The 115,343-nt window shown below is 33.0% G+C and carries 93 protein-coding genes and 2 tRNA genes (2 of these 95 running past the window's edge); 36 read left to right on the top strand and 59 right to left on the bottom strand.

Annotated features, from left to right (window positions below; genetic code table 11):
* The 19 genes from GQR95_RS03630 to GQR95_RS03720 form a co-directional block, all read right to left on the bottom strand.
* Positions 1 to 270, bottom strand: partial view of an efflux RND transporter periplasmic adaptor subunit gene (locus GQR95_RS03630; RefSeq protein WP_159021869.1) — the 5' portion only. The gene continues 888 nt to the left of window position 1, outside the view; only the first 270 of its 1,158 coding nucleotides appear in the window; its start codon is at positions 268 to 270; the stop codon falls past the left edge of the window.
* A 21-nt stretch (positions 271 to 291) separates the two neighbouring features.
* Positions 292 to 1,551, bottom strand: a complete 1,260-nt coding sequence (locus GQR95_RS03635; RefSeq protein WP_159021870.1) for an ABC transporter permease — start codon at positions 1,549 to 1,551, stop codon at positions 292 to 294.
* Position 1,552: 1 nt separating this feature from the next.
* The gene (locus tag GQR95_RS03640) at positions 1,553 to 2,797 is read right to left on the bottom strand and encodes an ABC transporter permease (RefSeq protein WP_159021871.1); all 1,245 of its coding nucleotides are present in this window, start codon (positions 2,795 to 2,797) and stop codon (positions 1,553 to 1,555) included.
* Positions 2,790 to 3,491, bottom strand: a complete 702-nt coding sequence (locus tag GQR95_RS03645; protein WP_159021872.1) for an ABC transporter ATP-binding protein — start codon at positions 3,489 to 3,491, stop codon at positions 2,790 to 2,792. The genes GQR95_RS03640 and GQR95_RS03645 overlap by 8 nt, the downstream gene beginning before the upstream one ends.
* A gap of 127 nt (positions 3,492 to 3,618) precedes the next feature.
* Positions 3,619 to 3,840, bottom strand: coding sequence for a hypothetical protein (locus GQR95_RS03650; protein WP_159021873.1), 222 nt, complete (start codon positions 3,838 to 3,840; stop codon positions 3,619 to 3,621).
* Positions 3,840 to 4,388, bottom strand: coding sequence for a DUF420 domain-containing protein (locus GQR95_RS03655; RefSeq protein ID WP_159021874.1), 549 nt, complete (start codon positions 4,386 to 4,388; stop codon positions 3,840 to 3,842). The genes GQR95_RS03650 and GQR95_RS03655 overlap by 1 nt, the downstream gene beginning before the upstream one ends.
* Positions 4,381 to 5,127, bottom strand: a complete 747-nt coding sequence (locus tag GQR95_RS03660; protein ID WP_159021875.1) for an SCO family protein — start codon at positions 5,125 to 5,127, stop codon at positions 4,381 to 4,383. The genes GQR95_RS03655 and GQR95_RS03660 overlap by 8 nt, the downstream gene beginning before the upstream one ends.
* Complete coding sequence (locus GQR95_RS03665) at positions 5,120 to 5,836, bottom strand: hypothetical protein (RefSeq protein WP_159021876.1); 717 nt, start codon at positions 5,834 to 5,836, stop codon at positions 5,120 to 5,122. The genes GQR95_RS03660 and GQR95_RS03665 overlap by 8 nt, the downstream gene beginning before the upstream one ends.
* Positions 5,837 to 5,945: 109 nt before the next feature.
* On the bottom strand, positions 5,946 to 6,326 hold the full coding sequence (locus GQR95_RS03670; protein ID WP_159021877.1) for a cytochrome C oxidase subunit IV family protein: 381 nt from the start codon (positions 6,324 to 6,326) through the stop codon (positions 5,946 to 5,948).
* A gap of 23 nt (positions 6,327 to 6,349) precedes the next feature.
* Positions 6,350 to 7,330, bottom strand: a complete 981-nt coding sequence (locus GQR95_RS03675; RefSeq protein ID WP_159021878.1) for a cytochrome c oxidase subunit 3 — start codon at positions 7,328 to 7,330, stop codon at positions 6,350 to 6,352.
* Positions 7,331 to 7,374: 44 nt separating this feature from the next.
* Complete coding sequence (locus GQR95_RS03680) at positions 7,375 to 7,956, bottom strand: cytochrome c oxidase subunit 3 (RefSeq protein ID WP_159021879.1); 582 nt, start codon at positions 7,954 to 7,956, stop codon at positions 7,375 to 7,377.
* A 1-nt stretch (position 7,957) separates the two neighbouring features.
* Positions 7,958 to 8,851, bottom strand: a complete 894-nt coding sequence (gene cyoE, locus GQR95_RS03685; RefSeq protein ID WP_159021880.1) for a heme o synthase — start codon at positions 8,849 to 8,851, stop codon at positions 7,958 to 7,960.
* Positions 8,852 to 8,914: 63 nt separating this feature from the next.
* Entirely contained in the window at positions 8,915 to 11,026 is a 2,112-nt protein-coding gene (locus GQR95_RS03690; RefSeq protein WP_159021881.1) for a gliding motility protein RemB, read from the bottom strand.
* 142 nt (positions 11,027 to 11,168) lie between these two features.
* Positions 11,169 to 11,888 (bottom strand): energy transducer TonB, encoded by a 720-nt coding sequence (locus GQR95_RS03695; RefSeq protein ID WP_159021882.1) that lies wholly within the window; start codon positions 11,886 to 11,888, stop codon positions 11,169 to 11,171.
* Between the two features lie 63 nt (positions 11,889 to 11,951).
* Positions 11,952 to 12,326 carry a VanZ family protein gene (locus tag GQR95_RS03700; RefSeq protein ID WP_159021883.1) on the bottom strand — a complete coding sequence of 125 codons (375 nt, stop codon included), beginning with the start codon at positions 12,324 to 12,326 and terminating at the stop codon, positions 11,952 to 11,954.
* The gene (gene gcvH, locus GQR95_RS03705; protein ID WP_159021884.1) at positions 12,319 to 12,699 is read right to left on the bottom strand and encodes a glycine cleavage system protein GcvH; all 381 of its coding nucleotides are present in this window, start codon (positions 12,697 to 12,699) and stop codon (positions 12,319 to 12,321) included. Before gcvH ends, GQR95_RS03700 begins: the two co-directional genes overlap by 8 nt.
* Before the next feature lie 63 nt (positions 12,700 to 12,762).
* Positions 12,763 to 19,887, bottom strand: coding sequence for a cell surface protein SprA (gene sprA, locus GQR95_RS03710; RefSeq protein WP_159021885.1), 7,125 nt, complete (start codon positions 19,885 to 19,887; stop codon positions 12,763 to 12,765).
* Between the two features lie 93 nt (positions 19,888 to 19,980).
* Positions 19,981 to 20,562, bottom strand: a complete 582-nt coding sequence (gene ruvA / locus GQR95_RS03715) for a Holliday junction branch migration protein RuvA (RefSeq protein WP_159021886.1) — start codon at positions 20,560 to 20,562, stop codon at positions 19,981 to 19,983.
* A 75-nt stretch (positions 20,563 to 20,637) separates the two neighbouring features.
* Positions 20,638 to 22,911: an NADP-dependent malic enzyme gene (locus GQR95_RS03720; protein ID WP_159021887.1), complete on the bottom strand. Its 2,274-nt coding sequence runs from the start codon at positions 22,909 to 22,911 to the stop codon at positions 20,638 to 20,640.
* Between the two features lie 408 nt (positions 22,912 to 23,319).
* On the opposite strand from GQR95_RS03720, the gene GQR95_RS03725 reads away from it, so the two are divergent.
* The 3 genes from GQR95_RS03725 to GQR95_RS03730 all read left to right on the top strand — a co-directional run bounded on the left by GQR95_RS03725 (position 23,320) and on the right by GQR95_RS03730 (position 26,578).
* Positions 23,320 to 25,164, top strand: a complete 1,845-nt coding sequence (locus tag GQR95_RS03725) for a hypothetical protein (protein ID WP_159021888.1) — start codon at positions 23,320 to 23,322, stop codon at positions 25,162 to 25,164.
* A gap of 113 nt (positions 25,165 to 25,277) precedes the next feature.
* On the top strand, positions 25,278 to 25,712 hold the full coding sequence (locus GQR95_RS17055) for a hypothetical protein (protein ID WP_199269618.1): 435 nt from the start codon (positions 25,278 to 25,280) through the stop codon (positions 25,710 to 25,712).
* Between the two features lie 50 nt (positions 25,713 to 25,762).
* Entirely contained in the window at positions 25,763 to 26,578 is an 816-nt protein-coding gene (locus tag GQR95_RS03730) for an IS3 family transposase (RefSeq protein ID WP_233266025.1), read from the top strand.
* A gap of 61 nt (positions 26,579 to 26,639) precedes the next feature.
* Here GQR95_RS03730 and GQR95_RS03735 read toward each other — a convergent pair whose 3' ends face one another.
* The 4 genes from GQR95_RS03735 to ruvB form a co-directional block, all read right to left on the bottom strand.
* Positions 26,640 to 27,548 (bottom strand): hypothetical protein, encoded by a 909-nt coding sequence (locus tag GQR95_RS03735; protein ID WP_159021889.1) that lies wholly within the window; start codon positions 27,546 to 27,548, stop codon positions 26,640 to 26,642.
* Positions 27,549 to 27,620: 72 nt separating this feature from the next.
* Entirely contained in the window at positions 27,621 to 28,541 is a 921-nt protein-coding gene (gene queG / locus GQR95_RS03740) for a tRNA epoxyqueuosine(34) reductase QueG (RefSeq protein WP_159021890.1), read from the bottom strand.
* Entirely contained in the window at positions 28,534 to 29,202 is a 669-nt protein-coding gene (locus GQR95_RS03745) for a hypothetical protein (protein ID WP_159021891.1), read from the bottom strand. The genes queG and GQR95_RS03745 overlap by 8 nt, the downstream gene beginning before the upstream one ends.
* An 8-nt stretch (positions 29,203 to 29,210) precedes the next feature.
* Positions 29,211 to 30,233 (bottom strand): Holliday junction branch migration DNA helicase RuvB, encoded by a 1,023-nt coding sequence (gene ruvB, locus GQR95_RS03750; protein ID WP_159021892.1) that lies wholly within the window; start codon positions 30,231 to 30,233, stop codon positions 29,211 to 29,213.
* Between the two features lie 288 nt (positions 30,234 to 30,521).
* Between ruvB and GQR95_RS03755 the strand changes: the two genes are divergently transcribed.
* Complete coding sequence (locus GQR95_RS03755; RefSeq protein ID WP_159021893.1) at positions 30,522 to 33,170, top strand: TonB-dependent receptor; 2,649 nt, start codon at positions 30,522 to 30,524, stop codon at positions 33,168 to 33,170.
* Positions 33,171 to 33,300: 130 nt separating this feature from the next.
* On the opposite strand, the gene GQR95_RS03760 is transcribed toward GQR95_RS03755, so the two are convergent.
* The 9 genes from GQR95_RS03760 to GQR95_RS03800 all read right to left on the bottom strand — a co-directional run bounded on the left by GQR95_RS03760 (position 33,301) and on the right by GQR95_RS03800 (position 45,763).
* Positions 33,301 to 34,116, bottom strand: coding sequence for a DNA/RNA non-specific endonuclease (locus tag GQR95_RS03760; RefSeq protein ID WP_159021894.1), 816 nt, complete (start codon positions 34,114 to 34,116; stop codon positions 33,301 to 33,303).
* Positions 34,117 to 34,199: 83 nt separating this feature from the next.
* Positions 34,200 to 35,993 carry a cbb3-type cytochrome c oxidase subunit I gene (locus GQR95_RS03765; RefSeq protein ID WP_159021895.1) on the bottom strand — a complete coding sequence of 598 codons (1,794 nt, stop codon included), beginning with the start codon at positions 35,991 to 35,993 and terminating at the stop codon, positions 34,200 to 34,202.
* A gap of 38 nt (positions 35,994 to 36,031) precedes the next feature.
* Positions 36,032 to 37,105, bottom strand: coding sequence for a cytochrome c oxidase subunit II (locus tag GQR95_RS03770; protein ID WP_159021896.1), 1,074 nt, complete (start codon positions 37,103 to 37,105; stop codon positions 36,032 to 36,034).
* Positions 37,106 to 37,150: 45 nt separating this feature from the next.
* On the bottom strand, positions 37,151 to 38,539 hold the full coding sequence (locus GQR95_RS03775) for a quinol:cytochrome C oxidoreductase (RefSeq protein ID WP_159021897.1): 1,389 nt from the start codon (positions 38,537 to 38,539) through the stop codon (positions 37,151 to 37,153).
* A gap of 28 nt (positions 38,540 to 38,567) precedes the next feature.
* On the bottom strand, positions 38,568 to 39,125 hold the full coding sequence (locus tag GQR95_RS03780) for a cytochrome c (protein WP_233265992.1): 558 nt from the start codon (positions 39,123 to 39,125) through the stop codon (positions 38,568 to 38,570).
* Positions 39,126 to 39,132: 7 nt separating this feature from the next.
* The gene (locus GQR95_RS03785; protein WP_159021898.1) at positions 39,133 to 39,666 is read right to left on the bottom strand and encodes a DUF3341 domain-containing protein; all 534 of its coding nucleotides are present in this window, start codon (positions 39,664 to 39,666) and stop codon (positions 39,133 to 39,135) included.
* A 9-nt stretch (positions 39,667 to 39,675) separates the two neighbouring features.
* Entirely contained in the window at positions 39,676 to 41,127 is a 1,452-nt protein-coding gene (gene nrfD / locus GQR95_RS03790) for an NrfD/PsrC family molybdoenzyme membrane anchor subunit (RefSeq protein ID WP_159021899.1), read from the bottom strand.
* 31 nt (positions 41,128 to 41,158) lie between these two features.
* Positions 41,159 to 44,443 (bottom strand): TAT-variant-translocated molybdopterin oxidoreductase, encoded by a 3,285-nt coding sequence (locus tag GQR95_RS03795; protein WP_159021900.1) that lies wholly within the window; start codon positions 44,441 to 44,443, stop codon positions 41,159 to 41,161.
* A gap of 30 nt (positions 44,444 to 44,473) precedes the next feature.
* Entirely contained in the window at positions 44,474 to 45,763 is a 1,290-nt protein-coding gene (locus GQR95_RS03800) for a c-type cytochrome (protein ID WP_159021901.1), read from the bottom strand.
* 527 nt (positions 45,764 to 46,290) lie between these two features.
* Here GQR95_RS03800 and GQR95_RS03805 point away from each other — a divergent pair.
* Positions 46,291 to 46,692: an SPOR domain-containing protein gene (locus GQR95_RS03805; RefSeq protein WP_159021902.1), complete on the top strand. Its 402-nt coding sequence runs from the start codon at positions 46,291 to 46,293 to the stop codon at positions 46,690 to 46,692.
* A 63-nt stretch (positions 46,693 to 46,755) separates the two neighbouring features.
* Here GQR95_RS03805 and infB read toward each other — a convergent pair whose 3' ends face one another.
* The 3 genes from infB to rimP are packed head-to-tail and all read right to left on the bottom strand — an operon-like array spanning position 46,756 to position 51,414.
* On the bottom strand, positions 46,756 to 49,677 hold the full coding sequence (gene infB, locus GQR95_RS03810) for a translation initiation factor IF-2 (RefSeq protein ID WP_159021903.1): 2,922 nt from the start codon (positions 49,675 to 49,677) through the stop codon (positions 46,756 to 46,758).
* A 30-nt stretch (positions 49,678 to 49,707) separates the two neighbouring features.
* Positions 49,708 to 50,940, bottom strand: coding sequence for a transcription termination factor NusA (gene nusA / locus GQR95_RS03815; RefSeq protein WP_159021904.1), 1,233 nt, complete (start codon positions 50,938 to 50,940; stop codon positions 49,708 to 49,710).
* Between the two features lie 12 nt (positions 50,941 to 50,952).
* Positions 50,953 to 51,414, bottom strand: a complete 462-nt coding sequence (gene rimP / locus GQR95_RS03820) for a ribosome assembly cofactor RimP (protein ID WP_159021905.1) — start codon at positions 51,412 to 51,414, stop codon at positions 50,953 to 50,955.
* A gap of 155 nt (positions 51,415 to 51,569) precedes the next feature.
* Between rimP and GQR95_RS03825 the strand changes: the two genes are divergently transcribed.
* Positions 51,570 to 52,397, top strand: a complete 828-nt coding sequence (locus GQR95_RS03825) for a universal stress protein (RefSeq protein WP_159021906.1) — start codon at positions 51,570 to 51,572, stop codon at positions 52,395 to 52,397.
* Positions 52,398 to 52,930: 533 nt separating this feature from the next.
* Positions 52,931 to 53,371 (top strand): hypothetical protein, encoded by a 441-nt coding sequence (locus GQR95_RS03830; protein ID WP_159021907.1) that lies wholly within the window; start codon positions 52,931 to 52,933, stop codon positions 53,369 to 53,371.
* 399 nt (positions 53,372 to 53,770) lie between these two features.
* Here GQR95_RS03830 and GQR95_RS03835 read toward each other — a convergent pair.
* A tRNA-Gln gene (locus tag GQR95_RS03835) sits at positions 53,771 to 53,843 on the bottom strand.
* A gap of 152 nt (positions 53,844 to 53,995) precedes the next feature.
* Between GQR95_RS03835 and GQR95_RS03840 the strand changes: the two genes are divergently transcribed.
* Together GQR95_RS03840 and GQR95_RS03845 are read left to right on the top strand one after the other, a co-directional pair.
* Positions 53,996 to 57,313, top strand: a complete 3,318-nt coding sequence (locus GQR95_RS03840; RefSeq protein ID WP_159021908.1) for a DUF2723 domain-containing protein — start codon at positions 53,996 to 53,998, stop codon at positions 57,311 to 57,313.
* A 13-nt stretch (positions 57,314 to 57,326) separates the two neighbouring features.
* Complete coding sequence (locus GQR95_RS03845) at positions 57,327 to 57,953, top strand: polysaccharide deacetylase family protein (RefSeq protein ID WP_159021909.1); 627 nt, start codon at positions 57,327 to 57,329, stop codon at positions 57,951 to 57,953.
* On the opposite strand, the gene GQR95_RS03850 is transcribed toward GQR95_RS03845, so the two are convergent.
* The 4 genes from GQR95_RS03850 to GQR95_RS03865 all read right to left on the bottom strand — a co-directional run bounded on the left by GQR95_RS03850 (position 57,950) and on the right by GQR95_RS03865 (position 61,745).
* A complete protein-coding gene (locus tag GQR95_RS03850; protein ID WP_159021910.1) occupies positions 57,950 to 58,246 on the bottom strand; it encodes a co-chaperone YbbN in 297 nt (98 codons plus the stop codon). The genes GQR95_RS03845 and GQR95_RS03850 overlap by 4 nt on opposite strands.
* Before the next feature lie 139 nt (positions 58,247 to 58,385).
* On the bottom strand, positions 58,386 to 59,621 hold the full coding sequence (locus GQR95_RS03855; protein WP_159021911.1) for a metallophosphoesterase: 1,236 nt from the start codon (positions 59,619 to 59,621) through the stop codon (positions 58,386 to 58,388).
* Between the two features lie 108 nt (positions 59,622 to 59,729).
* The gene (locus GQR95_RS03860; protein ID WP_159021912.1) at positions 59,730 to 61,127 is read right to left on the bottom strand and encodes an aldehyde dehydrogenase family protein; all 1,398 of its coding nucleotides are present in this window, start codon (positions 61,125 to 61,127) and stop codon (positions 59,730 to 59,732) included.
* A 9-nt stretch (positions 61,128 to 61,136) separates the two neighbouring features.
* On the bottom strand, positions 61,137 to 61,745 hold the full coding sequence (locus tag GQR95_RS03865; RefSeq protein ID WP_159021913.1) for a TetR/AcrR family transcriptional regulator: 609 nt from the start codon (positions 61,743 to 61,745) through the stop codon (positions 61,137 to 61,139).
* 199 nt (positions 61,746 to 61,944) lie between these two features.
* Between GQR95_RS03865 and polA the strand changes: the two genes are divergently transcribed.
* Genes polA through GQR95_RS03880 form a run of 3 tightly spaced genes read left to right on the top strand, consistent with a single transcriptional unit; the run spans position 61,945 to position 68,324 of the window.
* Complete coding sequence (polA, locus tag GQR95_RS03870; protein ID WP_159021914.1) at positions 61,945 to 64,782, top strand: DNA polymerase I; 2,838 nt, start codon at positions 61,945 to 61,947, stop codon at positions 64,780 to 64,782.
* 3 nt (positions 64,783 to 64,785) lie between these two features.
* The gene (locus tag GQR95_RS03875) at positions 64,786 to 65,172 is read left to right on the top strand and encodes a (deoxy)nucleoside triphosphate pyrophosphohydrolase (protein WP_159021915.1); all 387 of its coding nucleotides are present in this window, start codon (positions 64,786 to 64,788) and stop codon (positions 65,170 to 65,172) included.
* Positions 65,169 to 68,324 carry a DUF3427 domain-containing protein gene (locus tag GQR95_RS03880; RefSeq protein WP_159021916.1) on the top strand — a complete coding sequence of 1,052 codons (3,156 nt, stop codon included), beginning with the start codon at positions 65,169 to 65,171 and terminating at the stop codon, positions 68,322 to 68,324. Before GQR95_RS03875 ends, GQR95_RS03880 begins: the two co-directional genes overlap by 4 nt.
* A gap of 287 nt (positions 68,325 to 68,611) precedes the next feature.
* On the opposite strand, the gene GQR95_RS03885 is transcribed toward GQR95_RS03880, so the two are convergent.
* From GQR95_RS03885 to GQR95_RS03900, 4 genes are all read right to left on the bottom strand, one after another.
* Positions 68,612 to 69,406, bottom strand: coding sequence for an aspartate dehydrogenase domain-containing protein (locus tag GQR95_RS03885; RefSeq protein WP_159021917.1), 795 nt, complete (start codon positions 69,404 to 69,406; stop codon positions 68,612 to 68,614).
* Positions 69,407 to 69,671: 265 nt separating this feature from the next.
* Positions 69,672 to 70,472: a tryptophan-rich sensory protein gene (locus GQR95_RS03890; protein ID WP_159021918.1), complete on the bottom strand. Its 801-nt coding sequence runs from the start codon at positions 70,470 to 70,472 to the stop codon at positions 69,672 to 69,674.
* 141 nt (positions 70,473 to 70,613) lie between these two features.
* Positions 70,614 to 71,174, bottom strand: a complete 561-nt coding sequence (locus GQR95_RS03895) for a type 1 glutamine amidotransferase domain-containing protein (protein ID WP_159021919.1) — start codon at positions 71,172 to 71,174, stop codon at positions 70,614 to 70,616.
* Between the two features lie 225 nt (positions 71,175 to 71,399).
* The gene (locus tag GQR95_RS03900; protein ID WP_159021920.1) at positions 71,400 to 72,467 is read right to left on the bottom strand and encodes a methyltransferase; all 1,068 of its coding nucleotides are present in this window, start codon (positions 72,465 to 72,467) and stop codon (positions 71,400 to 71,402) included.
* Between the two features lie 543 nt (positions 72,468 to 73,010).
* Between GQR95_RS03900 and GQR95_RS03905 the strand changes: the two genes are divergently transcribed.
* Both GQR95_RS03905 and GQR95_RS03910 read left to right on the top strand, forming a co-directional pair.
* Complete coding sequence (locus GQR95_RS03905) at positions 73,011 to 74,261, top strand: hypothetical protein (protein ID WP_159021921.1); 1,251 nt, start codon at positions 73,011 to 73,013, stop codon at positions 74,259 to 74,261.
* Between the two features lie 91 nt (positions 74,262 to 74,352).
* Positions 74,353 to 75,264 (top strand): NAD(P)-dependent oxidoreductase, encoded by a 912-nt coding sequence (locus GQR95_RS03910; RefSeq protein ID WP_159021922.1) that lies wholly within the window; start codon positions 74,353 to 74,355, stop codon positions 75,262 to 75,264.
* Between the two features lie 107 nt (positions 75,265 to 75,371).
* On the opposite strand, the gene GQR95_RS03915 is transcribed toward GQR95_RS03910, so the two are convergent.
* A complete protein-coding gene (locus GQR95_RS03915; protein ID WP_159021923.1) occupies positions 75,372 to 75,704 on the bottom strand; it encodes a DUF2853 family protein in 333 nt (110 codons plus the stop codon).
* 360 nt (positions 75,705 to 76,064) lie between these two features.
* Here GQR95_RS03915 and rplM point away from each other — a divergent pair, with 360 nt between their 5' ends.
* From rplM to GQR95_RS03970, 11 genes are all read left to right on the top strand, one after another.
* On the top strand, positions 76,065 to 76,520 hold the full coding sequence (gene rplM / locus GQR95_RS03920) for a 50S ribosomal protein L13 (RefSeq protein ID WP_159021924.1): 456 nt from the start codon (positions 76,065 to 76,067) through the stop codon (positions 76,518 to 76,520).
* Positions 76,520 to 76,906, top strand: a complete 387-nt coding sequence (rpsI, locus tag GQR95_RS03925) for a 30S ribosomal protein S9 (protein WP_159021925.1) — start codon at positions 76,520 to 76,522, stop codon at positions 76,904 to 76,906. Before rplM ends, rpsI begins: the two co-directional genes overlap by 1 nt.
* A gap of 201 nt (positions 76,907 to 77,107) precedes the next feature.
* Positions 77,108 to 77,872, top strand: a complete 765-nt coding sequence (rpsB, locus tag GQR95_RS03930; protein ID WP_159021926.1) for a 30S ribosomal protein S2 — start codon at positions 77,108 to 77,110, stop codon at positions 77,870 to 77,872.
* Between the two features lie 104 nt (positions 77,873 to 77,976).
* Positions 77,977 to 78,939 (top strand): translation elongation factor Ts, encoded by a 963-nt coding sequence (gene tsf / locus GQR95_RS03935; RefSeq protein WP_159021927.1) that lies wholly within the window; start codon positions 77,977 to 77,979, stop codon positions 78,937 to 78,939.
* 176 nt (positions 78,940 to 79,115) lie between these two features.
* Positions 79,116 to 79,823, top strand: a complete 708-nt coding sequence (pyrH, locus tag GQR95_RS03940) for a UMP kinase (protein ID WP_159021928.1) — start codon at positions 79,116 to 79,118, stop codon at positions 79,821 to 79,823.
* A gap of 41 nt (positions 79,824 to 79,864) precedes the next feature.
* Entirely contained in the window at positions 79,865 to 80,422 is a 558-nt protein-coding gene (gene frr, locus GQR95_RS03945; protein WP_159021929.1) for a ribosome recycling factor, read from the top strand.
* 109 nt (positions 80,423 to 80,531) lie between these two features.
* Complete coding sequence (locus GQR95_RS03950; RefSeq protein ID WP_199269639.1) at positions 80,532 to 81,809, top strand: hypothetical protein; 1,278 nt, start codon at positions 80,532 to 80,534, stop codon at positions 81,807 to 81,809.
* A gap of 59 nt (positions 81,810 to 81,868) precedes the next feature.
* The gene (locus GQR95_RS03955; RefSeq protein WP_159021930.1) at positions 81,869 to 84,274 is read left to right on the top strand and encodes an RND family transporter; all 2,406 of its coding nucleotides are present in this window, start codon (positions 81,869 to 81,871) and stop codon (positions 84,272 to 84,274) included.
* 59 nt (positions 84,275 to 84,333) lie between these two features.
* Positions 84,334 to 85,767 carry an asparagine--tRNA ligase gene (gene asnS / locus GQR95_RS03960; protein WP_159021931.1) on the top strand — a complete coding sequence of 478 codons (1,434 nt, stop codon included), beginning with the start codon at positions 84,334 to 84,336 and terminating at the stop codon, positions 85,765 to 85,767.
* An 87-nt stretch (positions 85,768 to 85,854) separates the two neighbouring features.
* Positions 85,855 to 87,318, top strand: coding sequence for an RNA polymerase factor sigma-54 (gene rpoN / locus GQR95_RS03965; protein ID WP_159021932.1), 1,464 nt, complete (start codon positions 85,855 to 85,857; stop codon positions 87,316 to 87,318).
* A 70-nt stretch (positions 87,319 to 87,388) separates the two neighbouring features.
* Positions 87,389 to 88,006, top strand: coding sequence for a hypothetical protein (locus GQR95_RS03970; RefSeq protein WP_199269640.1), 618 nt, complete (start codon positions 87,389 to 87,391; stop codon positions 88,004 to 88,006).
* Here GQR95_RS03970 and GQR95_RS03975 read toward each other — a convergent pair.
* From GQR95_RS03975 to GQR95_RS04010, 8 genes are all read right to left on the bottom strand, one after another.
* Positions 88,001 to 88,726 (bottom strand): porin family protein, encoded by a 726-nt coding sequence (locus GQR95_RS03975; RefSeq protein ID WP_159021933.1) that lies wholly within the window; start codon positions 88,724 to 88,726, stop codon positions 88,001 to 88,003. The genes GQR95_RS03970 and GQR95_RS03975 overlap by 6 nt on opposite strands.
* Positions 88,727 to 88,841: 115 nt before the next feature.
* Positions 88,842 to 89,327 carry a biopolymer transporter ExbD gene (locus tag GQR95_RS03980; RefSeq protein WP_159021934.1) on the bottom strand — a complete coding sequence of 162 codons (486 nt, stop codon included), beginning with the start codon at positions 89,325 to 89,327 and terminating at the stop codon, positions 88,842 to 88,844.
* Between the two features lie 16 nt (positions 89,328 to 89,343).
* A complete protein-coding gene (locus GQR95_RS03985) occupies positions 89,344 to 89,982 on the bottom strand; it encodes a biopolymer transporter ExbD (protein ID WP_159021935.1) in 639 nt (212 codons plus the stop codon).
* A 6-nt stretch (positions 89,983 to 89,988) separates the two neighbouring features.
* The gene (locus GQR95_RS03990) at positions 89,989 to 90,336 is read right to left on the bottom strand and encodes a hypothetical protein (RefSeq protein WP_233265993.1); all 348 of its coding nucleotides are present in this window, start codon (positions 90,334 to 90,336) and stop codon (positions 89,989 to 89,991) included.
* Positions 90,337 to 90,427: 91 nt separating this feature from the next.
* The gene (locus GQR95_RS03995; RefSeq protein ID WP_159021937.1) at positions 90,428 to 91,201 is read right to left on the bottom strand and encodes a MotA/TolQ/ExbB proton channel family protein; all 774 of its coding nucleotides are present in this window, start codon (positions 91,199 to 91,201) and stop codon (positions 90,428 to 90,430) included.
* Between the two features lie 88 nt (positions 91,202 to 91,289).
* Positions 91,290 to 91,377 (bottom strand) — tRNA-Ser (locus tag GQR95_RS04000).
* Positions 91,378 to 91,449: 72 nt separating this feature from the next.
* The gene (locus tag GQR95_RS04005) at positions 91,450 to 92,481 is read right to left on the bottom strand and encodes an asparaginase (protein ID WP_159021938.1); all 1,032 of its coding nucleotides are present in this window, start codon (positions 92,479 to 92,481) and stop codon (positions 91,450 to 91,452) included.
* A gap of 2 nt (positions 92,482 to 92,483) precedes the next feature.
* Positions 92,484 to 93,251, bottom strand: a complete 768-nt coding sequence (locus GQR95_RS04010; protein ID WP_159021939.1) for a TatD family hydrolase — start codon at positions 93,249 to 93,251, stop codon at positions 92,484 to 92,486.
* 55 nt (positions 93,252 to 93,306) lie between these two features.
* Here GQR95_RS04010 and GQR95_RS04015 point away from each other — a divergent pair, with 55 nt between their 5' ends.
* A complete protein-coding gene (locus GQR95_RS04015) occupies positions 93,307 to 93,759 on the top strand; it encodes a TIGR02281 family clan AA aspartic protease (RefSeq protein WP_159021940.1) in 453 nt (150 codons plus the stop codon).
* A gap of 37 nt (positions 93,760 to 93,796) precedes the next feature.
* Positions 93,797 to 94,429 (top strand): response regulator transcription factor, encoded by a 633-nt coding sequence (locus GQR95_RS04020; protein WP_159021941.1) that lies wholly within the window; start codon positions 93,797 to 93,799, stop codon positions 94,427 to 94,429.
* A gap of 395 nt (positions 94,430 to 94,824) precedes the next feature.
* Here GQR95_RS04020 and odhB read toward each other — a convergent pair whose 3' ends face one another.
* Positions 94,825 to 96,042 carry a 2-oxoglutarate dehydrogenase complex dihydrolipoyllysine-residue succinyltransferase gene (odhB, locus tag GQR95_RS04025; RefSeq protein WP_159021942.1) on the bottom strand — a complete coding sequence of 406 codons (1,218 nt, stop codon included), beginning with the start codon at positions 96,040 to 96,042 and terminating at the stop codon, positions 94,825 to 94,827.
* Between the two features lie 33 nt (positions 96,043 to 96,075).
* Positions 96,076 to 98,835: a 2-oxoglutarate dehydrogenase E1 component gene (locus tag GQR95_RS04030; protein WP_159021943.1), complete on the bottom strand. Its 2,760-nt coding sequence runs from the start codon at positions 98,833 to 98,835 to the stop codon at positions 96,076 to 96,078.
* A 118-nt stretch (positions 98,836 to 98,953) separates the two neighbouring features.
* Here GQR95_RS04030 and GQR95_RS04035 point away from each other — a divergent pair, with 118 nt between their 5' ends.
* The gene (locus tag GQR95_RS04035; RefSeq protein WP_159021944.1) at positions 98,954 to 99,481 is read left to right on the top strand and encodes an alpha-ketoglutarate decarboxylase; all 528 of its coding nucleotides are present in this window, start codon (positions 98,954 to 98,956) and stop codon (positions 99,479 to 99,481) included.
* Between the two features lie 191 nt (positions 99,482 to 99,672).
* Here GQR95_RS04035 and GQR95_RS04040 read toward each other — a convergent pair whose 3' ends face one another.
* Both GQR95_RS04040 and GQR95_RS04045 read right to left on the bottom strand, forming a co-directional pair.
* Complete coding sequence (locus tag GQR95_RS04040; RefSeq protein ID WP_159024225.1) at positions 99,673 to 100,020, bottom strand: hypothetical protein; 348 nt, start codon at positions 100,018 to 100,020, stop codon at positions 99,673 to 99,675.
* A gap of 15 nt (positions 100,021 to 100,035) precedes the next feature.
* On the bottom strand, positions 100,036 to 101,010 hold the full coding sequence (locus tag GQR95_RS04045) for a polyprenyl synthetase family protein (RefSeq protein ID WP_159021945.1): 975 nt from the start codon (positions 101,008 to 101,010) through the stop codon (positions 100,036 to 100,038).
* A 130-nt stretch (positions 101,011 to 101,140) separates the two neighbouring features.
* Here GQR95_RS04045 and GQR95_RS04050 point away from each other — a divergent pair, with 130 nt between their 5' ends.
* Genes GQR95_RS04050 through GQR95_RS04065 form a run of 4 tightly spaced genes read left to right on the top strand, consistent with a single transcriptional unit; the run spans position 101,141 to position 107,759 of the window.
* Positions 101,141 to 101,749 (top strand): TetR/AcrR family transcriptional regulator, encoded by a 609-nt coding sequence (locus tag GQR95_RS04050; protein ID WP_159021946.1) that lies wholly within the window; start codon positions 101,141 to 101,143, stop codon positions 101,747 to 101,749.
* A complete protein-coding gene (locus tag GQR95_RS04055; RefSeq protein ID WP_159021947.1) occupies positions 101,749 to 103,092 on the top strand; it encodes a TolC family protein in 1,344 nt (447 codons plus the stop codon). Before GQR95_RS04050 ends, GQR95_RS04055 begins: the two co-directional genes overlap by 1 nt.
* 11 nt (positions 103,093 to 103,103) lie before the next feature.
* Positions 103,104 to 104,270 (top strand): efflux RND transporter periplasmic adaptor subunit, encoded by a 1,167-nt coding sequence (locus GQR95_RS04060; RefSeq protein WP_159021948.1) that lies wholly within the window; start codon positions 103,104 to 103,106, stop codon positions 104,268 to 104,270.
* A gap of 9 nt (positions 104,271 to 104,279) precedes the next feature.
* Positions 104,280 to 107,759: an efflux RND transporter permease subunit gene (locus GQR95_RS04065; RefSeq protein WP_159021949.1), complete on the top strand. Its 3,480-nt coding sequence runs from the start codon at positions 104,280 to 104,282 to the stop codon at positions 107,757 to 107,759.
* A gap of 168 nt (positions 107,760 to 107,927) precedes the next feature.
* Here GQR95_RS04065 and GQR95_RS04070 read toward each other — a convergent pair whose 3' ends face one another.
* On the bottom strand, positions 107,928 to 110,555 hold the full coding sequence (locus tag GQR95_RS04070) for a TonB-dependent receptor (protein ID WP_159021950.1): 2,628 nt from the start codon (positions 110,553 to 110,555) through the stop codon (positions 107,928 to 107,930).
* 353 nt (positions 110,556 to 110,908) lie between these two features.
* Here GQR95_RS04070 and aspS point away from each other — a divergent pair, with 353 nt between their 5' ends.
* The 3 genes from aspS to GQR95_RS04085 are packed head-to-tail and all read left to right on the top strand — an operon-like array spanning position 110,909 to position 114,747.
* A complete protein-coding gene (gene aspS, locus GQR95_RS04075) occupies positions 110,909 to 112,663 on the top strand; it encodes an aspartate--tRNA ligase (protein WP_159021951.1) in 1,755 nt (584 codons plus the stop codon).
* 49 nt (positions 112,664 to 112,712) lie between these two features.
* Positions 112,713 to 114,506 carry a chloride channel protein gene (locus tag GQR95_RS04080; protein WP_159021952.1) on the top strand — a complete coding sequence of 598 codons (1,794 nt, stop codon included), beginning with the start codon at positions 112,713 to 112,715 and terminating at the stop codon, positions 114,504 to 114,506.
* Between the two features lies 1 nt (position 114,507).
* On the top strand, positions 114,508 to 114,747 hold the full coding sequence (locus GQR95_RS04085; RefSeq protein WP_159021953.1) for a hypothetical protein: 240 nt from the start codon (positions 114,508 to 114,510) through the stop codon (positions 114,745 to 114,747).
* On the opposite strand, the gene GQR95_RS04090 is transcribed toward GQR95_RS04085, so the two are convergent.
* A complete protein-coding gene (locus GQR95_RS04090) occupies positions 114,744 to 115,193 on the bottom strand; it encodes a nucleoside deaminase (RefSeq protein ID WP_159021954.1) in 450 nt (149 codons plus the stop codon). The genes GQR95_RS04085 and GQR95_RS04090 overlap by 4 nt on opposite strands.
* Before the next feature lie 40 nt (positions 115,194 to 115,233).
* Between GQR95_RS04090 and dxs the strand changes: the two genes are divergently transcribed.
* Positions 115,234 to 115,343, top strand: partial view of a 1-deoxy-D-xylulose-5-phosphate synthase gene (dxs, locus tag GQR95_RS04095; protein ID WP_159021955.1) — the 5' end (the start) only. The gene runs 1,663 nt beyond the window's last position; 110 of the gene's 1,773 nt are visible here — the first part of the coding sequence; the start codon lies at positions 115,234 to 115,236; the stop codon falls past the right edge of the window.

The following is a 115,343-nucleotide window of genomic DNA, read 5'->3' on the forward strand; positions in this document are numbered from 1 at the left end:
TTTAGCAATTAAATCGCCTGTCTTTACATATTCTCCAGCTTCAATATAAATAGCTTCAATAACACCTGAAATGTTTGGTTTAATAAGTACTTCTTCCTTAGGGACAATATTACCAGTCGCTACTGTTTTTACAACAATAGTTTGTTCTACCGGCACATCTGTAGTGTAAGTAATAGGATCTTCCTGATTTTTCTTCCATAAATAAAATAGAGATACCCCAAAAATTACAACAATTAGGATTAATACGATTACGGTTGATGATCTTTTCATGTATATTAATTCTTTACTTTTTTAATCAATTCTTAATGCGTCTACGGGTTTCATTTTTGTAGCACTATTTGCAGGAATTAACCCCGCTAACAATCCTGAAACTACTAATATAAATAAGGCTATAAATACAACAGACATACTCACACTTGGATTAGCGAAGTTTTCTACGGGTCCGTCGTTATTATCTAATATATAATTCATTAACCAAATAATTCCTGCAGCGAAAGATATTCCTACCATTCCAGAAGCTATTGTTAAAATTAAACTCTCTTGTAATATTTGCGATTTAATCATCCAAGGGGTTGCTCCTAAAGCACGACGTACACCAATTTCTTTAGTACGTTCCTTAACTACAATTAACATGATGTTACTAATACCTATAATACCAGACATTAAGACTAAAGCCCCCACAAAATACCCGACAAATCCTAAAATAGAAAACAATCCATTTACACGTCCAAAGGCTTCAGATAAATCGAAATTACCAATAGCTCTATCATCATCCGGATGAATTTTATGTCTGGCTTTTATAATTTCGAAAATTTTAGGTTTTATATCTGTAATACTAATTCCGTCTTGACCAGTAATAGCCATCCAACCAACATTATCGCCACTATTAAATGCTTGCCCAAATGAGGTAAATGGAACAAAAATAGTATTTGCATCTTCTTCTTGATCGCCTTGAGAATTACTCGCTTTAAACGTACCAATAACCATAAAATTAACACCACTAATCTTGATATACGTTCCTAACGGATCTTCACCTTTATCATACAATCCCTTAACCACATCTGTACCAATAACACAAGATTTTCGGTTGGTATTTATATCGGAATAACTTATAAAACGACCACTGGTAATATCCATAGGTTGTTGCTTTATATATTCTGGGTAATCTCCATTTACCTGAAAGGCACCTGTTTTCATACCTCGAGTTACATTATTATCTCCGCTATAACCTCCTAATTGCATTCTTGGCGACACATATTTAAGTTCTGGAATTTGTTTTAAAGCTTCTACATCTCCTAATTTATAATTAAAGAGTCTTCCTTTAGGTAAACCTTTATAAGAAATAGAGGTTTGCTGAGTCCACATAAACATAGAATTTGTTGCAAAGTTTCCAAAATCTGCAGTGACTCCGTTTTTTAATCCGTTTGTTAAGGCCAATAACAACACTAGAATTGTAATTCCCCAAAAGACACCAAAAGCGGTTAACAAGGTTCTAAACTTGTTTGCACTTAAGGCTTCTAATATTTCGTCCCATCTGTCTTTACTAAACATATTATTCGTCTCTTAAAGCTATTATTGGTTTTATTTGTGCTGCACGATACGCAGGAAAAAATCCTGCTAAAGCACCTGCAAACACCAAAATAAAAACGGTTGTTATGGCTGTAGCAAAATCTACTTGAGGATATTTTATAAAATCACTTTCTATTAAAGGGCCAACAACTTCTAGTAAACCTAACCCGAGAATTAATCCGAATAATCCAGAAAACATGGTTACAAAAACCGATTCCTGAAGAATCATTCCTACAATAGACATAGGCTGTGCACCTAAAGCTTTTCGTATTCCTATTTCTTTAGTCCGTTCTTTTACAATAATTAGCATAATGTTTCCAACTCCTACAACACCTGCAATGATGGTACCAATACCAACAAACCAAAATACCGCAGAAATAGTAGCAATTAGTGAATAGATTTTTTTAGCCTCTTCCATAGTATTGTACACCCTAATTGCACTTGTATCGTCTGGAGAGACAATCTGTTGTTCTCTTAGATTGGTTAAAATATCTCCGGCAAGTGCTGCAGATTCCAAAGCTGCCTTATTATAATCGTCCGACATCTTGATAGTAAACATCATGTTTCTTATTGAATCTGCTCCATTAAAAGAACGTTGAGCAGAAGATAAAGGTAAAAACACTTTACTCTCGTCCCGCTCTCCTCCTGGATCGAAAAACACACCTACAACTTTGTAACTAATGCCGTAAATAGTCACTTCTTTATTAATAGGATCTTCATCTTTAAATAAATCCTTTTTTACACGATTTCCAATAACAGCAACTTTCTTTGCTCCCACTACATCTGAATGATTAATAAACCGTCCCTGACCAATATCTGCGTTTTCTATAAACTGATTTCCTGGTAGAATACCTTGAATACGATAACTTCCTGATTCATTTTTATAATTTACTAATCCGCCCCAAATGGTATAAAAAGATGATTTATGTTCAATATAACTGTCGTACTTTTTAGAAAGCATATTGAAATCTTTATTTTTAAACTGAATATCTCGCCCCGGATTTAAGCCTTTATAGCCTTTAGTTGTAGTTCCTGGCCAAATGCTAATTAGGTTAGAAGCATCCCGTTCAAATTGAGACGTTACGCCGTTTTGAATCCCTCTACTGAAACCTAATAAAATAACTAAAATAAATATACCCGAAGCCACAGAAAGTCCAGTAAGAAATGTTCTTAGCCTGTTTTTTCTGAGTGTTTCAAAAATTTCTTGCCAGCGTTCTATATCAAACATTTGCTATAGCTCTAACTTGTTCAACTTTGGTGTCGTTTATAATTAAGCCATCTTTTAAATTCACAATACGTTTTGTCATTTGTGCAATATCAGGCTCGTGTGTTACAATTAGAATGGTTTTTCCTTCTTCATTAATGCCTTGAATAAGGTCCATAACTTCGTAAGATGTTTTAGTATCTAGTGCTCCGGTAGGCTCATCGGCTAAAAGTACTTTAGGATCACTTGCTAATGCTCTTGCAATGGCAACACGTTGTTTTTGCCCTCCAGACATTTCGCTTGGCAAATGGTGAGACCAATCTGCTAATCCTACTTTTTCTAAATAATGGGCTGCTTTTTCTATACGTTCTTTTCGCTTTAATCCTTGATAATATAAAGGCATAGCAACATTATCTAGAGCCGATTTATAGTTGATTAAGTTGAAGGATTGAAAGATGAATCCTAAGAATTTATTACGGTAGTTTGCTGCAATCTTTTCATTAAGATCTTTTATAGGAAAGCCATCTAGAGTATAGCTACCAGAATCTGCTTCGTCTAACATTCCTAAAATATTAAGCAATGTAGATTTTCCAGATCCGGACGATCCCATTATAGAAACAAGCTCGCCTTCTTTTACATTAAAATTAATTCCTTTAAGCACATGAAGCGAATTTGCCCCCATGTGGTAAGATTTATGTAAATCATTAATTTCAATCATATTAGGCAGCTTAATAGTTCTAATTTTATAAAATCTTAGTTGTTATACTAAAGAATTGTTAAGCCTTTTGCATAAACTACTAATATTAAGACTACTTAATATACAAATTGTTACAATAAAAATAAAATTATTTTGTTTCTCTGAAGAATTTCAGATAAATCGCATAAGCAATACCTCCAACTAAAATATATGGAATAGCCATTAAATACACAATACCGTCGTTAATACCTTTTGCTGCACCTTGCCCATCTTCTGTTTCTAAGACGGCACGACACATCGCACATTGTGCCTCTGCAGGCAAACTAACAACAAAGATTAAGACAACTAATAAAAGATATGCTTTTTTCATTAGAAATTATAATATGGAGAGATTAATAGATATACAACAACACCAGTTATAGCGACATATAACCATAGTGGAAATGTAATTTTAGCAATTTTTCTATGACGAACAATGTCGTTTGTTATTCCGCGTACGTAAGTTATTAAAACAAAAGGAATAACAACAATAGACAGTATAATATGTGTAATTAATATAAAATAATAGATGTATTTTATAGCACCCTCTCCTCCAAATTTGGTAGAATCACTAGTCATGTGATAAGCGACATACATAACCAAGAATAATACAGAAAGTGTTATGGCTATTTTCATTAATAACTCATGTCTTTTTACATTCTTCTTTTTAATCGCTAAGAAAGCTAAAATTAAAACTACGGCAGTTAATGCATTTGTAGCAGCATAAATTGGAGGTAAAAAACCTAAAGGTTCTACATTTGGAATTCTAACACCAAATAAAATGGCTACTGCAATAGGTATTATAATAGATAAAGCAACAATCCATTTATTGTATTTCGCTGCTTTTTCTGTATTTACTACGTATTCTGAATTATTCATTTAAAAGCTTTTTAATATCTTCTTTAAGCATGCTTATTTCTTCTTCTTCCCCATCATCGTCATACTTTTCTGCTTCAGTAATAGTACCTCTATAATAAATTTTAGGGTTACCATATTGATCTGCACGCGATCTAATAAAACCATTCTTGTCTATAAGAGCAAAGTTTCCAGAATGTTCGAAACCACCAGCCACTGCATCATTTTCTGCAGCATATAAATTGAAACCTAGATTTGCTAGTCTATATATCGCTTCTCTATCTCCTGTCATTAAATTCCAATTCGGATTAGTAATACCATATTTTTCAGCATAAGCTTTTAAAACTTCTGGCGTATCGTGACTTGGGTTTATAGAGAATGAAGCCATTCCTAATCCATCTATAGATTTAAAACGATCTTGAATTTGAACTAAATTTTGACTCATAATTGGACAAATAGTAGGACACGTGGTGAAGAAAAATTCTACGATATAAACTTTACCTAAATAATCTTTATTTGTAATTGTTTTTCCATCCTGATTTGTAAAACTAAATTCTGGTACTTTTTTAGCTTCACCATCAATTTCTAAAAACATTAATTTGTCTTTATTGGAAAAATTATTATCAGGCATATTGCTTATTCTATCACTTCGTGAAACGTCATCGTTTTTAATACGATCTACAATTTTCGGAACAAATAAAATTCCGAATACTAAAATAATAAAGGCAATACCTATGTACGAATAATTTGTTTTACTACTCATTTGCTCCTTTTAAATCGTTAGCTCTTCTTGATGTTGAATCGAAATTACCTTTACGTTTCTGACGGTATTCGGTAAATAAAATTCTAACATCTTCACTCATTTTATTTTTTAAATCTGCTACTTTAATAGCATCGTAAGACGATTTTGAATATACTGCAGATTGCTTTGCCAATTCATTATCTGTGCGATCATCCAATCTACCTCTTACATTTAATTCCTTATCTACAATGTAAACATTATCTGTTGCTAATGTTACATCTAATTGGTCTGGGACATTTAAACTCTTATGAATGGCCTTAATAGCATTTGGAGGTCCGAAAACAAAATGCCAATATTTAAGTTCATCATATTTCATTAATTCGTCTTTCATCTCTTTAGCAACTGCCTCTGTACCTATAGGTAAAAGTATAACTATTTGAAATGTTTTAAACCCCTTAAAATTATCGTAGATTAATTCTTTTAAGTTTGAAGCTGCAGTTTGTTTAACTAAAGGACTCGTTCCAAAAAAGCCAACGACAGTAAGATGATTGTCTAGAATAATATTATCGCCTGTATCTGAGGAAAACCCATTAATATCTGCAACATTATGACTTAAAATATCTAATGTATTATAATTATGTTTTGCCGGATATAAGAACAATAAAAAGGTAACGGGAAGGAAAAACAAGATAATTAAAACGGCGTATCTTTTTATTAATTTAGCATTCATAAATGAGGCTTTTGAGCAAAACTTGAAATCAAATTTTAAATATGGTGCAAAAATAAAAAAGACGGTTTAATAAACCGCCTTAATACTTTGTTTTAACACTTATAGTGTATTAAAAATCGTGTGTGATATAACCTGATGAATATACACTTTCTATATAACCTCCTTCTGTTAATAAAACAAAAGATAAATAACTAATTAAAAAGATTGCAGTCCAAACAACGGCATTTCTTAATCCCGCTTTCTCGTCTCTCATGTGCATGAAATCCCATGTAATATAATAAGCCTTAACAATAGTTAAAATAATGAAAATCCAGTTTAAAACTTTCATTCCAGCTATGTGACCCATTAAAATATCTGGTTTGTAAATCCCTAAAACAACTTCAATAGCTGTAATAACAGATAACAAAATTAATACACCCCAGATTTTATCTGTATTGGACTTAAATTTAAGTGTCCCTCTAAATATCTCTAATTTTTGTGCGTGTGCCATTTTCTAAAAATTATTTCTTAAAATTAAACAAGGTAGAAGAATGTAAATACAAATACCCAAACTAAATCTACAAAGTGCCAGTAAAGACCAACTTTTTCGACCATTTCGTAACTTTTTCTTCTTTCGTATGTTCCTACAAGAACATTAAAGAAAATAATAATATTTAAAACAATCCCAGATAATACGTGAAAACCGTGAAATCCTGTAATAAAGAAAAAGAAATCTGCGAAAATAGGTTTCCCATATTCGTTTACTTCAAGATTAGCACCTTGAACGACTAATTGACCGTTAGATTTTAATTGCTTGATAGATTCGGCTCTAGACAAAAGAGTTTTTTGTCCGTTTTCGTTCAATACCTCTGTTCTTATTAATATGTTTTCATTAGCTTCAAAACCTTTTACAACCTCATTAACAGAAAAAGGAGGAAGAGAACCTTCGCTTGTAAACCAAAGTCCGTTTTTCTTTTCGTGTTGAGCACGATCTGAATGGTCTGCAATAGCAAAATCACTAATAGCTACACGATGTCCTTCTGCATTTACAAATTGAAGTAAATTACCCGAGCGTGTTTGTACAGCTCCATATTCACCTTTAATAAATGTATTCCATTCCCAAGCTTGAGAGCCTACGAAAATAAGACCACCTATAATGGTTAAAAACATGTAGATTGTTACTTTTTGTTTGTTTAAATGATGTCCTGCATCTACGGCAAGTACCATTGTAACAGACGACATAATTAAAACAAATGTCATGAAAGCAACATAGATCATTGGTAAATCCTGACCATGCATGAATGGAACGTGTGTAAACACTTCATCTGCGATTGGCCATGAATCAATAAATTTAAATCTTGAAAAGCCATAGGCTGCTAAGAAGCCAGAAAAGGTTAAGGCATCGGATACGATGAAAAACCACATCATCATTTTTCCGTAACTTGCATCTAGAGGTTCTTTACCTCCACCCCAAGCTTTTCCTTCGGTTCCAGTATTTACAACTGTATTATTCATATTAATTATTCAGTTTTATGATTAGTCAAAAATATACAAATTATTTATTTAAAGAAATATAAAAACAAAAAGAGGTAAAGCCATAGAAAATCTACGAAATGCCAGAATGTCGCGGCAAGTTCAAAACCAAGCATTTTCGCAGGACTGTACTTTTGTTTAAAATGATTATAAATTACAACGATTAAACAAATTAACCCAACAATTACGTGCAAAATATGCATTATAGCAATAACATACACATAAGACATGGTAATATTACTTGTAGGACCAGTAAAATAATAGCCCGATTCTATAATGGCTTTAAAGCCTGAAAATTGATTAAAAATAAATGCAATTCCCAATCCTAAAGTTACCAATAAAAGTATGGTTGTTGCTTGTCTGTTTCCTTTTTGTAATGCTTTTTTAGCAAAATAGAAGGTCGCACTACTAATTAATATTAGAATAGTACTTACTAAAAATGCATTAGGAAGCTGAAAATCTGTTAACCAATCTGGTCTATTACTACTTACAATAAAAGCACTAGTCCATCCAGCAAAAGTCATGATTAAGGAAATAATTCCAAACCAAAGCATAAGCTTTTTAGCTCTGTATGTTTTTTCTTGTAAAGTACCTTGCGTTAAATCCATGTTATCTTAAAAATTTATCTAGCACATATATTATTTGAATTAGCGTAATGTAAGATACACTGGCTAACATTAATTGTTTTGCTGCTAAGGCTGTCATCTTCTTAAAAAGAAGAATAGCGTAATATAACATTACTAATCCAAAAAGGAATACTAATACAGCTGCAAATGGTGTTAAAAATAATTTACCTGTAACTCCAAATGCGGGTATAATAGAAACAAGTATAGTCCATACGGTGTACATTATAATCTGTACAGCTGTACCTTTATCTCTTTTACCTGTAGGTAACATAAAAAACCCACCTTTTTTATAATCGTCGAATAAAAACCAACCTATCGCCCAAAAGTGAGGAAATTGCCAAAAAAACTGCCACATAAATAGCACTCCGGGCTCTATACCAAAACTATTAGTTGCAGCAACCCAACCTAACATAAAAGGTATGGCTCCTGGAATGGCTCCTACAAAAACGGACAAAGGTGTCTTAGTTTTTAAGGGCGTGTACACACAAGCGTAAATAAATATAGAAACAGCTCCAAACATTGCTGTTTTAGGATTTATTATATATAATACAATAACACCTAGCAAAGTAAATATTGAAGCGATTATAAATGCTGTATTCACAGACATTCTACCTGCTGGAACAGGTCTATCTTTAGTGCGATCCATTAAAACATCTAAATCCTTCTCGATAATTTGATTGAATGAATTAGAAGCTCCAACCATAAAATAACCACCAACAGCGAGTAAAATTAAGGTTTTTATATCTACAGTATCAATTCCAAGCAAATATCCAGTTAATGAAGAAAACACCACACTTATAGATAAGCGCATTTTGGTGATCTCTTTAAAATCTGATATTAATGAATGTGTCTTTACAGACGTTTGTGTACTACTCAAGGTGTCGATTACTTATCGCTTTAATTAATTTAAAGTGCGCAAATATACTTTGAAAAGTTAATTCTACAAATCAAAATACCAATTAAATAGATCACTGCGCAAACCTACATTAAACCAAACCGTATTACTTTTGGTTACAGAAGTGGTTTCTACCTCTGGACTAAAATTACGATAACTAATACTTGTAAATAATTTTAAATTGGTAGATGGATTAACTAAATACCCTACTTGTAGGTCTGCATTTACAGATTTAGTTTTTATACCCTGACCAATTTTAACATTAGAATCAAAAGGTCTATCGTTATAATCTTTATAAATATTACCTCCATAACTGTAACTATCCTCGTCTGTATCGTAATCTAAACCTCTAATTCCTAATATTAATTTAGCATCTGCAGACCAACGTTTATAATTATAGCGTCCTATTAAAATTAATTCTTTAAAATTACTACCCCATAAATGCGCCATAGATTGGTTATAGTTTCCGTAATTTAAAGTTATGGTATTATGAGAATACGTATAAGGACGTACCTGATTATATTCTGCCTGAAGCATTAAATTATCTACATTAAAGGCATTGTAATATTTGTATCCTAACTGAAATCCATATTTGTTTTTCCAACTTTTATCTCCTCCAGTAACATCATCTAAAGAAAATTCGTCTAAAATAAACTGACCATATAAATTCATATCATCGTTCAATTTATATTTTAAAGTTAATCCTAGAAGTGCATTTCCTGCACCCTGACCTGTTTCAAATTCTACAGCTCTTAAAAATATTATGGGATTTAAATAATTAACATCAAACCCTCTATCGTTTGTATTTCTCCAAACAACAGACTCGAATAACCCAATATTTAAGCGTTTAGTTACATTTAAACTTAAATAATGATTAGACATATATTTAGTTAAATAGGTTTTATCTTCTACAACATCGTCCCTAACATCCTTTAACCATAACCATGTACTTGTGTATTTTAACTTCCAAAAAGATACATTTAATTTTAAAAAAGGAGAAGGAGCAGCGACATCACTAAGTAATAATGAACGGTACCCATCTCCAATAAAGTTTTTACCATGTCCGAACTGAACATTTAAAAACTTACTCGGAGAGTACGACATATAAGCTTCTGCAACCGGATAATCGTAAGCATCGTCATTATATGCTTTAGCAATACCTCGTCCTGGTATTATTGCTGGATCAGGTCCCCAAGCCTTTAAACTTTCTGCATAAGTATTATAATACTGGGCAAACCGACCTTGACTTTCGTAAAATGAGGTAGAGAAACTAAAGTTCTTTCCTAATCCACCTTGAAAAGAAACTCCTCTGGTATTATTATAAGTATAATTAAAATCTGCTTCAGTATCTTTTCCTAATTCTAAATCGAATATAGGATCTGCGATAAACCAATAGTTTTTACCTTCTACTTCTACCAAATGCTCATTCCAAACTTTTCTCCCTAACCATGTTGAAACGTCTTTTTTATTACTAAGCTCTTCAGCCTCAAAATCGTAATATTTCTCTACATCTGTATACATAAACGGCTTAGAACCGGTATGACTATTAGCTCCAACTTGATTCATGCTACGATCGAACTTCGCGTAATAACTATGATTAAATGGAATATTTAAAGTGCTTTTGAATTGTTTTTTAGTATGCAACTTAACCGACTTACTAATACTATCTAATTCGTTTTTAACACTATTTTCTATAGGGCTAATAGAAGAAACGGCCGCTGTAGATTTAGATTGCTCTTGATAAGCTTTTAACGGAATTGATATTGTAACAGAATATTGTTTAAAAACGGGATTACCATTATATAACGCGGCTTGTACTTGAGGAAGCAAAGCAAACACACGTTTAGCTTCGGTTTGAAGTGATTGATAAACAGTATCTGTATATAACACTTTAAAAACACCTGCTTTATCTACTTCAAAAAGCACCACAAGATCTCCTTTATACTTATCGTTAAGAACATCTTCAGGCATTTTAAAGGTATTATAAACAAAATTATAAACCGTTTTATCGAAACAAGATTGAAGATCTTCGAAGGCAGAAGCTTCACAGGTTTTAAAAACCGGTGGTTTCTGGTTAAAATTTTGTTCTAATTGTGATGTTTGTGCATACTGCAACATAGGAAATGTAATCAATAGCAATACAATTAATGATTTCATATAAAAATAACAGCTGATAATTAAAGGGCGAAAGGTACTATTTTTTTAAAGACTCTAAAATTAAAAAGTTATGTTAAAAAAGGGCAAAAAAAATCCCGATACAAAATGTATCGGGATTTACTATATAGTAACAATATTTACTTTAATCCTGTACTTGGAATACAATTGGAAGTGAGTAAGGCACAATTACTGCTTTACCACGTTGCATACCTGGCTTCATTTTTGGTAATTTATTAATTACACGTGCAGCCTCTTGTTCTAATTTAGGGTGTGGTGCTCTAGCACGTACACCTGTAATATTTCCGCTTTTATCAATTTTGAAAATCACGTTAATACGTTGTCTTCCCGTTAATCCTAATTCTCCAGCTAAATCTGTGTCGAAATTTTTACCAACAAATTTTGATATTTTTTCTGACATACATTTTTTCTTTGCTGCGTTGTTTCCTTTTTCACAACCAGGAAACACAGGTACGTTTTCAATAATAGAGAAAGGAACCTCAACATCTTCATCAACTTCTTCGATTTCGATATCTTCTACCTCAGCAATTTCTTCTTCCTGACTAGTTTCTGTAGACTCAATTACAGTTTCTTCAACCTCAACCTCATCTTCTACAACTTCAATAACTTCTGGAGCAGCAGGTGGTGGTGGTGGTGGTGGTGGTGTATTTAGTTGTTCAGTAATTGGAACTTCTTCGTCCATTTCTTGATCCATACTTACCATACCAATATCGATAGCTTCTTTATCGTAGGTTTTAAAATTGATAGCAAAATTAGTTAAGGCTAACATTATTGCTAAACCAATTGCAAAGTACAAAGCACTGTTACGGGAAACATTTGCTTTAGGGTTTTTCTTAGGTTCCATAATATATTGTTTTCAGGATTGCTAAAATAACCATTTATTTGGCAAAAAAGCAAACGTTTATATTTATTTATATTCAATTTTATTCTTAATCACTAAGATTAAGAGCATTATAATTACACCAGCACTGTTCGCTAAGATGTCTAACACATCAAATTCTCTAGTTTCTGTAAAATTCCCTTGCAGGTATTCTATTAATATTCCGAAACTTATCGATAATAGTCCAGAACTAAAGAGTGATTTTGTTTGCGACCACTTATAACCGTAATGAAATACGATATACCAAACTAATGCTAGCAAACAGTATGCCAAAAAATGAAATACCTTATCACTATTCTTCGGGCTCCCTGCTGTAATGCTGTTTAAATTAATTAAACTCACCGTTGCTAAGGCAAAAGTATAAAGAAAAGCTGCGGGTATTAGTATGCGTTTTTTAAGCACCAATTAATGCTTTATAATCTGCATCAGACAATAACGTATCTAATTCTGCAGGATTACTAAACTTTAATTTAATCATCCAACCGTCTCTATATGGATCAGAATTTACAACTTCTGGCTCATCTTCTAAACGTTCGTTAAATTCAATAATTTCACCAGACAAAGGTAAAAACAAGTCTGAAACTGTTTTAACTGCTTCAACCGTTCCAAAAACCTCTTCAATATTCAATGTTTCGTCTACTGTTTCTACTTCTACATAAACAATATCACCTAATTCGCTTTGTGCGAAATCTGTAATACCTACTGTAGCGACATCACCTTCTATTTTAACCCACTCGTGGTCTTTAGTGTACTTTAATTCTGATGGAATATTCATATAAAATTTTATTTAGGTTTAACAAATGTATTTATTCAATTTAGAATATCAAATTTAAATGTTTTAATTTCCAAAATTATAACGTAAAGTTAAACCAGAACTTAGTGTGGTTTGTGGATACGATGTGGAAATTGCATATTCAGAGAAGCTATAATCGAAATAGAATATAGCAGATAAGTTTTTACTAAAGGTATAATCTGCAGTGTATTTTAACGCCCAAATAGTCTGTCCTGAGGTGATTTGAGTGTTATCGAGGTCTAGATACCTAATAATAGTTTTATTGTCTCTAAAAGAGACGTCTGCTTTCATATTAATATCACTAACTATGGTTTGATTTGGCCCTGCTAGTTTCGATTTCATACGTACATCTTTAATTCTGTACCCTAACCCTAAAACATACTCGTTACCGATAATCTCTGTCATTAAATTATTATCGAAACTTAACGATAGTAATCTATCTTTTTGAATCTCGGCTAACACTTTTATTGAATTATTCATTTCTAAATCTATACGAATTAGCGGACTAAACATTTCTGTTAAATTGATATTACTGTACAGATTTTCTGCTTTATAGTCTCCAGACTCATTCAAGACATCGCTGTCCTGCTCTAAATAATCTACAGAATAATCTACTTTGTTATAATCTAAATTAGACGTAAATTGATTAATAGTATAGGTTGCACGATAACCATGACTTAAAGAGAATCTTTTAAAATTCTTTTTAAACCAATTCATTTTCATAAATCCTGTATATTTTATATCCCAGTTTGGTAATGGTATATTTCTAAAAGCACTTAAACTTACACCACCTGCATCTTCTCCTAAATAAGCAGATAAGAATGATGGTAATAAAACAGCTTGACTGGTTTTTCCGAAACCTAAAGCATACCCATCTACATCTCCATCTTCAAAATTATCTGGATTTGTCATATCTACACCTGCCTGTTGCGCTAATCTTCTAGATACAGTTAATCTGTTATTTCTAAAATCGTCGAAAGCTTTAGACCCATTTTCATCACTTTTTCCAAAACTTTTAATCATTATAGTCGAAACATTAAAATTACCATACGTATATGGCGTTAATGATTGGTACTCATAACTATCACCTAAATCATTAACAATATAGTTCTCGGTTAAACTTTCTGAATACAAACGATTAAAAGATAAATCTATTTTTAAATCGCTTATAGGCTCTAAATTCGCAGACACATCTAATTGTCTGTTATGTGTTTCTAAATATTGCTCGTTATATTCGTCGTACAATGTTAACCAACCATTACTGGCTGCTAATTGTCTAATATCGCTTTGGCTACCTATTGTATAACCAAAAGTAGGCTGTACTGTTCCAAAAAAGCCTGGTGTTTCTAAATATCCAGGAATATATGTTCCATTATTTTCTTGATAATTAAGCTGAACACGTTTTACCATGGTCACTAAATCTATACCTGCATTTAACAATGCCACACGCTTCTCTTTACTTGAAAGTGCCTTGGTGTCTACCTCCGATATCACATCATCTTTAGGCACCCCTCTAGGTCCTGATCGTGATGGTTTTGATCGCCCTGTTGATTTTTTAACTAAACCAGCATATTTATAAAGTTTAGCCATATTCATAGATGTATTTAAATTATGAACATTGGCATTCTGTATGGTATTTCCTAAATCGTAAGTTTCTCCATCTATTTCTAAATCACCATATAAATCAGATCCTTTTTCCCATTGAAAATCTCCTGTATAAGAATAACTAGCTTGTAAAAAACTTAAGAACGGAATTTTATACAGTGGTAACTCGTAATTAATACTGAGTTGCTGATAGAGTGTATTGGGTTCTCCCATATCAAACAATCCATCCCAAACATCTAAACTGGCATCTTGTAATTCGCTATCATCATCTGTGTAGTAATTTTTCACAATATTACTTCTAGATGTGGTATAATTAAGCTGTAAAGATTTGGTAAGATTAAAACTAAACGCATACTGAAAATCGTACGTATAATTACGTCTATACAAATCTTCTACTCCAATATTTCCTTCTACCAGCTCTACCTCTCTATAGGTTTGTTTATTATAATCTCTTAAAAAATTAGAATTAACGGTAAAGGTTGTTGGGAGATAATTAAAATTGAAATCTTTTAAAATTTTCCAATATTTACCTGTAAAAATAGAATCGTTATTCTTGAAAGGTTCTATTGTTTTTGGTGTAAAATTATACGCGTAATTGGCACCTAAATTTATTGTTTCTTCAACAGAATTTTCAATATCAAAACTATGATGATCTACTTTGTTATAAGAATAATTTAAAGTGAAATTTTCGACATCGTAAAAATGAGGTTTGGCTTCTGTTGTCCTAATTTTTCTAACACCTATAAAATTGATACTTTTTCGCTTAGTATAATCCTGATTGACATTTAAAACAGAATCTTTATTATTTGTAGTTGCCAAAATATCATCTAATTTTATATCTTGATAATATTCATCGTATTTAGGTGTAGATGTTTCTTCGCTTACACCATAAGTAAATGGAATTTGCACACCCCATTTTTCTGGCAACAACTGCCCTACGTTTACATTCGCAACTAAATCATACTGCACAACATCTTCCATACTACGTTCGCTAGAACTCTGCTCTATAGTACCAAAACCAGATGTACTCTGACTTCCTGTAGCACTTATACTTGCAAAATCTGCAACGTTAGCATCTATGGTTGCAACGGCTGCCCAACCACCTTCGCTGTCCATGTCTGACAAACGCAATTCATTAAACCAAAACGAACCACATTGCTCGTTAGTAGACCCATTTTTTATTCCTAACATTAATGTTCTTACATCTCCAGAACTAGGATTTCCTTTTATACCTATACGGTGTTGCCCTACAACATATCCAGAATATGGATCTTCTACCAAACTTAACTCGCCATCTATAACATCGTAAAAGGTAGGATCTTCACTGGAAAGTATTCCATTGGCAAGACCTAGGGATTTTGCTTCCTGAAGCAGATCTAAAGACAAGTTTATTTCATTATCTTCTGGCCAAAGTTCGTCACGAGTTATCCCTTCGCTTACTTCTAAAGGAATTTCTATCTGGTAATAATTCTCTGTTAAATCACTACCCATTCTAATAAATGCAACAGGATAATCACTTAAACCATAAGTACCAACATCTTCTGCATGTACAAACATTTGTATGTTGTTGTACTGTCTCATATCTAAATTAATACTTTTATATACACCTCTAGAATCTTCAGGCTCTAAACCACATACATCTAACACTAAAGACTGTTCGTCTTGTTCTATTACGGTGTTGTTACTATATAATTCTTCGGCTTCTACATCTGGCGGAGACTCGTAAATACCATCATTCTCTAATGTACTAATAACACCTACAGAAAACTCTGTATCCGGATCGTCTGGAGTAACATCATCTTCATCTAAGGCTAAAGAATAACGAATCCAATCACTTCTAACTAAATCTAAAGTTCCGAAACGGAATACTGTAGCTTCTGTAAAATCTTTAAGATATATACGCGCAAAACGCACCGATTTTAAATCTGAAATACCTCCTACAGCAGTTGCTTCAGAGCTTTCTACAGGAATTCTAAATTGATACCATCTTACACTTTCACTTTGTCCGTTTGGCAAGGATCTAGACTCAACTTTAATATCTTTAATGTATTCACTTAATGGATTTGAATCTGGAATGTTTCCAACATCACTCGCATTATCTGGTAAGTTTTGTGGTGTTAAATCTAATTCGTATTCGTAATAACTATCTATGGTATTCATAGTGTTATCGCGATTAATATCTTCTACATCTGGTAATGTTGTAGATCCTCGATTCGTGTCTGTAAACACATCTGGCGAGTTCCCGTCTAAACCATTATAATATTTATAACGATCGAAAATACCACCAGTTGTATTTAAATAATACACATAATTATCGTTTGCTGGATCAGGTCCAAAATCTGTTCCAAAAACATTTCCTTCATCTATATCATCATACCCATCATACCCAACATCTTGATTTGTACGCTCTGTGCCTTCTGTATCGAAAGCATAGATTAAAGATTGATTTTGAGGAACAACTGTCCCCCATGCCGTGGTTGGTAAAATAGATATATCTCCATCGTCTGGCAATCCATTTTCGTATTGTTTTTTACCATCTTTAATAATGTCTTCTGAAACATTTCCTAAGTTAAAGACTAATTTTCCTCCAGGGTTAGATTCGTTTTCTTGAAATGGATCTTGCAACCAAAATTCTATATACTCTACATTAGACTGTTCGAAATCTGTTGTAGTTAAGGCTCTAGTAATCCCTGCCCAACTATATTGTGGATCTGAAATTGTACCATCCTTTGTGCTAGGATCGAAGTTATAAGGTCCTCGATCTTCTGGATAATATGCCAAATCTAATGTACTAATTACTGTAGATTGCCCAGAAGCAATATCTTGTTCAGGAAACAACTCATCTATATAAACACGGCTAGTGTATAAACTAGACATATCATCGTCTGTCACGTCCGAAGGTCGTTCACTTGTATAGAAAAGTGCATCGATAGAATACCAGTTTAGCATAGCACGTTGGTATCCATTCTGAATTCCATTAGAATCTTCATTAGAATTGCCTGGAACTTTTAAATTCAGAGGCCTACTTGATAAAGCCCATGAGCTTTGAGACAATAATGAAATATCACTTTGCGAACCTTCAAAATCGTCTACATAAACAGTTGCTTCTCCATCAAAATCTGTCCCAGAAGATGTTCCTGGAATTAAATACGCAAACTCTCCTTGCACAGATAAATTAGAAGGCACATCTGTATCTATATTAGGTAATTTATTAACTAAACGTGTTAAAAAAGGTAATTCTGTAGAGTAGTTTCCGTTAATACCAAAGATGGTATTATTAATAGATTCTGAGCTGTAACTTGCTTTTTGAGTAAGAGGTTGTTCATTTAAATTTAATATAGTAGCACCTAACACAAATTTATCGTTAAATTGATGCTGAACATTTACACCCATAAACGTTTTGGTTTGCTGACCATAAACAGAATTACTTTCTGTAGAAACCTGTATAGGTGTGCCTGATGCTTTTAAAGCTTCATCTAAAATTTCTACCGTTCCCATTTGATAATCTACCGTATAATCTACCCCTTCTATTAACTGGCGGCCTCCTGCTGTTACTGTAACAGACCCTCTCGTTACATTATACGCTCCTAAAGAAATCCCATCACTTCCTGAAGAACTATAAGAACCTACTAATTGAAATTTATTCTTATCGGAATAATCTAAAGCGTTTGTTTTTGTAACGGAATACAACTCATTATATACATATTTTTTCTGATTCTCATTATATGTGCTTGGTATATCATAATTTTCAGAACTTGTAGATACATCTAAAACATCGAATAAATACTCTCCAAAAGGCTCTACTTTAGTGAATATAATTTTCCCTTCGGAAGACATTATTGTAATACCTTCTTCAAAATCGAAAAAACCATCTCCAGAGACTTGAGAATCTCCGTTAGAATCTAATTTATCAAAATTAAATAATCGTAATAAAGCAACCTCCTCTATAGATTGCCCATTAAAGGTTGTCCCAAAATTATCTCCCACGGGAGTTATAAAGTTTAAAGCAGAAGCATCTTTATAATATATATTTAATTTAAAATCGTCTTCACTTATTTCATACCCACCAGTGTCGTAAATGTTTTTCATCATTAATTTCCAAACAGGCTGAGTTACACTAGTTGTAGAACTCTTCAGCATTTTTACAACTAAATTGTTATTTGTAACAATGGTTTGGTCTCCACTATTGTCTATTCCTGTAGCATCTACACCATCACTAGCAAATTCACCAACCTGATAGACTTTTCCTCCAACAGTATATTGGAAAGCAACTGCTAAAATATCGTCACTACTTAAACTCTGACTTAATGAAATATATCCTAATTGTGTGTTTACAGTATAATCTGTTCCATTAATTAATTTATCGGCACTTTCTAGTTTAGAATAATCATAACCTTCACTTGTTCCAGAAACTAAAATACTTGATTGCACTGTTGAAACATCTCTTACCAATGATGTTAATTGAGAATTAGCACCACCTATAGCGGTAGGATTATATCCGTTATTTTCGTTATCGGGATACGCACCAGAACTTTTATAAACATTAACTGCAGAATTTATAAATTCAGGATTAGATTCTCCTAAATCTTGAAATGCTACTATATTTCTAACATTATCTGTTTCGTTAGTTCTGTTGGTTTTCCAAACTTCAATATTAGTGATTTGAACATTAGAGTTAATAAATGGATAGTTTGCTAAAGCAGTATCATATTTTTCTCTAAAATATTGTGCTAAGAAAAAGTGACGGTTTTCGTCGTAATCTCTGGCATATAACTCAAACTCTTCAGATGTTCCTCCACCCTCAGAAATAACCGTAGTGGTTTCTGATTTTTGTTGAGAAAACACGCCTGTTACTGTTGTTTTACCAAACTTTAACTGCGTTTTAACCCCAAATAAGCTTTGTGCACCTGTAATTAGCGAACTATTTAAAGGCATACTAATATTACCAACCTCTATTTTTTGAATAATATCGTCTTCGGTAGGTGTGTATTCTAATTTTATTAAATTCTGAAAATCGAATGTAGATTCTGTATCGTAATTTGCAGTAACCTGTAAACGTGTACCAACTTTACCAAGTAAACTTAAACTAATACGCTGGTCGAAATCGAAACTAAAATTACTTCTATTTTCTGGAGAAAAAGAGGGATTATCTTGTTTAGAAAACAGCACTCCTAAATCCATTTCTACAGAACCCTGAGGAATAACCTCTATGGTACTTCCTCCAAAAATAGATTCGAAAAAGCTAGAATTTACATAAAATTCTGGAAGTAAATTTTTCTTAGCAGCTTCAGAACCTTCCTTTTTCCCATCAAAAGCATCTATTTTTTGCTTGTAATACGATCTTAAATTTGCTGCTTGCACCAATTCCTGATACTCGGTTGGCGTTAAAATAATAGGATAATTTATATTAAACTCACCAACAGATTCTGTATAAATATAACGATCTGTAAAAGCATCGTAAGTATATTTTGAAACAATACTTGAAGGGTTTGCTATTTTTATACGACCTAAAGCATGACCAGTTTTAATACTATCTTGTTCTGCTGCCGGAGCAACCTGAGCCATAGTGCTGGTACTTATTAAAAACAGAACAAAACAAACGAGACACGTTTTTATTGTGAAATTAATAGCGTTAAAGTGAGTTGTATTCAAAATGTATTATAAATTTTTTAAAGCTTGTTTTATGATGGTTTCGACTGAAGCATCTGGTTCTGCCTTTAAAATCTTATCGACAGCACGTTCGGCTTGTTTCTTAACAAAACCAAGAACTTCTAAAGCAGATAACGCTTCATCTTTGTTGGTATTGTTTGTAGATAAAGAAACTTCGTCTATATCGTAAATTTTTAAAACTTTATCTTTTAAATCGATAATAACACGTTGGGCTGTTTTAACACCAATTCCTTTTATAGATTGAATTAATGCAACATCTTCCTTTGCTATACCTTCACGTACTTGTTTAGGCGACAAAGAAGACAACATGGTACGTGCCGTTCCTGCACCAATACCACTTACCGAAATTAGCAACTTAAACATATCGCGTTCTGCAATAGAAGAAAACCCATACAGCGTATGGGAGTCTTCTTTTACTAAAAGTTGAGTATATAATTTTATGTTTTCCTGATCAGGAATTTGAGAATATGTATGTAGAGAAATGTTTAGAAAATAGCCCACACCATTACAGTCTATTACGACATTAGTTGGGTTTTTTTCTACCAATTTCCCATGAATATGTGAAATCATTTGTTAGTTATCTTATAACTTCAAATGTAACATTTTTTTTCACATATTAAATCACTGTAGTACAATCATTACAGCTTAACGTCTTCGCTTTTGCTGAGCATCTATAACTGCGATTGCCGTCATGTTTACAATTTCGTCTACACTAGAACCTAATTGTAAAATATGTACGGGTTTGCGCATACCTAACATTATTGGCCCGACAGACTCTGCGTTATTTAAAGCCTTCAATAATTTATACGTGATATTTGCAGCATCTAAATTAGGAAAGATTAAAGTATTTACCTTTTTCCCTGCTAATTTAGAGAAAGGAAATTTCTCTTGAAGCAATTCATTATTTAAAGCGAAATCTGTTTGTACTTCGCCGTCTACCACTAAATTTGGATATTGTCTATGTAAAAAAGCAACAGCTTCACGTATTTTTGAAGCTCCAGGATTATTAGACGACCCGAAGTTAGAATACGACGTCATAGCAATTACAGGATCTAATCCAAACATTTTTACAGCTTGTGCTGTCATGGTTGTTATGGTTGCTAAATCTTTAGCAGACGGATCTATATTTATTGCTGTATCACTTAAAAACATCGGACCACGTTGTGTCATCATTAGGTTAGTTGTTGCAACTCGTGTTGCTCCTTTAGCCATACCAATAACTTCTAACATTGGTTTTAATACTCTTGGATATGCTCTAGAGAATCCAGAAATTAAAGCATCTGCATCGCCTTCGCTAACCATCATCGCTGCAAAATAATTACGCTCGCGCATTAAACTTTCTGCAGAATAATATGTTACGCCACGACGTTTACGTTGTTCCCAATATACTTTTGCATAACGTGATTTACGATCATGCTCTTCATCTGATTTTGGATCGATAATTTCAAGATCGGCATCAAACTCAATCTCTTCCATTAATTCTATAATGGTATCGCGACGTCCTAATAAAATAGGTGTTGCAATACCTTCTTCTAATACAATTTGAGCTGCTTTTAAAACTTCAATTTTATCTGCTTCTGCAAAAACAACACGTTTCGGATGCATTTTAGCACGATTAAATAATAATTTAAGAAGCTTATTATCTGTCCCTAAACGTGCTTCTAATTCAGATTCGTAATGTTCCCAATTTAAAATAGGTTCTTTTGCTACCCCACTTTCCATAGCTGCTTTTGCAACTGCTGGTGGAATTTTAACAAGTAATCTTGGATCGAAAGGTTTTGGAATAATATATTCTTTACCAAATGTTAAACGTGTTTCGCCGTAAGCAATATTTACTTGTTCTGGAACAGGTTCTTTAGCTAACTCTGCAATAGCAACTACAGCTGCCATTTTCATAGCTTCGTTAATTTTAGTTGCACGAACGTCTAATGCGCCTCTAAAAATAAAAGGAAAACCAAGTACATTATTTACTTGATTAGGATGGTCGCTACGTCCTGTAGCCATTATAATATCGTCTCGAGTATCTATTGCTAATTGATATTCAATCTCTGGATCGGGATTAGCCATAGCAAACACAATAGGATTGGCGGCCATTACTAATAACATATCTGGAGTTACTACATCTGCCATAGATAAACCAATAAGAACATCTGCATCTTTAAGCGCATCTTTTAAGGTGTCTATATCGCGATCTGTAGCGAATTCGGCTTTTTCTGATGTTAAATTATCACGATCCTGACGAATTACACCTTTACTATCGCACATCACTATGTTTTCGCGTCGCGCTCCAAAAGCTTGATACAAACGGGTACAAGAAATGGCTGCAGCTCCAGCACCGCTAATTACAATTTTAGCGTCTTCAATTTTCTTCTCAGTAATTTCTAAAGAGTTAATTAAAGCTGCCGCAGAAATTATTGCAGTTCCATGCTGATCGTCGTGCATTACAGGAATATCTAACTCTGCTTTTAAACGACGTTCAATTTCAAACGCTTCTGGCGCTTTTATATCTTCTAGATTAATTCCTCCAAACGTTGGAGCAATCATTTTTACGGTCTGAATAAATTCTTCAATATTTTCTGTATCAACTTCAATATCGAATACATCTATATCTGCAAAAATTTTAAATAATAAACCCTTACCTTCCATTACAGGTTTAGAAGCTTCTGGACCAATATTACCAAGTCCTAAAACAGCGGTACCATTAGTTATTACAGCTACTAAATTTCCTTTAGTGGTATATTTATATATATTGTCTTTATCTTTTGCTATTTCTAAGCAAGGCTCTGCAACTCCAGGCGAATACGCTAGAGCTAGATCTCTTTGTGTAGCATACTTTTTAGTTGGAACAACTTTTATTTTACCTGGTGTTGGTTTAGCATGGTAAATTAATGCTTCTCTTCTCTTGCTTTGTTTGCTCATAGTTACTAGTCTTATAGGTTAACAAATGTAACAATCCTGAACGTTAAACTCTAATCTATTTTATAGGAAAACAATAATGTTTTAGTAATTTAACAATATGCAAGTCAATGTTTAAGAATAGTACTATTTATTTAACAAAAAATGCAAAATACTTAAATATTATTAAAAGCATTATACACATGAACAATCTTGCTTAAGCCGCTTCTCTTCAAGGGTTACAATAACTATTTATTTTTAAATAAAACAGATAACATAAACTTTAATGAGTTAAAAATGAATTCAATTTAGATTAAATAAGATTAGAAAAGTAACTAAATTTGCGGCCATGTTTAAGTAATGCCATTATCTTAAATAACTTTAGAATTAAAGGTCTTCTAACTAATGAATATAAAGTGTTTATATCTAATAATGTTTCTGTCTACGCTAAGCTTTTCTGCTCGGGCACAGGTTAATAAAAAAGATAGCACTCAAATTTATAAGAAAATACAAACGTATTCTAAAGACAAAAAAATTACTAAAGCAATACATAAACTTATTTTTAAATCTACCAATAAAAAGAAATCTAAAAAAAACAAAAACAGTTCTGAAAATAATTTTCAATCATTACAAGGCAAGCCTATAAGAAACATCTCTATAGAAACATTAGATCCTTTTGGATATTCTATTGAAGACTCTACTAAAAGAACAAAAAAATGGATTGGTAAATTCGGAAATAAGGTTCATATTAAATCTAAGAATTTTGCCATTAAAAACATCTTACTTTTTAAAGAAAACACACCCTTAGACACCCTATTACTACTTGAGTCGGAAAGACTTATACGTTCCCAGAGTTTTATTAGAAGCGTAAAAATTGAAGCCGAGAAATCAAATCAAACTTCAGATTCTATTGACGTTAAAATACGAGTCTTAGATTCCTGGAGTTTAATTGTTAACGGTGCCATTTCTACAACTAAAACAGATTTTATTATTAAAGAACGTAATTTTCTCGGATCTGGACATCAGTTTAACAACTCTATAGAAAAAAGATTCGATAACAGTAATACGGGCTATAAGTTTAATTACGTAATTCCTAATATAAAAAACACCTTTATTAAAACAGATTTAAAATACAAAATTGATGTTGAAGGTCTCTATGAGAAAAGTTTAAATATTGAAAAAACATTTTATTCACCGCTTACCAAATGGGCTGGTGGTATATTTTTAGACGAACAGTTTACTAAAGATTCACTCCCAGATTCTCAGAACAATTTAAGTTATGAGAACTTTAAATACAGAGCTAGTGATTTTTGGGCTGGACGTACTTTTAGCCTTTTTAAAGGAAAAACAATAACAGAACGTACCACAAGACTAATTACCTCTTTACGATATATTAATGTTGAATACAAAGAATCTCCAACAGCAGCGTATGATTCTATTAATTATTTTTCTAATGAAAATTTATATTTAGGAAGTGTTTCAATAGCCTCAAGACAGTTTATTAAAAAAAATTATATTTTTAGAGATGGAATTACAGAAGATGTTCCTATTGGTTTAGTCGCATCGTTAACATCCGGTTATCAACGAAAAAACAAAAACAACCGTTATTATATTGGTTCTAATATTATTATTGGAGAGTATTTTAATTGGGGATATTTAAGTGCTTTTGTTGGTAGTGAAACATTCTTTAATCATTCTAAAACAGAACAATCTACGATTAATATTAGTTCTACTTATTTTACTAATTTAATTTCTTTAGGTTCAAAATGGAAAATGAGACAATTTATAAAACCACAAATTAATTTAGGGTTTAATAGATTAAATACAATAGCAGATCGTGTGTCTTTAAATGAAAATGCAGAACCCTTAGGATACGACCGAAATTATTATTTACGAAATAATTACAACACTGGAATTTCGGGTTTCGATGCTAATATGTATGGAACTAAAAGAATGCTATTAGCAACACAAACACAATTTTATTCGCCCTGGAATATTTTAGGCTTCAGGCTAAATCCGTATGTGAATTTTACGGCTGGCATGGTTGCAGATAAGTTAACGTCACTAACTAAGAGTAAAGTATATTCTTCTTTTGGGATTGGTTTTATAGTAAGAAATGATTATTTGGTATTTAGTTCCTTTCAATTATCTCTGTCTTATTACCCAAAAATACCTGGACAGGGAAATAATATTTTTAAAACCAATTCTTTTGAAACAGATGATTTTGGATTTCAATCCATTAATATAGGAAAACCTAGCACGTTATTATATCCATAATTTCAGGACTTATTGCAATAAAAAAAGGCTTAGTATTTACTGTGTAAACACTAAGCCTTTTAAAAATAAGCTATGTCCCGTCCTGAAATAGCGATACACTAAAATTTAGTGTAATGAAAACATCAGACCATTTAGGGCACACCAAGCGTACCCAAAAAGACTACTCTCTTTCTTTTAAACTTAAATTAGTTGAAGAATTAGAGCTTGGACTTCTTACAAAATCACAAGCTAAGCTTAAATATGGCATCCAAGGAGATTCTACAGTAACCAAATGGTTGCAAAAATATGGTAACTTTGATTGGGAACACCAATCTCCAAAAACGATGTCAAAAACTCCAGAACAAAAAATACTCGAATTAGAAGCTAAGGTTAAACTTCTAGAAAAGCAAAAGGCAAGAGCAGAACACCTTGCTGAACGTGCAGATAAGAAGGTTATAATTTTTGATATGCTCGTAGATATGGCTGAAAAGGAATATGATATCGAAATCAGAAAAAATTACAAACCCGAGTTATCAAAAACTTCAAAGAAGACCAAAAAGAGACCATAATCTCTTCCTGTGAATTACTCGGGGTAAATAGACAGGTTTATTACAGAGCTATAAAATCCAAAAAGCATAAGCAAAGCTTAGCAAAACAAGTTATAGCTATGGTACGTTCTGTTAGGAATTTAATGCCAAGGCTAGGCACAAGAAAATTATATTATATACTTAAAAATGAATTAAGCAAAGTACATGTAGGTAGAGATAAGTTGTTTAGAATACTCAAAGCAAACCACATGGTTATAAAACCTAAAAAGAGTTATCATATAACAACTGACTCTCATCATAGATTTAGAAAGCATAAGAATAAAATTAATGAGATAGAATTTAATCGTCCAGAACAGGTTTGGGTAAGCGATATCACCTACACTGGGAATAGAAAAAATCCGTCTTACCTTGCTTTAGTTACAGATGCATATTCAAAAAAAATAATGGGCTATGACATATCAAATAGTCTTGAAGTTGGAGGTTCTCTTAGAGCTCTTGAAATGGCTCTAAGAAAAAGAAGTTATAAAGACCAATCTTTAATACATCACTCAGACAGAGGTTTGCAGTATTGTTCTAATGATTATCAGAACTTGCTAAAAGACAAAAATATTATTACAAGTATGACAGAGAAATATGATCCTTATGAAAATGCTATCGCAGAGCGTGTAAATGGTATTTTGAAACAAGAATTTGCAATAGCAACTTACGATACCGATATAGAAACAAAGAAATTAATAATCAAAGATGCAGTCAATATTTACAATAGTTTAAGACCACATTTTTCTAATCATATGCGAACACCTGATATGATGCATAAACAACAAAAATTAAAAAGAAAACAGTATAAATCAAAAAAGCTGAACAATCTTAAGATTGTTCAGCTTTAATTAATATTTTTAATCCTTTAATAATCTGTATCGTTTATTCAGGACTAGACAATATTTAAAATTAATCGTTAAGTATCTCTGCGCCTTCTGGTGCTGCAAAGAAATTTTCTTCTACTGTTGGAGAAAAACTAATGTCTGTAACAATAATATTAGTAATGTATTCTCCTAGTCCATCTTTAGCTTCTGGTTTAGACCAATACGTTTTAAATCCTGTAGCTAGAACAATACCATCTACAGTTGTTGTATCTTGAGTTACTGTAATTTTTTCTGGCGCATGCCCTCCATTTGGAAAATACTCAGGGTACGAAACAATGTATTTAAAAGCATCTACCAAATTAGTTTTTGAATTGATATACAAAATATAATAATCGTCTGGAGCAGATCCTATTCCGGCATCGTAAGTCACTTTAATTACTTTTTGCAATTCGCCTTTAAACTCTTGTTCTGGTAATAATTCTAAGTTTACACCTTGGCCATCTAATATAAATGGTTGTCCTGAAAAATATAATGGTGTTAAAGCCCAAAACTGAGTATCGTAAGTAAACGACGTACTGTCTTTAGCTACAACCCAAGCCTGTTTTCCGTCCCATCCGTAGCTATTTTCTGGATCTGAAATACTATGATGTTTTGCTTTATTACTCCAAGTATCTATAGTTTGGTAAGAATCTCTAATCCCTTTTCCGCTTAATGGTTGGTAATCGAAATGCATAGAAAAATATCCGTTAGCGTACCATTTTTCTAATCCTCCATGTGCCTCCATTGCACTCCATAACACTTTACCTGCTTCTGTAGCGTTAAGTCTTTTATTTGCAGATGCAACTCTTTTTTGAATCCATGAATCTGGAATATTATATTCTGATTGAACTGTTTCAATATCTTCTTTAATAGTAGATGCTTTCTTAGGAGTTTCTTTACATGCCACAAAACTTAGTGCTAAGCATAAACCTAAAAGGTAGTATGATGTTTTCATTATATCTTTAGTTTAATTATTTTTAGTCGTATTAGATTCTTAAACTTTCAATAAAATAATTCTAAGTATAATTTATTTTAAAAAATTAATATTACGTTTTAATCCTGTAAACTTAGTCCGTTTCACTGCAGATTTCTGAAACACTTTTTTAAATGTGTCTTCAGTAATTTCTTCCCAATCGTTTTTAGTCATCTCTAAAAGATCTGGATGCGGATTAAAAAGGGGTTCGTTATGTGGTTTAGAAAACCGATTCCACGGACACACATCTTGGCAAATGTCGCAACCAAACATCCAATCTTCAAACTTACTTTTTTCAGATTCAGGAAGCTGATCTTTTAATTCTATAGTAAAATACGAGATGCATTTACTGCCATCTACAACATAAGGTTCTGTAATAGCGGCTGTCGGGCAAGCATCTATACATTTTGTACACGTGCCACAATGGTCTGTAGTTACACCATCGTAATCTAGTTCTAAATCTATAATTAATTCAGCAATAAAATAAAAAGAACCAACCTGCTGTGTTAGCAAATTACTGTGTTTACCAATCCAACCTAAACCCGATTTTGCAGCCCAAGCTTTATCTAAAACAGGAGCAGAATCTACAAAAGCACGACCTTGAACGTCTCCTATTTCTGTTTGAATGGTATAAAGAAATTCTTTTAACTTCTCTTTTATTACAAAATGATAATCTGCGCCGTAAGCATATTTAGAGAGTTTAAATGTATCGCCTTTTTGAAAATCTTGCGGATAATAATTAAGTAATAAAGACACTACAGATTTAGAACCTTCAACTAATTTGGTTGGATCTAAGCGCTTATCAAAATGATTTTCCAAGTATTGCATTTCTCCATGGAAATTCTTATTTAAATACCGTTCTAATCGAGGTGCTTCTACTTCTAAAAACTCGGCTTTGCTAATACCACAAGATAAAAAACCGAGGCGTTTGGCTTCGGTTTTAATACGTTTAGTATGTAATTCTTTTTTATTCAAGAGTTAGCAACTCATCTATAATTCCGTAGTCTTTAACACCAGAATAAACAATAGATTTATTTTTATCTAATATTACAAAGAAAGGATAACTGTTTGTATTGAAAGATTTCATTACTGTGGATGCATTTGGAATAACTGTTGATTTTAAACCTTGAGAACTAGCAAAAGTTTTTGCCTGATTCGCATTAGATTGTGTTAAAATAATAGAAGTAAATCCTTTACCTAAAGCAGCTTTTTCAACGTCTTTAATGCTTTCTACATTAATTCTTGGAAATTCAAGATCTAACTGTAAAATTACAACTGTGTATTTACTATCTACAGCACTTAAATCGAATACTGTATTGGTAATGTCTTTCTGTTTAATTGTAACCTGATCTTGATTTTCTTTTGTAGAATTAGTCACATTTGCATCTTTTACAAAATAATAAGATGTCGCATTACCATTTAAATCGGTATCCTTATCTAATAAACCTGACTTGGGATATTTTTCTATTAAAGGCCCTAAATCTTTCAGCTCTATTAATGCTTTTGTATCAAAATCATAAATAACAGTCGATTCATTAATATGAATAGAACTTACAGATGTAAATTGACGTTGTTGTACTTTTTCTTGAGCAGAAACTGTAGATACAAATAATAAAAAAATAATTATATATTTCATGATATAATTTAAAATAAACCGCCCTGAACAGCGCCTTTTGTTCTTCCTAGATGTAAATATGCTGCTTCTGTAACTTCACGACCACGAGGCGTACGCATAATGAATCCTTGCTGGATTAAAAATGGTTCGTAAACTTCTTCAATCGTTTCTGCACTTTCACTTACTGCAGTTGCTAAAGTTGTAATACCAACCGGACCTCCTTTAAATTTATCGATAATAGTCGTCAAGATCTTATTATCCATTTCATCTAAACCATGCGCATCTACATTCAATGCTTTTAGTCCAAATTTAGCAATAGCTAAATCTATAGATCCATTACCTTTAATCTCGGCAAAATCACGAATACGTCTTAATAATGCATTTGCAATACGTGGAGTACCACGACTACGACCAGCAATTTCAATCGCTGCATCCATATCCATAGGAACTTCTAATATTTCTGAACTTCGCTGTACAATAGTAGATAACAATTCGGTCGAATAATATTGAAGTCGGCTACTAATCCCGAAACGCGCACGCATAGGCGCCGTTAACAAACCAGAACGTGTAGTTGCTCCAATAAGTGTAAACGGGTTTAAATGAATTTGAACCGTTCTTGCGTTTGGTCCAGATTCAATCATAATATCTATTTTATAATCTTCCATTGCAGAATATAAATACTCTTCTACAATAGGACTAAGTCTGTGTATTTCATCAATAAATAACACATCGCGTTCTTCAAGATTGGTAAGTAAACCAGCTAAATCTCCTGGCTTATCCAAAACAGGACCAGAAGTTACTTTTATACCAACACCCAACTCGTTAGCCAGAATGTGAGCTAAAGTTGTTTTACCAAGTCCTGGAGGGCCATGAAACAAGGTGTGATCTAATGCATCTCCACGACGGTTTGCCGCTTCAACAAAAATACTAAGATTCTCTAAAACCTGATCTTGACCCGCAAAATCATCAAACGATAAGGGTCTTAACGCTTTCTCTACATCTACCTCTTCTGGAGTAAAATGTTCATTATCTGGATTCAAGTTTTCGTTCATAAAAAATGTTATTCTAAACTAAGGGAAGTTCTGCTTTCAACAAATATAGTAAAAATGCCAACTGAAAATATTTTTACAATAGCTTATACTTTAAAACATATTTATACATTTTAAAAATTGCTTTATTTAGATTAAATAAGAATAAAGAATTACATTTGCGGCTAATTTTTTTTAACACAAAAAAAAGCTTCTAAATTTAAAAAACAAAAAAACCAGTATGACGTCGCCAAACTACATACTGGATTAATGCCTTTCTAACCTAATTAAAAGAACACGAAATCAAATATAATGAATAATATAATAGGTACAAGAAGTTCCATAAACTTCACAAAAATAGTATTTTACATACTATGTTCTTTAATCTTTAAAAGTGTAAGTGCGCAAGATACAAAAGGAGAAATTTCAGGAACAGCTACTAACCAAGAAGGTTCTGCCCTTTCTAACGTATCCATTCAAGTAAAAGAAACGGTTTTAGGAACTACAACTAATAATAACGGAACATTTAACCTTAACGCTCCTGTTGGTAAAATTACATTATCTGCATCTTACATGGGATATAAAACCATTGAGAAAACAATAGTACTGAACTCTAGTGAGATATATTATGTTGATTTTAAATTTATAAAAAAATCTGAAGACTTAGATGAAGTTTTAATTGAAGCACATCTTGATAAAGAAAAAATACCAACAGTATCTCGGTCTGCTACAAAAACGGCTATAACGTTAATGAATACGCCTGCTCCTGTTGTTGTTGTAGCTAGTTATTTACTAGATCAACAAGCAAATAGTACCATACAAGAGAGTATAAGAAATATAAGTGGTGTTACTCAAGCAGGTAATAATTACAATATTGGAGATAATTTACTTATTAGAGGTTTAGAATCTAGTTATTCTTACGACGGTATGTATGGTGGTGGTAGTTTAGGAAACACTTTTAATCCTGTACGTTCACAAACTAATATTGAACGTATAGAAGTATTAAAAGGACCATCTACTGGACTTTATGGAATGGGAGCTGCAGGTGGAATTATAAACTTAATTGAGAAAAAACCATTAGATCATGAGCAATATATTGTTGAAACTCGCTTTGGTAAATGGGGACATTATAAGGCTATGGTAGATTTGACAGCGCCTCTAACCGATAAATTAAGTTACCGTTTGGTAAGTGCTAGCGAAAGTGAAGATGGTTACAGAAATGTATCTTCTGAAAGGTTTGAAAACTATGGTGCCTTAAAGTTTAAGACAAACAAACACGAATTAATACTATCTAGTGCCTATATAGAAGACGCCATTCAGATAGATCCAACAGGTAATCCTGTAAGATTAGTAACAACAAGTTTATTAGGCGATCCTGAAAACGGAGGTTATGATTGGGAAAATTTAGTTAATGATACAGCTGAAGATGAAGACGGCGAATATTATGGAGTACAATTAACAGATGATCAAAGAAAAGTTTTAGCAAACTCCTTAGAAACCACAGATGGATATGAACCTTTTGATATTGGAGATGCAACCTTAGTATCGCCATTGGCAACACCAAATAAAGGAAAAGAATTTAGAGTAAAATTACGTCACGAATGGCGACCTACAGAAACGTTTACAGCTACAAATCAAGTATTATATAGAAATTATAATTCAGATTATGTACGCCAAACGGGAGCTTTAAATTATTCTTATTATCAAAATAATGGTGTAATTCATGACGGTACTCGTTCTCCCTTAATAATAGATAATGTTATTTACCCTTACGCAGCAAGACGTCAAGAATACAGAATTGTACAAGCTCAAGAAAAAATGTTTCAATACTTTGGGGATTTTCAAAAAACTTGGGGCGCAAATAATGCATTACATGGAGAGCATTTATTAAGCATAAATTACGAAAACAGAAGTATTGATTATAGCCAATATTCTACTTGGGATACAGATGATAGTAGAGCAACTACTCCTGTTCCTTATATTTTAGATATTAGAAATCCTAATTGGGCTTCTGGTAGTATTTGGGATTACGATCCGATTTTAAGATCTCAATATGAAAAAACGGTACAAGGATATGGTCTTGGGTTTCAGGAAGTATTCTATTACAATAAATTTACAGCACGAGCAGGTGGGGCATATTTAGGCACTAAACAAGATTATAAAGATCTTTATGATGATGGACAACTTGTAGATTTTAATGATTCTGGTTTTGCTTACAATTTAGGTTTAAATTACAGAGCGATGAATCAATTATCTATATATGGTAATTATTCTATTGGAAGAACCGTTTATAGTGTTACAGCTTCTTTAGATGGCGATGATCGTCCAGACTCAGAATCGAAATCTATAGATTTAGGAATGCGTTTTAAAAGCAAAGACAATAATTTATTGGCCTCACTTGTATTCTTTCAAACTGCTAGAACTAATCTACAATACGATAATGATGAATATGAAGACGATCCAAATTCTAACAATTACAATGTAAATGTAGATAGATATTTTTATGATCAAGAAAACAGAACTGAGGGTATTGAATTAGATGTAAACTATGCGGTAACTAATTTCTTATCTTTAAATGCAAATGCAACATTTCAAGACCCTAAAACATTAGAAGGTGAAGATGTCACGGAAGAACAAACAAAAGGAGTCCCTAAAACATATGCTCGCTTTTGGAGTCAGTACAAGTATTTACTAGGTAAAACAGAAAACCCATTAAGTTTTAATTTTGGAGTAAGTTATGAGAGTGAAAGATCTATTAACGGTTATAGTTTAGTAGATGCACACGTAGATAGCTATGTGATATTTGATGGTGCATTAGCTTATGAAATTGGAGATAAGTGGAATGTAAGATTAAATATTGATAACATTTTTGATACCAGATATTATGTAAAAGCGATGTATTCTGGAGCATTACCTGGAGAAACAAGAAATTTTCAACTTAGTGTGAGGTACAAATTATAAAAATAGAATTAGTTTAATAATTCAAATTGATAATTAACAGTATTCTATAAACTGTTTAAAATTTAAAAGTCTCAGAATAATTATATTTTTGAGACTTTTTTATTCGATTATATTAAAATTTATAGATGAATTATCTAAAGCTCCATCCATCGGAATTTGCATTGCGCTCCAAATTTTCTTCTAAAGTATCGTCTAATCTCGGAAAGAAATCAATGCCAGTTTCAGCTTCAATTTGATCTACAGAGACCATATAGCTCTTAATAGGTTTATGTTCGTTTGCTTTATTTGGGATTATAAAACCAATCATTTTACCACCGTTTGCATCGTCTTTAAATACTATCTTATAAAAATAGTTAGGAACTGCAACTGGATCTTTTCCTATCGTTTTTAAATTTTTATTTAAAACTCCCCCTGTAACCACATAAACAGCGTTATAAGATTTTGCCCATGTTCGTACCTGTTGCTCAAGATCGTTCCAAATACCAGCATTAAAATCGTGAAGTTGAGGTGAAATATTACTTGTTAAAAAGGTTTCATTATAAGAAGCTAAGGATTTCTTTCTATCTCCGGCGGGACATAGGTGTCCTTTATCATATCCTGACTTTTTATAACTTCTCCAATCTGCAGATTTTGTTTTCACAGCCTTATCTTCATTAAAATAAGGTCGTTTTCTATTATTATAAACAATATCAGATTTTTTTAATTCGTAAGCTACCCATTCTGCTTGTTCATAATATTCATTATAAGATAAAGTGTATGTATTATGAAACACCACTTCACCTGTAGTAGAAGTTGGTAAATAATAAGCGTATTCTTTCTTATTACGAGAATCTGAAACTTGGTAGTTATCTTCTAAGGCATTAGAATCTTCTATTTTTAAAAATTGTTCGTAAACAAAGACACCTATAATTAAAGCAATACCTATAGTGGATAAAAATTTCTTCATAATATTTTTAACTGAGTATAATATATAAAAAAAGCCTTTTCAATAAAATGAAAAGGCTTTTAAATATGTTAAGGAATTACGTTTTAATGTTGTAACTCTTCTTCTCCTTCTTGTAATGGAATATTTTGAGGTACAAAATCTACATCTTGACCTGGTTTACTATAATCGTAAGCCCAACGGTATACTACAGGAAGTTCTCCTGGCCAGTTACCATGAATATGCTCTACAGGAGTTGTCCACTCTAAAGTAGTCGATCTCCAAGGATTCATTGTTGCTTTCTTACCGTAGAAAATACTTACAAAGAAATTATATAAGAATATAAGTTGAAAAATACCACCAATAATAGCAAAGATTGTAATTACCTTATTTACATCGGCTAAATCATCAAATAATGGGAAATTAGTGTTTGTATAATAACGTCTTGGTAAACCTGCCATACCTATAAAGTGCATTGGAAAAAACACACCGTAAGCACATACTGCAGTAACCCAGAAGTGAATATAACCTAAGTTCTTATTCATCATACGTCCAAACATTTTAGGATACCAATGGTAAATACCAGCAAACATACCGTAAAGGGCAGATATTCCCATTACTAAGTGAAAGTGAGCAATTACAAAATATGTATCGTGAACGTTAATATCTAAAGCACTATCTCCTAAAATAATTCCTGTTAAACCACCTGTAATAAAAGTAGAAACGAAACCTATAGAAAATAACATCGAAGTATTCATCTGGATATTACCTTTCCAAATTGTAGTAATCCAGTTAAAGGCTTTAACAGCAGAAGGAATTGCAATTAATAAAGTTGTAAATGTAAATACAGAACCTAAGAAAGGATTCATACCTGATACAAACATGTGGTGACCCCAAACGATTGTAGAAAGGAAAGCAATTGCTAAAATAGAAGCAATCATTGCACGGTAACCAAAGATAGGTTTACGTGAATTAGCTGCCATAATCTCAGAAACTAATCCCATTGCAGGTAAAATTACAATATATACCTCAGGGTGACCTAAGAACCAAAATAAGTGTTCAAATAAAACTGGAGACCCTCCTTGGTAATGTAGTACTTCACCTTGAATAAATATATCTGATAAGAAGAATGATGTTCCAAAACTTCTATCCATAATTAATAATAGACATGCAGATAGTAATACAGGGAAAGATACAATACCAATAATAGCAGTTACAAAAAATGCCCAGATTGTAAGAGGAAGTCTAGTCATAGACATTCCTTTTGTACGTAAATTAAGTACAGTTACAACATAGTTTAAACCTCCAATTAATTGAGATGCTATAAATATAGCCATTGAAACTAACCAAAGTGTCATTCCCATACCAGAACCACTAGATGCCATTGGCAAAGCAGATAAAGGCGGATAAATAGTCCATCCTGCTGCCGCAGGTCCAGCTTCAACAAATAATGAGCCTAACATAATTAGACATGATACAAAAAATAACCAATAAGAAACCATGTTAAGGAATCCTGAGGCCATATCTCGTGCACCAATTTGTAATGGAATTAATAAGTTACTAAATGTACCACTTAATCCGGCTGTTAATACAAAGAATACCATTATGGTACCATGAATTGTTACTAATGCTAAATAAATATCTGCATCCATAACACCGTCTGGAGCCCATTTACCTAATAAAGCTTCAAATAAAACATTAGGTTGTTCTGGCCATGCAATTTGCATACGGAACATAATAGACATAAGGATTCCAACAATCCCCATAAATACTCCAGTAATCAAATATTGCTTAGAGATCATTTTATGATCTGTACTGAAAACATATTTGGTAATGAAAGTTGATTTATGATGATGTCCGTGGTCGTCGTCGTGAGCGTGAGTATCTGCGTGTTCTGACATAATCTTATTTTCGGTTTTTTAAGTCTTTTTTGATTGAATTAGTTTTCTACTAGGGAATCTTTGAACAATTTTTGCTCTTTAATCCAAGCATCATATTCTTCTTGAGTTTGCACGATTATTTTCATTTGCATATTGTAATGTGATTTCCCACAAATTTTATTACACAATAATAAATAATCAAACTCATATGGATCTAAAGCTTCTTCACCTTTAGCCACTAATTCTTTACTGTTTTCTACTCTAATTTCATTGATATGTTTTACTTTATCAACCATATCAGGGTTCTGACGCATATCTGCTGTAGTAATAGTTGGTGTAAAACCAAACTGGGTAATCATACCAGGAACACAGTTCATTTGTGCTCTAAAATGAGGCATGTAAGCAGAGTGTAATACATCTTGAGAACGCATTTTAAACAATACAGGTTTTCCAACTACTAAGTGTAATTCTGAAGTAATAATATCGTCTTGTGCATTAGGATCAGATTCATCTAAACCTAAAATGTTAGCTCTGTCAATATCAATTAACCTTACGTTAGCTTTACCTAGAGTATTATCGGCTCCACTGTATCTTGCTTTCCAGTTAAATTGTTGTGCATAAAGTTCTACAACAGTTGGATCATCGTCTTCACTAACATTCATAATGCTAGTCCAAGTAAATAAACCATAAATAATTAAACCTGCTAAAGTAATTACCGGAATAATAGTCCAAATCGCTTCTAAGGTATTATTATCTGCAAAGAATAAGGCTTTACGACCTTTTTGTCCTTTATATTTAAATGCGAAAAAATGCAGTAAGAACTGTGTAATAGTCTGTACAACAAAAATTAACACAAGAGAGATAATCATTAAATTATCAATCTCTGGTCCATGAGCAGAAGCAGAATTAGATAATAAAGGTAAATCTCCCCATTTAACTATACATACAATTGTAATGATATAAATAAAGGCCAAAAACCCCATCATAAGATAGGCGTTCATGGTATTATCTTTTTCTGTAGCAACTTGGTTATCTTCAGGAAGCCCTGCTTGAGCTAAGTCGAAGATTTTTACCATTTGCCAAATGGCTATTAATATAAATACTAATACTAAAATTATAAATAAAGCAGTCATACTGTTTGTTATTGGTCTTTATATGTTTTTTGTAATGATAGTGAATTAATAATGAAAATGTTCACTTTCTTTAATTAAAGGATTACGTTTTGGTACTAATGGTGCTTTTGATATTGCTGTAAACACTACAAATATAAACAATCCTGCAAATAATAATATTGAACTTATCTCTGGAATTCCAATAAACCATTGTTCTCCTACAGTAGAAGGCATAATCATATTGAAAATATCCATGTAATGTCCGAATAAAATTACAACTCCTGCCATTACAACAAACCAAGGAATACGTTTGTAATCACTGTTCATTAATATTAATAATGGGAATAAGAAGTTTAAGACAACCATTCCAAAGAATGGTAAGTTATAATCTTCAATTCGTGTTATAAAGTAAGTAACTTCTTCTGGGATGTTAGAATACCAAAGTAACATAAATTGAGAGAACCATAAGTATGTCCAGAATACACTAAGTCCGAACATAAATTTAGCTAAATCGTGAATATGACTATCGTTTACAGATGGTAACATACCTTTAGATTTTAAGTAGATTGTTATTAATGCAATTACTGTAATACCACTTACAAACATACTTGCAAAAACATACCATCCAAAAAGAGTAGAGTACCAGTGTGGATCTACACTCATAATCCAATCCCAAGACATAATAGATTCTGAATAAATAAAGAATACTAAAAATGCAGCAGAAATACGGAAGTTTTTCTTAAAGTTAGAGTTATCATCAGCTAAATCCTGAGCCAAACTAAATTTACGAGAGAAGTGTCTGTATGTACACCAACCTGCAATGTATATTAAACCTCTAAAAGCAAACCAACCAATGTTTAACCATGAAGATTTACCTTGAATTAATTTATCGTCTGCAACAACTTCTGGATCCATCCATACAAAAATATTGTAATGTCCAATAGTACCAGAGGCAACAGCAATTAAAAGTACAATTATAGCTCCAGGTAACAAATATGCTGTTACACCTTCCATAATTCTAAAAAGTAATGGAGACCAACCTGCTTGTGCAGCAATTTGAATGGCATAAAAAGCTAATGCTCCTAAGGCAATCATCATAAAAAAGAAAGCCGCAACATATAATGCAGACCAAGGTCTGTTTGCTATTTGATGTTGTACATGTTCTGCATGTGCATCTCCATGATGAGCATCTTCACCTTCTGCATGTGCAGCTTCACCGTGAGATTCTTCAGCATGTTTTGAAGCTTCAGCATGTGTATCATGCGCTTCTGTTATATGAATAGCTTGCGAATCATCATGTTCTTTTACTTCATGATGTGCAGCGTCTTCAGCTAACATAGTTTTTACTTCATCTAAAGATTTATGAGAAGACATAAAACCATAAACTACCCCTATAAATCCTAAGATTATTAGAGCGAAAGAAAATGTTCTTAATTTATTTGAAAGTGTGTACATATCTATATATAATCTTTATCTAATCGACTTACTTTTCTAAATCTGCTTTAAGTTTCATAACATAAGCAGCAACTTGCCAACGCTCTTCGTCTAACAATTGATTCTTGTAAGACCCCATTGCATTCTTTCCGTAATAAATAGTGTGGTAAATACTTCCCACTGAAATGTTACGTCCTGCATCATCATATTTAGGAACTCCTAAAATTTTCTCTCTCTTAACTAAGGTTCCTTGTCCGTCTCCTTTAGTACCATGACAGATACCACAATAGATGTCGAATAATTCTTTTCCTTTACTAAAATCAATTAAAGTAGAATCTAAAGGATTCATTAAGTTCAGTTTTGCATCTTCATATCCTTCTAATGTATTAGGGATAGTAAAAGGCATGTGTCCTCTTGCTATAGCACCATCTGCTGGTAACTGAGCTTCAACACCATTTCTAAATGCTGTTGTTTCACTATAAGTTTCGTATCCTACAGATTGGTACATGTTAGGCATATACTGGTAGTTTGGTCTGCCATTTTCTTTACACGACACTGCAGATATTAAAACTACGGCTATTGCAAATATTTTTATTAAGCTTTTCATAATTCTATTAATGGGCTTTATCTACTAAGTTAATTTCTACTGCACCTGTATTTTTTAAAAACTCGGTGATTTCTTCTTCATTATGATTTCCTACAGATATCTCCATTAAGAAGTGATCATCGGTAGTTCTTGGATCTGGATTTTCAGCATCTTTAAAAGGGTAAATTCTACTTCTTAAGTAAAAAGTAAGCACCATTAAGTGAGCTGCAAAAAATACAGTAAGTTCAAACATAATTGGTACAAATGCTGGTAAGTTTTCTAAGTAACTAAAACTTGGTTTCCCACCAATATCTTGTGGCCAGTCTTCGATCATGATAAAATTCATCATCGCAGCTGCGAAGGTTATACCAATACATCCATAAATAAAAGCTGTGATAGCCAAACGTGTTGGAGCTAATCCCATTGCTTTATCTAGTCCATGAACCGGGAAAGGTGTAAACACCTCGTCTATATGATATTTTGCTACACGAACATCTTTAACGGCAGCCATTAAAACGTCGTCGTCTGTATAAATAGCGTGAATAACTTTTGAAGATTCCATATGCTACTTTTAGTTTTTTGAATTATTAACTGAGGGTCCTGATGTTCTAGAATCCGCACCTGTACCTACTAAACTATCTCCACTTTCTCTAATATTTTTATAATATTCTCCTGAAGATTTTAAAATGGTCTTCACTTCTGCCTGTGCAATTACAGGGAATGTTCTAGAATATAATAAAAACAATACAAAGAAGAAACCAATAGTTCCAACAAATATCCCGATATCTACAAATGTAGGTGAGAACATTGTCCATGATGATGGTAAGTAATCTCTGTGTAACGATGTAACAATAATTACAAAACGCTCAAACCACATTCCTACATTTACCACAATCGAGATAAAGAAAGAGAACATAATACTTGTTCTTAATTTCTTGAACCACATAAATTGAGGAGAGAATACGTTAAAACTCATCATACATAAATATGCCCACCAGTAAGGACCGGTTGCTCTGTTTAAAAATGCATATTGTTCGTACTCTACACCAGAATACCAAGCAATAAACAACTCTGTAATATAAGCCACACCAACTATAGAACCTGTAATCATGATTACAATATTCATTAATTCGATATGTTGCACTGTAATATAATCTTCTAAATTACACACTTTTCTCATAATAATAAGAAGTGTGTTTACCATTGCAAACCCAGAGAATACTGCTCCTGCAACGAAGTAAGGAGGGAAAATGGTAGTATGCCATCCTGGAATTACAGAGGTTGCAAAATCAAAAGATACAATCGTGTGTACAGAAAGTACAAGTGGTGTTGCTAAACCTGCAAGTACCAAAGATACTTCTTCAAAACGTTGCCAGTCTTTAGCTCTACCAGACCAACCAAAACTTAATAAAGAATAAATTTTCTTTTGAAAAGGTTTCACAGCACGATCTCTTAACATCGCAAAATCTGGTAATAAACCTGTCCACCAGAATACTAGTGACACAGATAAATATGTTGAAATTGCAAATACATCCCAAAGTAAAGGTGAGTTAAAGTTTACCCATAACGAACCAAATTGGTTTGGAATTGGTAACACCCAGTATGCAAGCCATGGACGACCCATGTGAATAATTGGAAATAAACCTGCTTGGAACACCGCGAAAATTGTCATGGCTTCAGCAGAACGGTTAATTGCCATCCTCCATTTTTGACGGAATAATAATAGTACTGCAGAAATTAATGTTCCTGCGTGACCAATACCTACCCACCAAACAAAGTTGGTAATATCCCAGGCCCAACCTACGGTTTTATTTAAACCCCAAGTTCCAATACCTGTTGATACTGTGTAAATTATACATCCTATTCCCCAAAGGAAAGCAACTAATGAAATAGAAAAAACTATCCACCATAATTTATTTGCTTTTCCTTCTACAGGTCTTGCGACATCGACAGTAACGTCGTGGTAAGACTTTTCTCCTGTAATTAAGGGTCTTCTTATAGGTGCTTCGTAATGAGACGCCATATCCTTATCTAATTATTTCTTAATTCGTTAATTATGCTTCTGTTGTATTTCTCACTTTAGTTTGATAAATCACATTAGGTTTTGTCCCAATATGCTCTAATAAGTGATACATACGATTATCTTCTTTAAGGTGTGCTACCTTACTTTCTTTGTCATTGACATCTCCAAAGACCATTGCTCCACTGCTACAAGCTGAAGAACAAGCGGTTTGGAATTCGCCATCTTTAATAACACGTCCGTCACGTTTAGCATCTAGAATTGTTTTTTGTGTCATTTGAATACACATAGAACATTTTTCCATAACACCACGAGAACGTACTACAACATCTGGATTTAATACCATACGTCCTAAATCATCATTCATATGGTAATCAAACTCATCATTACCACTATATAAGAACCAGTTAAAGCGACGTACTTTATAAGGACAGTTGTTAGCACAGTAACGTGTACCTACACAACGGTTATAGGCCATATGATTTTGCCCTTGTCGACTGTGTGATGTTGCCGCTACTGGACAAACAGTTTCACAAGGTGCGTGATTACAATGTTGACACATTACTGGTTGAAAAGCAACCTGTGGATTTTCTGAAGGATGTTCTAATTCTCCAAATCCTCCTAATGAACCATTATCTCCAAATAAACCAGAGAAACCTTCCATTTTAGTATCATCACCTTCAAAAGATTCTTCAGATGAGTAATATCTATCTATACGTAACCAGTGCATATCACGGCTACGACGAATTTCACTTTTACCAACAACAGGTACATTGTTTTCTGCATGACATGCAATAACACATGCTCCACATCCTGTACAAGCATTTAAGTCTATAGATAAGTTGAAATGATGTCCTATTGAACGATCAAACTCATCCCATAAATCAACTTCTGGTGAAGTTACAGGAGTTTCAACGTGGTTTAAACTTACCATTGGTATAGCATTCCACTCTTTCTTATCTTTTGTATTAAAGATTTCTAAAGTAGTCTCCTTAATGATATCTCCACGTCCCATTAATGTATTATGTAATTGTACACAAGCAAACTCATGTTCATCACCTTCTACAGCACTTACAGATACATTTTGAACGGTATCAAAGTTTTGGTATAAACCAAAAGCATTAACACCTGTTTTCATTTCATCTTTTAATCCTGCGAATCTACCATAACCAAATGATAATCCTACAGAACCTTTAGCTTGACCCGGTTGAATAATAACTGGTACACGTTCTAATGTAACACCATTAACAGTTACACTAGCATAACTACCATTTAATCCTCCGTTAGCTACATTTCTATTTATTAAGCCTAATGCTTCTGCATCTGCTTTAGAAACGGTTAAGTAGTTATCCCAAGATGTTCTTGTAATTGGATCTGGAAATTCTTGTAACCATGGGTTATTGGCTTGTTGACCATCTCCCATACCTACTTTGGTATATAATACTAATTCTAAACCTTCAGATTTAGCAGAAGCAACTAATGTTGAAGCTAATGCTGCTCCAGATATTTCGTTTACTGTAAAACCTGCTCCGCCAAACACCTTTCCATGAGAAACCGTTTTAGAAGAGGTTGTTGTAACAGAACCTTCTTTGTCTTCGTCTTTTATTCCAACACCAACTGCTGTGTCATGAATAACACCACCAACCCATGTTCTGTCTTTCTTTTCATTAAGTGTTGTTTTAGTATCTACAATAGTTTCGTTAGAAACACCGTTAACTAAAGTTCCTATTGAACCAACAACAAACGAACCATCATGAATGGCTTGATTGAATGAAGCACCACCTAAAATACTGCTATTCCAAGTATCTTTAATGTAATCATGATAAGAAACCGTGTTTCCTGTCCATGTTAGTAAAGCTTCTTGAAATTGTTTTGTATCAAATAACGGACGAATAGTAGGTTGTGTTAACGCAAAATGTCCGCGTTTTAATTCTACATCACCCCAAGATTCTAAATAATGAGGAGCTGCAGCAATATATTCTGTTTGAGTAGCTGTCTCATCTGATTTCATTGAGAATGTTACAGCTAATTCTGTTTTCTTTAATCCTTCAGCAAAATCTGCTGCGTTTGGTAAACTATATAATGGATTAACTCCACTCATAATAATTCCACCAATACGACCAGCTTTCATATCTGCTACTAATTGCATAACGTCTTTATCGTTACCTTGTCTAGTTAAGACAGGAACTCTAGGCATAAATGCTTTACTACGTAAGGCTGCATTAATTTCTAAAACTAAAGCCTGAGCGTTTACATCCTGAATACCAGTAACAACAACACCACCTCTACCAGATTTTTTAAGATCTGCAGCTGCTTTTTTAACTGCGATATCGATATGCTTAGGTAAAGTTCCTGAAACAGAACTTCCTACAACATAACCGTATAATTTAGCTAAAGCTACTTTTTGTTGACTAGGAGTAGAAGCCACACGTTTATCTGCATTTGCACCAGCTAAAGACATATTTGCCTCAAACTGATAGTGACGAGACATTTTACCATCTTTAGGTATACGTCCTGCAGAATAACCAGCATCGTAACCACCACCTTGCCAATCACCAATAAAATCTGCACCAAAAGAAACAATAGTTTCTGCATGAGCAAAATCATAATTAGCTAAAGCACGACTGCCGTATTTTGCTTGGTAAGCATCTAGAGCTGCTGATTCTGATATTGCATCATAAACAACATGACGAACCTTACCGTATTTTTCTTTGAATGTATTTATTAATCGTTCTGTAGAAGGACTAGCAAAAGTTTGAGTCAACAAAACGATTTCTTTTCCTGCAGAACTTAAACTTGTTAATTTAGAAGCTATTTCAGTATTAAAATCATTCCACGATACCGGGCTACCACCTTTTAATGGACCTTGTACTCTTAAGCTATCATACAAACCTAATACAGAAGCATTCACTCTTGCATTAGCGTTTCCGTTAGATTTAGCTAAGGAATTGTTCTCAATTTTAATAGGACGACCTTCGCGTGTTTTCACTAAAACACTAGCGAAATCAAAACCGTCTGCTATAGTTGTTGCATAATAATTTGCAACACCAGGAATAATTTGTTCTGGCTGAACTACATAAGGAATCGATTTAATAACTGGTCCTTCACAAGCTGCAAGCGATGCGGCTGCTGTACTAAAACCAACATATTTTAAGAAATCTCTTCGAGTTGTAGAAGATGATTCAAGCGTTGCTTTATCACCTAAAAACTCGTCTGTAGGAATTTCTTCAACAAATTCGTTTTGTTTTAGCGCCTCAACAATAGAGCTATTTTCGTTTAGCTCTTCAACACTTTTCCAGTATTTCTTGTTTGATGACATATTGTATAATTGAATTACTTCTTAAATAAATTAATAATGACACTTACCACATTCTAAAGCACCCATTTGCGCAGCCGTAAGCTCGTCAACACCGTACTTTTTAGATAATTCTTCGTGGATTTTTGTATAGTAATCGTTGTCTTTAACTTTTACATTTGTTTCTCTGTGACAGTTAATACACCAACCCATTGTTAATGGTGCATATTGGTACATTACTTCCATTTCTTCTACAGGACCGTGACATGTTTGACATTCTACACCTGCAACAGTTACGTGTTGTGAGTGATTAAAGTAAACGAAGTCTGGAAGATTATGAATTCTAACCCATTTTACTGGTTGACTTTCTCCTGTATATTTTTGTTCTGTATCATCCCAACCAACAGCTTTGTATAGTTTTTGAATTTCACCATCGTAAAACTCTTTACTGTGCTCCGGAGTACCTGTAGTTTCTGCTACTTCATAAATAGATTTATGACAGTTCATACAAACATTCAACGAAGGAATACCTGATGTTTTACTAACTCTTGCTGAAGAGTGACAGTACTTACAATCGATACCGTTATCACCAGCATGTATTTTATGAGAATAATGTATTGGCTGTACTGGTTGATACCCTTGATCTACGCCAACCTGCATCATGAAGCCATATGCATAATACGCTCCTACTAATAAGAAAAACACAACAGTTACTAAAACTAAGAATTGATTTTGAACAAAAGCTTTCCATAAAGGTAAACCTGAAGATTGTTCTACTTCTACTCCTTTAGCTTCAGCAAAACGATTTAATGTTTGTCTTACTAATATTAAAGCCATTGCTAATAAAGCAAATAAAACAACTAAAGCTCCTAATATAATCTTATTAGAAATTCCGTCACCTTCACCACTTGCTTTTGCTGCACCAACAGCTGTTGCTGCTTGCGGAGCTGGCTCTGCTTTTTTCTCAGCCGTATAAGCTAAGATATTATCTAAATCTTCATCAGACAACTGAGGGAAAGCTGTCATCGGAACATTATTAAACTCGTTAAAGATTTTGTTTGCATATTCGTCTCCAGACTTAATTAGCCCAGAACTATTACGCACCCATGAATGAATCCATTCTTTGTCTATACCTTCTTCACTTAATCGCGCTTCAATATCACGCAACGCAGGCCCAGTCATTTTTTTATCTAATTGGTGACATGCTGCACAATTAGAATTAAACAATGCTTTTCCTTTTGCTGGGTCTCCCTGAGCGGAAATAGAGGTTGTAAACGCAAGTAAAATAACTATAGCTAAACGAAAGATGTTTTTGCTGAATTTACGGTGAATCACCTGTTTCATATTATTGGTTGAATTAACTTCTTAACTTTGGTAAAAAAATTTTATCTCTAGCAGATAAAAAATCAGTCATAAAATATGGGACAAAAATAACATTTAAAGTGGATTGATAAAACGTTATAGTATTGTTAATCATAATTTAGAAGAAGTCTAAATAAAAACGAACAAAGGCTACTACACCTATTTAACCTTAGTAAAATCACTATTTAAAACACACATCTATGCTCTGTAATTAACTATATTCTAAATGGTTTTAAGACATTTTTATCCGAAAAGGCAATAAAAATGTAAGGATTTTAGAGCTAAAAAATAATCGTTTTTTAATATAATTATAAACGTTTTAAATAATGCATTTAATCGAGTAAATTAACATTAGTTGACACTTATTTAATTTTTAAACCTTAAACAATTTACAATTTATCAAATATATAATAATCTTCTTTTCTAATTAATAATAATGTACAATACGTAATTTAAATCTTTATCTGAATTACTTTACATTTGTAAAAAAAGCATCAAATAAATAAAAGATGAAAACATTAAAAATAAAACTTATTGCACTAACTGGTTTTTGTGTTCTTTCGCTTTCAACAAAAGCAATTGCACAACAAGCAAACATAGATCTTACTCAAGACAAAAAGATTGATAAGCTACTAGAAGTAAAAAAAGAAATGAATCAAGATAAAAACGCAACAGATCGTTTTAGAATTCAGATCTTCTCTGTAACCACAGATCGTAGTGCAGCAAATAGAGCACTTAGCAGATACAATGCAGAGTTTAAACAATGGGAATCTACGTTATTGTTTGAAACACCTAATTACAAAATTTGGGTTGGGAGTTTCCGCACACAATTGGAAGCAGACAGAGCTCTTGTAGAAATAAAAGAGAAATACCCAAATGCTTTTATACTAAAGCCAAAAGCAAATAATTAAAAAACAAGACATAAAAAAAGGCAACCTAACGGTTGCCTTTTTTATTACTTAATATATAAAACTTTATTTAAGTTTCTTTTTAACTTCTACTTCGTGGAATGATTCAATTACATCGCCTTCTTTAATATCATTGTAGTTTTTAATTTGCATACCACAATCATATCCTTTAGACACTTCTTTAACATCATCTTTAAATCGTTTAAGAGAAGCTAATTCTCCTGTATAAACAACTACACCATCTCTAATTAAACGGACTCCTGAAGTTCTGATAATTTTACCGTTTGTAACCATACAACCAGCAATACTACCAATTTTAGATACTTTAAATATTTCTCTAATTTCGGCTGTACCAGTAATCTCTTCTTTAAGCTCTGGAGATAACATACCTTCCATTGCATCTTTAAGATCGTTAATAGCATCGTATATAATTGAATATGTACGGATGTCTATTTCTTCTTTATCTGCAATTGTTCTGGCATTACCCATTGGACGAACATTAAATCCGACAATAATTGCATCTGATGCAGAAGCTAGTAATACATCACTTTCTGTAATGGCTCCAACACCTTTATGAATAATATTAACTTGAATTTCTTCAGTTGATAGTTTTTGGAACGAATCTGTTAATGCTTCTACAGAACCATCAACATCACCTTTAAGGATAATATTTAATTCTTGGAAGTCTCCTAACGCAATTCTACGTCCAATTTCATCTAATGTAATATGACGTTGTGTACGTACAGATTGTTCACGTTGCAATTGAGTACGTTTAGTCGCAATTTGTTTTGCTTCACGTTCGTCTTCAAATACATTAAACTTATCACCTGCCTGTGGTGCGCCATCTAAACCTAAAATAGAAACCGGTGTACTTGGCCCTGCTACTTTAACTTCATTACCACGCTCATCTTGCATTGCTTTTACCTTACCACTGTTTTTACCAGCTAATACGTAATCTCCAATTCTTAATGTTCCAGCTTGTACTAAAATAGTAGAGACATATCCACGACCTTTATCTAAGAATGCTTCAACAACAGTTCCAGAAGCCGGTTTATTTGGATTTGCTTTAAGCTCTAATAATTCAGCTTCAAGTAATATTTTTTCTAATAATTCTTTTACACCTGTTCCTTTTTTAGCAGAGATATCATGAGATTGAATTTTACCACCCCAATCTTCTACTAATAAATTCATTTGTGCTAAACCATCTTTAATCTTTTCAGGATTTGCAGCTGGTCTATCTATTTTATTTATGGCAAAAACAATAGGTACTCCCGCAGCTTGTGCATGGGCAATAGCCTCTTTTGTTTGTGGCATAATATCATCATCTGCAGCAATAACAATTACAGCTAAATCTGTTACTTGAGCTCCACGAGCACGCATGGCTGTAAAGGCCTCGTGACCTGGTGTATCTAAGAAAGCAATTTTTTGTCCGCTTTCTAAAGTTACTCCATAGGCACCAATATGCTGTGTAATTCCTCCAGATTCTCCTGCAATTACATTTTCCTTACGGATGTAATCTAATAAAGATGTTTTACCGTGATCTACGTGACCCATTACCGTAATAATTGGTGCGCGTTCTACTAAATCTTCCGGTTTATCTTCAATTATTTCAATATTATCTTCAAGATCTGAAGTTACAAACTCTACTTGGTATCCAAATTCGTCTGCAACAATAGAAAGTGTTTCTGCATCTAGACGTTGGTTCATGGTAACCATCATACCTAACGACATACAAGCCGAGATAATTTGTGTTACTGAAACATCCATCATAGTTGCAACTTCACTAGCAGTAACGAATTCTGTTACTTTTAAGATTTTGCTTTCTACTTCTTGTTGATCAAGGTCTTTTTGACTTTGTTCTCTATGGTGATCTCTTTTATCTCTACGGTGCTTAGCTCCTCTACCTTTATTAGATTTTCCTTGAAGTTTTTCTAAGGTTTCTCTAACTTGTTTTTGAACTTCTGCTTCACTAGGTTCTTCCTTAACGATAGGACGTCTTGCATGAGCTGGTCCACCTTGTCTTTTACCTTTATAAGTACTTGGTTTTACAGTTCTTCCTGGTCCGCTAGTGTTTCCAGATTTATTAGTATTATCTCCAGGTTTACTTATACGTCTACGTTTTCTTTTATTCGCAGATGCATTATCTCCAGCTTTAGCAACTGGTTTCTTTTTAGGCTTATTGAATTGTGATAAGTCTATTTTTTCACCAGCAATTTTTGGACCTGAAAGTTTTTGATATTGCGTTTTTAAGTGTTCTTCCTGTACCGGTTTTTCTTCTTCAGCTTTTGGCTCTGATTTCTTAACTGGTTGTGTTTTTTTAGGAAGTTCTGTTTTCTTAACCTCTTGAACAGGTTTAGACGGAGTTGGTTTTGCAGGTGGTGTTGAAGGGCGAGAAACAGGTTTTGGCTTATGTTCTACTTTTGGAGTATTTTGAACTTTAGGCTCTACCTTTTTAACAGGCACTTCTACCTTTTTCTCTACTTTAGGCTCTTCTTTTACAACAGGTTTTGGTTCCTGTTTAACTTCTGCTTTAACCTCTACTATTTCCGGAACAACTTCTTTAGGCTTCACCTCTTCTGCTTTTGGCTTAACAGGTTCTACCTTTTTCTCTACAGGTTTAGCGACTTCTTTAGATTTTGGATCTAAATCGATCTTACCTACTTGTTTCGGTCCTGAGAGATGAGATTTGGCTTTTACTATTTGCTCCTTCTTAGCTTCTTCTTTTTGTTTAGCTTCAAGTTCGCGCTCACGTTGCTCACGTAAGGCTTCTTTTTCTTTCAGCTTCGCTTCACTTACTTCTTGAGATGCCACCTTTTTGCTTGCGTCTGTTTGAAATTCTCCTGAAAGTACATTATATACTTCTTGAGAAATTTTCGTAGTAGGACGCTTATCGATTTCCATACCTTTAGATTCTAAAAAATCTACTGCACGGTCGATAGAGATGTTTAACTCACGTAAAACTTTATTTAATCTTATTGTTTCAGCCATAAATTGCCTTTAATATACCCCAAATATAAGTTATTCTTCAAACTCTTCTCTAAGAATTCTAATAACTTCGTTAATTGTTTCTTCTTCTAAATCGGTTCTTTTCACCAAATCTATTACATCTTGCTCAAGAACACTTTTTGCTGTATCAAGCCCAGCTTTGCTTAACTCATCAATAATCCACTTATCAATTTCATCAGAGAATTCTGTTAATTCAACATCTTCTTCTGCACCTTCTCTAAACACATCTATTTCATAACCGGTTAATTGACCAGCTAATCTAATGTTGTGACCACCACGTCCTATGGCTTTACTTACTTCTTCAGGTTTTAAAATAACTTCTGCACGTTTGTTTTCTTCATCAATTTTAATTGATGTTACTTTCGCTGGACTTAACGCTCTAGTAATGTACAATTGAAGGTTACTTGTAAAATTGATAACGTCTATATTTTCGTTACCTAATTCACGAACTATGCCATGAATTCTAGACCCTTTCATACCTACACAGGCACCAACAGGATCTATACGATCATCGTAAGAATCTACAGCTACTTTTGCTTTTTCACCAGGAATTCTTACTACGTTTTTAACAGATATTAATCCATCAAAAACTTCTGGTATTTCTTGTTCGAATAATTTTTCTAAGAATAAAGGAGATGTACGCGACATAATAATAGCCGGTTTATTTCCTTTTAATTCTACATTTTCGATTACCCCTCTTACATTATCTCCTTTTCGGAAAAAGTCTGAAGGAATTTGTTTTTCTTTTGGTAAAATGATTTCGTTGCCTTCATCATCTAACAAAATCACAGCTCTGTGACGAATATGGTGCACTTCTGCTGTATAAATATCTCCAATTAAATCTTTAAATTGTTTGTAGATATTTGTATTATCGTGTTCGTGAATTTTAGAAATTAAATTCTGACGTAATGCTAAAATAGCACGACGACCTAAATCTATTAATTTCACTTCTTCAGAAACATCTTCTCCTACTTCAAAATCAGGCTCTATTTTACGAGCTTCAGTTAATGAAATCTCTTGATTTGGTTCTTCGACTTCTCCATCGGCAACAACAACACGATTTCTCCATATTTCTAAATCGCCCTTATCTGGATTAATAATAATATCAAAATTATCATCGTCTCCAAATTTTTTCTTTAAGGCGTTTCTAAAAACATCTTCTAAAATCGCCATTAACGTTACACGATCTATTAATTTATCGTCTTTAAATTCTGAAAAAGAATCAATTAACGCAAGATTTTCCATAACTCTTTTGAATTAAAATTTAATCATCACTTTAGCTTCTACAATATCGTTATAAGAAATGTTTGCTTCTTTTTGAACGGTAACTTTACCTTTCCCAACGGGTTTAGGTTCTCTAGCTTTCCATTCTAAAACTATTTCATCATCATTAGCATCGACCAAAACAGCTTCTATTGTATCTGTTTTTGTTTTAACTTCTAGTGTTCTGCCTATATTTTTAGCATATTGTCTGCTTTGCAATAAAGGAGACGCTGCTCCAGCAGACATAACTTCTAAAGAAAAATCTTCTTCTTCTCTGTCTATTTCAGACTCTATAGCCCTACTTATAAACATACAATCTTCTACACTCACACCTTCGTCTCCATCAATAATTACCTTAACGGCATTCTCTCCGGAAATAGTTAAACTTATCAAGAACAAATCATTTCGTTCTTGCAAGGCGCTTTCTAATAAATCTTCAACAGTTGTTCTAAACATTTTTCAGTATAAAAAAAGAGGACTCTGTCCCCTCGCATATTCATTTTTCTTACAACGGTGCAAATATACATTTTTTTTATTGATTAACACAAGCTTTCAAATATCAATTTTTATACGTATTTTTATATAGCCGTATAACAAAAACAAATATACTTATGAAAAGAATAATGGTCCCAACAGATTTTTCAGGCGAAGCAGAATATGCTACTAAAGTTGCCGCTAAATTTGCCAAAAAATTTGATTGTGAAATTTATTTATTACACATGATTGATCTACCTGTAGGAGAGTTAGACAAAATGACTCCTTCTTACAGTGAAATTCCAGAAGCCCTGTTTTTTATGAAACTTGCTGCCAAAAACTTTAACGAGCTTTTACAAAAAGACTTTTTACAAGGCATTACAGTGCATCACGTTATTAAAACAAACTCGACTTTTCAAGGAATTAACGAAAATGCAAAAGAGCTAAATATTGATTTAATTATCATGGGATCTCATGGAACTACTGGTTTTAAAGAAATATTTATTGGTTCTAACACTGAAAAAGTAGTGCGTACATCTCACATTCCTGTTTTAGTAATAAAAAGTACTGAGAACGAATTTAAAGCAGACGACATGATATTTGCTTCAGATTTCAACCTAGACAGTAAGGCAACTTACACACAAGCTGTAAAATTTGCTAAGAAATTTAATTCTAAAATTCACTTATTACTTGTAAATACACCTAATAATTTTTCTACAACAAAAGAGTCTGAAGAAAGAATACAAAAATTTATAGCAAACGCTGACTACCCTAACTTTACCATAAATATCCATAACGACGATACTGTTGAAAAAGGTATTTTAAACTTTGCTCAAGAAATTGATGCAGATATTATTGGAATAAGCACACACGGTAGACAAGGTATTGCTCATTTCTTTAATGGCAGTATTAGTGAAGACATAGTAAACCACGCAGTAAGACCTGTTATTACATTTAAAATCTAACACATTAAAACTTAAAATTTTAAGGCTTCTAAATACAACTGTATTTAGAAGCTTTTTTTTTGCACCTATATAAGGACAGCATCATTCTCCTTTTAAAGAAATAGATCTAAAAAACACACCAGAACTGAAATGAGATTTATATCTAACTGCTTTTTTTTTAATTACAGATTAATCTTTACCAATTAAAACACAAAGACCTTAGCAACTCTAATTCAAAAAACAAGAAAATCACCTTGTTATTCACAAGAACAAATTGCCTGATAAAAATAGCAATCTATTTATAAATAAAACGAAACGTTTAACTCTCTCTTTATCGTGGTTTGAAAGTAAATTACTACACTAAAAAAATGAAACAACAAATAAACAAAACACAGATTGATTTAAATTCTAATCAAAACCGTTTATCGATATTCACAAATTTGAGGATATAAAATAAAAGTTATTATATATATTTGATATTACCTACTTATATTAAACACATTAAAACACTAAAAAACAATAGCTTAAACAAAACCCCAAAACTCCTACTCCTCATGACACAATCCCCTCCTCCGATAAGAAATGAAATTTCAGACAACATACTAGGACTCCTGTCGTCTTTTGAAGATCCTGATTTTAAAGATATTTTTAAAAAAACAAATCCAGGAAAAATAGACATGGATCATATTGCAAAGGCACTGCAAAAAAACAAATGGAAGAGCCAAACCAAAGAAGCTTTTAAAAAGAAGCTTTTAAAAGATGGCTACATCACAGAAGATGAAAATGGAAACTTATCTATAACACATATAGGTTTAGAGTTTCAAAAAAATGGCGGCTATTACCTACAGGAATTAAACAAACCCAAAGCAAATATTACAGACAGTACTTTTGAAAAAATAAAAAGAAAACTAAATTGGCAACTTACACTAATAGGCTTAGCTATATTTATTATTCAAATACTATCTATAGACTATATTAGAGACTATTTTATTTAAATTACTCCCAAAAGGAATAAAAAGTAAAACGAAAAAAGGAATTACACTATTGAATTTTATCAATAATTGTAATTCCTTTTTTTATAAAAAAACTTAAAAAACACCTCTCCTTAAAAAACCAAACAACACTGAAGCCTTTCTTAAAATCTCGAACACATGTAAAACTATTTAGATATAAATTAAATATTTAAACAGATAGAATCATCACATATACTAAGAAAAGGAAATTTAAAGCGCCCCTACTTTTCTCTGTCAATAAACTAAGATCTGGAAATTAAAAAAAAAGATTCCTTTTAGTAAAGATAGAATTACAATGAAGAGATTATAAAACAATAGAAAAAATTACGTAACCTATAAAAATAACAAAACCCCAACCTTTTTCAAGATTGGGGTTTGTTGTTGGCCCACTAGGGCTCGAACCTAGACTCTTCGGTACCAAAAACCAACGTGTTGCCAATTACACCATGGGCCATCAATAATTTGAGAGTGCAAATTTAGGACATTTTATAATATATCCAAACATTTTTTAATTTTTTTTTCATCTAAATATTAAGGTTTCCATAAAACGCTTCACTGTTACATATTTATTATTAAATTCGCCCTACCGAATAAACACTGAATTTCATGACACAATTCAACTTTAAAAAGTGGAATACCATCTTAGGCTGGGTCGCTTTTGCCATTGCATTAGTAACCTACGGACTTACTGTAGAACCTACAGTAAGCTACTGGGATGCTGGAGAATATATTTTAACTTCTGCCAAACTTCAAGTGGGTCACCCACCAGGAGCTCCTTTATTTCAAATGCTTGGAGCCTTTTTCTCCATGTTTGCTTTAAAACCTGAACAAATCGGTATCATGATAAACTTAATGAGTGCTGTAGCTAGTGCATTCACTATTTTATTTATGTTTTGGACAATAACTTTATTATTAAAAAATATTATTTCCAGACATGATCCGCTTTCAAAATCTAAAGCCATGGCTATTCTTGGTAGTGGTTTAGTTGGAAGTTTAGCTTTTACATACACAGATTCATTTTGGTTTAACGCAGTAGAAACAGAAGTGTACGCCATGGCTACATTAATGATGGCCGCCATGTTTTGGTTAGGTTTACGTTGGGAGCAAGATATGGACACGCCTCGCGGAAACCGTTGGTTAGTTTTAATTGCCTTTGTAATTGGATTATCGTTTGGAGTTCACTTTATGGGATTATTAACTATTCCAGGGATTGTACTTGTGTATTATTTTAAGAACTACAAAACCATTACAGTTAAAAACTTTATTATAGCAAATGTAGCTGCGGTAGCAATTTTATTATTCATCTTTAAATTACTACTTCCTAATGCGCTAAAATTCTTTAGTACTTCAGAAATATTCTTTATTAATTCTATTGGACTTCCTTTTAACTCAGGAACCATTATAGCAGCAATTGTACTTATAGCAGCATTTTACTTTGCCTTAAAATACACACGCCAAAAAGGATATGTACACTTAAATACTTTAGCATTGTGTTTGTTATTTATTTTTATAGGATTCTCTTCTTGGATGATGCTTCCTATTCGTGCAAATGCAAATGTTGTTGTAAATGAAAACAACCCGTCTGATGCTCGTGAATTATTAGCCTATTATAACTTAGAACAATATCCGGAAACACATTTATTTTACGGACCACAATTTACAGACCAATATGCTGGTTTAGACGAAAACAATCCTTATGTAGACGATAAACCTAATTACGAAAAGGATGAGGCTCAAGGAAAGTATGTTATTGTAAACGATTATAAACGCGCTAAACAAAATTATAATTCTAAGCATGCTTCTATTTTTCCTAGAATGTGGAGTTCGGAACACGCAAAAAATTACATGATGTTTACTGGGTTTTTAGATTTTAGTTTGAAACCTGAATACCAAATGGAAAACCAATTGCGTACATCGGTTACAAATTTTAAAAACGATGTTGCTCAGGGCAATGTAGACTTTGATGACTATAATAGCTTCTTAACACAATTTGGTCAGTATTTAGATATAGAAAAACCATCTTTAGCAAGCAACATTGTATACATGTTTCAATATCAGTTAGGCTATATGTACTGGCGTTATTTTATGTGGAACTACGTTGGAAAACAAGATGACATTCAAGGACGCTACGACGATCACGGAAACTGGTTAAGTGGTATAAACTTTATAGACGAATGGCACTTAGACATGCCACAAACTAACTTACCAAGCGATGTTAAAAACAACAAAGGACGAAACACCTATTATTTCTTACCGCTACTTTTAGGACTTATTGGTTTATTCTTCCTATTTAATAAAGACAAAAAAATGTTTTGGGTACTATTTGTATTCTTTCTCTTTACAGGAGTTGCCATACAAGTATACACCAATGTTAGGCCTTTTGAACCTAGAGAACGTGATTACTCGGTTGTAGGATCTTTTTATGTATTTGCACTTTGGATTGGTTTTGGAGTCTATGCCATTTTCGATGCTCTAAAAAAACACATCAAAACACCTTTATTAGCTCCTGCTGTTACTTTAGCTTGCCTAATACTTGTGCCGGCAATAATGGCTGCAAACAACTGGAACGACCACGACAGATCAGATAAATACACTGCACGCGCTATGGCCAAAATGTATTTAGACTCTTGTGCAGAAAATGCCATTCTATTTACCATTGGAGATAACGACACATTTGCTTTGTGGTACGCCCAAGAAATTGAAGGTTACCGTACAGATGTACGTATTGTAAATACAAGTTTATTCCAAACAGACTGGTATATAGATCAAATGAAACGTAGAGCTTACGAGAGCGATCCTATCCCTTCTCAGCTTACACATAAACAATATCGTTATGGTACACGCGATTATATTATGAAACGTGTAGTCTCTAAAGACACCATGGATCTTAAAGATTTTATGAACTTTGTGGGTAGCGATAATCCTAAGACTAAATTTAAGTACATCTTAGAAATGCAAGGAGAAGATCCAAGCTATTATCCTACACAACTACAAAATTCTAATTATTTCCCTGTAGAAAACTTAACTATAAATGTAGATAAGCAAGCAGTGTTAGATAATGGAATTGTAGCTAAAAAAGATGCTGATAAAATTGTAGATAAAATCAATTTAAAAATCAATAATAGTGCTTTAATGAAAAACCGATTATTGATGTTAGATATCGTTGCAAATAACGATTGGAAACGCCCTATTTACTTTACTGGAGGTAGTTTTGGTGACGACGATTATTTATGGATGAAGGATTACCTTCAGCTAGACGGTATGTGCTATAAATTGGTTCCTATTAAAACACCTGTAAACAAAAATAATCCGTTTGATATGGGTCGTGTAGACTCAGATTTAATGTATAAGAAAGTTAAAGAATGGGACTGGGGTAATAGCGGAAGTCCAGATATTTATCATGATCCAGAAACCCGTAAAAATTCTATTTCTTACAGAGGAAACTTAGCCAGATTAATGGAACAGTTAATCAACGATAATAAATTTGACAAAGCAGAAGATGTAGCAGATATTGCAATGAAAAACATGCCTGTAGACTACTTTGGATATTACACTCTTCTAGAACCTTATATTGCCGGCTATTATGAAGTAGGCGCAAAAGAAAAGGCTAGACATTTATTTAAAGAAGTTGCTGCTAAGTATCAAGAAAATTTAAATTATTACAGCACTTTAAGAATTGAAAAACAGTATGATATTGCTGAAGAAATTGTGACAAACATAGAACGTTACAAATCGTTAGTAGATGTCTTATTACAACACGATGATGAATTTGCAAAAACCGAAATGCAAACGTTTAACAGCCACTTAAAGTTATTCGAACACTTTTATGGCGGAAGCAGACAACAACAAACTGAAGCACCTCAACAGCCCACAGAATTAGGCACGCAGTCTAACTCTGACAGCACTGTGGTACCAGTAGAATAATTATAAATTTATTATGGGATTAATTCCTGTTAAAACACCTAATTTTATAAAAGGCATATTTCCAAACTACGTTTGGAATATGCCTTTATTAGATAAAAAAACCATCTATATCACATTCGACGATGGTCCGCATCCAGAGATTACACCTTGGGTTCTTAAAACACTAAACACCTATAATGCAAAAGCCACTTTTTTTTGTATTGGAGATAATGTTAGAAAATATCCAGACGTATACAAGGATACCAAAGCAGCCGGTCACGCTATAGGAAACCACACTTTTAATCATTTAAAAGGATGGAAAACAAATACAGATTTTTATATACAGAATGTAGAAAAAGCAGCCGAATTAATTTCTTCAAAATTACTTAGACCTCCTTACGGAAAGATAAAAAACAAGCAAGCTAAACTATTAATGCAACAAGGTTATCGCATTGTTATGTGGAGTATTATTTCTTTTGATTGGGATAAAAATCTAAAAGCGGAAGCGTGCCTAAAAAATGTAATTAAGCACACTAAAGACGGACACATAATTGTGTTTCATGATAGCGTAAAAGCATCAAAAAACATGCAATATGTATTCCCAAAAGTATTAGAGTATTTTAGCAAAAAAGGATATGATTTTAAATCATTATCTTTTTAAAGAAACTTTTGTACAATACCAATAAGTGTATTAGCATCTTGTTCGCCACTATATCGCCATTTCATTTCACCGTTCTTATAAACAATTAATGTGGGCAAACCTTTTACACGAAGTGCTTCAGCCAACTCTTTGTTTTTTTCAACATCAATTTTAATCACCTTTGCTTTATCTCCAAGAGCAGCTGCTACATCTCGTAAAACAGGATGCATGGCTGCAGATTGTTCATTCCACTCGGTAAAGAAGTTTAATAATACCGGAATATTAACATCTATTAAATCCCCGAATTTTGACATATTTTAATATTTTAGAGCATTTTTTGTTACGTTATATTTCTTATTTTTTAACCTAAAAGATTAATAAAACAAGGACTTTGCTCATGTTTTGTAACATAAAAATAAGCATTTCTAATTTAATAATTACATTTATGTTAAATTATGCATTTTCTGGACCTTTTTTAAGCTCTATAACCGTAATTTCAGGCCAAATCCCAACACGACCAGGAAAACCTAAGAAACCAAAACCACGATTTACATTTATTAATTGCCCTTTCACCTTATAAATACCTGCCCAATATTTATAACGCCATTTTATAGGACTCCATTTTACCCAACCAGGAATTTCAATACCAAACTGCATACCATGCGTATGCCCGCTTAACGTTAAGTGATAATGATACGGATCGTCCAGAACTTTATCTTCCCAATGTGAAGGATCGTGGCTCATTAATATTTTAAAATCGTTAGCATTAATCTTAGAAACCGCTTGTCTTAAATTACCTGCTTTTTTAAAATGACCTCTTCCCCAGTTTTCTACACCAACAAGTGCAATACGTTCTCCGCCTTTTTCAAGAAACCTGCTATCGTTTAAAATAAGGACGAAACCAATCTCTTTTTGTATGGTCTTTAAATCTTCTAAATTCTTAGCTTTATCAGCTTTAGAATCCCATTCTACATAATCGCCATAATCATGATTTCCTAAAACAGAAAACTTTCCATCTTTAGCTTTTAATCTTCCAAAGGTTTCTTTCCACGGAATCATTTCCGAAGCAAGATTATTCACCATATCTCCAGTAAACAAAATCGTGTCTGACTCCTGTTCATTAATTAAATCTACCGCGTATTCAATCTTCTCTCTATTATCGAAACTTCCGCTGTGAATGTCACTAATTTGAGTAATTCTATACCCATCAAAAGCAGCAGGTAAATCTTCAAAATGTAACGTATATTTTAAAACTCTAAAATCGTATTTCCCTTTAAAAATTCCATATAACAAACTTGCGAACGGAATAGCAGCTAAACCTATAGCGACTTTACTAATAAACGCTCTACGTTCTGGAAAATAACCAGACTCTTTTTTCTCTTTTCTAAAATAACAATATACCCCTTTTGGAAATCGCACCAAGTCTTCTACCCCTAAAACAATCAATACAATTAATTTAGGAACCAAAACAACCAACAAAAATCCAAACGCATAGCTTTTCGCATGTGTAAGCACTTTTAAATGACTAGGGTTAAGAAGTATTTGATAAATAAAATTCCCTAAAACCAAAGCACTTAAAAACCAATACACAAAATAAATAACACGATGTTTTGTTATGGTTTTAAAAGACTGAAAAGAATACCAATCTAGGAATATATAGAATGCAAAAAACAGAATCCAACGTAACATAATTATGAATTAAAACACAAAATTAAATATTATGGTTTGAATGATTCCTAGTAAAACGTTAAAGCTGTATTGTCTAGGAATAATAGATAAAGTTAACAGCGAAATAACCTAAAACCACTTTAAAGTAAAATCGACTAATTTCTGTTTCAAGTTGGTGTACGGCGGAAACAAAAACTCGATACTTCCTTTAGTATGTTGTTTTAATACCGAACGCATATTCGAGAATTCTTGAAAACCAAAAATACCATGAGCTTTTCCAATTCCGCTATTATTACTCCCTCCAAATGGCAAATAATGATTACTGTATTGTAAGACATTTGTATTAATGCATGTGCTTCCGGCTCGCGTATTATCTATTACAAATTGGGTTTGCTTTTTATTTTTACTATACACATACAAAGCTAAAGGCTTCTCTTTAGAGTTAATATAATCTATAGCTTCCTGCATATTGGTGTATGTTTTTATTGGTAAAATAGGTCCGAAGATTTCCTCTTGCAATAAAGAAGCATCTTCTGGTAAATTAGAAATAATAGTAGGCGCTATAAAATTATCTAATTCTTGAACGTCTCCGCCTAGTTCTATTTTAGCATTATGCGTTTTTGCATTTTCTATATGATTTTGCAAACGTTTAAAATGTCTATCGTTTACAATTCTAGCATACGCATTAGATGTAGATGCATCGTTTCCAAAATAAGATTCTATTACAACCTTAAAAACGCGTATAAATTCATCTTTTACATCTTCATGTATTAAAACATAATCCGGCGCAATACAGGTTTGCCCATTATTTACAAACTTACCCCAAGCAATTCGAGTCGCCGCAGCTTTAAGATTGGCAGATTTATCTATAATTGTTGGCGACTTCCCTCCCAGCTCTAAAGTTACCGAGGTTAAATGTTTAGCAGCTGCTTTCATAACTACTTTACCAACTTGCGGAGAACCGGTAAAAAAAATATGATTAAAAGGCAATTCTAATAAAGCAGTAGACACTTCTACTTCGCCTTGAACCAAAGCAATTTCGTTTTCAGAAAACAGTTTTGTAATTATATCGCTCATGACTTGAGCAATATTAGGCGTTAATTCCGAAGGTTTTAAAATCACGGTATTTCCAGCTGCAATGGCAGAAACTAATGGCCCGAAAGTAAGATTTAAAGGGAAATTCCAAGGCGAAATTATTAAACATACACCTTTAGGCTCGTGAATATACCAAGAAGACGCCCCCAATAAAGCCATTGGCGTAGTTACTTTTTGGTGCTTCATCCAGCCTTTTAATTCCGATTTTACATATTTAATTTCACCTAGAATAGGATAAATTTCGGTAAGATCTGTTTCTAGAAAAGGTTTCTTAAAATCGGCATATAGAGCCTCTCGAATCTGATCTTTAAAATCGACTTCAATAGCCTGTTTTAGAGCATTTAATTTCTTAATTCGTTCTTTATACGTCGCGTTACCAACGGTAAACTGATTTGCTTTTTGGGCATTGAAAATATTTTGAAAACGATTCATCTTTATTATTTATTTTACTCCAGAAAGTCCGTAATTACTCAGACCATTAACAAACAAGTTTGCTAAAAATTGTGCCATTTCATCCTTAGAAGATTCAAAATAATGATGATGCAAACACACAAACAATTCTGATGCCGAAGATATAGCAACCAAACTAAACATTTTAAAATATTTATTATCGGCAAAAGCCACTTCAGGAAATCGCTTTAAGTCTTCTTGCATATTAATAACAAGACTTAATATACTATCGCTACCATAAGAAATACTCCGAATTTGATTTTGATTATTTTTATGAAACAGCATCATGTCTTCGGTACTCACCAAATCTAAATAGGCTTTAAAGGATGCATATAAAAAATCGTAAGCCGTTTTAACACCAACTTGAGCTTGCTTCACTTCAAAATTAATTTTGCAATTCAATTCGTCTAGAATTTCACAAAACACATCTTTAGGTGTATTAAAATAATTATAAAATGTACCGCGACCAATGCTACTCCGCTCTACAATATCGCTAATAGACGTGTTTTCTAATCCCTTTTCAGAAAAGAGATTAAGCGAAGCTTTTATAATACGCTCACGCTTTTCCATTTTATTCCTTTCTCGCCTACTCGTCTGCATATTGCAATCTCTAATTTATGTGAGAAAATAAAAATACATAATTCAGACTAAGCATCCTACATTCTTATAATTTTAACCCTTTACATCTTATTTTTTAGCACATCATTCAAAACGACCTTTCAAATATTGCCGTTCTTGATTTTAATTCTGAATACCAAGCCTTTTTTTGTAGTTTTGACATTCTTTCAAAATCAAAACCATGTCAGAACAAAAACGTCTATTTTTAGTTGATGCTTATGCCCTTATTTTTCGTGGCTATTATGCTTTTATAAAAAACCCAAGAATCAACTCTAAAGGCTTAGATACATCGGCTATTTTAGGATTTACTAATTCCCTTTTAGACGTTATTAAACGCGAGCGACCAGACCATTTAGCCGTGTGTTTTGACAAAGGTGGAAGTGCAGATCGTGTAGAAATGTTTGAAGCTTACAAAGCCAATCGAGATGCGACACCAGAAGCCATAAAACTAGCTGTGCCTTACATTTACGACATCTTAAAAGCCATGCATATTCCTATTATGGTTAAGGAAGGTTTTGAGGCCGATGATGTGATTGGAACGCTTGCTAAAAAAGCAGAGATTGAAGGTTATAAAACCTTTATGGTAACGCCAGACAAGGATTTCGCACAATTGGTTTCTGAAAACATTTTTATGTACCGCCCTGTGTTTGGTGGTGGTTACGAAACTTGGGGCATCCCAGAAGTATTGAAAAAATTTGAAATTGAACGCCCTGAACAAGTGATTGATTTTCTTGGAATGATGGGAGATTCTGCCGATAACATTCCTGGACTTCCTGGTGTTGGAGAAAAAACAGCCAAGAAATTCTTAGCACAATACGGCAGTATGGAAAACCTTTTAGACAATACACACGAGCTAAAAGGAAAAATGAAAGAGAAAGTTGAAGCCGCAAAAGAGCTTGGATTGTTATCTAAGAAATTAGCAACCATTATGCTTGATGTGCCTGTAGATTTTGATGCAGACGATTTTGAAATGTCTCATCCAGATGTAGATGCCGTAAAAGGCATTTTTCAGGATTTAGAATTTAGACGCCTTGTAGATAGTTTTGAAAAAATATTTACAGTAGAAACCGAAACGCCAACAACAGAAACCACAACTAAAGCAGCACCAACAGCATCATCTGCTGGCGCTGGACAATTTTCTTTATTTGGCGGAGATCCTGCACCAACTTCAGATACAGAAACAGCAACAGAAGATCCCAACCAAAGAAAAACAGCGGGAAACACAAGTCACCTCTACCAAAGTGTAGCAACAGGCATGGCTACTAAATTATTCTTAAAAAATCTAATTAAACAAACCAGTGTATGTTTCGATACAGAAACCACAGGTTTAGATCCCCTTACTGCAGAATTAGTTGGCATATCCTTTTCTTGGGAAGTTGGCAAAGGCTTTTACGTACCTTTTCCAGAAGACAAAACAGAAGCTCAAGAATTAATAGAATTACTTCGTCCGTTTTTTGAGTCGGAAGACATTCAAAAAATTGGTCAGAATTTAAAATACGATATTAAAGTCCTTCGTAAATATAACATCACCGTAAAAGGTAAATTATTCGACACCATGTTAGCGCATTATCTTATTAATCCCGATATGCGTCACAATATGGAAGTCTTAGCCGAAACCTATTTAAATTATACGCCAATTCCTATTGTAGATCTAATTGGTAAGAAAGGGAAAAATCAGTTATCAATGCGACAAGTTGCTATTGATAAACAAACCGAATATGCAGTTGAAGATGCCGATATTACACTGCAACTTAAAGAACATTTTGAAAACGAATTAGGAGAAGCCAATACCCAAAAATTATTCGACGATATCGAAGTACCTTTACTTCGCGTACTTGCCGATATGGAATTGGAAGGAATTAACTTAGACATTCCGTTTTTAAACGATTTAGCCATTGCTTTAAACGACGATATCGCTTCACTTCAAGACAAAATATTTACCGAAGCTGGCGAAGAATTCAATATTGCATCGCCTAAACAATTGGGTGAAATTTTATTCAATAAACTCAAGTTAGTCGATAAACCTAAAAAAACCAAGTCTGGGCAGTTTGCAACCTCAGAAGACATTTTATCGTATTTAGCGAAAGACCACGAGATTATTCAGCATATTTTAGACTATCGCGGACTCGCAAAACTAAAAAGCACCTATGTAGATGCCTTACCACTACAAGTAGAGCCAACAACAGGACGTGTGCATACAGATTACATGCAAACCGTTGCTGCAACGGGGCGTTTAAGTAGTAATAACCCGAATTTACAAAACATTCCTATCCGTACCGAACGTGGTCGCCAAGTTAGAAAAGCCTTTATTCCGAGAAATGAAGAGTACACCTTACTTGCTGCCGATTACTCGCAGATTGAACTTCGTATTATCGCGGCTTTAAGCCAAGAGGAAACCATGATTGAAGCGTTTAAAAACGGTGAAGATATTCATGCCTCCACCGCGGCTAAAGTGTTTAATGTGCCTTTAGAAGAGGTGACCAGAGAACAACGTAGCAATGCGAAAACCGTGAACTTCGGAATTATATATGGGGTGTCGGCTTTCGGATTAAGCAACCAAACCGATTTATCTAGAAACGAATCTAAAGAGCTTATCGATACCTATTACAAAACCTATCCGAAGCTTAGAAATTACATGAGCGAGTTAATAGATTTTGCTCGCGATAATGGTTATGTACAAACCGTTTTAGGGCGTCGTCGTTATTTAAAAGACATCAACTCCAGAAATGCTGTGGTTCGTGGTGCGGCCGAACGAAATGCCGTAAACGCGCCTATACAAGGAAGTGCGGCCGATATTATAAAACTGGCCATGATTAATATTCATGAGAAATTAGTCGCTGGCGAGTTTAAAACAAAAATGCTACTGCAAGTACATGATGAATTGGTGTTCGATGTCTATAAACCCGAATTAGAAACCATAAAAACACTAGTAAAAACTGAAATGGAAAACGCCTTTATAATGGATGTTCCGTTGGATGTAGAAATTGATACTGGTGATAACTGGTTGGAGGCGCATTAATTAATGAAAACCATTCTTGTAACTTGTGCTATCATAAAATTTGACACTAAAATTCTAGCTGTTCAAAGAAGCGAAACTATGAAGCTTCCTTTAAAGTGGGAATTTGCAGGAGGAAAAATTGAAGCAGGAGAATCTGAAGTCGATTGTATTAAAAGAGAAATTTTTGAAGAATTAAATATTCAAATTGATATCAAAGCAAGGCTGACTCCTGTTACGCATCAATATTCAGATTTTAAAATTAAATTAATTCCTTTTGTTTCGGAATACCTTTCGGGTGAATTAAAATTAAGAGAACATTCTGACTTCTTGCTTGCTAATGAAGAGGAATTGCTTAATTTAGATTGGGCTGAAGCTGATTTGCCTATTCTAAAAGAATTTATTGAACTATGAATCAAGGCATTTATGAAGAATTAATTACTCAACTTATTAATGAAAAACTAGGCGAACTTGATAAAGATAAATTCTTTTTAAAGAAAAGCTTAATTGATAAAGAAGAAGCATCTAATATTCTATCTAAACACTTAGCTAGAACATTAAAGCAAGCTTTTGATGTCGTTGGTAAAAACAAGGTCGATGAACAAATTAAAATAGCCAACAAAATAATAATTTTACTAAAAGAAGAACTTAACAAACAAGAGTTTGATGAAGACTTAGTAAATATTGAAGGTAAAATTTTAAAAGCGGTCTTTTCTAAAACAGATGCTCATTTTTCAGACCTAAATCTTCACCTTAAAGAAATAACTCCGTATACAACATTAACCCAAAGTGAATTATTTACTGGTGGAAACGGAGGATTATCATTAGAAAGTGAACTTAAAAAAGAAATACTTTCTTCTAATCAAATAAACCTATTAGTCTCTTTCATAAAATTTAAAGGCATCATTATTCTTGAAAAAGAATTAAGAGAATTCACAGAACGTGGTGGAAAATTAAAAGTTATTACTACGACCTATATCGGGGCCACCGATTATAAAGCAATTCAATTACTTGCTAAACTCCCAAATACAGAGGTTAAAATATCATACAACACTTCAAATGAGAGGTTACATGCAAAAGCATACTTATTCTACAGAAATTCAGGTTTTCACACAGCATACATTGGTTCTTCTAATTTTTCAAGATCGGCTTTAACAGATGGTTTAGAATGGAATTTAAAAGTAACTACTAAAGAAGTAAGCCATATAATAGACAAATTCCAAAAGACATTTGATGCCTATTGGCAAAGCGATGACTTCGAATTATTTGATAATTCCATCCACAAGGAAAAACTTCAAGAGGCACTAAAACAGAATAAGTTTAGTAAACCTTATGAGAACACAGCTGCTTTTTTTGACATTAAACCATTTCCTTATCAAAATGAAGTTTTAGAGAAACTAGAAGTAGAAAGAACTATACATAAAAGATATCGCAACCTTGTAGTTGCAGCCACCGGAACGGGAAAAACAGTCATTTCTGCTTTCGATTATAAACGATTTAAGCAAGAAAACACATCATCAAAACTTCTTTTTCTTGCTCACAGAAAAGAGATACTTCAAAAATCACTTTCAACTTTTCAAGGTGTTTTAAGAAATAACAATATTGGAGAATTATGGGTAGATGGACTTGTCCCTGATAATTTTGAATGTGTATTTGCTTCTGTTCAAACGGTAAACAATCAACTAAAAAATAGTAATTTATCAGAGGACTATTACGATTATATAATTATTGATGAATGCCATCACCAAATTGCAAATAGCTATAGAGAAGTAATTAATTATTTTAAACCCAAAATACTACTTGGCCTTACGGCAACACCTGAGCGAATGGATGGTGGAGATATTTTGGAGGATTTTGACAACAAAATTGCAGCAGAAATAAGGTTACCGGAAGCCATGAACAGAAAGTTACTATGCCCTTTTCAGTACTTCGGAATCACAGACAGTATTGATTTAACGCATATTAATTGGGTTAGAGGGAAATATGTTGCTAGCGAGTTAACCAATTTATACACTAAAAACGATAGAAGAGTTCGAGAAATTATTGATGCTTTAGAAAAGTATACAAAAGATATAAATGATGTTCGTGCTTTAGGGTATTGTGTATCTATGGAACACGCAAAATACATGGCAGAAAAATTCACTTTAGCAGGATTTAAAGCCGATTATTTAACAAGCGCAAACACTAAAGACCGTGTTTATATTCGTCAAAAACTAGAAAAGAAGGAAATTAATTACCTCTTTGTTGTCGACATATTTAACGAAGGTGTAGATATTCCTCAAATCGATACTATTTTATTTTTACGACCGACAGAAAGCTTAACCATTTTTTTACAACAATTAGGAAGAGGCTTGAGGCTCTATGAAGAAAAAGATTGCTTAACTGTGTTAGACTTTGTTGGGAATTCTAAACCTGAATATAATTTTGAAAATAAATTTAGAGCATTAATAGGGAAAACAAACACAACCGTTGTTAAAGAAATTGAAGATGATTTTCCTCACCTTCCATTAGGATGCTCCATTATCTTAGAAAAAAAGACAAAAGAAACAATTCTTAAAAATATTTCAGCAGCAACATCATTAAATAAATCTAAGTTAATTCAAAGAATTCAACAGTTTCAACATGACACACATCTACCGTTAACGATTGGTAATTTTAGTCGATTTTACAATATTCCATTACAATCTATTTACAAAAGAGGAAGTTGGAAACGCTTATGTCAATTAGCAGGAAGAATAAACGTAGCAGGAAGAATAAACGATTTTCATTCTAAAAATGAAAAAGCAATAGTTTCAACAATTTCAAATAAATGGCTTTCTACAAATTCATTAAGCTACTTTAGTTTCATTTTAAAAATTGCAAAACTAGATTTCAACATAAAGATTTCAGACTATAATTCAAATGAAAAAACAATGCTTCTAATGCTACATTATGACGTTTGGCAGAAGGAAGGCGGTTTCGATTCATTAGAGAAGAGTATACATGCAATAGGAATAAACACTGTTTTAGTTGAAGAAATAAAAGAAGTTCTAGAAATATTGATTGAAAATATTGATTTCAAAGAACTACCTATTCATCTCCCTTATCAACAACCTTTAAAATTACATAGTCGTTACACTAGGGACCAAATTTTAACAGCATTTAATCTTAGTAGCTTCAATAAAAAATCATCTAATCGAGAAGGTACAGCTGAAAACAAAGATTTAAACACAGAAATACTATTTATAAATCTTATAAAATCGGAAGAAAATTTTTCACCAACTACGATGTATGATGATTATGCTGTAAATGAATTACTCTTTCATTGGCAAACACAAAATTCGGCCAGACCAGATTCAGGCAAAGGCTTATCCTATGTAAAACACAAAGAAACTGAAAAAAGGGTACTACTTTTTATCCGAGAAAAAGCAAAAAACGAATTTGGAAATAGTTTAGGTTACGTTTTTATTGGTGAAGGCGAATTGAAAGATTTTCATGGTTCGAAACCAATGAATATTAATTGGGACCTTAAAGAACCTATGCCTCATTATTTATGGAAAGATGCGGCAAAACTTTCTGTCGGTTAGATTAAGTGTTTCAACTTCCCAAACAAATCCCTACGCGACTACTCAACAATACACCAATCATATACTTTTCCCATCACCATATTACTTTCCTCTACACCATAACATCATAATGAGATCAGGACAAATCATACGCCATACTTACTCCATACCAAAGCCATAGATACCTTATGGTTATAGCGTGGTTATAGTATGGAGATGCCATACCTAAATTATAAGTAATACATGCTAGAACAAATCAAGCCTTTGTGTACTTAAAAGTAAATTGTAAACACTTTTAGTCATAACTATTAAAAAGCGATAGGCGATGTAATATTTCGCAAGGTATTCACAACACTCCAACCTGCTATTTGTGCGGTCTGGCTATACACATCTATAACAGCGTTTATTTGCTTGCTTTTTATTTCAATACGATGATCGTCTCCTACGTAATCGGGAACAGATGTAATGGTTACTTTAACGTGTTCTGGTCCAGTAGATGCTAATGCCGCAGCCACCGACACATTAACTTGTGTAGGAAAAAGGGCAATGGCTTCAATAGCATTCCCTTCAAAAACTTGTCGTTCTTCAGTTTCTATAATTCCGTCGTAAACAGGAGTCTTTCTCAAAGGTCTTGGTCCTTTCGTAGTATCGAAAGTTACGGTACTTTCTTCCATTAACGATACGGTTCTTAACACATCGAAACCTCCAATAGCGCCAGATGCAATATGAACTCGTGTGCCGTGTTCTGAAGCTGTTTTTTTAACCAATTCATAAAAAGCAGTATCAGCAAGTGCGCCTATAGACAGTGTTACAATAGAAGATCCGTTTTTTAATGCTGGTATGGCCAATGCTTTTAACGCCGCTGGAGAGGCCGTTTCAACAATGTAATCTGGCTTTAAGTCTAGCAGTTGCTCCAAAGAGCTACACGCTGTGCAGTGCTCTCCTGAGTCTTGAATATGATTGGCAATATGTTGTGCCTTTTCAAAAGTTCTTGAATACGTACCAATAAGTTTATAATCGGATAACAGCCCTTTATCAAGGGCTTCTACTACTATATTTGCAAGTTTCCCACAACCTACAATAGCTAATGTTTGTGTTCTCATACTAACAAAAATATAGCTTTTAAAAATTATAGCCAATGCTTATAACATATCATTTATATCAGAAATTAAAACCTAAATCACTCTAGTTTTACTATCATTTTTTAATCTTGAATATTGAAAAGCTTATGCCGAAAATATTTATAAAATAGTATAATTAATTATGAACCACTATGTATTTCTGAACGTATTCGGCAGTATACTAATGATTCACGCACTGCTCACGCCTGAAGTTAGTTCTACTTCTCAAACTCAATCTAATCACTAATTACTTCTCCTTAAAATATGCCTTAAGTTTCACGCCAGGATTTGTGGCTCTATTTATAAACCCATGATACAGACTGCTCATCACTAAAAGTATAGCGGCTCCCATTGCGGTATAAGCGACAGTGGCATTAGCATCAGTATTCGCCACATAAATAGCCACTAAGGCCCAAGCACCAACCATGGCAAATTCTCTCATATTTCTTTTCCAAGTTACTACTAGATTTATTGCTGTGGCTATACCTATAAGACTAATGGCCCAAAATGTGGGAGACAGACCAAAACCATCCCAATTATATTTTACTAATACGGCAGAAACGTTGGCAATACTTGCCACGGTAACCCAACCACTATAAATTACAAAAGGCCACCAAAGAAAAGCAATCACAGAAATTGGAGCATCGAACAATTCCATGCTGTTTTTTAGCACGATCTGAATTAAAGAAAATAGCAAAAGAAAAATAAACACAGACGATAACGCTGTATAGTTATAGATCCAGGCTAGAATCCATAAGCAATTGGCAACGCAAGACAGCACGAACCACCAGCTTGTTTTCAACACAAAATCGTCGTCTCTTACCTTAACAAAAAGACTTCGCCCTTGGTATATTACAAATCCTAAAACCAGCACATAAATTAATCCCCAAATGGAAAAGGCATAGCCTGCAGGTGTAAATAAAGTATGGTATTGTTTAGAGACTTCGCCAATAGTTGTATTATTTAATATGCCGGTATTCGAAACATAGTTCAAGATAACCATACCTATAAAACTAATTCCATTTACTAGTTGTAGTTGCTTTTTCATACCATTCTTTTTATGAGGTCATAATGCATTAAAACCTATTGTAATTTAATGTTTTTATGTGGAGATTTAAATGATTACATATTAAAAAGGGTTAGATTTTAGATCATCTAACCCTTTTTTTTGAATAAGTTTACGTAAACCCTATGCGGTTTGCATATCGTGCTTACCTTCCTTAATTTCTTCTATAACCTTAGCATTAAATGCTGGTAAATCTTCTGGAGAACGGCTAGTTACTAAACCTTGGTCTACAACAACCTCTTGATCTACCCATTTTGCACCAGCGTTAATGATATCTGTTTTAATAGAATGGAAAGACGTGACTTTTCTTCCTTGTAACACATCGGCTTCTGCCAATAACCAAGGTGCATGACAAATAGCAGCTACTGGTTTATGGTTTTCGAAAAACGACTTCACAAAGCTTATAGCTTTAGTTTCTCGTCTTAATAAATCTGGGTTTATAACACCTCCTGGAAGTACCAGCGCGTTATAATCTGATTGAGACACTTGGTCTAAAGTTTTATCTACTTTATAAGCATCTCCCCAATCTCCATCGGCCCAAGCTTTAATCTCTCCAGACTCTAGAGACACTATGTGCACTTCGGCTCCTGCTTCTAACAAAGCGTCTTTAGGCGATTTTAATTCACTTTCTTCAAATCCGTTGGTTGCTAAAATAGCAACAGTCTTATGTTTTAAATCTTTCATTTTAATAATTTTTAATATGCATTATACTTTACAGATGAATTACGTGTTGGGAGTACTAACAAATGACTCGCCCCTATAATTCCTCCGTTTTTATCTGTTACAAAGTTCAGAAACAGCTCTCACTCTTATTGACACGAATACATGAAAAATGAACGCAAATAAAAAAGTCACTCCCAATGGAATGACTTTTTCTATATATTAACATGTGATGACTACTATTATTATTTACGCATGAACCAATACCCAAAGTTCAACGTCTTCGGTTGCACGCCAATGCTGATCGCGCTTAGTGTGGTTTGAAGCTGCTTTCACTGTGCGCTTAAGGCATTGCTCTAATTTAAATCGCCCGCCTACATCTAACTCATCTGCTATAGGATGCGCTTCTGTAACCTGAGTGAGTTGTGCTAAATTAGAAAATATAAGAACCAACTTTCCTTCGGGTAACAAACGTTTTTTAGCAGCCTCAAAGAAATCAGGAAATAAGGTATCTGGATAAGAAATGGCTGCATCATTGGTATCCAAATCATGAGTTGCAGGCAACCAAGGCGGATTAAAAACAATGAGTTCGGTTTGCTTTTCCCATTTACCAAAGAGCGGTGCAAAATCTAATTCTATTTTTCTAGAGAGTTTGGTAGCGCCCATAGATTCCGTGAGTCCTACAATAGCATTCGGATTGGTATCGGTTCCAAAGACTTTCTGAAAACCAAATTTCACCAATTGAAAAGCTAAAACGCCACTTCCTATACCGACATCTATAGCCGATTTTTTTAGTCCGTTATAACGCTTCAACCAATTATCGAAAAGTATTAAATGATCGAATCGTGTAGGGAAATACACCCCATAATACGGATGAATTTTACTTCGCAACACCGGCAAGTCAATTCCGTTTTTATACCATTGCCAAGCGCTATTTAAACCTTGCACTTTAGTAAATGGCAGTAAAAAACGTATCTCTTCGGGATATAGTTTAGCCAACCAACCAATAGCAGGGGCTTTTTTTACAATTAATTTATGGTTTACAATTTCTATATAAATCAGCTTAGATAACTTCTGATAGGCTAAACGATACGCACGCTGTTCAATAAACGTCCCATTAGGAAAACGCTTTTTTAAATGCTGATGCAGCGCTTTAAGCAAATCTAAACCATCGCTATAAAATGCTGTAATTAACACGGGCTTACCCGCTTCTAAAGACTTAATAGTAAGCGCTACATTTGAAGCACGGCTAAAAGCTATTAAAGGCTGTTCCGGAAAGAAAGGCGTGGGTTTGTTTACACGTAGATCTGCACTCATGGTTTGATTTAAATAAAAACGGATTGCAGAGTAATGAGGAACGCAAAGCGAAAGATTAAAATGACTATAACATAGTTACTTACTAGCAATCAGGCATTAAATTGGCCGCTAGAGTTTAAATTAATCAATACAGAGACTTTAAGTGAAAGCCAATATACTTCGTTGCAGTTGTGCGAAAGAAAACAATTAATATCAACAGATAAATTATAAGATGACAAAGATACTTTATTAAAATCCATAACACCAATAACACCAAACTATTATCTATCAATCCATAAATAGAAAAAGTTAGAATAATTATAGATATAGACAAATTCAGAAAGCAATAAGGTGCAAAATTTACAAACTAGAATTTAAAACAAACACACATAAGCTTAACAAATTAAAAAAACACCCGTAAGCTAGACCAATATAGAGTGCTTTAAATGTAGAAGCGAAAAACAACATATTGTAAGTCTATAATATGTTAAATAAATCTAAATTTCATATAGATAATGAGCTCGTAAATAATTATCTTTAGGGACAAACTAACCCCAATTTAAAATGAAAACACCTATATTCAAATTCATCCTTTTACCCCTGTTCTTTTTTCTGTTTTTTAATATATCTTCAGCTCAAGAAAATTTCTTATCTGGCTACGTCGTTTCAACTACAGGAGACACGATTTCTGGTTATATCGATATTAAAGATTGGAAAACAAACCCTAAAGAAATAACCTTTAAAAAGGAATTAAATCAAAATCCAATTATATACGACACTTCGTCTATAAAATATTTTAACGCGCAAGACAATGCATATATAAGCGCAATTGTAGATATAGAAATAAGCTCTAGAGATATTCAAAATTTAGAAAATGATGCAAATTTAAAATTAGAAAAAAGAGATGTGTTTCTAAAAGTTTTAATAAACGGGAACAAGAGCCTTTATTACTATAAAGATGAGCTCAATAAAACTAATTTTTATATCAAGGAGAATGATAAATTTATACTCCTACCACATAAAACCTACTTAAAGGAAACTGTTAATATTGTAGAAAATAACCAATACAAAGGGCAACTAATTTTTTATCTTAATGATTGTAAAAACATCCAATCACAAATTAATAATGCAACTTACACACAAGAAAGCTTAACCTCTGTTTTTGAAAAATATTATAAATGTATAGGTTCAGAAATAAACTTTAAAAGTACGAAGGAAAAAACAGCGCTAGAATTTGGTATTGTTGCAGGAATTACGAACACTAATCTAAAGTTTAATAATAAAAAACACAGTATCTATTTAAATGGAGATTATGACTCATCTACCAATTTGGCAGCAGGATTATTTCTAGATATTGTCTTTCCTAAAAACAATAACAAATGGTCTATCCATAACGAATTATTATACACGTCTTACAGCACGAAAAACACCTATATAGATTACGATACCACAGACACGTATTCCTCATACAATTCTGAAATTGGACATACATTTATAGAATTAAATAACCTTTTACGTTACACGCAACCGTTAGGTAAATTATCTGTATTTTTTAACGGTGGAATATCTAGTGGTTTTGTAATAAGTGATGAAAACTATTTAAAAGCAGAACGCCACAACTACTCTAATGTAATTATAACAGAAGCTGAAGCAACACCAAACTCAAGTACTTTTGAATTTGGATTTTCACTAGGAACAGGAATAACCTACCAAAACATAGGATTAGATATAAGATACAAATTTTCTAAAGGAGTCTTTTCTCAATTTGATTCTAAAATCAATAGATTATACGTACTCTTGAGTTATAAAATATAATAGTAAAAAAACACAGCCGCTTTTAATTCAGAATACTAAAAGCAATTAAGATATTTATAATAACTTTGAAGACTGTAAAAAATCAATAAATATGTTTAAAAAACTGGTAGCCATAGAACCCGTAAGTTTGATTCCGATGGCTGAGAAAAAATTACAATCCCTTGCAGAAGAAGTAATCTTATATGAAGATATGCCATCTTCTGTAAACGAGATCGTAAAACGTATTGGAGATGCAGATGCTGTACTTTTAAGTTATACAACCACGCTAGGTAAAGATGCAATAGCACAATGCCCAAATATTGTATACATAGGTATGTGTTGCTCTTTATATACACCAGAAAGTGCTAATGTAGATATTGAATATGCCAACTCACGAAACATAACCGTTACTGGAATTCGTGACTACGGAGACGAAGGCGTTGTAGAATATGTAATTAGCGAATTAGTAAACGCTTTACACGGATTTGGCATAAATCCTGACGGAAGCCCAAGAACACCTTGGAACGGATTACCTTCTGAAATTACAGGCTTAAAAGTAGGTATTGTAGGTTTAGGAAAATCCGGAGGCATGATTGCAGATGCTATCCACTTTTTTGGAGCTAAAGTCTCTTATTATTCTAGAACTAAAAAACCTGAAGCAGAAATTAAAGGCTATCAATATTTACCTTTAAAGAAATTACTTTCGGAAAACGAAGTCATTATTACCTGTTTAAATAAAAACACCATTCTTTTGCATAATGAAGAATTTAATGCCTTCGGAAATCATAAAATACTATTTAACACAGGCTTATCTCCTGCGTGGGACGACCAACCTTTTAACGCTTGGTTAAAAGAAGATAACCGTGTGTATTGTGACACACTTGGCGCTTTAGGAGACAAAGCACTATTAAATCACCCGCATGTAAACTGTGTCAATATATCTGTAGGAAGAACAAAACAGGCTTTCGACCGCTTAAGTGACAAAGTGATACATAATATTGAAAGTTTCCTTAAAAAAGCATAACCCTTCTTATCTTCAAATATAGATTAAGAACATAATAAAATTAATACACAAAAAGAGGCTACCCAATTGGTAACCTCTTTTTTAATTATCAATAAAGTGCTTCTATATTAACGTAATGCTTCAGATACTAAATAATAAAATGCAGGTCTACTTTTCATTTTAATGGCAGACATTTTTCCTACTACACTTGTAATTGCAGCCATAGCTTTATCTTTATCTTTTACCCCTAATTTTTTCTCTACAAAATTACGACGTACGGTTTCTAATTCTGAAGCATCTGTTCCAGAAACTAAAACAGCATCTTTATTATTTACCATCGTTTTTAAACTATTTACATAGCCGTCTAATTTTTCATCGTCTATACTACTTACACCACAATCGGTTAATTGTTTAACAGCAGTAGCTTTTAGCTGAGCTAATTTTGACTTTAGATCACTCATGTTTTAAAATTTTAAATTATTAATTAATTCACTTTAATGATAGTAAGTTAAAAAATAAATATTTAAAAGACTGTTCATTAATGCAAATAATTATTTCTATAGGCGTTTAAATTAGAATTTTAAGATTTTGAAGTCTCTAAAAAACACTTAAAAAAGAACATCATTTAAAATTCAGAAAAAAATAAAAAAAAGGGAAATGAATGCTTTTAAATTCCTGAAACTGATTTATTAAGCAAAAAAGGTGAGCTATATTATTAAAAATCAAAAAATAGCATCATACAATTTGGTAATCAAATAGATTATCGTAAATTTGCAAACTCTTTTTAAGAGAGGAATGTTTAATAAATAAAATTAATTAGTGTGAATACATTAAGCTACAAAACGATTTCAGCCAACAAAGCTACTGTTAATAAAGAGTGGGTTTTAGTTGATGCTGAAGGTCAAAGTTTAGGTCGTTTAGCTTCTAAAGTTGCAAAACTTATTAGAGGTAAACACAAACCTAATTTCACACCACACGTTGATTGCGGAGATAACGTAATAGTTATTAATGCCGAAAAAATCAACTTAACAGGAAACAAGTGGAATGACAAAACGTACATTCGTCACACAGGTTATCCAGGTGGTCAAAGAAGTTTAACTGCTACAGAATTGTTTGGAAAAGATCCAGCAAGGTTAGTAGAAAAATCAGTAAAAGGAATGTTACCTAAAAATATTTTAGGTGCCGCTTTATTCCGTAATCTAAATGTTGTTTCTGGTACAGAGCATGCTTATGCAGCACAAAAACCTAAAACAATCAACTTAAACGAATTCAAATAATGGAAGTAATTCACAAAATTGGCCGTAGAAAGACGGCTGTTGCTCGTGTATATGTTGCCCCAGGTGAGGGTAAGATTACAGTGAACAAAAAAGACATGGCGGATTATTTTAGTACTGCAACTTTACAGTACAAAGTAAACCAACCTTTAACCATGACTAACAATGATGGCAACTTTGATATTACAGTAAATGTATATGGAGGTGGTATTACTGGACAAGCAGAAGCAATCCGTTTAGCTATTTCTCGCGTTATGTGTGAAATCGATGCAGAAAACAGATTAATTCTTAAGCCAGAAGGTTTATTAACTAGAGACCCTAGAATGGTTGAACGTAAGAAATTCGGTCAGAAAAAAGCGCGTAAGAAATTCCAATTCTCAAAACGTTAATATCATCCTCAACTCGATTGGGAATTGCTTCATAGGCTCTCTCAATCTGGTTGTTTTTTAAAAAATTTAAAACAAGTTATTGTTGTCCTAGTTGAAAAACAGGATTTAGTTTAGCATCTAAATGAAGCCAAAACGTTTAAAGTATTTTACTTAAAATGGAATGGAACATTGCTAATTCAACAGAACGTAAACTATTACAAAATGGCAAAAGTAGAAGTAAAAGACTTACTTGAAGCAGGTGTACACTTCGGTCACTTGACTCGTAAATGGGATCCAAACATGGCTCCTTACGTATATATGGAACGTAACGGTATCCATATTATCAACTTATATAAAACTGCAGCAAAAATTGACGAAGCTGGTGAAGCATTAAGCAAAATCGCTGCTTCAGGACGTAAAATCCTTTTCGTTGCAACAAAAAAGCAAGCTAAAGACATCGTATCAGAAAAAGCTGGGGCAATTAACATGCCTTACATTACTGAAAGATGGCCTGGTGGAATGTTAACTAACTTTGTTACTATTAGAAAAGCTGTTAAAAAAATGGCTTCTATTGATAGAATGAAGAAAGATGGTACATTCATGACACTTTCTAAAAAAGAACGTTTACAAGTTGATCGTTTAAGAGCTAAGTTAGAAAAAAACTTAGGTTCTATTAGCGACATGACTCGTTTACCAGGAGCTTTATTTGTAGTAGACATTAAACGTGAGCATATCGCGATTAAAGAAGCACAAAAATTAAACATTCCAATATTTGCAATGGTAGATACTAACTCTGACCCTCGTCAAGTTGATTTCGTTATCCCTGCAAATGATGATGCTTCTAAATCTATCGATAAAGTTTTAACTCATGTTACTGGTGCTATTGCAGACGGTTTAGCAGAGCGTAAAGCAGAAAAAGATTCAGCTAAAGCTGACAAACCTGCACCTTCTAAGAAAGCAGAAACTGCTACCGAAGAAGAAGAATAAACAACAAATAATCATTACATAACATAATATAAGTCGTTTAGTTCTTTTCTTTGCAGAAAAAAAATTGAACGACTTTTTTTTTAAACTTATATTACTTAGAAATTATGGTAAAAGTAACAGCCGCAGAGGTAAACAAACTAAGAAAAGCTACTGGTGCAGGAATGATGGACTGTAAAAAAGCTTTAGTTGAAGCTGAAGGAGATTTTGATAAAGCTATCGATGTCTTACGTAAAAAAGGTCAGAAAGTTGCTGCAAATAGAGCAGATAGAGATTCTAGTGAAGGTGCTGCTGTAGCAAAAGTAAACGATACTAACACTGTTGGTGTATCTATCGTATTAGGTTGTGAAACTGACTTTGTTGGTAAAAACGAAAACTTCGTTGCTTTAGCAAATAAAATTGCTGATATCGCAATGACAGTAAACACTAAAGAAGAGCTTTTAGCAGCCGATATAGATGGTCTTACTGTTGCTGATAAATTAATTGAACAAACTGGTGTTATTGGTGAAAAATTAGAGATTAAAGATTACTCTAGATTAGAAGCTCCATACGTAGGTTCTTATGTACACATAAACAAAATCGCTGCTTTAGTAGGTCTTTCTGCTATAGTAGATAAAGGTGATGTTTTAGCTAAAGATATAGCAATGCAAGTAGCATCTATGGGAGCGACTTCATTATCTTACAAAGATTTTGATCCTGCATTCGTAGCATCTGAAACTGAAGCTAGAATTGCTGTTATCGAAAAAGATAATATCGAATTAGGACGTTTAGGTAAAACACTTAAAAACGTACCTGAATTTATCTCTATGTCTCAATTAACTCCTGAAGTATTAGCTAAAGCAGAAGAAACTGCTAAAGCAGAACTTAAGGCTGAAAATAAACCAGAAAAAATTTGGGATAAAATTCTTCCTGGAAAAATGGAGCGTTATATTTCAGATAACACAACTTTAGACCAAGAACAATGTTTATTAGATCAAAATTTCATCAAAGATGAAAAAATGAAAGTTAGTAAATATGTAGAGTCTTACAATGTAACTGTAACTGCTTTTACACGTGTTGCTTTAGGATAACATAAAATATACTGATATTTTTCAGTAAACATATTAAAGGTCATTACTCTATTTAGAGCTAATGACCTTTTTTTTTAGAAAAAAACTAAAGCAAAATATTAGCATTTGGAAACTAAATTTTAGACAGTCATTTTAAAAAATTTATGTAATTTTGCACAACTTCTATAAAATAGACTATGAAATTTAAACGCATCCTTTTAAAATTATCAGGCGAAGCATTAATGGGCGAACGTCAATACGGAATAGACCCAGAACGATTAGCCGAATACGCAAGAGACATTAAAACCATAACAGATTCTGGTGTCGAAGTTGCTATTGTAATTGGAGGAGGAAATATTTTTAGAGGCGTTTCTGGTGCAAGTAACGGTATGGATCGTGTACAAGGAGACCATATGGGAATGTTAGCCACTGTAATAAACGGTTTAGCATTACAAAGTGCTTTAGAAGATGCTGGAATTCCAACACGCTTACAAACAGCCATAAAAATTAACGAAGTAGCAGAACCTTTTATTCGCAGAAAAGCAATGCGTCACCTAGAAAAAGGACGTGTTGTAATCTTTGGTGGAGGTACAGGAAATCCGTACTTTACTACAGATTCTGCTGCCGTATTAAGAGCAATCGAAATTGAAGCAGATGTTATTTTAAAAGGAACACGTGTAGATGGTATTTACACAGCAGATCCTGAAAAAGATAGTAGTGCTGTGAAATTTGACAACATATCTTTCGACGATGTATTAAAGAAAGGTCTAAAAGTAATGGACACTACAGCTTTCACACTAAGTCAAGAAAACGAATTACCAATTGTTGTTTTTGATATGAACACAAAAGGAAATTTATTAAAAGTAGTTTCTGGAGAAAACATTGGTACACAAGTAAATGTTTAATTTAGATTTTTTAAGTAATATAACAGTAAAGTTTTAAAACCATGAATGAAGATATTCAATTTATTATAGATTCTACAAAAGAAGCCATGGATGGTGCCGTTAGACATCTTGAAAAACAATTTGTAAACATTAGAGCTGGTAAAGCAAGTCCGTCTATGCTTGGTAGTGTAATGGTAGATTATTACGGAGCACAAACACCATTAGGTCAAGTTGCAAACGTAAATACTCCTGATGGTAGAACAATTAGTGTTCAGCCTTGGGAAAAGAAAATGCTACACGAAATTGAAAAAGCAATTATGATTGCCAACTTAGGATTTAATCCTATGAATAATGGCGACTTAATTATTATAAATGTTCCGCCTTTAACTGAAGAACGCAGACGCGATTTAGCAAAACAAGCAAAGGGTGAAGCGGAAGATGGAAAAATAGCGATAAGAAACGCTAGAAAAGATGCTAACAACGATATTAAGAAGTTAGATGATGTTTCTGATGATGTAAAGAAAGATGCAGAACAAGAAATACAAAAGCTTACCGATAACTACGTCAAAAAAACTGATGAATTGCTTTCGGTCAAGGAAAAAGAAATAATGACTGTATAATAATTAAAGCGACAAACAAGTCGCTTTTTTTTTTACACAAAACCAATCCACACGTTATTACCCATATTGTTTTTAATTTTAAGTACGTTTAATTTACGATACCTCTTCCATGATTAAATACTATCTAAGTTTAATAATATTATGCTCTATTTATACTAGTAGAGCACAAGTTATTGCATCAGATATTAATATGGCAAAAGACAGTGTAAAGGCAGTTAGAAAAGCCAATTTAGCACAGCACATTGGTAATGGATATATTCCTCTAAAATATTTTAATTTAGATTTAAGATACCTCATTAAATTTAATCAATATGAAGGTGTACGTACAGGATTAGGTGGTACAACTACAGATCTATTTTCTAAAAATTTTAGACTAAATGGTTATGCCGTTTACGGTTTTAAGGATGCGCGTTATAAATATAGTATTGGCGCCGGATACCGTATAAATAAAGCTCACAATACTTGGTTTAACGCATCTTATACAGACGATTTACAGGAAACTGCAAGTACACAATTTTTAACAGACAAACGTATCTTTCAATTCTTTGAGCCACGTTTACTTAATATTAGTTTGTTTTACCGTCATATTACAAAGCTAGCATCTATTCAGCATGATTTTGGTCCAAAATTAAATACAGAAACGCAATTTTCTGTGAGTGAAATAGATCCTAAATTCGATTATCAATTTGTAACAGACGAAGGCTCGTATTCAAAATACGATCTGACAATGGCTAAAGTCTCACTGCTCTGGAGTCCGTTTGATATATATAAACCTACAGCCTCCGGACAAGTAAAAACACACAATGGATTTCCTAAATTAACATTTCAATATACACAAAGTTTTAACGGACCAGCCTACGGCGATTTTAGTTTTCAGAAGTTAGACTTTAAAGCATCTTATCATTTTATTTACAATAAAGAATCGCATACAGAAATAGATTTAGCGACGGGTATAGCCATTGGAGACACACCACTAACCCACTTATATCATGCCTATCCTAACAACATAAATAAAGCCACTATAATGCAACGGTTCTCGGTTGCGGGTTTAAATAGTTTTGAAACCATGTATTTTAACGAGTTTTTCTCGGATATGTTTTCAGTACTTCAATTTAAGCATTTTTTCAAACCCTTTTATCATACTGCTTTTTCAAGACCACAATTGGTTTTACTTTCTCGCTTTGCTGTAGGAGATATGGAAAACCAAGAGCGACATGAAGGATTGGAGTTTAAAACTCTAGATAAAGGCTACCTAGAATCTGGCTTCGAGCTAAATCAATTAATATTTGGTTTCGGTCTAAGCTTAACTTACCGCTATGGCGCCTATCATTTACCTGAAATAGAAGATAATTTCGCTTTAAAATTCACATTTAACGTTACATTATAATAGTTTAGACTAAAGTAATACGTAGCTTTTTTCTACATTTGCGGTTCTTTAATAAACTTATGCTTAAACTATTTACAACAGGCTTTTGGGAGCGAATTGCAAGACTTATTTTGCGAAATAAAATCGCCATTTTAATTTTAATTGCGCTCGCAACTATATTTCTAAGTACGCAATGGAAATACATGCGTTTTACTTATACAGAAGCCAATTTACTACCAGACCATCACGAAGTAAATCAAACTTATAACAAATTCTTGAAGATTTTTGGAGAAGAAGGAAATCTAATTGTTTTAGGAGTAAAGGACAGTACTTTTTTTACGGTAGATAAACTTAATGCTTGGAACAAACTTGCAGATTCTTTTAAAACGGCTCATGAAGTTGATGCTGTAATATCTATTAAAGATCTACAGAAATTGATTAAAAATGATAGTCTTAAGAAATTTACCTTACAGCCTTTCATTATTGATTCGCTTACCACCGAAAAGCAAGTTAACACGTTACAAGACGAGTTGTTTGAAAAATATCCGTTCTACGATAATTTTTTATTCAATAAAAAAACAAAAACCATACGTACAGCGATCTACATGAATAAAGATGTAGTAAATACGCCTGCACGAAAAGATTTTGTTGTAAATGTGCTAATTCCTAAGGTAGAAGCTTTTGAAAAGGAAACAGGTTTAGATGTCCATGTTTCGGGAATGCCTTATGTAAGAACATTAAATGCACAAAATATTGTAGATGAAATTGGACTTTTTGTAGGTGCCGCATTATTGGTTACCTCACTCATTTTCTTCTTCTTTTTTAGATCGTTTAGAGCAACCTTTATTTCACTTATAGTTGTTTGTATTGGTGTCATGTGGACGCTTGGAATACTTGGCCTTTTAAAATATGAAATTACGGTGTTAACAGCTTTAATTCCGCCATTAATTATTGTTATAGGAATACCAAACTGTATTTTCTTAATTAATAAATATCAGCAGGAAGTAAAAGCTCACGGTAACAAAGTAAGATCTTTACAACGTGTTATTACTAAAGTTGGTAATGCAACGTTAATGACCAATATTACCACAGCTTCTGGTTTTGGTACATTTATATTAACAGAAAGCACTTTACTTAAAGAATTTGGTATTGTGGCATCTCTAAGTATTATTGCCATTTTTATATTGTGTTTACTTATTATTCCAATTTTATATACGTTTTTACCTTATCCAAAAGATCGTCATTTAGAGCACTTAAATAAACGCTGGATTGGTGCATTTGTAGGTTGGATGGAATATATGGTAAGACACAGACGTATTTCAATTTACATGACTGCTGTCGCATTATTAGCAGTAAGTATTATTGGTATTTATCAGATTAAAATATCGGGAAGTTTACTGGAAGACATGCCACAAAAGGCACCGTTCTTTAAAGATATCGAGTTTTTTGAACAAGAATTTGATGGTATTATGCCGTTAGAAATAATGATCGATACGGAGCGTAAGAAAGGTATAATGAAACTGAGTACGCTAAAACGTATGGATGAATTAGAGGAAGCCATTATTGATATCCCTGAATTATCTAGACCTATTTCTGTTGTAAGTTTAGTAAAATACTCCAAACAAGCCTATTATAACGGAAACCCAAAATATTACCAATTACCTACATCTCAGGAAAGTAGTTTTATATTATCTTATGCTAAAAATTCATCAAATAATTCAGACTTACTACAAAGTTTTGTAGATAGTACGGGGCGCTATGCACGTATTACAACCTTTATGAAAGATATTGGTACAGACAAAATGCAAAGTATTGAAGATAAACTTCAGACTAAAATAGATAAGTTATTCCCAGAAGATCGCTACAAAGTAATCATGACAGGGAAAGCCTTAGTGTTTCAAAAAGGAACCACATATTTGGTTAAAAATTTAGCAATTTCATTATCCTTAGCGATATTACTTATTGCATTATTTATGGCCTATATGTTTAGATCGGTAAAAATGATATTAATATCTTTAATCCCGAATCTATTACCTTTACTAATTACAGCTGGGTTAATGGGCTATTTAGGTGTCCCAATAAAACCGTCTACAATACTAGTATTTAGTATTGCATTTGGAATTTCTGTAGATGATACCATTCACTTTTTAGCAAAATACAGACAAGAATTACAAGCTAATAACTGGAAAATAAAACGTTCTGTTTATGGTGCTTTACGCGAAACAGGTATAAGTATGTTTTATACATCAACCGTGTTATTCTTTGGATTCTCTGTGTTTATGATTTCAAGTTTTGGAGGTACAGTCGCCTTAGGAGGACTTGTTTCTGTAACACTTTTATTTGCCATGCTTTCAAATTTACTATTATTACCTTCTTTACTATTATCTTTAGAACGTAACATAGCAAACAAAGCAGTATTAAAAGAACCAGCCATTAACATTATTCCTGAAGATAGTGACGATGCTGAGGAAGATGAAAAACTATAACAACAATTAAAATATGCAATACATAAACAATTATATTTGCATGTTTAAAAATATTTAAAATGAAGCCAAGTACAATTTCAGAATTATTAAAACAAGACTTTACTTTACAAGAAGTAGACATTAAAGGTTGGGTAAGAACATTTAGAGCTAACCGTTTTATTGCTCTAAACGATGGTTCTTCATTACAAAACATTCAATGTGTTGTCGATTTCGAAAATACAAGCGAGGATACTTTAAAACGTATTACCACTGGTGCTGCCGTTCATATAAAAGGAGAATTAGCAGAAAGCCAAGGAAAAGGTCAATCTGTAGAAATACAAGTAAAATCTATTGAAATATTAGGAGATTCAGATCCTGAAACATATCCTATTCAACCTAAAAAACACTCTTTCGAATTTTTAAGAGAAAATGCTCATTTACGTACTAGAACAAATACATTTAGTGCTGTAATGCGTTTACGTTCTGCTTTATCTTTTGCTATTCACAAATATTTTAACGAAAATGGATTCTTCTATGTACACACGCCTATTATTACAGGAAGTGATGCTGAAGGAGCTGGAGAAATGTTTCGTGTTACAAATTTAGATGCAAATAAACCACCATTAACTGAAGATGGAAAAGTTAACTTTACTGAAGATTTCTTCGGAAAAGAAACTAACCTTACAGTATCTGGACAATTAGAAGCAGAGACTTATGCGATGTCTTTAGGTAAAGTATATACCTTTGGACCAACATTTAGAGCAGAAAACTCTAACACATCTAGACATTTATCTGAATTCTGGATGATAGAACCTGAAGTTGCATTTATGGATCTTGCTGGAAACATGGATTTAGCAGAAGATTTTATGAAATCTGTAATAGGACATGTACTTGAACATAACTTTGACGATTTAGAATTTTTAGATAAACGTTTACTAGACGAAGAAAAAACGAAACCTCAAGCAGAGCGCAGTGAATTGTCTCTAATTGAAAAATTACGTTTCGTTGCAGACAATAACTTTAAACGTGTAAGTTATACAGAGGCTATAGATATTTTACGCAACTGTAAGCCAAACAAGAAAAAGAAATTTAAATATATAATTGATGAATGGGGTGCAGATTTACAAAGTGAACACGAACGTTTCCTTGTAGAAAAACACTTTAAATGTCCAGTAATCTTATTCGATTACCCTGCAAATATTAAAGCATTTTACATGCGTTTAAACGAAGATGGTAAAACAGTTCGTGCAATGGATATTTTATTCCCAGGTATTGGAGAAATTGTTGGAGGTGCACAACGTGAAGAACGTTTAGATGTATTAAAACAAAAAATGGCTGTACTAGGAATAGACGAAGAAGAATTATGGTGGTACCTAGATCTTAGAAAATATGGTAGTGCTGTACACTCTGGATTTGGATTAGGATTTGAACGTTTAGTTATGTTCGCAACAGGTATGTCTAACATACGTGACGTAATCCCTTTCCCAAGAACTCCGCAGAACGCAGAATTTTAAACTAATAAAATACTCATAAAAACAATCTACCAACACCTTGTATGTAGATTGTTTTTTTTATTTTTATGTTAAATCGCATCTCAATTTATGCTTAAGCAAAACTTACAGTTCAAATTATCGCAGAAATTATCTCCGCAACAAATTCAATTAATGAAATTGATACAGTTGCCTACGCAAGCTTTTGAACAACGCTTAAAACAAGAAATTGAAGAAAACCCTGCTTTAGATAGTGGAAAAGAAGAAACTGTAGCAGAATTTGATGACGATTTCGACAATACAAAAGACGACTATAACGGCGATTCTGAGACAATAGGTACAGACGACATTAATGTTGATGAATACTTAAGCGACGATGAAATTCCTGATTATAGAACTCATGCCAATAATTATAGTAGTGACGATGAAGAAAAAACCATGCCTTATGCAGCAGGAACATCGTTTACACAACATTTAATATCACAATTAAATACCTTTCGTTTAACTGATGAAGAACGCAATATTGCAGAATTTCTAGTTGGTAGTGTAGACGAAAGTGGTTATATACGCAGATCTACTCCAGATATAATGGACGATTTGGCCTTTACACAAAACGTATATACCACAGAAGAAACAATTAATAAAATATTCCATACGGTACATCAATTAGATCCTGCGGGAGTTGGTGCACGCGATCTTCAAGAATGTTTAAGTATTCAATTACATCGTAAAGAAAAGTTTGCAGATATTGTTTTGGCAACAGAAATTATAGATGATGCCTTCGATCAATTCACTAAAAAGCATTACAAGAAATTAATGCAAAAGTTTGATGTTAGTGAAGAACAACTAAAAGATGCCATTGAAGAAATAGAAAGATTAAATCCTAAACCGGGTGGCTCTTATTCTGGAAATAATAGAATTGTAGAACATGTGGTTCCTGATTTTGCAATCCATATTACCGATGGAGCATTAGAACTTACACTAAACGGAAGAAATGCACCCGAATTACATGTGTCTAGAGAATATAACAACATGCTTAAGGGCTACAAAGACACCAAAGACAAATCGAGATCTCAGAAAGATGCTGTATCATTTATAAAACAAAAACTAGACGCAGCTAAATGGTTTATTGAAGCTATTAAACAACGCCAACAAACGTTATTTGTAACCATGAGTGCAATTATGCAATACCAACACGACTACTTTTTAACTGGTGATGAGCGTAATTTAAAACCTATGATATTAAAAGATATTGCAGATGAGATTAACATGGACGTATCAACCGTTTCTAGAGTCGCAAACAGTAAATATGTAGATACACCTTACGGAACAAAGTTAATTAAGGAATTCTTCTCTGAGTCTATGAAAAACGACCAAGGTGAAGATGTTTCTACTCGTGAAATTAAAATGATTTTAGGTACAGTTATAGATGAAGAGGATAAAAGAAAACCACTAACCGATGAAAATCTAGCATCTATTTTAAAAGAAAAAGGATATCCTATTGCAAGACGTACAGTTGCTAAGTATAGAGAACAACTAGATGTACCAGTTGCAAGATTGAGAAAACAATTATAGAATTCTCAGGTTAAAAGTATAAATTAAAAGAAACTGCTCTTTTATAATTAGAGTAAAACATACTTGATAGATGAGCATAACTAAATTTATACAACAAAGTATTTCTTACATTTTTCACCCCATATTTATGCCATTAATTGGGGTAGCTTTTTACTTCTCTAAATCTCCAAGATTTATACCAAACAGTTTAATTCAAGCAAAATTAGTATCTGTTAGTATATTAACTTTAATATTACCTGTTTTAGTTGTTATTTTATTAAAAACCATGGGTAGAATTAATTCTATAGAGCTTAAAAAAGCTAAGGAACGCATTATACCATTAATTGTGTTTTGCATTATAATACTAATTGTAATTAAAAAAGTAATTACACCTTATAGCGATTTTATAGAGTTGTATTATTTCTTTGTAGGTATTCTTGCAGCTACATTAAGTACTCTAATCTTAAATATACTAAACTTTAAAGCGAGTATACATATGGTAGCAATTTCTGGAGTATTTATGTTTTTTATAGGACTAAGTATCCATTTTAGCATAAACATACTTGGTAGTATAGCCCTAATAACATTTATAATGGGAGCTGTAGCGACATCTAGATTAAGCTTAAAAGCACATAACTACCCAGAACTATTAATAGGTTGTGCAACGGGAATTATAACGCAGCTTATACTTATACCAAATTGGTTATAGCAAGTAGAATATTAAACCCAATTTAATAGCTCTCATCTTTACAGGATCTTGATTGACTACTGTCTTTACATCATCATTAAAGATAGGATTTAAAGCATAATATAAATAGAAATTCCATGTATTATAGCCTACACTTAATGTTAGACCATATTGTAAATCATTAAAGCCTTCAATATCTGTGTATCTTAGATTCCCTACTTCCCCTTGAAATTTACTAATGTGCGAAAACACATAACTAACCTTAAAACCCGTGTAAATACGCCAAAAACGGTAATCTGAAGCCGTAGATGTACGCCATCTAAACTCTATAGGTAATTCTACCATATGTAGGTAAAAATTATTCTTACTATAATCAAATTCATAACTATCGTCCAATACATAATATTGGGCAACGTTATCATCGTTTTTTATTATTCCTAAATTCTGATTATAGGAGTTATAAGAGTATCCTAAACCTACACCAAGTGCAATGTTACGTTGTTTATTTAAAGGCATATCTTTAATAAACCCAGCATGTAAGCCTAAAGAAAATCCAGTTTGATCTACTCCAGAAGGTAGTTGACTTAGAATGTTATAAGTTAATGAGAAATAGAACTGATCTTCTTTATATAAAGAATCAATAACAGTAGAAGTCTCCAAAGTATCTATATCTTTTTGGGCATAACTATAATGAGAAGCTCCAAAACACACAATACAAATTAAAATCCAATAATTTTTCATAACAAACTAGTTAAACAAACTTAATGAAAAGGATAAACATTGAATTAATAGAATATAAAAAAGGTGCTTTGATAAAATCAAAACACCTTTTTATAATATAAAATTAAGAGTAAACTTATTTCTTTAAACTAGCAAGTGCATCACCTTTTCTAGTTGTATAATTTATTTTTAACGCATTTACTTTACGTAATTCTTGCTTAATGTCTGATACTAATCCCATATTAGATTTACTATCAACCTTTAAAGCCGTTGTTAAAAATGGTACTAATTCTTCACGTTTAGAGGCTCTTTCTGATGCTATAAATGCTCCAATTTCAGAAACATCTGCAAACTTATCATTTAATTGAATTCTAGACTCTGTACCGTATTGACTTTCAAATCTCTGACTAGGTTTCCCTGCATAGATATACATTACCAAATCTTTTTTATCTAGTTTTTCAACTTGATCTGCAGCAGGTAATTTGTTGTCAATCATTAAAGTATTTTGTCTCATTACAGTAGCCACCATAAAGAAGAATAACAACATAAATACAATATCCGGTAATGATGCGGTAGATATTGCAGGTAATTCCCCTCCGTTTTTCTTTTTAAATTTAGACATAAATTTTCGTGTTTATCTAATTAGACTTTTTAGGCTCTGCTTCAGAGAATTTCTGAGGTACTAATATTTTAATAGCCTCTATTTTCTCTTTTAATTTTGCTTTCTCAGAAGATGATGTTCTAGGATCTGAATACATTTTGTCTGCTTCAACAAAATTCATATCTAAATTAGGATAGGCTCTTTTAAATTCTCTATTTCTAATTTGATTATAAGCAGCTAATATTTCGTTTTGTATAGCAATATACACGTCATATTGAGCTCCTCTATCATTTTGTAAAGACACAATAGCTTTATCAAAGTTATCTGAAGATCTTGGATTTCTTACACCTTGACAGTTTTTACAAGCGTCTGCGCCAGTTCCACCACCATTATCTAAGAAATCTACTGCTGCTTTACGCAAGTCTTTGATTTCAATCACTTTCTCTTCTCCTCCAGTTTTCAATAACAAGTCGTTGTTTTTATTAACTTGTAATTGGAAAATATTCTTTTCCTTAATAATTACATCTTGTTGTTGTGTATCATCCAAAGGTGGAAGTTTTCTACTCAAACCTGAATCAGTTTCAATAGTTGTTGTTACTAAGAAAAAAATTAAAAGTAAGAAAGCGATGTCAGCCATAGAGCCTGCATTAACTTCTGGTGCTGATCTTTTTGCCATAATTACTTAGTTTATTAATTTTTTAATGTTAGCATATACCATTGATCCGATAGCTATAATAGCTAAACCGTAAAAGGCATTTAGTCCTGCTCCAACATACTTAGAGGTTGCTTCAGAAACATCCATTCCTTTATTGATGAAAGGTGTTAAATCTAAATCTGTACCAGAAGACATTACGTAAGATATAATTAATATCACTGCAAATGCTCCTACTGATAGTAAGGTCTTTTTAATGTCTCCCTCAAATAATCCTTTAACCACAAACACTATAACAAGTGCTATAATGATAGCAAGAACTAAATAAGTAACATATAACATATTATCGATCATACTTTCGTTTCCAGTTATAATCATCAATGCGAAGATAATTCCGATAACTGATAGTACGCCAACAATAATTTTTAATATTTTATGTAAACTCATCGTTTAATGTGTTTTAAAATTATTACTTCTTGTATCTAATTAACAAGTCCATTAATGTAATTGAAGCATCTTCCATATCGTTAACGATACTATCAATTTTAGCAATAATGTAATTATAAAAGATTTGAAGAATAATTGCAACGATCAAACCGAATACAGTTGTTAATAAGGCTACTTTAATACCCCCAGCAACAAGTGATGGTTGCATGTCTCCTGCAGCTTCAATTTTATCAAATGCTTGAATCATACCAATTACCGTACCCATGAATCCTAACATCGGAGCCAAAGCGATAAATAATGATATCCAAGACACGTTTTTCTCAAGTTGTCCCATTTGAACACCACCGTAAGATACAACAGCTTTTTCAGCAGCTTCTATACCTTCATCGGTTCTGTCTAAACCTTGGTAAAAGATAGATGCAACAGGTCCTTTTGTATTTCTACAAACTTCCTTTGCAGCTTCAACACCACCTGATTGTAATGCGTCTTCTACTTTTTGAGTTAATTTTTTAGTGTTTGTTGAAGATAAATTTAAAAAGATAATTCTCTCAATAGCGATAGCTAAACCTAGAATTAAACATAATAGTACAATCCCCATGAATCCAGCGCCTCCTTCTATGAAACGTTTTTTTAATTCTTGGTGAAAACCTAAATCTTCAGTTGCAGTTGCGGCTGCATCATCTTGAATTGAAGAAACTACGGTAGTTGCTACAGCAGCAGCGCTAGTTGTAGTTGCATTAACAGTTCCGAATGCCACCATAAATGTAATGGCTAGGATAGAAAATAATCTTTTCATTGTTCTTGATCTTAATTTTATTAGTTAAAGTGTTAAAGATATAAAAAAAATGCAATTAAAAAACAAAAAACGTCATCAGAATTATCTGCAGAGAGGAAGGGATTCGAACCCTCGATACGCTTTTGACGTATACACACTTTCCAGGCGTGCGCCTTCGACCACTCGGCCACCTCTCTGTTTTTTACTTTTTCATTACATACGGCAAATAACAAAAAATCTTTAAGACATGAAAATTTTATCAGTTAATTTTAAGTCATTTCTCCTCTTAAAGATGTTTCATATATGGTTTTGAAGACTTTAGGAGAAACATTCTGTCCAAGTAAATACATTAATTTACATATTCCAGCCTCCGAAGTGATGTCTTTTCCTGAAATAACACCCATTTTCTTTAACTGTTCACTTGTTTGGTACTGTCCCATAAGCACACTTCCTCCGGAACATTGTGTAATATTTACAATATGAATTCCTTTTGAAATTGCTCCTTTTAAAATTTTAAAAAACCATGGTTGAGTACTACAATTTCCTGCGCCATAGGTTTCCAAAACAACTCCTTTTAACCCTGGAGTATTAAAAAAACTTTGCAAAACGCCTTCAGAAATTCCAGGAAAAAGTTTTATTAAAGCAATATTTACGTCTAAAAGTTTATGAACTTTTAATGTTTTTTTAAGATTTGGCTTAAATAAATAATCATAATTTACTTTTAAATGCACACCAGATGTAACTAAATCTGGATAATTTAAAGATGCAAAAGCTTCAAAATGTTCTGCATTAATTTTTGTTGTTCTGTTTGCTCTATATAATTTATATTCAAAATACAAAGTCACTTCTCTTATCAAAGGCTTATTATATCGCTGCAATGAAGCCAAGTGAATAGACGTAATTAGATTTTCTTTTGCATCTGTACGCAAATCCCCTATAGGCAATTGAGACCCCGTAAAAACCACTGGTTTCGCTAAATTTTCTAGCATAAAACTTAAAGCAGAGGCCGTATAACTCATTGTATCACTTCCGTGAAGTACCACAAATCCATCAAAAGCATCATAATTAGATTCTATAATTTCAGCAATTTGCACCCAATAGTCCGGATTCATATCGCTAGAATCTATGGGCTTCAAGAATGAAAACGTCTCTACATCACAATCTAATTGCTTTAATTCGGGAATTTTATCTAATAAATTTTTAAAATCAAAGGCTTTTAATGCTCCAGTTTCAAAATCTTTTATCATACCAATGGTACCACCAGTATAAATGAGTAGGATATTAGTTTTAGATTTCGTCATTATTAAACACCAAAAATGGCTTTAGAATTTTGAGTTGTAATAGAAGCGATCTCTTGTTCTGGAACCTGATAAATATCGGATAGTTTTTCTAAAACCTTCAAAATATAGAAACTTTCATTTCGTTTTCCGCGATACGGAGTTGGAGCTAAATACGGCGAATCTGTCTCTAAAACGATATGTTTAAGGTCTATTTTATTCAAAAACTTATCAATTTTACCATTTTTAAAAGTAACGACGCCCCCTATTCCTAATTTCATATTATAAGAAATAGCCTGTTCTGCCTGCTCTAAAGTTCCTGTAAAGCAGTGAAAAAGTCCGAATAAATCTGCTCCTTTTTCTTCTTCTAAAATTTCAAAAACTTCATTAAATGCTTCTCTGCAATGAATTACAATTGGTAATTTATGAGCTTTCGCTAATTTAATTTGCTGCCTAAATGCATCTTGCTGAATTTTTAAAGTCGATTGATCCCAATATAAATCAATACCTATCTCGCCAATAGCGTAATATTTATGTTTACTTAATTGTTCTTCTACATGAAGCAATTCGGCTTTATAATTCTCTTTTACGCTAGTAGGATGCAAACCAGACATAAGAAACATGTGGTCGGGATAATTACGCCCCAACTCGAGCATACTATCTGTATACGTCGAATCTATGGCAGGAATAAAGAATCTTGAAACACCTGCTTCTATGGCACGTTGAATCATCTCGTCTCTATCTTCATCAAAAGCGTCACTATATAAATGTGTGTGTGTGTCTGTAATAATCATTCTGTAAAATTAATGGTTTTACATCACTATATTTGCTTAAATTATATTTTTTAGGATGACATCACTTCAAGAATTTTTATTGAATAAAGATTACGTTAAAATAAAATTGAAACTTACAAAAACCAATCATTTTGAAATCCAAGCAACCATAAACAATCAAAAAGGTTTATTTATTTTAGACACAGGAGCTTCGAGTTCCTGCGTTGGCTTTGAAGCCATAGAACGTTTTAACTTAAAAGTAAAAGATTCTGAAATTAAAGCTGCGGGTGCTGGAGCTACAGATATGGTTACTCAAATCTCTAAAAAAAACACAGTCAAGATTGGCAAATGGAAAAAAAACAATCTTGCTTTAATTTTATTTGACTTAACACATGTAAATACCGCTCTAATTAATCACAATTCTACTCCTGTAGATGGCATTATAGGTGCAGATATTCTTAAAAAAGGAAAAGGCATAATAGATTACGACAAAAAATATCTATACCTTAAAAAACCATCTTTAAAATAAGAAATAGTATATTTAAAAGTCAAAACATAAACTTCCCATGAAAACATCTATAGTAATAGCTGATGATCATCCTTTAATGCTAAAAGGGATGACAAACTATCTTACATCTATAGATTATAACATAGTAGGAAGTGCTACCGACGGACAGTCTGCATACAACCTTATTGTAAAGTTAAAACCCGAAATTGCAATTCTTGATATTAGAATGCCACACCGCTCTGGAATTGAAATCGCTGAAGATTGCAAAAAAAACAACATAGCCACAAAAATTATTTTAATCACTTTTGATAAACGTGAAGATGTATACAAGCAAGCAAAAGAATTAAATATATATGGGTATATTTTAAAAGAATTTGCTGTTGAAGAAATTGAAAACTGCATTGAAAGCGTTAGAAACAACCAACCTTATTTTAGCCAGGAGATTATTCCTAATTTAGAAAAATCACAGAACAACACAGACTCGACAGTCTTAAATAAGCTAACCAAAACCGAATTGAAGGTTATAAAGCTTATAGCTAAGAACAAAACCAGTCCTGAAATAGCCGACGAATTATCTATATCTTCTCGCACTGTAGACAAGCATAGAAGTAACATTGTAAATAAGCTTAATCTAGAAGGAAAACACAATGCTTTATTTATTTTGGCTACCAATTATAAAGACCTTTTATAAAGAATACGTATATACACGTATTTCATACTACGCTTATTTAAAATATATTTACAATGCTATTAATTAGTTCTTAGGGAGGATTATTAATTTTAACTCTGCATTGTAAAGATGCAGAGTTTTAGATTTAAAACGCTCATTTTACACATATTAACTTTAATAAAACAATTAAGTCTAAATAGATTGTTTTTAATTCGCTCTAAAAATGCAAATTCAAGTATTATGGAAAATCAGACACATTATTACTCACAACAACGACTAATAATCACTAGCATATCTATATCTGCTTTAATGATTATTGCTTTAAATCTCTTTGTATTTTTTACACATTAGTTTAAATAAAAAAGGACAATCGTAAGATTGTCCTTTTTTATTTATAATTGATAATTAAGATCACTCTATAGTTCTAGAGATTTCTTAACATCGTTATTCATTAAGAGTTCTTGTGGATTTTCTAAAGCTTCTTTTACAGCAACTAAAAATCCTACACTTTCTTTACCATCAATAATTCTATGATCGTAAGATAAAGCGACATACATAATTGGTCTAATAACAACTTGACCATTTACAGCAACAGGACGCTCAACAATGTTATGCATACCTAAAATACCACTTTGAGGTGGGTTAATAATTGGAGTAGACAACATACTTCCAAATACACCACCATTAGTAATAGTAAATGTTCCACCTGTCATTTCATCTACAGTAATCTGACCATCTCTTGCACGAAGCGCTAAACGTTTAACTTCAGATTCTACACCTCTAAAGCTTAAGTTTTCAGCATTTCTAATTACAGGAACCATTAATCCTTTTGGTCCAGAAACTGCAATACTAATATCACAAAAATCGTAAGAAAGCATTTCCTTACCATCCATCATAGAGTTTACAGAAGGATACATTTCTAACGCTCTAACTACAGCTAGAGTAAAGAAACTCATAAACCCTAATCCAACACCATGCTTAGCCTTAAATTCTTCTTTATATTCTTTTCTTAAAGCAAAAATTGGAGCCATATCAACTTCATTAAAAGTTGTAAGCATCGCCGTTTCGTTTTTAACAGCAACTAAACGCTCTGCTACTTTACGACGTAACATTGATAATTTAGAACGTGATTCACCTCTACTTCCTCCTGTTGGAGTTCCCATAGATGGTCTTGCATGAACAGCATCATCTTTAGTTACACGACCAGCTTTACCTGTACCAACTACACTAGATGCAGCTATACCTTTTTCTGCTAAAATCTTTTTAGCGGCAGGGCTTGCTGTACCAGATGCATATGTTTTTTCTGCTGCAGGAGCAGCTTTAGGAGCTTCTGCTTTTGGAGCAGGTGCTTCTTCTTTTTTATCTTCTTTTGCTGGTGCATCACCTTCTGGTTTTGCAGCACTTGTATCTATTAAACATACAACTTCACCAACGGCAACAGCATCTCCTTCTTCTGCTTTAAGCGTTATGATTCCGCTTTCTTCAGCAGGAAGCTCTAGTGTTGCTTTATCACTATCAACCTCAGCAATTGCTTGATCTTTTTCTACATAATCACCATCCTGAACTAACCATGTTGCTATTTCAACTTCTGTGATAGATTCTCCCGGAGAAGGTACTTTCATTTCTAAAATCATCGTTCAATATTTTAGTTTAATCTTATTTTTAAATTATCGTTGGTTGTTTTTTGTTCTATCGAAAACAAAGTCGATTACTTCTTTATGGCGACGTTTAGATCGAGTTGAACTACCAGCAGCAGGTGCACCATAAGAACGTCTTCCTGCAAATCTGAATGTTTTAGCTTCGTCTAAATGCATTAACATGTGTGAATAAGCCCCCATGTTTCTTGGTTCTTCCTGTGCCCAAACTATTTCTTCTGCACCACTATACTTAGCAATTGCATCTCTAATTGCAGTTGCAGGTAATGGGAATAATTGTTCTACTCTTACTAAAGCAATATCTTCTCTTCCTTGTTCTTCTTTCTCTTCTAATAAGTCGTAATAGAATTTACCAGTAACAAAAACAAGAGATTTTACTTTTTTAGCCTGAGCAGTAACATCGTCTATTACCATTTGGAAACCTCCGTTTGCAAATTCATCTACAGTAGAGACCACTTTTGGGTGACGCAATAAACTCTTAGGTGTAAAAACAATTAAAGGTTTTCTGAAATTAGATTTCATTTGCTTACGCAACAAGTGATAAATATTTGCAGGTGTTGTGCAGTCTGCTACAAACATATTGTCTTTTGCACACAATTGTAAATAACGTTCCATACGTGCAGATGAATGCTCTGCCCCCTGACCTTCATAACCATGAGGTAATAACATTACCAATCCGTTTTGAAGTTTCCACTTATCTTCTGCAGCAGAAATATATTGATCTAACATAATTTGAGACCCATTACTAAAATCTCCAAACTGTGCTTCCCAAATTGTTAATGTTTTTGGACTAGCCATGGCGTAACCATAATCGAATCCTACAACACCATATTCAGATAATAAAGAGTTATAAATAAAGAATCGGCCTTGATTATCACTTAACTGATTAAGTAAAACCACTTCTTCTTCACTATCTTCTACTTTAATAACAGCATGACGGTGAGAAAATGTACCACGCTCTACATCTTGTCCAGACATTCTAACATCGAAACCTTCTTCTAAAAGTGTTCCATATGCTAAATGTTCTGCCATAGCCCAATCTAATCTATCTTCTTCAAACATCACTTTTCTAGACTGTACTAAACGTTCAATCTTACGAATAAATTTTTTGTCTTCAGGTAAATTAGAAATCACATTTGCGATTTGCGCTAATTTTTCTTTTGATACCGTTGTGTCTACAGGTTTCATCATATCTTGCTCGGTAACGCGAACAAAATCTTTCCATTCATCTTTCATGAACGGTGTAATTACTGTTTTTTCTTCTTTACGAGAATCGACTAACTCTTCTTCTAAACTCGCTTTATAAGACACTTCAAGTTGCTTAACATAATCTTTATCGATTACACCTTCGCTTATTAATTTTTCAGCATAAATATCTCTTGGATTCTTATGCTTAGCAATTGCTTTATATAATTTAGGTTGCGTAAAACGAGGTTCGTCACCTTCGTTATGCCCATATTTTCTATATCCTAATAAATCAATAAACACATCGCGTTTAAAATGCATTCTAAAATCTAAAGCAAAAAGCATGGCATGTACCACCGCTTCAACATCATCTGCGTTTACGTGTAATACTGGCGATAAAGTTACTTTAGCAACATCTGTACAATAGGTACTAGAACGAGCATCTAAATAATTGGTTGTAAATCCGATTTGGTTATTTACAACAATATGAAGCGTTCCATTGGTTTTATAACCATCTAGTTGTGCCATTTGCACAATTTCGTACACTAAACCTTGACCTGCAATAGCGGCATCACCATGCACTACAATTGGTAGCACTTGCGATGGGTCTTCTGCATATTTATCGTCTTGTTTAGCACGAACAATACCTTCTACAACAGCTCCTACCGTTTCTAAATGCGATGGATTTGGAGCAATGTTTAGGTTTATTTTTTTTCCGTTATCGGTTTCACGATTACTCGTCCAACCTAAGTGGTATTTCACATCACCATCAAAGATTTCTTCTGCGTAATCTTTACCATCAAATTCACTAAAGATATCTTTAGCAGATTTTCCGAAGATATTTGTAAGTGTACTTAAACGACCACGGTGGGCCATTCCCATTACAAATTCTTTTACACCATAATCTGCTGCTTTTTCAATAACAGCGTCTATTGCGGGGATTAAAGACTCTCCACCTTCTAATGAAAATCGTTTCTGACCAACATATTTGGTATGTAAGAAACTCTCAAAAGAAACAGCTTCGTTAAGCTTTCTTAAAATATGTTTCTTATGCTTTACATCGAAGTTTGGCTGATTATCGTTAACATTTAATTTTTGTTGAATCCAACTCTTTCGCTCTGGATTTCTAACATACATATATTCTATACCAATAGAATCACAGTATATTTTTTCTAAATGTTTTATAATCTCTTTCAGCGTTTGAGATCCTATACCTAGGATTTCTCCTGCAGAAAAAACGGTACCTAAATCACTATTAGATAGTCCGAAATTTTCTATAGCCAATGTTGGCGAATACGTTCGACGATCACGTACAGGGTTTGTTTTAGTAAACAAATGCCCTCTGGTACGGTAACCAGCTATCAATTGAACAACTTGAAATTCTTTGGTCAGGTTTTCTGAAACATGATCACAGGAGATATTCTCCATAGGTTCTGACTCAACGATATCGTTTTCGGTACCAAAATCATAACCTTGAAAAAAGGCTCTCCAACTTGGCTCAACTGAATCCGGGTTTTGTAAATATTGATCGTATAATTCAGCAAAATATGCTGTGGGTGCTGCGTTTAAAAAGGAATATTTATCCATTGTTTTGTTTGAGAAATTCTCGCTTTGACAAATTTTACACAAAAGTACAACTTTTACTAAACTTAGGTACCTTTTTCTTATATTTATAAGGGAATTTTAACTAAAATTTTTCTTGACTATGAAAAAATCACATGCATACTTTGTTAAAAGTATAATCTTAATTTTTATTTTTTCTCTGTCTTTTAAGACTATTACTGCACAAAATGCAACTTTTAACGAAAAAATTAAATTTGGCGGAGGACTTGGACTTAGTTTTGGTAATGAATTTTTTAGTGGCACAATAGAACCTTCAGCAATCTATCAATTTAATTCTCAATTCGCATTAGGAGCAGGTTTAAACTTTACGTACAACTCCCAGAAAGACTTCTACAAATCTACCATCTTAGGAGGTACATTAACCGGACTTTACAACCCAACACCAAATATTCAGTTATCTGGAGAATACCAACAATTACATGTAAATAGAAAATATGACAACGATAGAATTTTATATAGTGATGAAAAATATTGGTCACCCGCCTTACTTCTAGGTCTGGGATACCAAACCAATAATGTAACCGTTGGCGTACGTTACGATGTGCTTTACGACGATAACAAAAACATTTACGCTTCGCCTTGGGCACCTTTTATAAGAGTATATTTTTAATACACCCAATTACTATTACCACATTTTATACAGTAAACACAAAACATTTATTAGCATAAGGTTATTTAACACAAGAAGAATATCGATATATTCTTAATTACAATTACTAAATAATTTAAAACAAAAAAGGTATCGAGAGTCTTTATAAAGACTCTCGATACCTTTTTTTTAAAACCTGAATTACAAGTATGTTATTTGTACTGATGCTTAAACCAAACCTTTTGCCATTCTCGTTTTAAAATAAGAAAAGCAACCTGTTCAGACAGCTTTAAAGTATCGCTACCATCTAAAGATTTAATTTGCTCTTCAGACACATCTATAATATAAAGTAGATTTAAATACTCTGCAAATGCATTTTGAATGAGCTGAAATACGGTTTCATGCAATTGAAGCTTTAACTCGTCAGGCAAAATAGACGATTCGACATCAAAATCTACATTAGCCAATCTAAAATCTTTATTTAACTGAAACACCAAATTACCATACAATTCGTATTGCAAAGAAGTATCCAACAGCTCCTGTATAGTTTCTAATTGCATCATAATATTTTAAAATTACACTTTTCTAGTCATTAAATTTTCACCAAAAAGCCTCAATAAACTCTTTTTATCTTCACTTATATTTAAAGTTTCTAAAACAGAAAAGGCTTTGTTTGTGTAGCTTTCAATCTCTTTTGTTGTTTCATCTGCAGCTCCGCTACTTAAAAACAATTGTTTTACAGACTGCACTTTCTCGGTACTATCTGTTGGCGTTACGCTAAACAAATGCAGTAATTCGCGTTGTTGTTCTTCACTAGAAAACTCTAGAGCTTTTAAATACAAAAATGTCTTTTTGTTTTCAATAATATCTCCTCCTACTTGTTTTCCAAATGTTTTAGGATCTCCAAAAGCATCTAAATAATCGTCTTGTAATTGAAATGCAATCCCTAAATTTCTTCCAAAACTATAAATCCCTTCTTGTTCGGCCTTAGATGCTTTAGCCACTATTGCCCCCATTTGCATAGCAGCACCAACTAAAACAGCCGTTTTGTATTCTATCATTTTTAAATACTCAGGAATTGTAACATCGTCTCTATTTTCAAAATCTACGTCGTACTGTTGCCCTTCACAAACCTCTAAAGCGGTTTTACTAAATAGCTTTGCTAAATCTCTAAACGTTTCAGATTCGTAATTTTCAAATAATTGATATGCCATAATCAGCATAGCATCTCCCGACAAAATACCGGTATTAATATCCCACTTTTCATGTACCGTTTGGTTCCCGCGACGTAAAGGTGCATCGTCCATAATATCGTCATGAACTAAAGAAAAATTATGAAACACCTCTATACTCAAGGCCGCGTCTAAAGCTGTTTTATGATCTGCGTTAAAAATTTCCGCAGTCATTAACGTTAGAACGGGTCTTAATCGCTTCCCTCCTAAATTTAAAATATAATCGATTGGCACATATAAAGATTGTGGCTGTCTGTCTGTTTTAAATTCTTTCAAGTAACTAATAAAAGCATCTTGATAGTATAATATATTTTGCATGACACAAAAATAACAGAATAAACGTAATTATCACATAGAGTTTTTCAATGTTAACAAACAATTAAAACCTTGGAAACTTTTCTTGTTTTTATAGTTTCCTTGATTATCTTTGCACGCGAATAAAACACTAATGAAAAAGAAGATTATTATAAAATCGGCCGAGCTTTTTTTAAATCTAGGATTTAAAAGTGTAACCATGGACGACATTGCAAATGAAATGGGAATTTCTAAGAAAACCATCTATCAATATTTCGAAACCAAAACAAAATTAATTGAGGCTACTGCTATATATAAATTTGAATGTATCTCGGAATCTATTGATGCTATTTTCAATTTAAACGCAAATCCGATAGACGAACTTTTTAAAATAAAAGAGTTTATCACAAATTACATGAGCAATCAAAAGAAGTCTCCAGAATTTCAATTAAAAAAATACTACCCGCGCATACACACTATATTAAAACAAAAACAATTCGAGGTTATGCAAGGTTGTGTTAGTGGCAATCTAGATCGAGGAATAGCTGCAGGACTTTATAGAGATAATTTAAATGTAGAGTTTATTTCTAGAATTTACTTTAATTCTATGGGAGCACTTAAAGACCACGAGATATTTCCTGAAAATCAATTTTCGTTAGAAGATTTACTAGACAACTATTTAGAATACCATTTACGCGGTATTTGCACGCCTTTAGGCGTTACTTTATTAAATAAAAAGAATACTTTAATTAATTACAAATAATGAGAAACAAACTAATATTACTATTTAGTTTATGCCTAAGTGTTACGGCATTTGCTCAAGAAGGACCTGTTTCCTTTAGTTTACAAGAAGCTATAGATTACGCCTTAATAAATAATCGCACTGTAAAAAATGCAGTAAGAGATATTGAAATTGCTGAAGAAAAAAAATGGGAAACAACCGCTACAGGTTTACCACAAATTAGCGCAACCGTAGACTACCAAAACTGGTTGAAACAACAAGTATCGTTAATTCCTGCCGAAATTTTTGGCGGAGACGCGGGAACTTATATTCCTGTAGAATTTAATACCAAACAAAACATAGGCGCAACAGCTACGTTAAGCCAATTACTATTTGACGGATCGTATTTAGTAGGCCTGCAAGCCTCTAAAGTCTATTTAGAAATATCTAAAAACTCTAAAGTTAAAACAGATTTAGAAATTAGAAAAGCAGTTATTAACGCTTATGGAAACGTATTACTTTCAGAAGAAAGTTTAAAAATTTTAGAAAGCAATAAAGAAATTCTTGAATCTAATTTATATGAAATTCAGAAAACATTTGAAAACGGACTCGAAGAAGAAGAAAGTGTAGAACAAATAAGAATTACACTCTCGGGTTTAATTAGTGACTTAAATAATGTAAAACGTTTAAATATTTTATCCTACCAAATGCTGAATATTACGTTAGGTATAGATTTAAACACAGATACAGATCTTACAGATAATTTAGAAACTCTAAGTTTACAATACACTTCTTTAGAAGCTTTAGATGCAGATGAAAATGTTGAAAACACAATTGATTATCGTATTGCAGAAAACGACGTAGAAAGCAAAGATTTACTTGTAAAATTAGCTATGAGTAAAGGTATGCCAACATTAAGTGCATATGTAAATGGTGGTTACAGCGCTTACGATAAGAATTTCGACTTTTTAAAAAACGATCAAAAATGGTATGGGTCGTCTTTATTAGGTGTAAGCTTAAATATTCCAATATTTAGTTCGTTAGGCAGATCTGCAGCAACACAACAAGCCAGAATAGATTTAGAAAAAGCAAACGAATCTTTAACAGAAACAGAACAGCAACTTAAACTTCAAATTGCAACAGCAAAAAGCGATTACCAATATGCTATTGAAGATTACGCAAACAAAAAACTAAACTTAGAACTCTCAGAACGCATAGAACACAAGAATCAAGTGAAATTTTTTGAAGGTATTTCTTCAAGTTTCGATTTAAGACAAGCACAAACACAATTATATTCTGCACAGCAAGAATACTTACAATCTATGCTTGATATTATTAACAAGAAAGCAGAACTAGACGCTATTTTAAGCACACTAAACAATTAATCCAGACAATTATGAAACACATATATACAATCGCAGCCTTTGCATTTTTATTAATTTCCTGTGGCAACAAAGAAGAACCTGTAGAACACATTTTATCTGAAGGTAACCTAAAAAACATTCGTGCTAAACGTACAGAAATAGAAGCACAACAAGTAGCTATTAGTGAACAACTAAAATTAATAGATGAAAAAATAGCAGAATTAGACGACACTAAAAAACTACCATTAGTAACTACGGTTCAAGCAAAAACAGAAAATTTTGTACACTTCTTAGAACTACAAGGAAGCGTACAAACCAAAGAAAATATTGTTATTTATTCTGAAACCTCTGGAATTCTTCAAGACATTTACGTTAAAGAAGGACAACACGTTAAAAAAGGACAAGTTTTAGCACGAATAGACGATGGCGGACTAGAACAACAAGTAGCACAGAGTGAAATTCAGCTTGCATTAACTAAAACCACTTTCGAGCGCCAGAAACGACTTTGGGACCAGAAAATTGGGAGTGAAATTCAGTTTCTTCAAGCAAAATCTACTTTCGAGGCTCAAGAACAAGCCGTAAACCAGTTAAAAACACAATTAGCAAAAGCAGCAATTACAGCACCATTTTCTGGCGTTATAGACGATATTATTACAGAACAAGGAAGTGTTGTTAGCCCCGGACAATCGCAACTTATGCGTATTGTAAACCTAAAAAACATGTATATAGAAACTGAAGTTCCAGAAAGCTATATTAAAGATGTCGTTGAAGGAAAAGAGGTAAAAGTAGAATTTCCAATTTTAGGAACTAGCGTAAACACTAAAATCCGTCAGGCAAGTAACTTTATTAACCCAGGAAACAGGACATTTAAAGTAGAAGTTGCCGTACCTAATAAGGAAGAAAACATAAAACCTAACTTAACTGCAAAACTTAAGATTAACGATTACACTAATGAAAATGCACTTTTAATTCCGTTAAGCATCATTTCAGAAAACGCAAACGGAGAACAATACATTTATGTTGTTTCTAATAAAAATGACAATGGAGAAGCTACTGTTAATCGCGCAATTATTAAAACAGGAAGAACACAAAATGATGTGATTGAGGTTTTAAGCGGTATAGAAAATGGCGCAGAAATTATTAAAGAAGGCGCACGTAGCGCAAGAGAAGGGCAAACCGTAAAAGTTATAAAATATTAAGCCTAAGTCATGACAAAACACAAAAAGAAAGTAGACAAAGAATTTGGACTGTCGACGTGGGCCATTAATAACAAAACCACGATATACGCTATTATGGCTGTAATTTTCTATTTAGGAATTACAGCATATTACCACATGCCAAGAGAGAATTTTCCTGAAGTTGTAGAAACTAAAATTTACGTAAGTTCTATTTACCCAGGAAACACTGCAGAAGATATAGAAAAACTAATAACAAATCCTCTAGAAGATAAACTTAAAACCATAAGTAATGTTGTAGAAATAACATCTACCTCTCAAGAAGACTACTCTATGATTGTTGTAGAATTTGATGAGAGTATAAGTGTAGAATCGGCCAAACAAAAGGTTAAAGACGAAATAGATTCTGAAACAGCTGGCGAAGATTGGCCAACATTTAACGATGCTAAGGTAGAACCTAATGCTTTCGATTTAAACCTATCGGAAGAAATGCCAATCCTTAACATTAATATTTCTGGAGATTATCCTGTAGACAAATTAAAAGATTTTGGAGAATACCTTCAGGATGAAATTGAAGACCTACAAGAAATTAAACAAGTAGATATTCGTGGCGCACAAGATAAAGAAGTAGAAATTGCGGTAGACATTTATAAAATGATGGCTGCAAAAGTAAGCTTCTCTGATGTTATAAATGCTGTTCGAGGTGGTAACGTAACCATGTCTGCCGGTAATTTAATTTCTAGTGGCCAACGTCGTACTATTAGAATTTTAGGAGAAGTAGAAACGCCTAAAGAATTGAATAATTTTGTTATTAAATCTGACAATAACAATCCGATTTACTTAAAAGACATTGCTAAAATTTCATTTAAAGAAAAAGACAGAACTACCTATGCCCGTGAATTTGGACACAGAGTAGTCATGTTAGATGTTAAAAAGCGTGCTGGTAAAAACATGGTTGATGCTGCAGAGCAAATTCAGCAAATAGTAAAAGACACCAAAGAAAATGTATTTCCACAAGATTTAACAGTAACCATTGCCAACGACCAATCTTCTGTAACTATTGGTCAAGTAGACGACCTGGTAAACAACATTATTTTCGGAATTATATTAGTAATTACCGTACTTATGTTCTTCCTAGGGTTTAAAAACGCGCTCTTTGTAGGCTTCGCCATACCAATGTCTATGTTTATGTCCTTAATGATATTAAACTTTTTAGGATACACATTAAATACCATGATTCTTTTTGGATTAATTATGGGATTAGGAATGCTGGTGGACAACGGAATTGTAGTTGTAGAAAACGTATACCGTTTAATGGACGAAGAAGGCATGACTAGAAAAAAAGCTGCTAAAATTGGTATTGGAGAAATTGCTTATCCTATTATTATATCTACAGCCACAACGGTAGCTGCTTTTATTCCATTAGGACTTTGGCCTGGAGTTATGGGAAAATTCATGATTTTACTCCCTATTACATTATCAACTGTACTAGGTTCTTCCCTAATTGTTGCCATTTTCTTTAACTCGGTATTAGTTTCTAAATACATGACTATTGAAGATAAAGACATGCCAATGAAAAACGTTATTGCCATAACAAGTATTGTTTCAGTAATTGGCTTACTTATTTTAATATTTGGAGGCGATTATAGAGGCTTTGGTGGATTAATGATTTTTACTTCTGCAATGCTTTGGATTTACCGTTTGTTTTTAAGAAAAATGGCAAACACATTCCAAACAAAAATATTAGTGATTTTTGAAAACTTTTACGAACGCGAATTAAGACGTGCTTTAAGTAAAAAATGGCCTGCTTTTATTACCATAACAACGTTTACCTTATTAATATTAGCTTTTATCGCTTTTGGAGCATCACTAGATTCTAAACGTACTAAGGTTGAATTTTTCCCTGACAATAAACCTAATCAAATTATTGTTTATGTAGAATATCCTGAAGGTACTGATATTGAAAAGACGAATACGATAACAAAAGAAATTGAGAAAAAAGTTTACGATGTTCTTGATGATAACGAATATAAAGATGGAGACTACAACTTTTTAGTAGAAAGTGCCGTATCTCAAGTTGGTGAAGGCGCAGGAAACCCACAAACAGATGGTGGTTCTGCTGCAGAAATGCCACATAAAGCTAAGATTACAGCATCTATGCGTGAGTATAAATACAGACGCGGTAAAGACAGTGAATTGTTACGTCAGAAAATACAAAAAGCGTTAGTCGGGATTTATCCTGGAATATTAATTTCAGTAGAAAAAGACCAAAACGGACCACCGGTAGGATCTCCCATTAATATAGAAATTGAAGGCGAAGACTACGCAGAGCTTATTGGAATTGCGCAAAGCATGAGAGACTTTATTAACCAGAAAAACATCCCTGGAATAGACGAACTTAAAATTGACGTTAACAAAGGAAAACCAGCCATGTTGGTTGAAGTAGACAGAGCTAAAGCCGGAGAATTAGGCGTAAGCGCAAGTCAAGTAGGAACACAATTACGTAATTCAATCTTTGGTAGCAAAGCTGGCGTGTATAAAGAAAACGGAGACGATTACGATATCTATGTGCGTTTTAACGAAGACAACAGATATAATATTAGTGCCATTTTTAATCAGAAAATGACCTTTAGAGATAACACCGGACAAATTAAAGAGATTCCTGTCTCTGCTGTGGCAAGACAGAAAAACACTTCCGGATATAGTGCGATTAAACATAAAGACACAAAACGTGTAGTAACCGTGTACTCGGCTTTATCTCCTGGTTTTACAGATGCGGCTGCAATTGTTGGGCAAATTCAGAATGAAATGAAAACATTCAAAAATTTACCTTCAGACATTAAGATTGACTACACTGGACAAATTGAAGAACAAAATAAACAAATGGCGTTCTTAATTGGCGCGTTCTTTACGGGATTAGCACTTATCTTTTTCATCTTAATATTCCAATTTAATTCTATTTCTAAACCTGGAATTATCATGTTAGCGATTTTCCTAAGTTTTATTGGGGTGTTTGGCGGACTTGTAGTTACCGGAGATGCCTTTGTAATTATGATGACTATGATGGGAATTATCTCTCTAGCAGGTATTGTAGTAAACAACGGTGTGGTACTTTTAGATTATGCTCAACTCCTTATAGATAGAAAGAAATTAGAACTAGATTTAGGAGACGACGATTATTTAAAACGTGAAGATTTATACGAGTGTATTGTTCATGCCGGAAAAGCACGTTTACGCCCTGTATTATTAACAGCTATTACAACCATACTAGGTTTAGTACCGCTAGCTGTTGGGTTAAACATTAACTTCTTTACTTTGGTTAACGATTTTAATCCTAACATATATATAGGAGGAGACAATGTGGTATTCTGGGGACCTTTAGCTTGGACCGTAATTTACGGATTATTAGTAGCAACATTCTTAACACTAATTGTTGTTCCTGTATTTTTCTACCTAACTACACGGTTTAAAATGTGGTTATCAAACAGACATATTATATCTGTACCAACCTAATAAAAAGGCCTATTACAATTAATTAAACTAAAAATCCGGAGCTTTATACTCCGGATTTTTCAAATAAAAACCATTGTTCATTAACGGTCTGACTAATTCAAAATTAATAGCAAAAAACCTAAACCTTCTATAAGGGAATGTCTAGATTAATATTATACATAAATCATACTATAATTTAAAATTGATTCCTACAGAAAAATTAGTTCCTAATTGCCCTTGTTGTTGCACTGATGAAGCATAAACAAAACGGCCATTACTTGTAGTTCCTGTATTTACGTTGGTTTTATCTGGATACACATTAAAAATATTATTAACATTACCATTAAAACTAATCATATTGTTAAGGTTAAAAACAAATCCAAAATCTGTAGTTAATTTAGAAGACAATGTTTGGTCATAAATTGGGTTCTGATTATCATTATCAGAAATAATAGTTACTTCCCCAAAAAGTGTATTGTTTAAAGAAAAATCCCATTTATCAACATCTAAAGCTAACCCAAGAATAAATTTAGATTTTGGTCTAGAACTCGTAATTAAACCTTGTTCTGCTCTATCAAAAATATCATAACCTGCATTTGCCAAAGCTGCTGGTGTTTCAATATTATCGATAGTCGTTGTATTTAAATTCCCCGCTAAACTAACATTCAGCAAAGCGTTTCCAATACCAATATTTCTATAATTTAATACTAAATCTGCTCCTTTTGTTTTCGTATCACCCGCATTAATAAAGAACTGAACACCAACTACATTGTAGTCTTGTAAGATTTGTTCAATTTCATTAGTTGTACTATCATCATCATCATAAGATATTTGAGAAGAAAATAATACTCTATCATATACTTTAATTTGGTAAAAATCTAACGAAGCAGAGAAGTTTTTATTTATTTTATAAGTAAAACCTCCAGCAATGTTTTCTGAAGTTTCTGCAAAAAGACTTGGCACTCCTAACGCCTGTACAGCAGGATTATCGTTCGCTAAAGTACCTTGTAGTACTGGCTCTGTAGATCCATCAACAATAGTGTACTGACTTAAAGTAATATGGCGTTGGTGTAATGTTGGTGCTCTAAAACCTGTACTATAAGAAACTCTTATCGCTCCTTTTTTTCCTATTTTATAACGCCCATTAATTTTCCATGACACATTATCTCCGCCATCAGAAAAATTTTCATATCTAGCAGCGACACCTAATAAAAGACTTTCAGAAATATCATAATCTACTTGCCCATAAGCAGCAAAATTACTTCTGTCCCATACACCAGCCTCTTCTGGTTTGATTCCCGCAAAAGAATCTGATCCACCACCATAATAAGAAAAAGGATCACCTTCAAAAGCACTAAAAACCTCTCTCTTAATTTCTAATCCTGTTGCAATACTAATTTTTTCTGAAACGAGACCAGAAATATCTAAATTCCCTATAAGGTTACTAAATTTATATCCTCCAGGATTAAATGATGTTGGAGACGTTCCGTGATCTGCTAAATAATCTCTATTCACAGAATTATTAACTGTTACATCTATATCGTTAGAACCATAAGTTACACTTGTATCCATATTCCACTTATCTGATAAAGAATACTTCACTCCTAAAACATTTATATGATCATTAATTTTAGCCTCAAATGTTGGCTGATAACCTTTAAAATCAGTGGTACTTGTTAAAAACTCTGCATCAGCGACATCTGATCTCCAGTAAGGCGCTCTATAAAAGGCAAAACTTTTACCTGTTCTTGAAGTAAAACCATGAAAAGAATATATAGTTCCGTTCTCACCTAAAGGATGTTCCAGGTTTACAAATAGATCTCCTTTTTCCATTTCTGGCTGACCAACAGTCATACCTGCATCAGGATTATCTTCTAACCAATCAATTTCATAATCTCTTGTTGCTCCTTCTGTCAATGGATCTACAAAACCTGCTCTATTTGTAATCTGTTGTTTATAATAACCTAAAGTAAAATTAATAACACCTCCATCACCAAATTTAAGAGAAGAATTAAAATCTGCAGAAAAATTAAAACCATCGTTTTCCGAAGTAATACCTGCTCTTGATGTAAACGTAGAATACTCTACATCTTTCTTTAAAATAATGTTTAAAACCCCAGCAACAGCATCAGATCCATATTGCGCAGATGCTCCATCTCTTAAAACCTCTACTCTTTCTATTGCTGCAGTAGGTATACTTTTTAAATCTACACCAACTTCTCCTTTACCTGGAGAACCACCTAAATAAACTTGTGCACTTTGGTTTTTTCGTTTTCCATTAACTAAAACCAATGTTCTACTTGGTCCCAAACCACGTAAATCTGCTGGATCATAATGCGCAGTTGCATCAGAAATTGCTTGATTTTGAGAATTAAAAGAAGGCACTTTAAACACTAACATTCTATCAAATGTTGGCTTACCACTATTCTGCAATTCTGCAACATCTATATTATCTATAGGCACCGGCGAATCTAAAATTGTTCTCGGTTTTGCTCTATTCCCTGTTAACACCACTGCATCTAAAGCAACACCTGCTTTCAAGACAACGTCAATCGTTTGCCCAGAAACAACAATCTCCTGAGTATCATACCCCACATAAGAAAACACTAAGGTTTGCCCATCACTAGCATTTATATCATATTTTCCATCAAAATCTGTAGTAATCCCTACAGAAGTTCCTTTAACGATTACGGAAACTCCCGGCAATGCACCTGAATGATCTGAAACTGTCCCAGTAACCTCTTGGGCTACAATTACATCTGATACTCCAATACATATTAGAAATACCAATAATTTAAATTGCAATAATTTAACCATAACATTTTCTTTTTTTTTATTTGATAAGACTAATATATAAATTTTATGTTTTCATTAACAATTTATTATCAGTAAATATGAAATAACCATGAAAATAAATTGTTAAAATTGTTAAAACACGTTAAAAACAATAATACTTTAACAAAATACAACTGTTCACAGAATTAATAAAAGATCTATTTTAAACTTACAGCATACATTTAAAAGCATATGTAAATAAAGCAACACACTATTATATAGACTAACGAAAAGGTTATAGTTGATATAACTAAAAAATACGGTGTATAAAGCTTCCTGTTTTTTAGTTTTTAATCATTTAACTTCATTAAATTTGCACATCAAAAATTTTGAATATGTATAGAAGTAATAATTGCGGCGAATTAAGATCGTCTCATATAAATAATGAAGTAACACTTTCTGGTTGGGTACAAAAAGTACGTGACAAAGGATTTATGATTTGGGTAGACTTACGTGATCGTTACGGTATTACGCAACTTATTTTTGATGAAGAGCGCACACCTAAAGCGATGATGGATCAAGCACAAAAACTAGGTCGTGAATTCGTTATTCAAGTAAAAGGAACAGTTATAGAACGTACTTCTAAAAATCCAAAAATTGCAACTGGAGATATAGAAATTTTAGTTTCTGAATTAACTATTTTAAACAGCGCACTTCTTCCGCCATTCACAATTGAAGATGAAACTGATGGTGGAGAAGAATTACGTATGAAATATCGTTATTTAGATATTCGTCGTAATCCAGTAAAAAACAATTTAATTTTCCGTCATAAAGTAACTCAGGAAGTTAGAAATTATTTATCTAGTCAAGATTTTATTGAAGTTGAGACTCCTTACTTAATTAAATCTACTCCAGAAGGTGCTCGAGATTTTGTTGTGCCTTCTAGAATGAATGCAGGACAATTTTACGCTTTACCACAATCGCCTCAAACTTTTAAGCAATTGCTTATGGTTGGTGGTATGGATAAATATTTTCAGATTGTAAAATGTTTCAGAGATGAAGATTTACGTGCAGACAGACAACCAGAATTCACACAAATAGACTGTGAAATGGCGTTTGTAGAGCAAGAAGATATTTTAAATGTATTTGAAGGATTAACACGTCACTTACTTAAAGAAGTAAATGGTGTAGAAGTTGAAACCTTTCCAAGAATGCTTTACGACGATGCCATGCGTCTTTACGGAAACGACAAACCAGACATTCGTTTTGGAATGGAGTTTGGAGAATTAAACACTGTAACACAACATAAAGACTTTAAAGTTTTTAATGATGCTGAATTAGTTGTTGGTATTGCTATTCCTGGCGGAAACAGTTACACAAGAAAAGAAATAGACAAATTAATAGAATGGGTTAAACGTCCGCAAGTTGGTGCTTCAGGTATGATTTATTCACGTTGTAATGACGATGGATCTTTCAAATCTTCGGTAGATAAATTTTACGATCAAGACGATTTAGCAAAATGGGCAGAAATAACAAATGCTAAAACTGGCGATTTAATTTGTGTGCTTTCTGGACCTACAAATAAAGTACGTGCTCAATTAAGTGCATTACGTATGGAAATTGCAGACCGTTTAGGTTTAAGAGATCCTAAAGTATTTGCTCCTTTATGGGTTATGGACTTCCCGCTTTTAGAATGGGATGAGGAATCAGAACGTTACCACGCCATGCACCACCCATTTACATCTCCAAAACCTGGACAAATAGAATTATTAGACACCAATCCAGGAGACGTAAAAGCCAATGCTTACGATTTAGTTTTAAATGGTAATGAAATTGGAGGAGGTTCTATTCGTATACACGATAAGAAAACTCAAGCTATTATGTTGAAACATTTAGGTTTCTCTGATGAAGACGCAAAAGCACAATTCGGATTCTTAATGGATGCGTTTGAATACGGTGCACCACCACACGGTGGATTAGCATTTGGTTTAGACCGTTTGGTTGCTATTTTAGGCGGACAAGAAACAATTCGTGACTTTATCGCTTTCCCAAAAAACAATTCTGGCCGAGACGTCATGATTGATGCTCCCGCAAAAATAGATGATGTACAGCTTAACGAATTAAGCTTAAAATTAAATATTAAATTATAAAAATTAAAATTAAATCCCGCACCTGCGGGATTTATACACTAATAGAAACATGCCAACACAAAAAAAATCTTTATTAACAAAATTCCTATTTTGGAAGACAAAGCACGTTGGACATAGAAACTTCGTTTACATATTAAGTATAGCCGTTGGTTTAATTGCAGGATTAGGAACTGTAATTCTTAAAAACACTACTCACTTTATTCAACATTTAATGGAGACTAAAGTCGTAAGCAGCTATCATCACCCTTTTTATTTTTTATTCCCACTTGCTGGTTTAACGCTTACCTATTTAGTAAAAAAGTATGTTGTTAGACAAGAATTTGGTCACGGTATCCCTTCAACATTAAGGGCTATTGCAAAGAAAAAAGGAATCATGAAACCTTTTCAAATGTTTTCTGCATTACTTACCGCTCCACTAACAGTTGGGTTTGGGGGTTCTGTTGGTCTAGAAGGCCCAACAGTATCTACTGCTGCTGCCATTAGTTCTAACATTTCCAGAGTATTACACACCAACCAATCTACGCGTACCTTATTAATTGGGTGTGCCGCAGCTGGTGCCATTTCATGTATTTTTAAAGCTCCTATTGCTGCAATTGTATTTGCAATTGAAGTGTTTAGCCTAGACTTAACTCTAGTCTCTTTATTACCTTTACTTATATCATCTCTTTCAGGAGTTTTATTATCGTATTTTTTCTATGGAAAAGACACTATTTTACCCTTTCATTTAGTAGATGAATTTACACTTAGTCAAGTACCATTTTTTATAATTTTTGGTATCTTATCTGCACTTACATCTATCTATTTTACTAAAATATACGCTTATTTTCACGATTTTTTCCACGATATTAAATCTCCAATAAAACGTTTACTTATTGGTGGTACCGGCCTAGGAATAATAGTATTTTTTATTCCACCACTTTACGGTGAAGGTTTTGAAGTTATAAACAACATGGTTACTGGTAACTTCCAAGAAGTAGTAACTAATAATTTTATGCATATAGATATTACTAATAATTGGGCAATTATTGCTTTACTTATTGGTTTGGTTTTATTTAAAGTTATCGCAACATCTTTAACATTTGGAGCTGGTGGTATTGGAGGTATTTTCTCTCCTAGCCTATTTATGGGTTCTGTACTTGGTTTGGGATTTGCTAGATGCGTAAATACGTTAGATTTATTTAGAATTCACTTATCAGAAAGTAATTTCACATTAGTTGGTATGGCAGGTGTGCTAGGAGGCGTATTACAAGCACCGCTAACCGCTGTCTTTTTAATTGCAGAAATAACCGGTGGATACAAATTATTTATCCCCTTAATGATTACCGTTGCGATTTGCTTTGCGGTAACCAAGTATTTTTTGCCGTATTCTGTATACAGTATGGCTTTAGCCAGACAAGGCGATTTAATTACACACGACAAAGATCAGGCTGTTTTAACCTTAATGAATATTGAAAACTTAATTGAAACAAAATTTGTAAAGGTTCGTCCAAATATGACTTTAGGTGAATTAGTACACAATGCTGTTGTAAAATCTAATCGAAATATCTTTCCTGTTATAAGTGAAAGATCGGGAAGAATTGTAGGTATTATACTTTTAGACGACATTAGGCCAATCATGTTTGACCAAACATTATACGACGAGGTTGTTGCAAGAGATGTAATGCAAGCCCCACCAGAAATTATCGATCTTAACCAAGATAGAATGAAAGATATTATGAAGAAATTTCAAGACTCAAGTGCTTGGAACCTTCCAGTAGTTCGAGACGATAAATACATTGGTTTCATTTCAAAATCTAAATTACTTACAGCTTACCGTCGTCAGCTTATTAATTTTACTAGTTAACATGAAAAACCTCATCATTATATTAACCGTTCTTGCGTTTGGTAGCATTCTTTCAGGCTTTTTTATAGACGTCTCATATTCCGAAAAACTTATCGGTTTTGGAGTTGTTGGTCTATTTTTAGTTGTCTTCCCGCTGTTTTCATATTACAGATGGAAAGACAAAGATGTTAGAGACTACATGCTTACCAAAGAGAATTTAGAAAAAATGAGAGACAAAGAAGGCGACAAGAGAAAACTTTAATTTAAGTTTCGTTTTTCTACAAAGAAACGTTTCATAAGCACAGAGGCTTCTTCTGCCATAACACCACCTTTTACAATTGTTTTAGGGTGTAATTTTGTATTCAAATTAATACATCCTCGATTTTCGTCTCTAGCACCATAAACAATATTCGAAATCTGACTCCAATACAAAGCGCCACCACACATTTGGCAAGGCTCTAAAGTGACATATAATGTACATTTTTTAAGATACTTTCCGCCTAGGTAGTTTGCCGCCGCAGTAATGGCCTGCATTTCAGCATGCGCAGTTACATCTGTTAAGGTTTCGGTTAAATTATGCGCTCTAGCAATTATCTTATTATCAATTACAATTACAGCACCTACAGGAATTTCCCCTTTATCGAAAGCAACCTCTGCCTCTTGCAAGGCTTTCTTCATAAAATAAGTATCATCAAAAATATTTTCCATAATGTAAAAATACAATTTCAAAACGTACATTTGTAATCGTATGACACAATTACTACAACAAATAGATTCTCCCGAAGATCTTCGGAAACTAGCAAAAGAAGACTTGCCTTTTTTAGCAAAAGAATTACGCGATTTTATTATTGAAATTGT

This window comes from Formosa sp. L2A11, from assembly GCF_009796865.1.
GTDB lineage: Bacteria > Bacteroidota > Bacteroidia > Flavobacteriales > Flavobacteriaceae > Formosa.

Coding starts and splice junctions, on each gene's coding strand:
- GQR95_RS03635 (WP_159021870.1), bottom strand. CDS start 1,551: ATGTTTAGTAAAGACAGATGGGACGAAATATTAGAAGCCTTAAGTGCA.
- GQR95_RS03640 (WP_159021871.1), bottom strand. CDS start 2,797: ATGTTTGATATAGAACGCTGGCAAGAAATTTTTGAAACACTCAGAAAA.
- GQR95_RS03645 (WP_159021872.1), bottom strand. CDS start 3,491: ATGATTGAAATTAATGATTTACATAAATCTTACCACATGGGGGCAAAT.
- GQR95_RS03650 (WP_159021873.1), bottom strand. CDS start 3,840: ATGAAAAAAGCATATCTTTTATTAGTTGTCTTAATCTTTGTTGTTAGT.
- GQR95_RS03655 (WP_159021874.1), bottom strand. CDS start 4,388: ATGAATAATTCAGAATACGTAGTAAATACAGAAAAAGCAGCGAAATAC.
- GQR95_RS03660 (WP_159021875.1), bottom strand. CDS start 5,127: ATGAGTAGTAAAACAAATTATTCGTACATAGGTATTGCCTTTATTATT.
- GQR95_RS03665 (WP_159021876.1), bottom strand. CDS start 5,836: ATGAATGCTAAATTAATAAAAAGATACGCCGTTTTAATTATCTTGTTT.
- GQR95_RS03670 (WP_159021877.1), bottom strand. CDS start 6,326: ATGGCACACGCACAAAAATTAGAGATATTTAGAGGGACACTTAAATTT.
- GQR95_RS03675 (WP_159021878.1), bottom strand. CDS start 7,330: ATGAATAATACAGTTGTAAATACTGGAACCGAAGGAAAAGCTTGGGGT.
- GQR95_RS03680 (WP_159021879.1), bottom strand. CDS start 7,956: ATGGATTTAACGCAAGGTACTTTACAAGAAAAAACATACAGAGCTAAA.
- GQR95_RS03690 (WP_159021881.1), bottom strand. CDS start 11,026: ATGAAATCATTAATTGTATTGCTATTGATTACATTTCCTATGTTGCAG.
- GQR95_RS03695 (WP_159021882.1), bottom strand. CDS start 11,888: ATGGAACCTAAGAAAAACCCTAAAGCAAATGTTTCCCGTAACAGTGCT.
- gcvH (WP_159021884.1), bottom strand. CDS start 12,699: ATGAATATTCCATCAGAATTAAAGTACACTAAAGACCACGAGTGGGTT.
- sprA (WP_159021885.1), bottom strand. CDS start 19,887: ATGGCTCAGGTTGCTCCGGCAGCAGAACAAGATAGTATTAAAACTGGT.
- ruvA (WP_159021886.1), bottom strand. CDS start 20,562: ATGATTTCACATATTCATGGGAAATTGGTAGAAAAAAACCCAACTAAT.
- GQR95_RS03720 (WP_159021887.1), bottom strand. CDS start 22,911: ATGAGCAAACAAAGCAAGAGAAGAGAAGCATTAATTTACCATGCTAAA.
- GQR95_RS03725 (WP_159021888.1), top strand. CDS start 23,320: ATGTTTCTGTCTACGCTAAGCTTTTCTGCTCGGGCACAGGTTAATAAA.
- GQR95_RS17055 (WP_199269618.1), top strand. CDS start 25,278: ATGAAAACATCAGACCATTTAGGGCACACCAAGCGTACCCAAAAAGAC.
- GQR95_RS03735 (WP_159021889.1), bottom strand. CDS start 27,548: ATGAAAACATCATACTACCTTTTAGGTTTATGCTTAGCACTAAGTTTT.
- GQR95_RS03745 (WP_159021891.1), bottom strand. CDS start 29,202: ATGAAATATATAATTATTTTTTTATTATTTGTATCTACAGTTTCTGCT.
- ruvB (WP_159021892.1), bottom strand. CDS start 30,233: ATGAACGAAAACTTGAATCCAGATAATGAACATTTTACTCCAGAAGAG.
- GQR95_RS03755 (WP_159021893.1), top strand. CDS start 30,522: ATGAATAATATAATAGGTACAAGAAGTTCCATAAACTTCACAAAAATA.
- GQR95_RS03760 (WP_159021894.1), bottom strand. CDS start 34,116: ATGAAGAAATTTTTATCCACTATAGGTATTGCTTTAATTATAGGTGTC.
- GQR95_RS03765 (WP_159021895.1), bottom strand. CDS start 35,993: ATGTCAGAACACGCAGATACTCACGCTCACGACGACGACCACGGACAT.
- GQR95_RS03770 (WP_159021896.1), bottom strand. CDS start 37,105: ATGACTGCTTTATTTATAATTTTAGTATTAGTATTTATATTAATAGCC.
- GQR95_RS03775 (WP_159021897.1), bottom strand. CDS start 38,539: ATGTACACACTTTCAAATAAATTAAGAACATTTTCTTTCGCTCTAATA.
- GQR95_RS03780 (WP_233265992.1), bottom strand. CDS start 39,125: ATGAAAAGCTTAATAAAAATATTTGCAATAGCCGTAGTTTTAATATCT.
- GQR95_RS03785 (WP_159021898.1), bottom strand. CDS start 39,666: ATGGAATCTTCAAAAGTTATTCACGCTATTTATACAGACGACGACGTT.
- nrfD (WP_159021899.1), bottom strand. CDS start 41,127: ATGGCGTCTCATTACGAAGCACCTATAAGAAGACCCTTAATTACAGGA.
- GQR95_RS03795 (WP_159021900.1), bottom strand. CDS start 44,443: ATGTCATCAAACAAGAAATACTGGAAAAGTGTTGAAGAGCTAAACGAA.
- GQR95_RS03800 (WP_159021901.1), bottom strand. CDS start 45,763: ATGAAACAGGTGATTCACCGTAAATTCAGCAAAAACATCTTTCGTTTA.
- GQR95_RS03805 (WP_159021902.1), top strand. CDS start 46,291: ATGAAAACATTAAAAATAAAACTTATTGCACTAACTGGTTTTTGTGTT.
- infB (WP_159021903.1), bottom strand. CDS start 49,677: ATGGCTGAAACAATAAGATTAAATAAAGTTTTACGTGAGTTAAACATC.
- nusA (WP_159021904.1), bottom strand. CDS start 50,940: ATGGAAAATCTTGCGTTAATTGATTCTTTTTCAGAATTTAAAGACGAT.
- rimP (WP_159021905.1), bottom strand. CDS start 51,414: ATGTTTAGAACAACTGTTGAAGATTTATTAGAAAGCGCCTTGCAAGAA.
- GQR95_RS03825 (WP_159021906.1), top strand. CDS start 51,570: ATGAAAAGAATAATGGTCCCAACAGATTTTTCAGGCGAAGCAGAATAT.
- GQR95_RS03830 (WP_159021907.1), top strand. CDS start 52,931: ATGACACAATCCCCTCCTCCGATAAGAAATGAAATTTCAGACAACATA.
- GQR95_RS03840 (WP_159021908.1), top strand. CDS start 53,996: ATGACACAATTCAACTTTAAAAAGTGGAATACCATCTTAGGCTGGGTC.
- GQR95_RS03845 (WP_159021909.1), top strand. CDS start 57,327: ATGGGATTAATTCCTGTTAAAACACCTAATTTTATAAAAGGCATATTT.
- GQR95_RS03850 (WP_159021910.1), bottom strand. CDS start 58,246: ATGTCAAAATTCGGGGATTTAATAGATGTTAATATTCCGGTATTATTA.
- GQR95_RS03855 (WP_159021911.1), bottom strand. CDS start 59,621: ATGTTACGTTGGATTCTGTTTTTTGCATTCTATATATTCCTAGATTGG.
- GQR95_RS03860 (WP_159021912.1), bottom strand. CDS start 61,127: ATGAATCGTTTTCAAAATATTTTCAATGCCCAAAAAGCAAATCAGTTT.
- GQR95_RS03865 (WP_159021913.1), bottom strand. CDS start 61,745: ATGCAGACGAGTAGGCGAGAAAGGAATAAAATGGAAAAGCGTGAGCGT.
- polA (WP_159021914.1), top strand. CDS start 61,945: ATGTCAGAACAAAAACGTCTATTTTTAGTTGATGCTTATGCCCTTATT.
- GQR95_RS03875 (WP_159021915.1), top strand. CDS start 64,786: ATGAAAACCATTCTTGTAACTTGTGCTATCATAAAATTTGACACTAAA.
- GQR95_RS03880 (WP_159021916.1), top strand. CDS start 65,169: ATGAATCAAGGCATTTATGAAGAATTAATTACTCAACTTATTAATGAA.
- GQR95_RS03885 (WP_159021917.1), bottom strand. CDS start 69,406: ATGAGAACACAAACATTAGCTATTGTAGGTTGTGGGAAACTTGCAAAT.
- GQR95_RS03890 (WP_159021918.1), bottom strand. CDS start 70,472: ATGAAAAAGCAACTACAACTAGTAAATGGAATTAGTTTTATAGGTATG.
- GQR95_RS03895 (WP_159021919.1), bottom strand. CDS start 71,174: ATGAAAGATTTAAAACATAAGACTGTTGCTATTTTAGCAACCAACGGA.
- GQR95_RS03900 (WP_159021920.1), bottom strand. CDS start 72,467: ATGAGTGCAGATCTACGTGTAAACAAACCCACGCCTTTCTTTCCGGAA.
- GQR95_RS03905 (WP_159021921.1), top strand. CDS start 73,011: ATGAAAACACCTATATTCAAATTCATCCTTTTACCCCTGTTCTTTTTT.
- GQR95_RS03910 (WP_159021922.1), top strand. CDS start 74,353: ATGTTTAAAAAACTGGTAGCCATAGAACCCGTAAGTTTGATTCCGATG.
- GQR95_RS03915 (WP_159021923.1), bottom strand. CDS start 75,704: ATGAGTGATCTAAAGTCAAAATTAGCTCAGCTAAAAGCTACTGCTGTT.
- rpsI (WP_159021925.1), top strand. CDS start 76,520: ATGGAAGTAATTCACAAAATTGGCCGTAGAAAGACGGCTGTTGCTCGT.
- rpsB (WP_159021926.1), top strand. CDS start 77,108: ATGGCAAAAGTAGAAGTAAAAGACTTACTTGAAGCAGGTGTACACTTC.
- tsf (WP_159021927.1), top strand. CDS start 77,977: ATGGTAAAAGTAACAGCCGCAGAGGTAAACAAACTAAGAAAAGCTACT.
- pyrH (WP_159021928.1), top strand. CDS start 79,116: ATGAAATTTAAACGCATCCTTTTAAAATTATCAGGCGAAGCATTAATG.
- frr (WP_159021929.1), top strand. CDS start 79,865: ATGAATGAAGATATTCAATTTATTATAGATTCTACAAAAGAAGCCATG.
- GQR95_RS03950 (WP_199269639.1), top strand. CDS start 80,532: ATGATTAAATACTATCTAAGTTTAATAATATTATGCTCTATTTATACT.
- GQR95_RS03955 (WP_159021930.1), top strand. CDS start 81,869: ATGCTTAAACTATTTACAACAGGCTTTTGGGAGCGAATTGCAAGACTT.
- asnS (WP_159021931.1), top strand. CDS start 84,334: ATGAAGCCAAGTACAATTTCAGAATTATTAAAACAAGACTTTACTTTA.
- rpoN (WP_159021932.1), top strand. CDS start 85,855: ATGCTTAAGCAAAACTTACAGTTCAAATTATCGCAGAAATTATCTCCG.
- GQR95_RS03970 (WP_199269640.1), top strand. CDS start 87,389: ATGAGCATAACTAAATTTATACAACAAAGTATTTCTTACATTTTTCAC.
- GQR95_RS03975 (WP_159021933.1), bottom strand. CDS start 88,726: ATGAAAAATTATTGGATTTTAATTTGTATTGTGTGTTTTGGAGCTTCT.
- GQR95_RS03980 (WP_159021934.1), bottom strand. CDS start 89,327: ATGTCTAAATTTAAAAAGAAAAACGGAGGGGAATTACCTGCAATATCT.
- GQR95_RS03985 (WP_159021935.1), bottom strand. CDS start 89,982: ATGGCAAAAAGATCAGCACCAGAAGTTAATGCAGGCTCTATGGCTGAC.
- GQR95_RS03990 (WP_233265993.1), bottom strand. CDS start 90,336: ATGATTATAACTGGAAACGAAAGTATGATCGATAATATGTTATATGTT.
- GQR95_RS03995 (WP_159021937.1), bottom strand. CDS start 91,201: ATGAAAAGATTATTTTCTATCCTAGCCATTACATTTATGGTGGCATTC.
- GQR95_RS04005 (WP_159021938.1), bottom strand. CDS start 92,481: ATGACGAAATCTAAAACTAATATCCTACTCATTTATACTGGTGGTACC.
- GQR95_RS04010 (WP_159021939.1), bottom strand. CDS start 93,251: ATGATTATTACAGACACACACACACATTTATATAGTGACGCTTTTGAT.
- GQR95_RS04015 (WP_159021940.1), top strand. CDS start 93,307: ATGACATCACTTCAAGAATTTTTATTGAATAAAGATTACGTTAAAATA.
- GQR95_RS04020 (WP_159021941.1), top strand. CDS start 93,797: ATGAAAACATCTATAGTAATAGCTGATGATCATCCTTTAATGCTAAAA.
- odhB (WP_159021942.1), bottom strand. CDS start 96,042: ATGATTTTAGAAATGAAAGTACCTTCTCCGGGAGAATCTATCACAGAA.
- GQR95_RS04030 (WP_159021943.1), bottom strand. CDS start 98,835: ATGGATAAATATTCCTTTTTAAACGCAGCACCCACAGCATATTTTGCT.
- GQR95_RS04035 (WP_159021944.1), top strand. CDS start 98,954: ATGAAAAAATCACATGCATACTTTGTTAAAAGTATAATCTTAATTTTT.
- GQR95_RS04040 (WP_159024225.1), bottom strand. CDS start 100,020: ATGCAATTAGAAACTATACAGGAGCTGTTGGATACTTCTTTGCAATAC.
- GQR95_RS04045 (WP_159021945.1), bottom strand. CDS start 101,010: ATGCAAAATATATTATACTATCAAGATGCTTTTATTAGTTACTTGAAA.
- GQR95_RS04050 (WP_159021946.1), top strand. CDS start 101,141: ATGAAAAAGAAGATTATTATAAAATCGGCCGAGCTTTTTTTAAATCTA.
- GQR95_RS04055 (WP_159021947.1), top strand. CDS start 101,749: ATGAGAAACAAACTAATATTACTATTTAGTTTATGCCTAAGTGTTACG.
- GQR95_RS04060 (WP_159021948.1), top strand. CDS start 103,104: ATGAAACACATATATACAATCGCAGCCTTTGCATTTTTATTAATTTCC.
- GQR95_RS04065 (WP_159021949.1), top strand. CDS start 104,280: ATGACAAAACACAAAAAGAAAGTAGACAAAGAATTTGGACTGTCGACG.
- GQR95_RS04070 (WP_159021950.1), bottom strand. CDS start 110,555: ATGGTTAAATTATTGCAATTTAAATTATTGGTATTTCTAATATGTATT.
- aspS (WP_159021951.1), top strand. CDS start 110,909: ATGTATAGAAGTAATAATTGCGGCGAATTAAGATCGTCTCATATAAAT.
- GQR95_RS04080 (WP_159021952.1), top strand. CDS start 112,713: ATGCCAACACAAAAAAAATCTTTATTAACAAAATTCCTATTTTGGAAG.
- GQR95_RS04085 (WP_159021953.1), top strand. CDS start 114,508: ATGAAAAACCTCATCATTATATTAACCGTTCTTGCGTTTGGTAGCATT.
- GQR95_RS04090 (WP_159021954.1), bottom strand. CDS start 115,193: ATGGAAAATATTTTTGATGATACTTATTTTATGAAGAAAGCCTTGCAA.